This window comes from Streptomyces sp. NPDC002779, assembly GCF_042888685.1.
Lineage (GTDB): Bacteria > Actinomycetota > Actinomycetes > Streptomycetales > Streptomycetaceae > Streptomyces.
On sequence record NZ_JBIAQC010000004.1, the window covers coordinates 509190 to 591846 of the forward strand.

General features: G+C 69.2%; 75 protein-coding genes and 3 pseudogenes. 46 read left to right on the top strand and 32 right to left on the bottom strand.

Translation table 11 applies throughout. The features are described 5' to 3' along the window. Positions 1 to 154 precede the first annotated feature (154 nt). Positions 155 to 1417, top strand: a complete 1263-nt coding sequence (locus ACFYW5_RS15060; RefSeq protein WP_389417397.1) for a PucR family transcriptional regulator — start codon at positions 155 to 157, stop codon at positions 1415 to 1417. Positions 1418 to 1439: 22 nt separating this feature from the next. Here ACFYW5_RS15060 and ACFYW5_RS15065 read toward each other — a convergent pair whose 3' ends face one another. Together ACFYW5_RS15065 and ACFYW5_RS15070 are read right to left on the bottom strand one after the other, a co-directional pair. Beyond that, positions 1440 to 2117, bottom strand: a complete 678-nt coding sequence (locus ACFYW5_RS15065; protein WP_389417398.1) for a response regulator — start codon at positions 2115 to 2117, stop codon at positions 1440 to 1442. Next, positions 2114 to 3343 (bottom strand): sensor histidine kinase, encoded by a 1230-nt coding sequence (locus ACFYW5_RS15070; RefSeq protein ID WP_389417399.1) that lies wholly within the window; start codon positions 3341 to 3343, stop codon positions 2114 to 2116. The genes ACFYW5_RS15065 and ACFYW5_RS15070 overlap by 4 nt, the downstream gene beginning before the upstream one ends. A 291-nt stretch (positions 3344 to 3634) precedes the next feature. Here ACFYW5_RS15070 and ACFYW5_RS15075 point away from each other — a divergent pair, with 291 nt between their 5' ends. The 4 genes from ACFYW5_RS15075 (at position 3635) to ACFYW5_RS15090 (ending at position 8404) form a co-directional block, all read left to right on the top strand. Beyond that, a complete protein-coding gene (locus ACFYW5_RS15075) occupies positions 3635 to 5797 on the top strand; it encodes an MMPL family transporter (protein ID WP_389417400.1) in 2163 nt (720 codons plus the stop codon). Positions 5798 to 5946: 149 nt separating this feature from the next. Next, positions 5947 to 6231, top strand: a complete 285-nt coding sequence (locus ACFYW5_RS15080; protein ID WP_389417401.1) for a hypothetical protein — start codon at positions 5947 to 5949, stop codon at positions 6229 to 6231. Between the two features lie 29 nt (positions 6232 to 6260). Continuing rightward, the gene (locus tag ACFYW5_RS15085; protein WP_389417402.1) at positions 6261 to 6842 is read left to right on the top strand and encodes an RNA polymerase sigma factor; all 582 of its coding nucleotides are present in this window, start codon (positions 6261 to 6263) and stop codon (positions 6840 to 6842) included. A 5-nt stretch (positions 6843 to 6847) separates the two neighbouring features. Next, on the top strand, positions 6848 to 8404 hold the full coding sequence (locus tag ACFYW5_RS15090) for an IclR family transcriptional regulator C-terminal domain-containing protein (RefSeq protein WP_389417403.1): 1557 nt from the start codon (positions 6848 to 6850) through the stop codon (positions 8402 to 8404). Positions 8405 to 8429: 25 nt separating this feature from the next. Here ACFYW5_RS15090 and ACFYW5_RS15095 read toward each other — a convergent pair whose 3' ends face one another. The 5 genes from ACFYW5_RS15095 to ACFYW5_RS15115 form a co-directional block, all read right to left on the bottom strand. Continuing rightward, positions 8430 to 8837 carry a hypothetical protein gene (locus ACFYW5_RS15095; protein ID WP_389417404.1) on the bottom strand — a complete coding sequence of 136 codons (408 nt, stop codon included), beginning with the start codon at positions 8835 to 8837 and terminating at the stop codon, positions 8430 to 8432. Positions 8838 to 8853: 16 nt separating this feature from the next. Continuing rightward, positions 8854 to 9324: a DoxX family membrane protein gene (locus tag ACFYW5_RS15100; protein ID WP_389417405.1), complete on the bottom strand. Its 471-nt coding sequence runs from the start codon at positions 9322 to 9324 to the stop codon at positions 8854 to 8856. 132 nt (positions 9325 to 9456) lie between these two features. Beyond that, positions 9457 to 10113, bottom strand: coding sequence for a lytic polysaccharide monooxygenase (locus ACFYW5_RS15105; RefSeq protein ID WP_389417406.1), 657 nt, complete (start codon positions 10111 to 10113; stop codon positions 9457 to 9459). 80 nt (positions 10114 to 10193) lie between these two features. Next, complete coding sequence (locus tag ACFYW5_RS15110) at positions 10194 to 10643, bottom strand: DoxX family protein (protein WP_389417407.1); 450 nt, start codon at positions 10641 to 10643, stop codon at positions 10194 to 10196. 76 nt (positions 10644 to 10719) lie between these two features. Beyond that, positions 10720 to 13047, bottom strand: a complete 2328-nt coding sequence (locus tag ACFYW5_RS15115; protein WP_389417408.1) for a family 49 glycosyl hydrolase — start codon at positions 13045 to 13047, stop codon at positions 10720 to 10722. A gap of 575 nt (positions 13048 to 13622) precedes the next feature. Between ACFYW5_RS15115 and ACFYW5_RS15120 the strand changes: the two genes are divergently transcribed. The 6 genes from ACFYW5_RS15120 to ACFYW5_RS15145 all read left to right on the top strand — a co-directional run bounded on the left by ACFYW5_RS15120 (position 13623) and on the right by ACFYW5_RS15145 (position 20472). Beyond that, a complete protein-coding gene (locus ACFYW5_RS15120; RefSeq protein WP_389417409.1) occupies positions 13623 to 14804 on the top strand; it encodes an ROK family protein in 1182 nt (393 codons plus the stop codon). A gap of 53 nt (positions 14805 to 14857) precedes the next feature. Next, the gene (locus ACFYW5_RS15125) at positions 14858 to 16594 is read left to right on the top strand and encodes an alpha-glucosidase (protein WP_389417410.1); all 1737 of its coding nucleotides are present in this window, start codon (positions 14858 to 14860) and stop codon (positions 16592 to 16594) included. Between the two features lie 43 nt (positions 16595 to 16637). Next, positions 16638 to 17951 (top strand): extracellular solute-binding protein, encoded by a 1314-nt coding sequence (locus ACFYW5_RS15130; protein WP_389417411.1) that lies wholly within the window; start codon positions 16638 to 16640, stop codon positions 17949 to 17951. A gap of 77 nt (positions 17952 to 18028) precedes the next feature. Next, positions 18029 to 18922 (top strand): carbohydrate ABC transporter permease, encoded by an 894-nt coding sequence (locus tag ACFYW5_RS15135; RefSeq protein ID WP_389417412.1) that lies wholly within the window; start codon positions 18029 to 18031, stop codon positions 18920 to 18922. Between the two features lie 2 nt (positions 18923 to 18924). Continuing rightward, positions 18925 to 19848 (top strand): carbohydrate ABC transporter permease, encoded by a 924-nt coding sequence (locus ACFYW5_RS15140; protein WP_389417413.1) that lies wholly within the window; start codon positions 18925 to 18927, stop codon positions 19846 to 19848. 159 nt (positions 19849 to 20007) lie between these two features. Then, positions 20008 to 20472: an ATP-binding protein gene (locus tag ACFYW5_RS15145; RefSeq protein ID WP_389417414.1), complete on the top strand. Its 465-nt coding sequence runs from the start codon at positions 20008 to 20010 to the stop codon at positions 20470 to 20472. On the opposite strand, the gene ACFYW5_RS15150 is transcribed toward ACFYW5_RS15145, so the two are convergent. From ACFYW5_RS15150 to ACFYW5_RS15160, 3 genes are all read right to left on the bottom strand, one after another. Then, positions 20443 to 21264, bottom strand: a complete 822-nt coding sequence (locus tag ACFYW5_RS15150) for a sulfite exporter TauE/SafE family protein (RefSeq protein ID WP_389417415.1) — start codon at positions 21262 to 21264, stop codon at positions 20443 to 20445. The two genes, ACFYW5_RS15145 and ACFYW5_RS15150, sit on opposite strands and share 30 nt — an antisense overlap. Before the next feature lie 131 nt (positions 21265 to 21395). Beyond that, on the bottom strand, positions 21396 to 22385 hold the full coding sequence (gene trxB / locus ACFYW5_RS15155) for a thioredoxin-disulfide reductase (protein WP_389417482.1): 990 nt from the start codon (positions 22383 to 22385) through the stop codon (positions 21396 to 21398). Positions 22386 to 22444: 59 nt separating this feature from the next. Beyond that, positions 22445 to 22864, bottom strand: coding sequence for an arsenate reductase ArsC (locus tag ACFYW5_RS15160; protein WP_389417416.1), 420 nt, complete (start codon positions 22862 to 22864; stop codon positions 22445 to 22447). 131 nt (positions 22865 to 22995) lie between these two features. Between ACFYW5_RS15160 and ACFYW5_RS15165 the strand changes: the two genes are divergently transcribed. From ACFYW5_RS15165 to ACFYW5_RS15175, 3 genes are read left to right on the top strand one after another with little or no spacing between them, the layout of a single operon-like run. Beyond that, positions 22996 to 23310, top strand: a complete 315-nt coding sequence (locus tag ACFYW5_RS15165) for an ArsR/SmtB family transcription factor (protein WP_389417417.1) — start codon at positions 22996 to 22998, stop codon at positions 23308 to 23310. Positions 23311 to 23346: 36 nt separating this feature from the next. After that, on the top strand, positions 23347 to 24138 hold the full coding sequence (locus ACFYW5_RS15170; RefSeq protein WP_389417418.1) for an aquaporin: 792 nt from the start codon (positions 23347 to 23349) through the stop codon (positions 24136 to 24138). Beyond that, positions 24135 to 25196 carry an ArsO family NAD(P)H-dependent flavin-containing monooxygenase gene (locus ACFYW5_RS15175; RefSeq protein WP_389417419.1) on the top strand — a complete coding sequence of 354 codons (1062 nt, stop codon included), beginning with the start codon at positions 24135 to 24137 and terminating at the stop codon, positions 25194 to 25196. Before ACFYW5_RS15170 ends, ACFYW5_RS15175 begins: the two co-directional genes overlap by 4 nt. 36 nt (positions 25197 to 25232) lie before the next feature. Here ACFYW5_RS15175 and ACFYW5_RS15180 read toward each other — a convergent pair whose 3' ends face one another. Further along, the gene (locus ACFYW5_RS15180; RefSeq protein ID WP_389417420.1) at positions 25233 to 25598 is read right to left on the bottom strand and encodes an ArsR/SmtB family transcription factor; all 366 of its coding nucleotides are present in this window, start codon (positions 25596 to 25598) and stop codon (positions 25233 to 25235) included. A gap of 192 nt (positions 25599 to 25790) precedes the next feature. Here ACFYW5_RS15180 and ACFYW5_RS15185 point away from each other — a divergent pair, with 192 nt between their 5' ends. The 3 genes from ACFYW5_RS15185 to ACFYW5_RS15195 all read left to right on the top strand — a co-directional run bounded on the left by ACFYW5_RS15185 (position 25791) and on the right by ACFYW5_RS15195 (position 28946). Then, positions 25791 to 27173, top strand: coding sequence for an FAD-dependent oxidoreductase (locus ACFYW5_RS15185; RefSeq protein ID WP_389417421.1), 1383 nt, complete (start codon positions 25791 to 25793; stop codon positions 27171 to 27173). 68 nt (positions 27174 to 27241) lie between these two features. Beyond that, complete coding sequence (locus tag ACFYW5_RS15190) at positions 27242 to 27685, top strand: ArsI/CadI family heavy metal resistance metalloenzyme (protein ID WP_389417422.1); 444 nt, start codon at positions 27242 to 27244, stop codon at positions 27683 to 27685. Positions 27686 to 27692: 7 nt separating this feature from the next. Then, positions 27693 to 28946 carry an MFS transporter gene (locus ACFYW5_RS15195; protein ID WP_389417423.1) on the top strand — a complete coding sequence of 418 codons (1254 nt, stop codon included), beginning with the start codon at positions 27693 to 27695 and terminating at the stop codon, positions 28944 to 28946. Positions 28947 to 28998: 52 nt separating this feature from the next. Here the strand turns inward: ACFYW5_RS15195 and ACFYW5_RS15200 are convergent, their stop codons facing one another. From ACFYW5_RS15200 to ACFYW5_RS15210, 3 genes are all read right to left on the bottom strand, one after another. Continuing rightward, a complete protein-coding gene (locus ACFYW5_RS15200) occupies positions 28999 to 29793 on the bottom strand; it encodes an SDR family oxidoreductase (RefSeq protein ID WP_389417424.1) in 795 nt (264 codons plus the stop codon). Next, positions 29790 to 30797, bottom strand: a complete 1008-nt coding sequence (locus ACFYW5_RS15205; RefSeq protein ID WP_389417425.1) for an NADP-dependent oxidoreductase — start codon at positions 30795 to 30797, stop codon at positions 29790 to 29792. The genes ACFYW5_RS15200 and ACFYW5_RS15205 overlap by 4 nt, the downstream gene beginning before the upstream one ends. Before the next feature lie 435 nt (positions 30798 to 31232). Further along, on the bottom strand, positions 31233 to 31727 hold the full coding sequence (locus ACFYW5_RS15210) for a DUF6415 family natural product biosynthesis protein (protein WP_389417483.1): 495 nt from the start codon (positions 31725 to 31727) through the stop codon (positions 31233 to 31235). Positions 31728 to 32267: 540 nt separating this feature from the next. On the opposite strand from ACFYW5_RS15210, the gene ACFYW5_RS15215 reads away from it, so the two are divergent. Further along, positions 32268 to 32393, top strand: a complete 126-nt coding sequence (locus ACFYW5_RS15215; protein ID WP_389417490.1) for a hypothetical protein — start codon at positions 32268 to 32270, stop codon at positions 32391 to 32393. Here ACFYW5_RS15215 and ACFYW5_RS15220 read toward each other — a convergent pair. Further along, a pseudogene (locus ACFYW5_RS15220) lies at positions 32349 to 32498 on the bottom strand (helix-turn-helix domain-containing protein); the annotation flags it as partial. The gene ACFYW5_RS15215 and the pseudogene ACFYW5_RS15220 sit on opposite strands and share 45 nt — an antisense overlap. 107 nt (positions 32499 to 32605) lie before the next feature. Further along, a complete protein-coding gene (locus ACFYW5_RS15225; RefSeq protein WP_389417426.1) occupies positions 32606 to 33247 on the bottom strand; it encodes an HAD family hydrolase in 642 nt (213 codons plus the stop codon). A 331-nt stretch (positions 33248 to 33578) separates the two neighbouring features. On the opposite strand from ACFYW5_RS15225, the gene ACFYW5_RS15230 reads away from it, so the two are divergent. Then, positions 33579 to 35420, top strand: coding sequence for a TerD family protein (locus ACFYW5_RS15230; protein ID WP_389417427.1), 1842 nt, complete (start codon positions 33579 to 33581; stop codon positions 35418 to 35420). 60 nt (positions 35421 to 35480) lie between these two features. Here ACFYW5_RS15230 and ACFYW5_RS15235 read toward each other — a convergent pair whose 3' ends face one another. Beyond that, positions 35481 to 37370 carry an ATP-binding cassette domain-containing protein gene (locus tag ACFYW5_RS15235; RefSeq protein WP_389417428.1) on the bottom strand — a complete coding sequence of 630 codons (1890 nt, stop codon included), beginning with the start codon at positions 37368 to 37370 and terminating at the stop codon, positions 35481 to 35483. A 409-nt stretch (positions 37371 to 37779) separates the two neighbouring features. Here ACFYW5_RS15235 and ACFYW5_RS15240 point away from each other — a divergent pair, with 409 nt between their 5' ends. After that, the gene (locus tag ACFYW5_RS15240; protein WP_389417429.1) at positions 37780 to 39201 is read left to right on the top strand and encodes a non-reducing end alpha-L-arabinofuranosidase family hydrolase; all 1422 of its coding nucleotides are present in this window, start codon (positions 37780 to 37782) and stop codon (positions 39199 to 39201) included. Positions 39202 to 39271: 70 nt separating this feature from the next. Here the strand turns inward: ACFYW5_RS15240 and ACFYW5_RS15245 are convergent, their stop codons facing one another. Next, positions 39272 to 39904 (bottom strand): TetR/AcrR family transcriptional regulator, encoded by a 633-nt coding sequence (locus ACFYW5_RS15245; protein ID WP_389417430.1) that lies wholly within the window; start codon positions 39902 to 39904, stop codon positions 39272 to 39274. A 134-nt stretch (positions 39905 to 40038) separates the two neighbouring features. Here ACFYW5_RS15245 and ACFYW5_RS15250 point away from each other — a divergent pair, with 134 nt between their 5' ends. The 11 genes from ACFYW5_RS15250 (at position 40039) to ACFYW5_RS15300 (ending at position 52021) form a co-directional block, all read left to right on the top strand. Beyond that, positions 40039 to 41184, top strand: coding sequence for a VOC family protein (locus tag ACFYW5_RS15250; protein ID WP_389417431.1), 1146 nt, complete (start codon positions 40039 to 40041; stop codon positions 41182 to 41184). Positions 41185 to 41213: 29 nt separating this feature from the next. Next, positions 41214 to 42152, top strand: a complete 939-nt coding sequence (locus ACFYW5_RS15255; RefSeq protein WP_389417432.1) for a fumarylacetoacetate hydrolase family protein — start codon at positions 41214 to 41216, stop codon at positions 42150 to 42152. A 9-nt stretch (positions 42153 to 42161) separates the two neighbouring features. After that, positions 42162 to 43739 (top strand): bifunctional 3-(3-hydroxy-phenyl)propionate/3-hydroxycinnamic acid hydroxylase, encoded by a 1578-nt coding sequence (locus ACFYW5_RS15260; protein ID WP_389417433.1) that lies wholly within the window; start codon positions 42162 to 42164, stop codon positions 43737 to 43739. A gap of 353 nt (positions 43740 to 44092) precedes the next feature. Continuing rightward, positions 44093 to 44458, top strand: coding sequence for a DUF6415 family natural product biosynthesis protein (locus ACFYW5_RS15265; RefSeq protein ID WP_389417484.1), 366 nt, complete (start codon positions 44093 to 44095; stop codon positions 44456 to 44458). A 68-nt stretch (positions 44459 to 44526) separates the two neighbouring features. Then, positions 44527 to 45489, top strand: a complete 963-nt coding sequence (locus ACFYW5_RS15270; protein ID WP_389417434.1) for a PDR/VanB family oxidoreductase — start codon at positions 44527 to 44529, stop codon at positions 45487 to 45489. A gap of 138 nt (positions 45490 to 45627) precedes the next feature. Next, entirely contained in the window at positions 45628 to 46833 is a 1206-nt protein-coding gene (locus ACFYW5_RS15275) for a cytochrome P450 (RefSeq protein WP_389417435.1), read from the top strand. 55 nt (positions 46834 to 46888) lie between these two features. Next, positions 46889 to 47974, top strand: a complete 1086-nt coding sequence (locus ACFYW5_RS15280) for an S-(hydroxymethyl)mycothiol dehydrogenase (RefSeq protein ID WP_389417436.1) — start codon at positions 46889 to 46891, stop codon at positions 47972 to 47974. Then, positions 47974 to 48606 (top strand): MBL fold metallo-hydrolase, encoded by a 633-nt coding sequence (locus tag ACFYW5_RS15285; protein ID WP_389417437.1) that lies wholly within the window; start codon positions 47974 to 47976, stop codon positions 48604 to 48606. Before ACFYW5_RS15280 ends, ACFYW5_RS15285 begins: the two co-directional genes overlap by 1 nt. A 143-nt stretch (positions 48607 to 48749) precedes the next feature. Further along, positions 48750 to 49619 carry a GyrI-like domain-containing protein gene (locus ACFYW5_RS15290; RefSeq protein ID WP_389417438.1) on the top strand — a complete coding sequence of 290 codons (870 nt, stop codon included), beginning with the start codon at positions 48750 to 48752 and terminating at the stop codon, positions 49617 to 49619. 91 nt (positions 49620 to 49710) lie between these two features. Further along, on the top strand, positions 49711 to 50298 hold the full coding sequence (locus ACFYW5_RS15295; protein ID WP_389417439.1) for a hypothetical protein: 588 nt from the start codon (positions 49711 to 49713) through the stop codon (positions 50296 to 50298). Positions 50299 to 51037: 739 nt separating this feature from the next. Further along, the gene (locus tag ACFYW5_RS15300) at positions 51038 to 52021 is read left to right on the top strand and encodes an ArsR/SmtB family transcription factor (protein WP_389417440.1); all 984 of its coding nucleotides are present in this window, start codon (positions 51038 to 51040) and stop codon (positions 52019 to 52021) included. Positions 52022 to 52099: 78 nt separating this feature from the next. Here ACFYW5_RS15300 and ACFYW5_RS15305 read toward each other — a convergent pair whose 3' ends face one another. The 3 genes from ACFYW5_RS15305 to ACFYW5_RS15315 all read right to left on the bottom strand — a co-directional run bounded on the left by ACFYW5_RS15305 (position 52100) and on the right by ACFYW5_RS15315 (position 54698). After that, on the bottom strand, positions 52100 to 52513 hold the full coding sequence (locus ACFYW5_RS15305) for a VOC family protein (RefSeq protein ID WP_389417441.1): 414 nt from the start codon (positions 52511 to 52513) through the stop codon (positions 52100 to 52102). Between the two features lie 48 nt (positions 52514 to 52561). After that, complete coding sequence (locus tag ACFYW5_RS15310) at positions 52562 to 53125, bottom strand: GNAT family N-acetyltransferase (RefSeq protein ID WP_389417485.1); 564 nt, start codon at positions 53123 to 53125, stop codon at positions 52562 to 52564. A 352-nt stretch (positions 53126 to 53477) separates the two neighbouring features. Beyond that, positions 53478 to 54698, bottom strand: a complete 1221-nt coding sequence (locus ACFYW5_RS15315; RefSeq protein WP_389417442.1) for a metallophosphoesterase — start codon at positions 54696 to 54698, stop codon at positions 53478 to 53480. Positions 54699 to 55236: 538 nt separating this feature from the next. Here ACFYW5_RS15315 and ACFYW5_RS15320 point away from each other — a divergent pair. Then, complete coding sequence (locus ACFYW5_RS15320) at positions 55237 to 55590, top strand: STAS domain-containing protein (RefSeq protein ID WP_389417443.1); 354 nt, start codon at positions 55237 to 55239, stop codon at positions 55588 to 55590. 950 nt (positions 55591 to 56540) lie between these two features. Here ACFYW5_RS15320 and ACFYW5_RS15325 read toward each other — a convergent pair. Both ACFYW5_RS15325 and ACFYW5_RS15330 read right to left on the bottom strand, forming a co-directional pair. Continuing rightward, positions 56541 to 57059: a GNAT family N-acetyltransferase gene (locus tag ACFYW5_RS15325; RefSeq protein ID WP_389417444.1), complete on the bottom strand. Its 519-nt coding sequence runs from the start codon at positions 57057 to 57059 to the stop codon at positions 56541 to 56543. A gap of 263 nt (positions 57060 to 57322) precedes the next feature. Then, a complete protein-coding gene (locus ACFYW5_RS15330) occupies positions 57323 to 57493 on the bottom strand; it encodes a hydrophobic protein (protein ID WP_389417445.1) in 171 nt (56 codons plus the stop codon). Between the two features lie 304 nt (positions 57494 to 57797). Between ACFYW5_RS15330 and ACFYW5_RS15335 the strand changes: the two genes are divergently transcribed. Then, a complete protein-coding gene (locus ACFYW5_RS15335; protein ID WP_389417446.1) occupies positions 57798 to 58934 on the top strand; it encodes a phosphatidylserine/phosphatidylglycerophosphate/cardiolipin synthase family protein in 1137 nt (378 codons plus the stop codon). Between the two features lie 154 nt (positions 58935 to 59088). Then, a complete protein-coding gene (locus tag ACFYW5_RS15340) occupies positions 59089 to 59652 on the top strand; it encodes a dihydrofolate reductase family protein (protein WP_389417447.1) in 564 nt (187 codons plus the stop codon). Between the two features lie 7 nt (positions 59653 to 59659). On the opposite strand, the gene ACFYW5_RS15345 is transcribed toward ACFYW5_RS15340, so the two are convergent. Then, complete coding sequence (locus tag ACFYW5_RS15345; protein ID WP_389417448.1) at positions 59660 to 60286, bottom strand: LysE family translocator; 627 nt, start codon at positions 60284 to 60286, stop codon at positions 59660 to 59662. 93 nt (positions 60287 to 60379) lie between these two features. Here ACFYW5_RS15345 and ACFYW5_RS15350 point away from each other — a divergent pair. Continuing rightward, positions 60380 to 60847 (top strand): annotated as a pseudogene (locus ACFYW5_RS15350) (CGNR zinc finger domain-containing protein). Positions 60848 to 60858: 11 nt separating this feature from the next. Here ACFYW5_RS15350 and ACFYW5_RS15355 read toward each other — a convergent pair. Beyond that, positions 60859 to 61233, bottom strand: a complete 375-nt coding sequence (locus ACFYW5_RS15355; RefSeq protein ID WP_389417486.1) for an ATP-binding protein — start codon at positions 61231 to 61233, stop codon at positions 60859 to 60861. A 405-nt stretch (positions 61234 to 61638) separates the two neighbouring features. Here ACFYW5_RS15355 and ACFYW5_RS15360 point away from each other — a divergent pair, with 405 nt between their 5' ends. The 4 genes from ACFYW5_RS15360 (at position 61639) to ACFYW5_RS15375 (ending at position 70188) form a co-directional block, all read left to right on the top strand. Beyond that, positions 61639 to 61941 (top strand): STAS domain-containing protein, encoded by a 303-nt coding sequence (locus ACFYW5_RS15360; protein WP_389417449.1) that lies wholly within the window; start codon positions 61639 to 61641, stop codon positions 61939 to 61941. Then, positions 61938 to 62870: an anti-sigma factor RsbA family regulatory protein gene (locus tag ACFYW5_RS15365; protein WP_389417450.1), complete on the top strand. Its 933-nt coding sequence runs from the start codon at positions 61938 to 61940 to the stop codon at positions 62868 to 62870. Before ACFYW5_RS15360 ends, ACFYW5_RS15365 begins: the two co-directional genes overlap by 4 nt. A 483-nt stretch (positions 62871 to 63353) precedes the next feature. Beyond that, positions 63354 to 67625: a HAMP domain-containing protein gene (locus ACFYW5_RS15370; protein ID WP_389417451.1), complete on the top strand. Its 4272-nt coding sequence runs from the start codon at positions 63354 to 63356 to the stop codon at positions 67623 to 67625. Between the two features lie 181 nt (positions 67626 to 67806). After that, entirely contained in the window at positions 67807 to 70188 is a 2382-nt protein-coding gene (locus tag ACFYW5_RS15375) for a SpoIIE family protein phosphatase (RefSeq protein WP_389417487.1), read from the top strand. 7 nt (positions 70189 to 70195) lie between these two features. On the opposite strand, the gene ACFYW5_RS15380 is transcribed toward ACFYW5_RS15375, so the two are convergent. Continuing rightward, positions 70196 to 70675, bottom strand: coding sequence for an ATP-binding protein (locus ACFYW5_RS15380; RefSeq protein ID WP_389417452.1), 480 nt, complete (start codon positions 70673 to 70675; stop codon positions 70196 to 70198). Positions 70676 to 70966: 291 nt separating this feature from the next. Continuing rightward, on the bottom strand, positions 70967 to 72289 hold the full coding sequence (locus ACFYW5_RS15385; protein WP_389417453.1) for an ROK family protein: 1323 nt from the start codon (positions 72287 to 72289) through the stop codon (positions 70967 to 70969). A 195-nt stretch (positions 72290 to 72484) separates the two neighbouring features. On the opposite strand from ACFYW5_RS15385, the gene ACFYW5_RS15390 reads away from it, so the two are divergent. The 4 genes from ACFYW5_RS15390 to ACFYW5_RS15405 are packed head-to-tail and all read left to right on the top strand — an operon-like array spanning position 72485 to position 77092. Then, positions 72485 to 73801, top strand: a complete 1317-nt coding sequence (locus tag ACFYW5_RS15390) for an ABC transporter substrate-binding protein (RefSeq protein WP_389417454.1) — start codon at positions 72485 to 72487, stop codon at positions 73799 to 73801. Positions 73802 to 73815: 14 nt separating this feature from the next. Continuing rightward, entirely contained in the window at positions 73816 to 74808 is a 993-nt protein-coding gene (locus ACFYW5_RS15395; RefSeq protein ID WP_389417455.1) for a carbohydrate ABC transporter permease, read from the top strand. A 28-nt stretch (positions 74809 to 74836) separates the two neighbouring features. Continuing rightward, entirely contained in the window at positions 74837 to 75676 is an 840-nt protein-coding gene (locus ACFYW5_RS15400) for a carbohydrate ABC transporter permease (protein ID WP_389417488.1), read from the top strand. 60 nt (positions 75677 to 75736) lie between these two features. Beyond that, complete coding sequence (locus ACFYW5_RS15405) at positions 75737 to 77092, top strand: GH1 family beta-glucosidase (protein WP_389417456.1); 1356 nt, start codon at positions 75737 to 75739, stop codon at positions 77090 to 77092. 230 nt (positions 77093 to 77322) lie between these two features. Here ACFYW5_RS15405 and ACFYW5_RS15410 read toward each other — a convergent pair whose 3' ends face one another. The 4 genes from ACFYW5_RS15410 to ACFYW5_RS15425 all read right to left on the bottom strand — a co-directional run bounded on the left by ACFYW5_RS15410 (position 77323) and on the right by ACFYW5_RS15425 (position 80904). After that, complete coding sequence (locus ACFYW5_RS15410; protein WP_389417457.1) at positions 77323 to 77832, bottom strand: DinB family protein; 510 nt, start codon at positions 77830 to 77832, stop codon at positions 77323 to 77325. After that, positions 77829 to 78230, bottom strand: a complete 402-nt coding sequence (locus ACFYW5_RS15415) for a VOC family protein (protein ID WP_389417458.1) — start codon at positions 78228 to 78230, stop codon at positions 77829 to 77831. The genes ACFYW5_RS15410 and ACFYW5_RS15415 overlap by 4 nt, the downstream gene beginning before the upstream one ends. Positions 78231 to 78398: 168 nt before the next feature. Next, the gene (locus tag ACFYW5_RS15420) at positions 78399 to 79664 is read right to left on the bottom strand and encodes a CHAP domain-containing protein (RefSeq protein ID WP_389417459.1); all 1266 of its coding nucleotides are present in this window, start codon (positions 79662 to 79664) and stop codon (positions 78399 to 78401) included. A 244-nt stretch (positions 79665 to 79908) separates the two neighbouring features. Next, the gene (locus ACFYW5_RS15425; protein WP_389417460.1) at positions 79909 to 80904 is read right to left on the bottom strand and encodes a LuxR C-terminal-related transcriptional regulator; all 996 of its coding nucleotides are present in this window, start codon (positions 80902 to 80904) and stop codon (positions 79909 to 79911) included. A 157-nt stretch (positions 80905 to 81061) separates the two neighbouring features. Between ACFYW5_RS15425 and ACFYW5_RS15430 the strand changes: the two genes are divergently transcribed. Then, a complete protein-coding gene (locus ACFYW5_RS15430) occupies positions 81062 to 81370 on the top strand; it encodes a hypothetical protein (RefSeq protein WP_389417461.1) in 309 nt (102 codons plus the stop codon). A 216-nt stretch (positions 81371 to 81586) separates the two neighbouring features. After that, entirely contained in the window at positions 81587 to 81784 is a 198-nt protein-coding gene (locus tag ACFYW5_RS15435; RefSeq protein ID WP_389417462.1) for a hypothetical protein, read from the top strand. A gap of 40 nt (positions 81785 to 81824) precedes the next feature. Here the strand turns inward: ACFYW5_RS15435 and ACFYW5_RS15440 are convergent, their stop codons facing one another. Beyond that, positions 81825 to 82400, bottom strand: coding sequence for a TetR/AcrR family transcriptional regulator (locus ACFYW5_RS15440; protein ID WP_389417463.1), 576 nt, complete (start codon positions 82398 to 82400; stop codon positions 81825 to 81827). A 56-nt stretch (positions 82401 to 82456) separates the two neighbouring features. On the opposite strand from ACFYW5_RS15440, the pseudogene ACFYW5_RS15445 reads away from it, so the two are divergent. Then, positions 82457 to 82657 (top strand): annotated as a pseudogene (locus ACFYW5_RS15445) (hypothetical protein); the annotation flags it as partial.

Below are 82657 nucleotides of genomic sequence, written 5' to 3' on the forward strand. Positions count from 1 at the left end.
GGTGCGCGCGGACGCGCCGGGGTGCCAGGGGTCGAGGGCGGACGGCGGGCGCACAGCCCTGTTTACCGGCCGGTAGGTTTGTGGTGCGATACATCATGTCGGTTGCCGCTCCCCGTGCTTCCGGTCAGGAGAACAGCGTTCCGAGGGGTGGTTTGTGTCCGCGTACAACGTCGGCACGATTGGCGACAGCGGTGAGAGCGTGCAGCAGTACCTGCTCAGATCCGTGTACCGGCTGCAGGCAGCGGTCCTGGAGCGGCTGACCACGGAACTGCCCGTCTACCGGAAGCTGCCCGCCGAGCAGCTCAACGGTGATGTCGCGCGCATGATCCGTCGCGGCATCACCGACTTCGCGCGGATCCTGGAAAGCGGCTCGATGCCGGGCCCCGAGCAACTCGCGCTGCTGACCGGCTCGGCCACACGCCGGGCGGAGGAAGGGCTGCCGGCCGAGGCGATCGTCTCCGCCTACTTCCTCGGAGCCCGCCTCTGCTCGGACGACGTCACCGCGGCGGCCCGCCCCGAAGACCTTCCGGCCGTCACCGCCATGCACAGCCTGCTGCTGGAGTACCTCCAGCACGTCACCACCGCCGTCACGGCCGGCTACCTGCACCAGATGTCGACGACCGTCGGCGAACGGCACAGCGCCCGCCAACTGCTGCTGACCGCCCTGCGCGAAGGCCGCGTCGACGAGGGAGCGGCGAGAGAAGCGGGCCTCACCCTTCCCCCCGGCTACCTCGTCCTCGCCCTGGCCATCGGTCCGCATGCCGATGAGCACGCACCCGGCGTCGACACGAACGCCGCGGCGCAGCGCAAGCTCCGGCGCCTGCGCACGGAACTCGCCCTCCACAGCCGCGGCACCGCCCTCACCTCACTGACCACCGCCGGCGGCCTCGTACTCCTGCCCAGCGACACCGACCCCTCGCAACTCGGCCCGGCCCACTGGGACGACACCACGCAGCTCCTGACCCGCCTGCGGCGAGCCGCCGGTGCCACCGTGCTCGCCGCGGCTGTCCCGGCCCTGCCCGGCGATGTCGCCCGGGTGTGGCCCATCGCCACCGAACTGGCCCACATCGCCACCGCCTCGGCACGCCCACCGGGCCTGTACCGGCTGGAAGACCTCGCGCTGGAGTACCAGCTCTCCCGGCCCGGCCCCGCCCGTGCCCATGTCGCCCAACTGCTCGAGCCGCTGGAGGCTCACGCCGACCTCCTGGTCACGCTGACGGCCTTCCTGCGCCATGACCTGGACCGGCGCGCCACCGCCAGAGCCCTCAATGTCCACCCCAACACTGTGCTCTACCGGCTCCGCAAAATCGCCGGACTCACCGGCCTGGACGCCTCACGCCCCACAGACCTGCCCACCATCCACGCCGCCCTCACCTGCCGTACCGTGCAGGCCCCGCCGGTCCGGAGAAACGACTGAGGGCAACCCCGAGCAACCGTGGTCAGTGACCGACGTCGTGGTCACCGGCTTCGATCAGTCCGCTCTCGTAGGCGAAGATCACGATCTGGATGCGGTCCCGCAGACCGAGCTTGGCGAGGATGCTCGACACGTGGGACTTGACGGTCGCGGCACCGATGAAGAGCTGCTCGGCGATCTCCGAGTTGCTCGCGCCGCGGGCGACGGCGATGACGACCTCGCGCTCGCGGTCGGTGAGCCGCGCCACCCGGCCCGACACGGCGGAGCTGACGACCCGGCGCTCGGCGAACTGGTCGATGAGCCGCCGCGTGATGGAGGGCGCCAGGAGGGCCCCGCCCTCGGCCACGGTGCGTACGGCGACGGCGAGTTGCTCCGGGGGAATGTCCTTGAGGACGAAGGCGCTGGCTCCGACGCGCAGCGCCTCGTAGACGTACTCGTCCGGCTCGAACGTGGTCAGGATCAGCACGCGCACCGGCCAGTCGGCCTCTTGCAGGATCCGCGAGGTCGCTTCGAGACCGTCCATCTCGGGCATGCGGATGTCCATGAGGACCACGTCCGGGCGTTCCCGGCGTGCCGCCTCGATCGCCTCCAGCCCGGTCCCCGCCTCGGCCACGACCTCGATGTCGTCGTTGATCCGCAGGATCATGGCGAAGCCGCGGCGGACCAGCGCCTGGTCGTCGGCGACAACGACGCGGATGGTCACGCGGGCTCCCCGAGGACGGGCTGGACGGGCAGATGGGCGGTCAGGCGGAAACCGCCGCCGGGCCGTGGCCCCGCGTCGAGCGTGCCGCCGAGCAGCAGGGCCCGTTCCCGCATGCCGACGATGCCGTGGCCGCCCATGCCCGTGGTGCGGGCGGTGCCGGACACGGACTGCAGGGCGGCGCCCTGGCCGTCGTCGAGGACTTCGATACTGATGCCGGGGCCGCACTGGTCGTGTCCGAGGCGGACCTCGGTGCGGGTGTGCGGTCCGCTGTGCTTGAGCACGTTGGTCAGGGCCTCCTGGACGATGCGGTACACCGACAGCTCCACGCGGGCCGGGAGGGGAGCGCGGATGTCGTCGGTGAGGGAGACGTCGAGCCCGGCCTCACGAACCTGCGCGACGAGCCGGGGCAGATCGGTCAGTCCGGGCTGGGGGCCGAGTCCGTCGCGCTCGGCCTTGGGGCGCAGCACTCCCAGGAGATGCCGCAGCTCGTCCAGTGCCTGGCGTCCGGCTTCCTCGACCGCCGTCATCGCCTCCAGGGCGCCCTGCGGGTCTTCGGCGGCCACCATCCGGGCGGCGCCCGCCTGCACGGTCATCATGCTCACCCGGTGGGCGACCACGTCGTGCAGTTCCCGGGCGATGTGGGTGCGCTCCTCGGCGGCGATGCGCTGTGCCTCGGCGGCCTGCTCCTGACGGAGCTGGGCAGCCCGCTCGGAGCGCAGCCGCAGACGGCGGCCCATGTACCAGGCCCCGAGCATGACCAGGCAGCCGAAGCCGATCTCGCCCGCGGGCAGGGAGAGGAGCAGGCCGTCGAGGGTGACCGCGCCGACCGCAGCCACGACGCCGAGGGGCCCCCACCGCCGGTCCTGGGTGTGCCGTCCCGCGCTGTACAGGGCGACGATCACGATTCCGCCCACGTTGGCGTAACTGCTGCCCAGCATCGGGGCCCACGCCGCGAGCGCCACGCTCAGTACGGCGAGCGGCTTGTGCCGACGCCAGTAGAGCGCGGCACCGGCTGCCGCGAAGAGCAGGAGGACCGCTGGAGGAAGGTCAACGACCGGGCGGACGACGAGGGAGTCTCCCGGCCCCTCCTCCAGGGAGGTCACCGCCACGAACATGGCGAGGGCGAGGGTGGCGTCCGCGATCCGCGGCCACCGGACAAAGGGGCCACGGAACTTGGACGGCACGCTGCGCACCGGCGTCCCGGCAGGCTGTGCCGTGCGGTTCATCCTCGCTCCATCACCGGGCTGTCGTGCCGCGCCGACCTCGATGGTCACGGCGCCTGAAGCGCCATCGTATTTCCACGCCCACGACGTCGGCACCCGTCGGCAGGCGGATCCGGCTGTCCGCCTCCAGGGGGAGGCGCGCGCCGGACTTCCCCGTCCGGGGCCGGAGTGGCGAACCCCTCCGGCGGCCGGGGACAGCGACGGCTGCGGCGCCCACGATGGGAGCCCTCACGCCGTATGCCGTCGCTGTGCGAAGACGTCGGCGGCAGCCCTTTGACAGGAGTCCACGGAACCATGAACCGATTTACTCGACGCATCGGCAGGGCGAGCGCCCGCCGACCGTGGGCCACCATCGCGGCGTGGGGAGTCGCCCTTTTCCTCCTGCTGCCCTTGGCCGCTACGGCCGGCGGGTCCTTCGTCGATGACCTGGTCGCTCCTGGCAGCCAGAGCGAAGAGGCGATGGAACTGCTCGAAGAGCGCTTCCCGGAAGCGTCCAGAGGCAGCGCCTTGGCCGTGTTCGCCGTACCGGAGGGGCAACGGCTCGATCGTCACCGGTCTGCCGTCGACTCGGCGGTCGCGCGGATGGCCGAGGTGGCGCATGTCGCCGCGGTGACCAGTCCCTTCCCGGCGGGCACGATGTCGCCCGACGGGCGGATCGGTTTCGCGGAGATCACCTTCGACGTGCCCACCATGAAGGTCGCTCCCGCGCAGATCGAAGCGCTGAGCACTGCGATCGACCCCCTGGGCAAGGACGGTGTCGTGGCCGAACTGGGCGGCGACGCCGTCTTCATCAACGCCGAGACACCGACGTCGGGTGCGGAGGCGGCCGGCCTGCTGGCCGCACTGGTCATCCTGGTGGTGGCGTTCGGTACGCTCGTGGCCGCGCTGGTGCCCATAGCGCTGGCCCTGGTGGCCGTCGCCGCGGGGCTGGGCAGCATCACCCTGCTGGCCAACGCCATGGACGTCTCCACCGCCGCCCCGACCATCGGCGCCATGATCGGCCTGGGCGTCGGAATCGACTACGCCCTGTTCATCGTGGCCCGCTACCGCGAGAACCACGCAGCCGGCCAGGACAACTCCGCCGCCCTGTCCCACGCCATGGGCTCGGCGGGCGCGGCCGTGCTCTTCGCCGGTGGCACCGTCGTCGTGGCGATGGGTGCCCTCGCGCTGACCGGCCTGGGCTTCTTGACCTCGATCGGCCTGAGCGCCTCGCTGGTCGTCCTTTTCGCCGTCGCGACCGCGCTCACCCTGCTGCCCGCCCTGCTGACCTTGCTGGGCGACCGCATCCACAAACGGCGGCTCCTGGGCCGCAACCGCCCGGCGCGCAAGCCGGAGGACAGCGCATGGTGGCGTTTCGCCCACCGGGTGTCCGGCCGGCCATGGCCCTACCTGATCGTCGCCGCCACCGCGCTACTCGCGCTGGCGGCCCCCGCGCTGCGGATGGAGACGGGCTTCCCCGACGCGGGAAACGATGCGACCAGCACCACCCATCGCCGCGCCTACGACCTGCTCACCGAAGGCTTCGGCCCCGGCGTCAACGCCCCGCTCCTGGTCGTCGCCGACCTGCGCAACCCCGGCGCCGACGCCGAGGACATCCCCGCGCTGTCCGAGCGCATCGCCGCCGACCCGGGCATCGCCACCGTCGGTGAGCCCCGGACGTCCGCGGCCGGTGACACGGTGGTGCTGCCCCTGCAGCCCACCACCGCCCCAGCGGACGCCGAGACGTCGGCGACGCTCGACCGCATCCGCGACCTCGTCCCCGACAACGTCGCCGTGTCCGGCATGACCGCCATGACCGACGACCTCACCCGACAACTCGCCGACACCCTGCCGGTGTTCGTCGGCGCGATCCTGCTCAGTTCGTTCCTGCTGCTGATGCTGGTGTTCCGCTCCATCGCGATACCAGTGAAGGCCGCCGTGGTGAACCTGCTGTCCATCGGCGGCGCCTACGGCGTCGTGGTCGCCGTCTTCCAGTGGGGGTGGCTCGGAGGCCTGTTCAACCTGGAGGGAACCTTCCCGATCGTGTCACCCCTGCCGACGATCTTCTTCGCGGTGCTGTTCGGACTGTCCATGGACTACGAGGTGTTCCTGCTGTCCAGGGTCCGCGAGGAGTACGAGGTCACAGGGGACAACACCGAGTCGGTGGCGCGCGGCATCGCCGCCACGGGCCGTGTGATCACCTCCGCCGCGCTGATCATGACGGTGGTGTTCCTCAGCTTCGTCGCCAACCCCTCCCCGCTGGTCAAGATGATGGGTCTGGGCCTGGCGACGGCGATCGTGCTCGACGCGACGATCGTACGGATGGTGCTGGTTCCCGCTGTCATGGCGCTGATGGCCAACGCCACGTGGTGGCTGCCCCGCTGGCTGGACCGCATCCTGCCCCGCGTCAGCGTGGAGGAAGCCGACGTGCCGCGGAGCCCTGAGCCGGTCCTCGCCCCCACCCCCGGGCGGGTGTGACGATCCGCCCACGACACCTCGCTCCCATGTTCTAGCGATCCCCCTCACAGGTGAACTGGCGTTGCTGCGGGGGAGATTGAGGGGCCCGAGTACGTCTGGTGGGTGAGACGCGGACCGCGTTCCTGCCCGATGGATGGAGAGCCACCTATATGACGCCGTTCTTGGAGTGGACCGGGTACGTCCCGGCCGCCGTGAGCGCGGTGCACGCGCTGGGCGCACTGGTGCGCGTGTGGCGAAAGAAGTCTGCCGGCCGTGAGGCCGCACAGTCCGACGCCGGCTTAGCGGCGGGGGGCAGCCAGGAGGGCCGGGTGGAGAGTGTTCCGGTCGCGCCCGTGGCGGCTCCGTGCGGTGGGGTGGTCGTCGTGCGTGTCGAGCTCACCGTCCGTGTCGGCGGCGGGGACGCGGCCGCCGAGTCGGAGCGCGGAGCGTGGTAGGCGACCCGCTGTCGGGGAAGGCCGTCGCGGTGAGCGCGACGGTCGGCCAGCGCCTGGTGGAGGCGTACCCGGCGTTCGTGCAGACACAGCCTGCCGTGCTGCAACGCTCGTACCGGACACTGTCGTTGGCCACCTGCCAGGACATCGTGCAGGAAGCCGTCCTGGCCGTGGCACGCAAGGCCGCGGCGGGAGAGCTCGCGCCGGAGACGAACGTGACCGCATACCTGCGGACGACGGCCCGCAACCTCGCCGTCGACATGCTGCGCGAGCGACAGCGGACCAACGGAGGGACAGTGCTGCTCGGCAGCACGGAAGCCCTGGACACCGTGGTGCCGCGGCAGCGGGAGGTGGGCGACGAGGATCAGCGGGTGCTGCACGAGTTGGTCATCCCGGCGATCTCCACCATGCCTCCCGGCCTGCGCAAGCGGGTGGTCGATCTGCAGAGCCGCGGCATGAGCGACACGGAGATCGCGGCCGCGCTCGGGATACCGGCGGCCCGCCTGCACAACCTGCGCAACAAGGCAGTCACGCAGCTGAGGCATGCCCTGGCTGGGCACATTCGGGACGGGCAGCGGAAAAAGCGGCAGCACGGAAAGCAGGGGAACAGGTGACGGATGTGGGCAGGGACGACGACCGCGGCGGCGGGGCGGGGCACCCGGAGCAGATGGTCCCGGCCGGCCTCGCGCACATGCTGGCCCAGCTCGCCGGACCCCATGACTTCTGGGACAGGCCCGGCGGGGACTTCGGGCCGTTGACGGACGTCTACGCGCTCAGCGCCGACGCGGCGCAGCGGGTGAACTCCTTCTACCGGCTGGGTTCGAAAGCCCTGCGGCGAGGTGAGCTCGGCCCGGCCGCCGACTGCCTGGGCGCGGCTGCCGAGTGGGGGCACCCCGGGGCCCTGTTCAAGCTGGCGGCCCTGGCCTGCCGTAGCGGCGGTTCGCACGAGGACGTGCGGTTCCTGGTGGCGGAGGCGGCCCGGCACGGACACGGCGACGCCCGCCGCCTGCTGAGCCCAGCAGACCAGCCGTCACCCACCGCTGCCGAGGACATGGCCGTGGTGGAGGACCCGGAGTGCTGCGAGGAGGTCCGCTCGGCACTCGGGACGACCCCCACCGGCGGTGGCACCGGCCAAGAGGCGCAGCGGCTACGGCACGACGCCGTCGCCCCGGCGCGCCCGTATGTGAGCACGGGCCCTACGGGGCCGCCAGCATCCGACTCCACGCCAGGGCTGTGGGCGCCGCCCCGGACGTTATGGACCCCGCCTGTCGCACGCCCGGCCCCCGAACACCAGCCACGCGAATGGGAATCCGCGCTGCGCGTACTGGATGTGCTGCACCTCGTCCACGACTCGCAGGGCTCCGTCACGGTCGCCGAGGCCGCCCGCGCGGCGAGCGTGACCGCGGCGGCGGCCGAGGAGCTGATGGCCTGGCTCAGTGACAACAGCCTGACCGCCCTCCAGCCTGACGGCACCTACACGGCCGGCCCGCTGATGCAGGCGACCGCACGCGGCGAGGACGTGCTCCAGCAGGTCCTGGACCGGCTGCGGGAGGACACCGGAGCCGCGATCTACGTCAGCGCCTACACCGACGGCAACCTCACCGTCACCCATGCCTCCTACACCGCCGACGCCCCGAAGGTCGACGAGTACGTGCCCTTCAAGGAATGCGCCCACGCCAGCGCGGTCGGCAAGAGCATCCTGTCCCAACTGACACCCGAAGCCAGAGAGGACCACCTCTCACGCTGGCGACCGGTCTCGCTGACCGCCAGGACCATCACCGACCCTCAGGCCCTCTACCGCACACTCGACAAGCACGGTCCCGCGGGATCCCATTTCGACGTGATGGAGTACTGCGACACCGACGTATGCGCCGCCATCCCGCTGCCACTTCCCGGTCAGGCCCGCTGCGTGGCGCTGTCGCTTCCTCTTGCCGAGCGCCACCGCCTCACCACCGCCGCCCGCATCCTGAGCAACCGCTCCACCGGTCTTCTCCTCGCCGTCATCACGGCGGCCGTCCCCCTCGACCCGACCCCACCGACACACCGGCCGCCCCAGCCCGCCGCCCGGCCCGACGACCCGCCCCGCACCTCCGGCCTGGGCGCCGGCCTCTTCCTGCCACCCCGGCTCCATGACCGGCTCGTCACCCCGGCCCGGTTGTTCATCGGGCGCCCTTGAAGCCCGCCTTGCGCGTCGAAGAGCATCAGCGCCCGCAGGTCGACGAGGAGGGGGATGCGGTCCCCGGTCCGGCAGCCCGCTGCCTGGCGGGCGCGCAGGACGAGTTCGCCGACTCCGTAGTGGTCGGGCAGCGGGGGTGGCGGCGGGGTCGGTGGGGGAGGGCGCCGCGGAGCGTTTCCATGGCGCCGTCGATGGGCGCGTAGAGGGTGCCGTGCGCGAGGTTGATGCGCGGTGTGCCCACGAAGGAGGCGACGAAGGCGTTGGCGGGCAGGTCGTACAGCTCGTCCGGGGCGCCGATCTGCTGCAGGACGCCGTCGCGCAGGACGGCGACGCGGTCGCCCAGTGCCATGGCTTCGGCCTGGTCGTGGGTGACGTAGACGGTGGTCGCGCCGGTGTGACGCACCACGGAGAGGATCTCGGTGGGCAGCCGCACGCCCGCAGGCCGGGCTTCAGCGAGTGAGTTCGTCGGACGTGACAGCCAGACAGGCGGCCACCAGGACCAGGTTCTTGAGGACGTACTGGCCTTCGAGCGTGGGCACGCCGTGGTGCCACATCTGCCCGGACAGCAGTGCCAGGGAGCTGAAGGCACCGGCCATGTGCGCGAAGAACACGGCTAAGGCGACCCGCAGCAGCAGGCCGGTGACCAGGGCGAGTCCGATCAGCGTCTCCGCGGTTCCCAGCAGCGGCAGGGACACGTGGGAGGGCAGCAGTCCGCCGGTGAGCTCGCTCATGGCGGCGACCGCGATCTCCTCGGCGGGGCTCGCGGCGGGGAAGAACTTGAGCACCCCGAACCAGCAGTAGACGATGCCGACGCTGATGCGCAGCACGGTGATGCTGCGCGCCCGGTAGTACTCGGCCGCGCGCTGTGCGGTTGTCCGGCGGGCTGAGGAGGTGTGCTCAGGGGCGTGAGAGTCAAGCATGGGGCCTCCGGGAGGCGCCCGGCCCGGCGTCGGCGGCCGGCCGGTGACGGGGGAGTGGGGGAGGGCCCCGCGAGGTGCGCGCCTCGCGGGGCCGGCTTGCCGGGGTGCTGGTTCAACCGCGTCCGGCGGATGTCAGGTGAAGTTGACGTCGCTGCACAGGAAGTACTTCTGGTCCATGTGCGACGCCTTCCAGACGGTCACCACGACGTGCCGTCCGCTGTAGCCCGACGTCGAGACGTCGGTGACGTAGTGCGGCTGGTAGGAGTAGCGGCCGGTCCTCTTCACCAGTTCCAGGTCGTTCCACCCGATGAGCTGGTACTCGGGGTTGAAGCCCTGCTTGGTGACGTAGACCTCGAGCCAGTCGGCGCCGTGTCGTGCCTCGTCGTAGATGTCGACGGTGAAGTCGGAGCCGATGGTGGTCGTCTTCCAGGGGCCGGGGCGGTCGAGCGGCCGGTAGTTGGTCTCGCCCTGCCCGCCGGCGCTGCAGATCTGCCCGTCGGGGATGACCTGCTTGTAGTTGTCGCCGGTGTTGTTGGCGTAGACGGCCTTCCATGCGGCGATGGCGTTGGGGTTCTCGTGGTAGGTGCGGTAGCACATAGGGTCCTGTGCCTCGTTCGGCTCGGTGTATCCCCAGCGCTGCAGGCAGCCGTAGTTGCGGGTCTCAGGGGTGATCACCGTGCCGTGTGCGGCGGCCGACGGTGCGAGCGGAAGCAGGCACAGCAGGCTGGTGGTCACCACTGAGGCGCCGAGCGCGGTGCGGCGCGTGGGTGTTGCGGGTGTGCGGTTCATGGTGCTCTTCCTCCGGTTGTTCGGGGGTCGCGAGCGGAGGACTCCCACCCGCGAATTACGTGCACATGACAGCCAGGGGTTCAGGTTCCTTGCGTGTCCGCCACCTCCTTCCTGGGGGCGGGTCGCGTGCTCGCGCGCGGGGCGAGCAGCGCCGTCACCGGCCAGCGGCCGGGGCCGAGGGCGGCGATGAGGAGGAAGGCCCAGCAGAACAGAGCCGCCTGCTCGCCGCCGTTCTCCAGAGGGAACAGGCCGTCGGGCTGGTGGTGGACGAAATAGGCGTAGGCCATGGAGCCCGAGCACAGGGCCGCGGCGGTCCGGGTGAACAGTCCGGCGAGCACCAGGCCCCCGCCGACGAGCTGGATCACCGCCGCCCACCATCCCGGCCACTGGCCCGGCCCGGGCGTCGAGCCTGCGTGGGGTCCGCCCAGGACGTCGAACAGCGTCGCGGCCCCGTGGCAGGCGAACAGCAGCCCGGCGACCATGCGGAACAGGCCCAGGACGGTGGCTTCGTGGCGTGCGGGAAGTTCCACGATGGTGCTCCTTCCAGGGATACCGGTGTGAGGAGGGCCGTCGGCGGTGCGGGTGCGCCGACGGCCACCGGTCGTGTCAGCCGGCCGGAGTCCACTTCTGGCTGGCCCAGCCGCCGCAGTCCCACAGGTGCAGACGGGCGCCGTCGGCGGTGCTCTGGCCCTGTATGTCCAGGCAGCGTCCGGACTTGAGGTTCTTCAGGCTGCCGTCGGTCTGGAAGGCCCACTTCTGGCTGTCCCAGGTGCCGCAGTCCCACAGGTGCGCCTTGGTGCCGTTGGCGGTGGCTCCGCCCTCGACGTCCAGGCACTTGCCGCCGGACTTCAGTTGCTGACCGTCCAGGGCCCAGGTCATCGACGGCGTGCTGGCGCACGTCCATTGCTGTACGGCGGTGCCGTTGGCCGTGCCGCCGCCGGCCCGGTCGAGGCACTTGGAGGTCGCCCCGTTGACGATCTTGCCGCCGGTGACCGGGTCGGGATCGGGGTTGTTGCCGCCCGGTCCCCAGGCGTTCCAGTTGTCCCAGGTCTCGGCATCGAAGCCGATCCGGCCGAGCTTGTCGGCGGCCCAGTTGGTGCCGGACTTCTGGATGGCGGTGCCGCCGACGGTGTAGTTCTCCAGCTTCAGCCCGCGGCTGTCACGCGTCTCGTTGCCGAGGGTGACCTTCTGTCCGGCGGAGTTGGTGTACCGCTTGAGGAGGCTGACCTGGGAGGAGGCGTCGAGCTGGTTCCAGGCGTCGATCTTGAGGTTCTTGACGTGGATGTTCTCGGCGCTGGACAGGGCGAAGACGCGGATCGCGCAGTTGGTCATCCCTTCGACGGTGATGTTCTCGAAGGTCATGTTCTTCACCCATGAGCCCGGGTCGGCCTTGGTGGTCGAGCCCATGTCCTCCCAGTGGGAGGAGGAGTTGAGGATGCAGGTGTTGTACTTGACGTCCTTCCAGTACATGCGGTTGTGGATGACGTGGGTGTTGCTGACCCGGACGTTGTCGATGGTGCGCGGGGTCCAGCCCCACTGGATGACGGGTCCGTTCTCGTTCTTCCAGACGACGGTGTTATCGATGCTGACGTCGCTGTGGTACATCTTCAGCACGTCGTCGTTGGCGTTGAAGAACGTGTTCTTCATGGTGCTGCCGCGGTAGAGCTCGATGCCGTCGGTCTGCCAGTACCAGGAGCCGACCTGCTTGTAGTTGTCGACCCGCATGCTGAAGGTCTGCTCGTCGCCGTAGACCACGAACGAGTGGTACGGCGGCTCGTTGATGGTCACGCCTTGCAGGTCCAGGTGCTGCTGGCGGCCCTGCGCGGAGGCGAACTGCAGCATCTTCACGCAGCTGGAGTGGCAGTTGGAGGCGCCGGAGAGGTGGTCATAGTTGTTGTTGGTGTCCGCCTCGTAGACGTACTGCTCACCGGAGAGCACGCCCTGGCCGGTCACCCTGTACAGCCCCTGGCTGTCGTCGGGGAACCGGATGGCGCCCTTCACGTACGCGCCGGGGGCCAGGTAGACCCACTTGACCTGCTTGGGCAGCAGCGCGTGGTACTTGGAGGTCATGTAGTAGGTGCCGGGCCGGAAGTACACGATCTCCTCGCTGATCGTGTTCAGGTTGGTGACCTGGCCCTGCTGCGGGTAGTGGATGCTGCCGGAGGCCGACGTCGGCACCAGCCGGTCCTTCTCGGCCCCGGTCGGGGCCGGCTCGGCGAAGATCATCATGGAGTTGCGGGGCTCGGTGTGGATGGCCCGGTTGCCGCCGCCGCCCTGCGTGGTCAGCTTGCCGGCGTCGTTCGCGGGGCCGGACATGTCGTTGTACGCCGTGTACAGCTGCGGGTCGAACTCCACGGAGAACCGGTAACCGGCCGAGTTGTAGGGCACCTTGACGCGGACGGTGTCGGCGTCCACCAGTTCCTTGGCGAAGTTCAGGCTGCTGGGCTTGATCTTCACCTGGTCGGCGGAGGAGATTGTCTGGCCGGTGCGCAGGGAGACGTCGACCCACGCATCGGCCGTGTACTGGAAGGACGACCAGCTCATGGTGAGGTTCGCGGCCGAGGAGAACTCCGCCCCGTCCTCCTTCGTATAGCCGATCTTGCCCTTGCCGCTGCGCGGGATGCTCATGTAGGCGAAGGAGTCGTACTTCGTCGTCGGGGCCGCTGCGGTGGCGACCTGGACGTCGTAGAACTGCGACCGCCGTACCTTGTCGTTCGCCACCGGGCTGGTGGTGTTGTACTCGTGATTGTCGTGCCACCACGTCTTGAGCTGCGGGCTGTCGGCCGTGGTGACGGTCGCGGCCTCGGCGGCGGATGCCGCCTGCACCGGGAGCGGTCGCGCGCTCGCCGTGCCGACGGGCACGACGGCGCCGGCCAGGGCGAGAGCGAGGCCGGCGGCGAGCGCCGCCAGCCGGCTCAGTCTTGCTGCGGGCATGACGAGTCCTCATTCCGTTGCTGGGGAAAGCAGCGCCCGCGGGCGCTGGACCTGCCCCGCGCCTGCGCCCGTCCGACGGGCAGGGAGCAGGGCTGAAGACAGGTACAAGAAGGTCAGGAGCACCGGCGTCCGGCTGCTTGCGGTACTGCCGGCCGGTTCGGTCACGGGTGACCGGGCCACGCGTCGGCTGGAGCAGCTGCGCGGCTTGTCGCGAGGGGACCTCCCTTCGAGCCGGTGCGGGATGCGTGCGTGCAGCCGTCCATCGCCGTTCTGCGGTCGCGGCATAACGTCGCGTCATTTCTTCGCGGTGTCAATGAAATGAACAAGATCTCGTCCACGGTTCGGCCGAGTGGCACCCTAGGAATGGAGGCGAGCGGGACAAAAGCCCCGCTAATTCCCTCAAGAGGTCGGGGTCACGGTTACGTAACGCGAAGTTTTCTTCCTTGACGCACGAAATAGAGAGGGTCAGACTCCTGTCATCCGCAGTCGGCCGCAGTCATCGCAGTCCGACCAGCGGTTCGGCACCGGACCGACCGACTTCCTTCCAGCCGATCACTGCTTCGGAGGCATGTGTGATGACCCCGTCCAAGATCCGTTTCTCGGAGCTTGTCGGTGAGCAGACCCGCGCGGAGATCTTCGCGACCGTGCTCACCGCGGGGCCCATCTCCCGGACCCAGCTCGCCCAGCGGCTCGGGCTGGTGCCGTCCAGCGTGACGCGTATGCTTCCGCCGCTGCTGGAGCACGACTACCTCCGCGAGCTCGACACCGCCCCCCAGGGGCGGGGCCGACCGCAGAAGATGCTCCAGGTCAACCCGGACAAGCACATCGTGGTCGGCGTCAAGATAGGTCCGGCCCAGGTCTCCGGAGTGGTCACCGACATGGCCGCGGGCGTCCTGGCGCGCGCTGAGCAGCCGATCGCCGACTGCACCCCGGAAACCGCCCTGTCCGCCGTCGCCGACCTGACCCGGCGACTCCTGGCGGAGGCCCCCGAGGCCGCTGACAGGGTGCTGGGACTGGGGGTCGGGGTCAGTGGTCACGTCGACTCCAGTGCCGGAGTCTGCCGTTACTCCGCCCTGCTGGACTGGAACAAGGTCGATGTGGCCGGGCCGCTGCGTGCGGCCACAGGACTTCCCGTCGTGGTGAACAACGACGTCAACACCCTTGTGGTGGCCGAGCGTTGGTTCGGTCAGGGCCGGGACGTCGACTCCTTCGCCGTCGTCACCGTCGGTCCGGGCATCGGCTGCGGACTGCTCCTCGACGGCGCTCTGTTCTCCGGCGCCACCGGACTGGCCGGGGAGCTCGGCCACCTGCCTCTGGACCCGACGGGCCCCATGTGCAGCTGCGGCCGCCGCGGCTGCCTGGAAGCCCTCGCCGGCGACCGCGCCGTCCTGCGCCACCTCCAGGACGCCGGAGTCTCCTGTGCGGGGATCACCGAGGCGATGGAGCTGGCCCGCTCGGGCACCGGCTCGGCGCAGACCGTGGCCCGGTCCGCCTTCACCGAGGCCGGAACCGCCCTCGGCAGGGGACTGGCGGGCATGTGCAATCTGCTGAACCTCCAGAAAATCATCATCGCTGGTGAGGGCGCGGTGGCCCACGACCTCTTCGGAGCCGCCATGTCCCAGGCCCTGCAAGCCCACGCCTTCTCCACGGCCGCCCACGACTGCGACATCCACGTCGACCCCGTGCACCACGACCTCTGGGCCCGGGGCGCCGCCTGCCTCGTGATCCAGGACGCGGTCGGCGCGGCGCTGTCCTGACCCGATTCAGCTCCACGACAACCAGTACCCGAGACACATGACGAGGTTTTGACGTGCCCGAAAACGTGGCCGGTCCCGCCGACTCCTGGTGGAGCAACGCGGTGGTCTACCAGATCTATCCCCGCAGCTTCGCCGACTCCGACGCGGACGGCATCGGGGACCTCCAAGGCGTCATCGAGCGCCTGGACTACCTGTCGCAGCTCGGTGTCGACGTGCTGTGGCTCTCCCCGGTGTACCCCTCGCCGCATGACGACAACGGCTACGACATCAGCGACTACCAGGGCATCGACCCGCTGTTCGGCACGCTCGCCGACTTCGAGCGACTGCTGGCCGGCGTCCATGAGCGCGGCATGAAGCTGGTCATGGACCTGGTCGTCAACCACACCAGTGATGAGCACTCCTGGTTCACCGCCTCCCGTGACGGCGGCCCGGGCGGTGACAAGCGCGACTGGTACATCTGGCGCCCGGCACGCGAGGGCATGGAGCCCGGCACGCCCGGCGCGGAGCCCAACAACTGGGGCTCGTTCTTCTCCGGCCCGGCATGGACGTACGACAAGGCGAGCGGGGAGTACTACCTGCACCTGTTCTCCCGCAAGCAACCCGACCTCAACTGGGACAACCCCGAGGTCCGTCAGGCGGTGTACGCCATGATGCGCTGGTGGCTGGAGCGGGGCGTCGACGGCTTCCGCATGGACGTCATCAACCTCATCTCCAAGGCGGACGGCCTGCCCGACGGGCCGGTGCACGAGGGCAGCCGCCACGGAGACGGCAGCGCCCACTACATCTGCGGCCCCCGCGTCCACGAGTACATCGCCGAGATGCACCGTGAGGTCTTCGACGGCCATCCGCGTCCGCTGCTGACCGTCGGCGAGATGCCCGGCGTGACGGTCGAGGAAGCACGGCTGTTCACCGACCCCGCCCGCCGCGAACTCGACATGGTCTTCCAGTTCGAGCACGTCGGGCTCGATCAGGGTCCCGGCGGCAAGTTCGACGTCCGTGCGCTGAAGCTCACCGACCTCAAGGCCAGCCTGGGCCGCTGGCAGGCCGGGCTCGGGGAGACCGGCTGGAACAGCCTGTACTTCTGCAACCACGACCAGCCCCGGGTGGTCTCCCGGTTCGGTGACGACAGCCCGGCCTACCGCGACCGGTCGGCCAAGCTGCTGGCCACCGTGCTGCACCTGCACCGCGGCACCCCGTTCGTCTACCAGGGCGAAGAGCTCGCGATGGCCAACGCCCCGTTCGCCTCCATCGACGACTTCCGCGACATCGAATCGCTCAACCACCACCGCGACCAGCTCGCTCTCGGCGCCGACGAGACACACATCCTCGAAGGGCTGCGACACCGCAGCCGCGACAACGCCCGCACCCCGATGCAGTGGGACGCCACCGCACACGGCGGCTTCACCACCGGCACCCCGTGGATCGCCGTCAACCCCGACCACGTCGACATCAACGCCGAGGCACAACTCGCCGATCCCGACTCGGTCTTCCACTACTACCGGCGCCTGATCGCTCTGCGCCACACCGAACCCGCCATCACCCACGGCGACTTCCACCTGCTCCACCCCGAGCACGAGCAGCTCTACGCCTTCACCCGACACGACGCCGCCTCCGGCACCGAGCTGCTGGTGATCGCCAACTTCGGGGCCGGCGACCTCACCGTCGGCCTGCCCCACGGCTGGGAGGACAGCGACACGCTCATCGCCAACCTTCCGGCCGCCTCACCTCTCACGAGCACCTACACCCTGCGCCCGTGGGAAGCCCGCGTCCACCGCCGCCGCACCGCCTGACACGCCCGCCCTTGCCGCAACGACGCACACCAAGGAACCAGCCATGAACAACCCGCGCACCCGCACCGCCCGCGGAAGAACCCTTCTCCTGGCGGCCTCCACCCTCGCCCTGCTGGCCCCGCTGACCGCCTGCGGCGGCTCCGACACCGGCGCGGGCGACGGCAAGACGCTGCGGCTGTGGCACTACGAGCAGCAGGACGGCGCCCTGAGCAAGGCCTGGGACGCTGCCATCGCCGAGTTCAAGAGGACCCACCCGGACGTCAAGGTCGTCTTCGAGCGCAAGACGTTCGAGCAGATCCAGCAGAACGCCGGGATGATCCTCAACTCCGACAAGGCGCCCGACGTCATGGAGTACAACAAGGGCAACGCCACCACCGGCCTGCTCGCCAAGCAAGGCCTGCTCAGCGACCTCACCCCTCTCGTGAAGGAACACGGCTGGGACACGGCGATCAGCGAGCGGGCCTCCGTCACCGCCCGCTACGACGCCAAGGGCGAGATGGGCGGCGACAAGTGGTACGGCGTGCCGAACTACGGCGAGTTCGTCCTCACCTACTACAACGACGACCTGTTCAAGAAGCACGGCATAACCAAGCCCACCGACTTCAAGAGCTTCGAGGCCGCGCTGGCCAAGTTCAAGGCCGCCGGCGTCACACCGCTCGCGAACGCCGGCAACGACCACCCCGCCGGCCACTGGCTCTACCTGCTGGCCGTGTCCAAGGCCACGGACGCCTGGGTGGACGACTACCAGCTCTACAAGGGCAAGGTCGATTTCCACGGCCCCGAGATGACGTACGCGGTGAACAAGTACCAGGAGTGGCTGAAGAAGGGCTACTTCGAGAAGAAGGACGTCGGCCTCAAGGGCAGTGACATGACCGAGCAGTTCGTCTCCCAGAAGCGGCCCATCATGGTCGGCGGGAACTGGTGGTTCGGCGGACTCAGCACCGACATCAAGGACTTCTCCTGGTCCACCGCCCCCTACCCGGGCAGCGAGAAGACGCTCGGCTCCGGCGGCAACCACTGGGTCATCCCCACGAAGGCGAAGAACAAGCAGCTCGCCGAGGACTTCATCGCCATCACCATGTCCGACGAGGTCCAGAAGCTGATCGGTGAGGAAGGCAGCGTCCCCCTCACCGCCAAGGCCGACATCATCGGCAACGCCAAGGCGAAGGAGCTGATCACCGCCTTCGACACCTACGAGACGAACAACGGCCTGGCCTTCTACCCGGACTGGCCCGTGACCGGTTACTACGACACGTGGCTGGCAGCCACCCAGAACCTGATGAACGGCGGCAAGCCCGACACGGTCCTCGACGAGCTCGCGGCCCCCTACGACACGTACGTCGCCGGCCGGTCCTAGCACCCCCTGGTGCTGCGTCGTTCAGGGGACGGCGCCCCGGTAGTCCGGGACGCCGTCCCGCCCACCTAGGAGCAACCGTGAAAACCACACGTCACCCGCGGTCCACGGGCTACGCCGTCTTCCTCGCACCGGGCCTGCTGCTCAGTGTGCTCTTCCTCGTCGTCCCGCTGGTGATGACCTTCTACTACAGCTTCACCACCTGGCAGGGCATCGGCACCCCCGCCTTCACCGGCCTGGACAACTACACCCGCCTCTTCCAGGACGCCGACTTCTGGGCCTCGTTCCGCAACATCGCCTTCGTCATCGTCGGCATCGCGATCGTGCCCACCGTACTGGGCCTGTTCCTGGCCGCCCTGCTCTTCGACTACATCGGCAAGAAGCACGGCGACGGAATCGTCAGCGTCTTCCGCTCGGGCCTCTACCTGCCGCAGGTCATCCCCGTCGCCGTCACCGGCCTGATGTGGGGCTGGATCCTCGCCCCCGAAGGCGCCGTCAACAGCATCCTCGACACCATCGGGCTCTCCTCGCTCGCCCAGAACTGGCTCGGCGACCCCGACCTCGCCCTGTGGATCGTCCTCGGCGTCCTGGTCTGGATGCAGCTCGGCTACCCGCTCGTGCTGTTCATGTCCGGCCTGCAGCGCATCGACCCCGAACTCTACGAAGCCGCCGCACTCGACGGGGCGAGCTGGTGGCAGCGCTTCACCCGCATCACCGTCCCCATCCTGCGGCCCGAGGTCTACGTCGTCCTGGTCACCACCACCATCGCCGGCCTGAAGGTCTTCGCCCAGATCTTCGTCCTCACCGGCGGCGGTCCCGGCAACTCCACCCTCGTCCCCGCCTACTTCGCCTACCAGAACTTCTTCGAACGCGCCGACGTCGGCTACGGATCCGCGATCTCCAGCACCATCACCCTGCTCGTGCTGGTCATCGCCGGAACGATGCTCGCCCGCCAGGCCCGCGAGGACGGATGACCATGAAGACCGACACGATTCCTCCCACTGCGCCGGACGCCGGGCAGGCCGCTCTTCTGCGCCCCGCCCGCCGGACAGGACATCGCGGAAAGCCCACGGCCGCCGGACGGGGAGCGGGTTCCTACGCCGTCGTCGCCGCCGTCACCGTCTTCGTCCTCGCCTTCCTCGCCCCCTTCCTGATCATCCTGGTCAATTCCTTCAAGACCAGCGCCGACTACCGCGCCAACGGTTCTCTGTCCTGGCCCGAGCAGTGGAACTGGAGCATCATCGGCGACGTCTGGGAGCGCGTCGACTTCACCCAGAAACTCGTCAACAGCATCCAGATCAGCCTCGGCGTCGTCGTCATCGCCGTCGTCCTGGCCCTCCTCAACGCCTACGCCATCGGGATCGGCCGCATCCGGTGGCGCACCGCCTTCCTGGTGTTCTTCCTCGGCGTCAACGTCCTGCCGCAAGAGGGCCTGGTCTACCCGATCTACTACCTGTTCAAGGAACTGGGCCTCTACGACGGCAAGCTCGGCTACACCATCCTGGTCGGCATCACCTACAGCGCGTTCGGCACCTACCTGCTCTCCTCCGTCTTCAGCACCTTCCCCCGCGAGCTCATCGAGGCCGCCTCGCTCGACGGCGCGGGCCGCCTGACGATCCTGTGGCGCATCGTGCTGCCGATGAGCTGGCCCACCTTGTCGGTGATGTGTGTGTTCTTCTTCGTCTGGAGCTGGAACGAGTTCCTCTACCCACTCGTCCTGCTCATCTCCAACGACCAACAGACCGTTCCGCTCGGCCTGTCCGTCATGCAGGGCCAGTACACCAGTGACCCCACCGCCATGAGCGCCGCCGCCCTCCTCGGCGTCATCCCGATGATCGTCTTCTTCCTCATCTTCCAGCGCTCCCTCACCCGCGGCCTCACCGCAGGCGCCGTGAAGTAGCCCCGCGGGGACATCAGCCACCCCGGATCCGGAAACCCCAACCGCCCCGCACCGGATCCGGGGTACCACCACCCCCTCGAAGCCGTCCGCAGCAGCACAGGAAGGAGCCCAGCCCACCACCCGAAGAACCCGAAAAATGCCCACCTCGATGAGGCCCCCATGAAGACCACCACCAACCAGAGCATGCGCCGGCAGCACAGCTATGTCCCGCACGCGACCAGCCTCCCGCTGGACCACACCCCCCAAGCAGCACACCGGGCCCGCCGCCACACCTCCACGACCCTGCGCGGATGGGGGCTCTCCCTGGCATTGGTCGACGACGCGGTCCTGGTCGTCTCCGAACTCGTGACGAACGCCTACCTGCACTCCCGCCCCGGGACCGTCGGCCTGCAACTACTGCTTGAAGGACGGCAGTTGCGCATCTCCGTCCACGACGGATCCCCAGCACCCATCGACGTCACCGCCCCCTGTCACACCTCCGGATGCGACCATGGCCGTGGCCTGGGCATCATCCGCACACTGGCCCACACGGTTGGCTGCAGCACTACGCGCACCGGCAAGACGGTATGGGCTCTGATGGTGGTATCCGGCCGCTCAGGTGTGACGGGCGACTTTGACCGCTGAGACGAGCAGGATCACGGCCAGCGCAGGGATGAGCACCAGGTCCGGGAAGACGCCGAGCAGCAGTCCGCCCAGTACGGCTCCGGTGACCGAGCCCGCCGCCATGACCGCTGTGAAGCGGAGGTTGGCGCCGAGGACAGCGAAGCTGCCGTCCCGGCTGTAGCGAGCGAAGGCCACCAGCATGGTCGGCAGGGAGACCAGCAGGGAGAGACTTCCGGCGGTCTTGATGTCCTCGCCGAACAGCAGCACGATCGTCGGGATCAGCAGCTCGCCACCCGCCACTCCCATGATCGCGGCGACGGCGCCGATCCCGAACCCGGCCGCGACTCCGGCAGGGATCCGGGCCCCCAGCGGCAGTGCGAGGGCATCCACGGTGGTGATGTGAGTGACCACTAGCGCGACGGCCATGAGGACCATCAGGGCGGCCAGCACTCTGTAAAGGGTGGCGGAGCGCATCCGGACGGCCCAGGACGCGCCCGCCCAGGCACCGAGGAGGCTGCCGGCCAGCAGGTTGACCGCGACGGGCCAGCGAGTCGCGATCTCGGCGGCCGGGACCGCGGCCAGCCGCGCAGGCAGCGCGACCAGGACCACGACCAGGCTCATCGCCTTGTTCAGGATGACCGCCGAGAGCGCGGCGAACCCGAACAGACCGATCAGCAGAGGCAGGCGGAACTCCGCGCCGCCCAGCCCGATCATCCCGCCCAGGACCCCGATGGCAGCCCCCGCCCCGAACAGGACAGGTGCCGAGTGCGTCGGCCGAGGGAGGCAAAGGGACTGGGGCTGGTCGGTGGTCATGACCGGCATCCTGCCCAGAGGCCCCTCAGGTTGCCACGATCTGTCGCCACCTTTGGAACAAGGCACCGGGCGCCTGCCGAGGATTCGTCCGGTCCTCCTGAACGCGCTGTCTGCCGGGGCGGGGTCGGTGCTCAGGCGGCGACGTTCTCGAGGTCGCGTTCCCGCGCTGGCTCGGCTGTGGAGGCTTCCGTGTTGTCCGCACGGGCGGCGAGGAAGCGCTCGGCGTCCAGGGCGGCCTGGCAGCCGCCGGCGGCAGCGGTGATCGCCTGGCGGTAGGTGTGATCGACGACGTCGCCCGCGGCGAAGACGCCGGAGAGGTTCGTACGTGTCGACGGCGCGTGGACCTTCACGTACCCCTGCCCGTCCAGGTCCAGCTGCCCCTTGAACAGTTCGGTCCGCGGGTCGTGGCCGATCGCGATGAACAGGCCTGTCACGTCGAGGTCTCGAGTCGTGCCGCTGAAGACATCGCGCAGCACGACGCCGGCGAGCTTGCCGTCCTCCTCCTTGATCTCCGCGATCTCGCTGTCGAAGGTGAAGGAGATCTTGTCGTCGGAGAAGGCGCGATGCTGCATGACCTGTGAGGCCCGCAAGGTGGAGCGGCGGTGCACGACGGTCACGGAGCGGGCGAAGCGGGTGAGGAAGGTGGCCTCCTCCATGGCGGTGTCACCGCCGCCGACCACGACGATGTCGCGATCGCGGAAGAAGAAGCCGTCGCAGGTGGCGCACCAGGACACCCCCCGACCGGACAGCTCGTCCTCCCGGGGCAGGCCGAGCTTGCGGTACCCGGACCCGGTGGCGACGATGACGGCCTTCGCCCGGTGCACGGTGCCGGCGCTGTCGGTCACGGTCTTGATGTCGCCGCCGAGGTCGACCTCGATGATGTCGTCGTCGACCATCTCGGCGCCGAAGCGCACCGCCTGGGCCCGCATGTTCTCCATGAGGACCGGGCCGTCGATGCCGTCGGGGAAGCCGGGGAAGTTCTCCACCTCGGTGGTCGTCGTCAGCGCGCCGCCGACGAAGATGGCGCCCCCGAAGACGAGCGGCCTGAGTTCGGCACGGGCGGTGTAGAGGGCGGCGGTGTATCCGGCGGGGCCGGAGCCGATGACGATGACCTCGCGTATGCCGTCGCTGTCGGTGCTGTGGGTTCCGTCGGCTTTCTCGGCTGCCTCGGCCACTGGGGTCACGCCTCCTGCTTCGCGTCGATCTCGGCGATCAGGGCCTCGATGCGCGTCTTGATCTCGTCCCGGATGGGGCGGACGGCCTCCACACCCTTGCCCGCCGGGTCCTCCAGTGCCCAGTCGAGGTACGTCTTGCCGGGGAAGATCGGGCAGGCGTCCCCGCAGCCCATGGTGATGACGTAGTCGGACGCCTGGACGGCCTCGGTGGTCAGGATCTTCGGCTGGGCCGCGGAGATGTCGACGCCGACCTCCTTCATGGCCTCGACGGCGGCCGGGTTGACCTGGTCACCGGGGACGGAGCCGGCGGAGCGGACCTCGATCCGGTCGCCCGCGAGGTGGGTCAGGAATCCGGCGGCCATCTGGGAGCGCCCGGCATTGTGGACGCAGACGAACAACACGGAGGCGAGCGGGCTGGAGGACATGGGTTCTTCCTTCGTGAGCGGGTCGAGGGGGGATGTCGGCGGCCTGCACGACCTCGTCGGGTGTGGGGATGCGGGGCCCAGGATTCAGCTCGGGCTGGTATCAGCTCGGAGTGATGTGACAGTATCAGTCCATGATGACGTCAGTCGACACTGGTCTGATGCGGGTTCTCGCGGACCCGCTCCGCCTCCAGATCGTCACCCTGCTCGCCGAGGAGACACTCTGCAGCACCCACCTGATCGAGGAGACGGGAGCCAAGCAGACCAACCTCTCCAACCACCTCAAGGTGCTGCGCGAGGCCGGGGTCGTGGAGACCGAGCCCTGCGGCCGGTTCACCTACTACCGGCTCAAGCCCGACGTCATCGCCGCCCTCGCGGGTCAGTTCGCCGACCTGGCGGAGACCGCGCGCGCCACCGCCGAGAGCAACGTCAAGCGGTCCTGCCCCTGATCACCGTCCTTACGGCGACTGCATGAAGGAGTCCTGTTGACCGCCACCGAGGCCGCCGAGCACGACAGAGCCGGGGAGGCCCTCATACCCTCTCCCGCTTCCCGGCATGAGCCCCAGCCCGCGCCGGGTGCCACCCCACCCCGTACCCCACTGCCTTCCAGGGCCGCGGCCGAACTGCTCGGCATCGCTCTCCTGGTCGCCGTCGTGGTCGGCTCCGGCATTCAGGCGACCGAGCTGACGCAGGACGTCGGGCTGCAGTTGCTGGCCAACTCGATCGCCACCGTCTTCGGTCTCGGCATCCTGATCCTGCTGCTCGGCCCGGTGTCGGGCGCGCACTTCAACCCCGTCGTCACGCTGGCCGAGTGGTGGACGGCCCGACGGGGCGGCGACGGTGTCACGGCTCGCGAGGCCGCGGTGTACGTCCCCGCACAGGTCGTCGGCGCCATCGCGGGCGCGATCCTGGCGGACGCGATGTTCGGCAAGCCCTTGGTGGAGTGGTCGACGCACGACCGCTCGGCCGGCCATCTGCTGCTGGGTGAGGTGGTGGCCACCGCCGGTCTGATTCTGCTGATCTTCGGCCTGGCCCGCACGCACCAGCTGCGGTTCGCGCCGGTGGCCGTGGCCTCGTACATCGGCGCCGCGTACTGGTTCACGTCCTCGACCTCCTTCGCCAACCCGGCGGTGACGATCGGCCGTACCTTCAGCGACACCTTCGCGGGCATCGCACCGGGCTCGCTGCTGGGCTTCATCGGAGCTCAACTCGTGGGCGGGGCCGTCGGTCTGGCGCTGGTGGCGCTCATCTTCGTGCAGGGCCGGTCCGCTGAATGACCCTTGATGCGCAGGTGGTGGTGATCGGCGGCGGCCAGTCCGGCCTCGCCGCCGGATACCACCTGCGCCGCCTCGGCATCGACTTCGTCATCCTCGACGCCCAGGCGGCGTCGGGGGGTGCCTGGCAGCACACATGGGACTCGCTCCACCTCTTCTCGCCTGCCGCCTTCTCCTCTCTTCCGGGACGGCTCATGCCGCCGCAAGTCGGGGAGGAATACCCGCATGCCGAGCATGTGGTGACGTATCTGCGCGACTACGAGAAGCGTTACGAGCTCCCGATCGTGCGACCGGTGCGGGCGCTCGGTGTCCACCGGGACGGAGACCTTCTTCGCGTGGAGACCGACTCCGGCACCTGGCGCGCCCGCGCCGTGATCAGCGCGACCGGCACGTGGTGGCGCCCTTTCCTCCCCGCCGTACCAGGGCGTGGCGTGTTCGAGGGGCGCCAGGTGCACACGGTGGAGTACCGCGGTCCGCGTGACTTCGCCGGGCAGCGCGTCGTGGTGGTCGGCGGCGGCAACTCCGGCGCTCAGATCGCCGCCGACCTGGCCTCCGGCACCGAGCTGACCTGGGCCACCCAGCGACCGCCCCGCTATCTGGCCGACGACATCGACGGCCGTGCCCTGTTCGACGCGGCCACCGCCCGCCGCCGCGCCCTCGACGAGGGGCGCCCGGACACCGGCGGCGTGGCGTCGCTGGGCGACATCGTCGCCGTACCCCCTGTGCGCGAGGCGCGGGATCGAGGGCTGCTCAAGGCGAGCCCGATGTTCGCCAGACTGGTGGCCGGTGGCGTCGAGTGGGCCGACGGCACCCGAGCCGAGGCCGACGCGATCATCTGGTGCACGGGCTTCCGGCCCGCACTGTCCCACCTGGCCCCACTGCACCTTCGGGGCCGCCGCGGTCACATCGCCACGGAGGGCACCCGCGCGGTGGACGAGCCGCGCCTGCACCTGCTCGGCTACGGCGACTGGACCGGACCTGCCTCCGCGACCCTGATCGGCGTCGGCCGCACTGCCCGCGAGGCCGCGCGTCAGATCGCACACCGTCTTCGCCCTGCGTAGGCGGTCGAACCCGCAGGGCAGGGCGGCTCGGTGCGCTCAGGTGCGCAGGTCGAGCATGGCGGACATCGCGGCGACCACGGGCGGGGCGACCTGGTAGTAGACCCAGGTCCCGCGCCGCTCGCTCGTGAGGAGGCCGGCTTCGCGCAGCTTCTTCAGGTGGTGGGAGACGGTCGGCTGGGAGACGCCGACGTCCGAGATGTCGCAGACGCACGCCTCGCCGCCCGCGGACGAGGCGACCTTGGAGAACAGGCGCAGCCGCACCGGGTCGGACAGTGCCTTGAACATCGCGGCCATCTTCTCCGCGTCTGCCTGCGACAGTTCCCCGGCGGTGATCGGCGGACAGCACGGCACCGCCGTCCCGGTGTCCAGGACGGGAAGCTCGACAACCTCTGACTTCGACATGCGTCTATGTTGACACTCGTCGATGCGAGTGGCAAGCTCCAGGCAACGACAGACATCGACAGACATCGAAACAGGGAGTCGGCGTAGGTCCGCGACGCCTCCTGCCGGGCCATGACCCACCGCCGGCGCACGTAATCCCCTTACTCCTTCGCCCGCTGATCCCGCCCCACCCACTCAGGGAGATCGACCACCATGAGCGAGCAGCACCTCCCCGTCGTCGTCATCGGAGCCGGTCCCACCGGCCTGGCCGCGGCCGCCCACCTTGTCGAGCGCGGCATCGAGCCCCTGGTCCTGGAAGCCGGACCGGCCGCCGCGGCCGCGGTCCGCGAGTGGCGCCATGTGCGTCTGTTCTCCACCTGGGGCGAGCTCACCGACCCGGCCGCCGAGAAGCTGCTCGCCCCCACGGGCTGGAGCAAGCCGGATGTCACCGATTACCCGACCGGGGGCGACTGGGCCGAGCGCTACCTGCAGCCCCTGGCCGACGTCCTCGGCCGGCGCGTCCGCTACGGCACCCGCGTCACCGGCGTCTCCCGCACCGGACGCGACCGCATCGTCGACGCCGACCGCGAGAGCCAGCCCTTCGTCGTGCACGTCACCACCGCCGACGGCCGTGAGGAACGCCTCTTCGCGCGCGCCGTCATCGACGCCTCCGGCACCTGGAACACTCCCAGTCCGGCCGGGGCCAGCGGCCTGCCCGCCCTCGGCGAGAAGGGGGCCGCGGACCGCATCACCTACCGCGTGCCCGACCTCGAGGACCCTGCCGTACGCGCCCGTTACGCAGGCAAGCGCACCGCCGTCATCGGCTCCGGTGCCTCCGCCTTCACCGCGCTCGCCACCCTCGCCGATGTCGCTCAGGAGGAGCCCGGCACCCACGCGGTGTGGGTGCTGCGCCGAGGCATCGGCGGCGACACCTTCGGCGGTGGAGAGAGCGACCAGCTGCCCGCCCGCGGCGCCCTGGGCCTGGCCGCGAAGGCAGCCGTCGACAACGGCTACGCCGACGCCGTCACCGGTTTCCGCACCGAAGCCTTCGACCGCGCGGAGGACGGACGGCTCATCCTGGTCGGGGAGGACGGCCGACGCCTCGACCCCGTCGACGAAGTCATCGTGCTCACCGGCCTGCGCCCCGACCTGTCCTTCCTCTCGGAGATCCGCCTCGGCCTGGACGAACGCCTCCAGGCACCCGTCGAGCTGGCCCCGCTGATCGATCCCAACCAGCACTCCTGCGGCACCGTCTACCCGCACGGCCACGCGGAACTGTCCCACCCCGAGCCCGGCATCTACCTCGTCGGCATGAAGTCCTACGGCCGCGCTCCCACCTTTCTCGCCCTGACCGGCTACGAGCAGGTTCGCTCCGTCACCGCCGCCATCGCAGGCGACCTGGAGTCCGCCGACCGAGTCGAACTCACCCTTCCCGAAACGGGCGTGTGCGGCGGCGCGGGCATCTTCGACGACCCGGCCGCCGAACAGAGCGACGGCGGCGGCTGCTGCGCCCCGGCACCGCAACTCGTACCGCTCGGCATCGGCGCCCCGGTCACAGCCGCGGCCGGCGACACGCCCTCGGCCGGCGGCTGCTGAACCTGAACCCCGGGCGCCCCAGCCCGACTTGGCCGGGGCGCCTCCACTCCCACGGCAGGAGGACCGTCATGTCCCGAGTGCAGCTCGCCCTTCGCGTCCCCGATCTCGAGGCCGCGATCGCCTTCTACAGCAAGCTGTTCGGCACCGAACCCGCCAAAGTACGCGACGGCTACGCGAACTTCGCCATCGCCGAGCCCCCGCTGAAGCTCGTCCTGATCCAGGGCACGCCGGGGGAGGACACGCGCATGGATCACCTCGGCGTCGAAGTCGACTCCTCCGAAGCCGTCCACGCCGCGGCCACCCGCCTCGCGGAGCAGGGCCTGGCGACGGACGTGGAGAACGACACCGCCTGCTGCTACGCCCTGCAGGACAAGGTGTGGGTGCACGGGCCCGGCCAGGAACCGTGGGAGGTCTACGTCGTCAAGGCCGACGCCGACACCCTGGCCAAGCAGAAGGACAGCACCTGCTGCGCCACCGCGGCCCAGCCGGCCGCGGCCGGTAGCTGCTGCTGACCGCGCCATGGCCGACGTGCACCCCGGCAAGGCCGCGACCGGTACGGGGGACCGGTCGCGGCCTCGCGCCGCCCTGCCCGCCCTGTGCGCCACCCAGATCACCAGCTGGGGCATCGTCTACTACGCCTTCCCGGTGCTCAATCCGCAGATCAACGCGGCCACCGGCTGGCCGGTCGGGGCGACCACGGCAGCCTTCTCCACCGCCCTGCTCGTCTCCGCGTTCACCGGTATACGGGTCGGCCGGATCATCGACCGCAGCGGCCCACGCGCCGTGATGACCGCCGGTTCGGTCCTCGCCGTCCTCAGCATCCTCATCGTGGCGGCCGCGCCGAACCTGGCCGTCTTCACCGCGGGCTGGCTGCTCGCCGGGATGTCGATGGCAGCCACCTTCTACCAATCCGCCTTCGCCGCCCTGACCCGGTGGTGGGCCCCCGACCCCATCCGCGCACTCACCCTCGTCACACTGGCCGGCGGCCTTGCCTCCACCGTCTTCGCGCCCCTCACCGCGGCGCTCGCCGACCACATGTCCTGGCGGGCGACGTACGCCGTCCTGGCCGTCGTCCTCGCCGCTGTGACCATCCCGGCCCACCTGCTCGCACTGAACGCCCCCTGGCCCCCCGCGCCGCAAGCGTCCGCCCACATCACCGGCGGCGCGGACGCGGTGGCCCGCAGCAGGCCGTTCTGGCTGCTGGCGGCCGCACTGACCCTCTCCGCGTTCAGCATCTCCGCCGTTGTCGTCGCCCTGGTCCCGCTCCTGCTCGAACGCGGCTTCACCACCAGCGAGGCCGCCTGGGCCCTGGGCCTCGGAGGCGCCGGCCAGACCCTCGGCCGCACCCTGTACGGGGCCCTGGCGCGCCGTACCCGGCCCACCGCTCGCACGGTCACGCTCATCGGCCTGGGCGGTCTCACCACAGCTGCCCTGGCCCTCGTCCCCGGCCCCTACGCCCTGCTGGCCGCGTTGTCGGTCGCGGCCGGCATGGTCCGCGGCAACATCACCCTCCTCCAGGCCACCGCGATCACCGACCGCTGGGGAACCGCCCACTACGGCCGTCTGTCCGGGCTCCTCGCGGCACCCGCGACCGCGGCTTCCGCCCTCGCCCCGTTCGCCGGGGCCGCCCTGTCCGCACCGCTGGGGGGATATCCCCAACTCTTCGGACTGCTGGCCGGCCTTTCCCTGCTGGCCTCACTCATCGGTCTCGGCACGGCCGTGCGGCGTGAGCGCGACCCCAGCTTGCGCGGTGCGCCCACGCGGGCGCTGTAGGACGACGACCGGAACGCACCCTGGCCTGCGTTCCGTGACGGCGCCAACTCCCTCAGGCGGCAGCAGACTTCCCTGGACCGGGGACGCTGCGGAAGCGGAAGGGTTCCGGTTCGCGGTCCGGCTGGATGAACCAGCACTCGCCCGTTCCGTCGCCGGTGACGATCCGCAGCACCGTGTCGGCCACGACCTCCGCCGGAATGACGGGCAGGCCTTGCGCGCTCAACATGTCGCGCAGCCGGTCGATGATCCGCGACTCGGCGAACCCCGGGCAGACCGCGTTGAAGCGCACGTTGTCCGGTGCGAGAGCGGGCCCCAGCGAGCGGGCGAGTCCGACGACCGCGTGCTTGTTCGCCGCGTACAGCGGGTCCAGCGGTACGGCCGTCAGTCCCGCGAGGGAGGCGGTCGCCACGATCGCGCCTCCGCCGCGGGCCCGCAGCGCCGGGAGCACCGCATGAGTGCCGTAGACCACGCCGTCGAGGTTGGCGCCCATCGCCCGGCGGTAGCGCGCGGGGTCGAAGTCGTCGCCGACGCCGCATCCGGTCGCCACGCCCGCGTTGAGCAGCGCGATGTCGACACCGCCGTACCGCTCCTGGGCGAACTCCACGAGTGCACGGTTGGCGTCGAGGTCGGAGACGTCACAGGCGCGGAAGGCCCCGCCGACCAGGTCGGCCACCTCCTGCCCGGCCCCGGCGTCCAGGTCCGCGACGACCACCCGCGCCCCGGCCTTGCCCAGCGCGAGCGCCATGGCGCGGCCGAGGCCACTGGCACCGCCGGTGACGATCGCCACCTTGCCCGCGAGCGCGGCGCTGTCCGGCTGCCCCTCCCGGGGGCTGTGGGAGGCGGTCACGCCAGCTCCAGCACGAGCTTGCCGACGTTCTCGCCGCGGAAGAGCATCTGCAGTGTCTGAGGAAAGTCGTCGACGGTGCCCCGGACCACGTGTTCCTTGACCTTGACCTGGCCGTCCGCGATCCAGGCGGAGATGTCCTGCGCGGCCTTGGCGTACTGCTTGGCGTAGTCGAAGACGACGAAGCCCTCCATGCGGGCCCGACGCACCAGCAGCGTCAGGTAGTTGGAGGGGCCCTGGACGGGGGTGGCGTTGTTGTACTGGCTGATCGCGCCGCAGACCACGACACGCGCGTGCATCGCCAACCGGGTCAGGGCGGCATCCAGGATGTCCCCTCCGACGTTGTCGAAGTAGACGTCGATGCCGTCGGGGGCTTCCCGGCGCAGTGCCTTGCGCACATCCTCGGCGCGATAGTCGATCGCCGCGTCGAAGCCCAGTTCGCCGGTGAGCAGTCGGCACTTCTCCGGTCCTCCGGCGATGCCGACGACCCGACAGCCCTTGGCCTTCGCGATCTGTCCCACCATGGTGCCGACCGCGCCTGCCGCCCCGGAGACCACGACGGTCTCGCCGTCCTTGAGCGCTCCGACGTCGAGGAGCCCGAAGTAGGCGGTCATGCCGGGCATCCCGAGCGCACCGAGGTAGGTGGAGGGCGGCGCGAGGGACGTGTCGATCTTCAGGGCGCCCTTGCCGTCGGAGACCACGTACTCCTGGACGCCGAACGTGCCGACCACGTGATCACCCGGCTGGTAGTCCGGGTGGTTCGAGGCGGTGACCTCGACGACCGACCCGGCGCGCATCACTTCACCGATGCCGACCGGGGGGAGGTAAGAGGGACGGTCGTCCAGCCAGCCGCGCATGGCCGGGTCGAGGGATATGACGCGTGTCCGGCCCGCGAACTGGCCCGGACCGGGTTCCTGGACGGGCTCGGAACTGTGCTCCCAGTCCTCGGGTTTCACGTCACCGAGGGGACGGGCTGCCAGGCGGATCTGGCGGTTGGTCGCAGACATCACGGCTCCTGTCGTTCGCGGTCTAGGGTGAGGGTACCGACCGGTAGGTATGTGGAGGCTAGTGACATGCGTCACTCGGGGGTGTGGCGGCGTCGACCGTGACCGCGTTCAAGCGGGCCGTCCCCGCGGCCGATGCACCGAGGAGCCTGGCGCACAGTGCGGTCGGCGGGCCCGACTAGGTCGCCCAGAGCCGGTGAGGGTTGTGGGGTTCTGCCCCGTTGTCGTCAGGTACGGATCCACTGGTGCGGGCACACTCGTCCACGGTCAAGCCTGCTCCGAGGCTCGACCTGTCGAGGATTGAGGCTCGGAGCAGGCATTTTCGCACTCGTCCCGCTCTCGGCTTCCGGGCCTTGGACGGGACGGGCGTTCGTGGGGTGCGACCCTGTCCCGATTCGGTCGCCGTAGGCCCCGTTTACGCCGGGGAGGCGCCGTTGGTCAGCGGATGCGGACGGTGTTGGCGCAGCGTTCGTGGATTCGGCCGGAGACGGCCGCGCCTCCGGACTGGCTGCCGTGGTCGAACAGGCGGGTCGTCTCGCCCGGCTTGAGGGGTTGGTCGCAGGCCAGGCATACGCGGACGCCGGTGAGCGTCTCGTAGTGGTCGCACAGCGCCATGAGTGATCGGCCGAGTCTGCGTACGTGCGCTACGGCGTCGTAGGGCCTCAGTCCGGGGCGGGCGGCCAGTTTCCTACGGGCTTCGCCCACCGAGACGAGCGCGCAGTAGCGCGGGACGTCGTCGGCGGGCAACCCTGCGGCGGCCTGCTCGATCTCCGGGATGAGCAGCTGCATGTGGCCGCACAGCAGGCCAGTCAGCGTTTCCACTGTGGTGAGGTCGACGGGGGTCACGTCCGGCGGGAGCACTTGGGCGACAGTGGCGCGCATCGTTGCGACGTCCACCGGTAGGGTGCCCGTCGCGTCGCGAGTCTGCGTCACGACTCCACCTCGGCTACCCGGTCGGCGAGCGCACTCGCCTCGACGAGGTGCGTGACGGCCGCTGAAGCATGCTGTGCCCGGCCCGCGATGACGGCAGCGCGCATGTGGAGAGCACCTCTTGCTGCGATCTCCGGCGTAGCGACGGCAGCGGGGGCGGTGTCCAGTGCTTGTTCCAGGGCGCGCAGCCCGGCCGCATGGGCGCGGGCCGCGAAGAAGGTTTATGAGTTCGACGAGACGAGCGGAGAGGTCGTGCGCACGGAACTTGTAGGCAACAGCGTCAGCTGAGCGGTACGCCCCCACCAGGAGGCCGGCCAGTTCCGCCCGCTTGTCAGCGGGCGCAGCGTGATAGGCGCGAGCAAGGTCGCCGAGCAAGTCGGGCAACTTGCGAGCAATTCGCGTGTACTGAGCGGACAGTCGCCAGCGGGCGGCCTCCGCGACTGCCGTGCCCAGTTCGTCGGTGGGACGAACCGGCCCGTCGTCCGGGACGTCATACGTGGCGATCGCCGCGGAGAGCGCGGGCAGCGCCTCACGCACGCGCGTGTGAGCCGCTCCACGGTCGGCGCGCAGGCGCGCAGGATCGACGCCGAGGGCGTCCGCAACGGCGTCCAGGGTGGTGTCACTGACACCGCGCTCACCACGTTCGATCTTGCGGATGGTGCCGAGTGAGACGCAGGCCCTGTCGGCGAGATGTTTCTGCGTCATCTTGGGGCGCATGACGCTTCGGTAGTAGGCGATCCGGGCACCTACTCCGCCCTTGCTCGGCGCGGGCATGCTGACTCCAGTTCAATGCTTGCCACTCGAAACCGTATCTGTGTTTCGGCGGGGTTTGTACACGAACGGTCTCACCAGCACATGCCGATGGGGCCATGTCACTCCGGTCAGAGCTGCGCGATCTCAACGAGCTGGGTCAGATTGTGGATTCGCCAGTCCGCCGCCGCCTCAACCTCCGGATCGGACGCCCAGAGGTGCCCCCACGGGCCGCGGCGCAGGTGTGCCACGCGCAAGCCGGCTGCCTTCGCCGGGAAGACATCGTTCGTCGGGTGGTCGCCGACGTACAGGGTCTGCTCCGGCGCAGCTTGCGCCACATCCATCACACGCTGGAAGAACTCCGGCTGCGGTTTTGCCACTCCCCATTCCCCCGAGGTCGCGATGAGATCAGCCGGAAGCGCCAGGCTGCGCAGCAGCTCGGCCGCGCGACGCGTCTGATTTCCCGCGATGACGACGCGTACACCAGCCTGCTGGAGCGCGGACAGTGCCGGGCGGACGTCGTCGTACAGGTCGCTCTCCTCAAGCCGTTCACCACGGCCGGCAGCTTCGCGGGCGTGGTACTCGGCGGCGATGTCGATGCCCGGCCGCGCGAGCAGGAGCGCCTCGGCGTTGTCGTGGCCTTGGGCGACAACCGCCCCAACGAGGGCGGAGAGGGTGTGCCGGGGGACGCTCAGCCAGTCGGCCCACGCAGCCCAATAGCGGTCGTCACGGGTGATCGTCTCGCCGACATCCAACACGATGGTCTCAATCACCCTGGGAGCCTAGGGCTTTGCGGCCCTTGTTCAGCTTTGGCCTCAGGAACTGGATCGGAGGCGCAGGGGGCGATCGAGGATTTGTTGACGAAGGTCCGGTTCTGGAAGACCGCGACGAAGCGTCGGCCGGTCGGCACCGACTTGATGATCGCTGCTTCCGAAGCCACCTTGGTGCCGTTGTTCGCCGTCCCCAACGCCCCCTGAGAGCGTCGTGCCGAACGCTGTGAGCGTTCCATCCCAAACGGTGCCCGATGCGTGCGAAAATTCCGTCGGTCGATGATCACCGTGGAGAGGGCGTACCGCCCACCACGCCGGGGGAGGGGAACCTCGTATGGTCCTGCTGTCGTCGCATCCGCAGTGGCCCAGCCTTCCCGACTATTTCCACGAATGGGCGCTGGTGGACGTGGAGACTTCCGGGTTGAGACCCGGCAAGGACCGCGTGCTGTCCCTGGCGATCCTTACGCTGGACGCACATGGCAACCAGACAGGGGAGTTCGTCACCCTCCTCAACCCGGGCTGTGATCCAGGCCCGGTGCACATCCACGGTCTCACTCCCGCCCGTCTTGCCGGGGCCCCCACCTTCGAGGAGATCGCGCCGCAGGTGGGGGCCCTGCTCAGTGGCCGTGTGCTGGTGGCTCACAACGCGCAGTTCGACTACGACTTCCTGGCCCATGAGTTCGCCCACGTCCGTTCCTGGGTGCCGGTCAGCAGGCGGCTGTGCACGCTGACACTCAACCGTCTGGTCGGGCCTGCGACGCCTGATCTCAAGCTGGGCACGCTCGCCGCGCACTATGGGGTGCGTCAGGAGCGTGCCCACGACGCGCGGGACGACGTACAAGTGCTCTCCGGCATCCTGCGCTGTTCCCTGGGCGCTGCCGAGCGACTGGGGCTGTCCCTGCCGCTCCTGGAGTGTCCGCCCCGCCAGGACCACAAGCCGTACGTCCCCAAGACGCCGTGCCCATACCGCAATCCGGGGCGCCTCACACCGGGTGGGTCCCTGGTGCAGGGTATGAAGGTCGCCATCACTGGGGAAACCCAGTTCTCCCGCGAGGAGTTGGTCGCCCGCTCGGTGGCAGCCGGACTGAACATGATGACCTCGGTAAGCGGTCAGACGAGCGTCGTCGTCACCAACGACCCGAGCGCCGGGTCCGGGAAGCTGCGTCGCGCCGCGGACGAAGGCGTCCCGCTCGTCGATGAGCCGACCTTCGTGCGGCTTCTGGAGAGTGTGCTGCCCGGCCAGGCCAAGGGCATCGCCGGGCCGCGTCGGGCGGTGCAGTCGCCAGCAGGCGCGCCTCCTCTGCCTGCACCGGCGCCCCCTGTCCCGGCTCAGCGGACTGTTGCAACTACCCCATCCACTGTTACGGCGGGCCTGTCACTCACCGGGCGCAGAGTCCTGGTGGTGGGCGGCACCCACGACGAGGCTGCCGCGACACGGGCGCGTGCGGTCGCCCTAGGAGCCTCCGCGGCCGTCAACCTCTCGGCCAGCGTGTCCGACGTCGTCGTCCTGCCCGGTGGCGAAGCGGACCGGCGGATGGACCGCATCGCTGATCTCGGTCTGCGTGTCCACGACGCCAACTGGCTCCTCGCACCCACAGCTGCGCAGTCGTCCGCACCGGCGCAGGGCGCGGCCGAAGTGCAGCCGGACACGGCACGGGTCTTGGTCCGAGGGGGCGTCATCGGTCTGCCCGACACCGGTATGGCGTGGACAGTGGCCGCCACCTGGCGTCAGCGGACCACTTGTGAGGTGGACGTCGTGGCTTTCACGGTCGACGCTCACGAACAGGTGCCAGGGGACGAGGACTTCGTCTTCTACGGCGCACCCGAGCACCCCGACGGCACCGTACGGCTCGCCACGGACGGTCCGACGGAGCAGGCCGTCACCGTCGACCTGGAGCGCTTGCCCTTGGAAATCCGACGGGTCGTGATCGCCGCCGCGATCGACGGTGCCGCGACCTTCGCGGATGTCGGAGCCATCGAGATCACCGCCACCTGCGGTATCGGTGCGGCCCCGACCGTCCGAGCCACCCTCGATGCAGCCACCACCGAGCGCACCATGGTTCTCGCCGAGATCTACCGCCGAGGACAAGGCTGGCGACTGCGTGCCGTCGGGCAGGGCTACGACCATGGTTTGGCCGATCTTGCTCGCGGCTATGGCGTGGAGGTCGCTGAATAGCTGGTAGTTCCCCTCCGACGGCACGGATCGAGTGCGGATACTGACCGCTGCGCGGACAGGTCAGCGGTCCTTGGACAGTTCCAGCAGCTCGGCGAACGTTCCGCCGCCGTGGACGAGGTCGTCGTAGCTGCCCTGTTCCGTGATGCGGCCGTGTTCCATCACGATGATGTGGTCCGCGATCTTGGTGTTCTCCAGGCGGTGGGTGACCACGATGGTGATGCGGTCGGCGGCGATGGCCTTGATCTGTTCGAAGATGCCGTGTTCCCCGCGCGGGTCCATCTGTGAGGTGGGCTCGTCGAGGATCAGCAGCTCGGGCTTGCGGTACAGGGCCCGGGAACAGGCGACGCGCTGCCACAGGCCGCCGGAGAGTTCCGATCCGCCGAAGACATCGCGGGCCAGCAGCGTGTCCAGGCCCGCGGGCAGGTCGTCGATGGCCTCACGCAGGCCGACGGCGTCGACGGCCTCCCACACCGGTCCGTCGTCGTGGGTGCAGGGCTGGCCGAGGGTGATGTTCTCCCTGACGCGCAGGGGCCACTGCGCGAAGATCTGCGGCACCAGGCCTGTGTTCGCCCACACCGTGGCGGGGGCGACGGTGGCGAGGTCCGTGCCGTTCCACGTCACCCTGCCCTTGTCCGGGAGGTAGATCCCGGTGAGCAGCCGGGTGAGGGTCGACTTGCCGGAACCGTTCGCTCCGACGATCGCGAGGATCTCGCCGCGCCGCAGCGTCAGGGACACGCCGGCCACCGCGGGCTTGTCCTTGCCCGGGTACTGGTAGACGACTTCGTGGAGGGCGATTTCCTCGACCGGGGCGGCCACGGACTCGGGACCCCGCCTGGGTGCGCGCGCCGTGGCATCGTCGAGGAAGGACTGCATGTCACCGAGGTAGAGGCTGGTGTGGAAGACGGCGGCGCCGTTGATGACGACCTGGGACAGGGCGGCCAGCGTGGTCTGTACCGCCACGACAGCGGTGGCGGCGACCGCGAGGTCGATACGTCCGCTCACGGCGAGCCAGGCCAGCGCTCCCCAGACGGTGACGAGGAAGAAGCCGCCGGCCAGCGAGGACAGCAGAGAGATCCGCAAGGTGCGCGGCGCGGCGGCGAGGGTACGGCGGTCGCAGCGGTCGGACAGGGCGCGGTACCAGTAGATCAAGTAGTCCGTCATCGAGTTGGCGCGGACCTCGTCGCCGTACCTCGATGTGGTGGCCCACCAGCGCATCATGCCGCGGACGTTGCGGTCGGCCACATTGGCGTAGTGGGTCTCGTAGTCCACCCGGGCGGTGAGCACGGCACCGACGCCGGCCGGGAGCACGGCGAGCAACAGCAGCGGCAGCATCAGCACGTTCAGCACCGACAGAACGCTGCCGGCGGTGATCATGCGGATCAGTGCCGACATGAAGTACTGGGCATCGCTGACCATCACCAGCGTGCGGATCGTCCCCATTTCGGCGGCCTCCTGCCGATCCGAGAAGCCGTCCACGGCATACGCGGCGGCCTCGACCCGGCACACCGCCTCGACCAGGGCGCTGTCCGTCTCCGTGGCCAGCCGGGGAGTGATCCGCCGCTCGGCGTACATGGCCACCGAGCCGACGGCCCGGCCGAGCGCGGCCGCCAGGGCCACCACCAGGAGTGCGGGCAGGGCACTACGCAGCCGGTCGGCGACGGCGTCGTCGGAGAGGATCGGTTGCATGGCCTCGGCGGTCGCGGTCAGCAGGACGGCTGCCGAGACGCCGGTCAGCACCTGGCAGCCCAACAGCAGCTGCACTGCCCGCCGGTCGGTCCGCCATGACAGCCGGGCGATCCTGCGCAGCACCTTGGGGATCTGCGCGCACATCCGCCGGAACGACACCTCGGCCAGCGGGTTGACGGAGTACTGCCCGCTGTAGGTGATCTCCGTCGGCGGAGGAAACGGTGGTGCGGTGTCCTGCTGCTTGTGGGTCTCGGCCGAGCTCAACGTAGTTCCCCCTCAGTCGCAGCTGCTTTACGAGGCTCAACGACTCCGCCAGGTTTTCGAACACCTGTGTTTCGGACGGACCGTGAACCCTGCGGTGGAGCGGGCGGCGGAGCTTGCGCGATGCACCGGCCCTTGCCGCACATGGAGCAAGGCACTGCACCGCGGTGGCCAAAACGCCGAGGGTCGAGGTTCCATCGAACTTCCGAATATTTCGGCTGCTGCAGCGACTCTTGCGAGAGGTATTGACGCCGTTCACTCGCTCCCTAGTATTCAGTTGCTCGACCCCCCGACAGTCGTTCGATATTGCGAACATTCCCGGAGTCGTCGTGCCCGTATGTCATGCACAGGACATCGACCCTCCGACAGTCCGGACCGACCGGAACCGCCTACTCAAGATTGGGAAGTCCCTATGCGCAGAGGAAGTTTCAGCGCCAGGCACCCAGGTGGGGTGCTCGCTGCCGCGGTTGCGGTCCTCGCCGCGCTGGCGGCGATGCTCGTCGCCACCCCGGCGCAGGCGGCCAGCAGCGGCCCCCTACGCGGTGTCGGCTCGAACCGGTGCCTCGACGTGCAGGGCGCCGGCCAGGCCAACGGCACGTCCCTGCAGATCTACGACTGCTGGAACGGGTCCAACCAGCAGTGGACGTCGACGGACAGCAACCAGCTCACCGTGTACGGCACCATGTGCCTGGACGTTCCGGGGCATGCCACCACGCCCGGTACCCGGGTGCAGATCTGGACCTGTTCCGGCGGCGCGAACCAGCAGTGGCGGCTCAATGCCGACGGCACGGTCGTCGGAGTCCAGTCCGGGTTGTGCCTGGAAGCGGCGGGCGCCGGGACGGCCAACGGCACGGCGGTGCAGATCGGGACGTGCAACGGCGGCAGCAACCAGAAGTGGACCGGCCTGACCGGCACGCCGCCGGACGGCACCTGCGCTCTTCCGTCGACCTACCGGTGGACGTCGACGGGTGTGCTGGCGCAGCCCGCGCACGGGTGGGCCGCGGTCAAGGACTTCACCACCGTGACGCACAACGGCAAGCACCTGGTCTACGCGTCCAACTTCTCGGGATCGTCGTACGGCTCGATGATGTTCAGCCCCTTCACCAACTGGTCGGACATGGCATCAGCCGGTCAGACCGGGATGAGCCAGGCCGCGGTGGCGCCCACGCTGTTCTACTTCGCACCGAAGAACATCTGGGTGCTGGCCTACCAATGGGGTGCGTGGCCCTTCATCTACCGCACGTCGAGCGACCCCACCAACCCCAACGGCTGGTCCGCGCCGCAGCCGCTGTTCACCGGGAGCATCTCCGGCTCCGACACCGGCCCGATCGACCAGACCTTGATCGCCGACGGCCAGAACATGTACCTGTTCTTCGCCGGTGACAACGGCAAGATCTACCGCGCGAGCATGCCCATCGGGAACTTCCCGGGCAGCTTCGGCTCGTCGTACACGACGATCATGAGCGACACGAAGGCCAACCTGTTCGAGGGCGTCCAGGTCTACAAGGTGCAGGGCCAGAACCAGTACCTGATGATCGTCGAGGCGATGGGCGCGAACGGACGCTACTTCCGTTCCTTCACGGCCTCCAGCCTGAGCGGCACCTGGACCCCGCAGGCCGCGAGCGAGAGCAACCCCTTCGCGGGCAAGGCCAACAGCGGCGCCACCTGGACCAACGACATCAGCCACGGTGACCTGGTCCGCAACAACCCCGACCAGACCATGACCATCGACCCCTGCAATCTGCAGTTCCTCTACCAGGGCATGTCCCCGACGGCGGGCGGCGACTACAACCGGCTGCCGTGGCGGCCGGGTGTCCTCACCCTGCGGCGCTGACCTTCCCGCTGCTCCGAGGAACCCCGGCCGTGCGGCGGCCGGGGTTCCTTTCGTCTGCGGCGGCGGCCGGTCAGGCGGGCCCGGGAAGGGGGCGCCGGGCGACCTCGTAGGCGTCGTCCGGGGGGACGCCGAGCATGCGCAGGACCATCTCGGCCAGGTTCACCGCGGCCTCGTCGCCGTCCAGGTCGGGGCGGGTGAAGCGCAGTTCCACCAGGGACAGCAGGGTTCCGCCCAGTGCGGACAGGGCGACCGCCGGGTCGGCGATGGTGAAGCGGCCGGAAGCCGTGCCGACGTCGATGTCCCGCCGTGCGCGTCGGGCCAGGCCGTTGTCCGAGTGGATGTGACCGAGGCCGCGGCGGCGCAGGACCTGCATCAGTTCGGGGTGGGAGTCGGCCATGCGGGCGCTGAGCCGGAAGCCCGCCGCGACGAGTTCCGCCGGGTCGTCGATGCCCCTCAGGCGCTCGTCGAAGCTCTGGCCGAACTCCTCCAGGGCGTCCACCACGGCCGCCTCGAACAGCTCGGTCTTCGATGCGAAGTGGTTGTAGAAGGAGCCGAAGCCGACGTCGGCGCGCTCGGCGATGGCCTGGATGCTGGCGCCGGTGTCCCCGGTCTCGGCGAGGATCTGCCGGGCGGCCCGAAGGAGCGCGCCACGGGTCTCGGCGCGGCGCCGCTCGAACCGGTTGGGCGGGGCTGACGTAGACATGCGCACAGTCTAGCCGCGGCGGCGATGCGGACAGCAGTTCTGATGAATCCATCATTTCCTGTCGGTAACGCCTTGACGACGCAACTGTCAGAGTTGATGATTTCATCACTACGGCGATGTCGCTCGGAGGCACCATGTCTGAACCCCGCGTCCAGGGGGCCGATGTCAAAACGGCCCACCAGGACCTGCACAGCGAACAAGGAGCCCAGCGCGGCGAGCATCCCGGCCGCTCCCGGAACCCCGTGATCAAGGTGGCGGACCTGGCCTGGCTGGAGTTCGAGAAGCCGGACCTGGAGCGGGCCGAGGTGTTCGCCCGGGACTTCGGCTTCCAGGTCGCCGCCCGCACCGACAGCGACCTGTGGCTGCGCGGCACCTTCGCCGGCTCGCCGTGCATGGTGATCCGGCGCGGGCGCACGTCCCGTTTCATCGGCCCGGCGTTCCGCGCGGCGGAGCGTGCCGACCTGGAGCGGCTTGTGCGAGCCACCGGATCCGCTGTCCGGGAGGCGGACGTGCCCGGCGGCGGCAAGGCGGTCGACCTGCTCGATCCGTCCGGTTTCCCGGTGCGGGTGGTGCACTGCGGCGAGCCGCTTCCGGCGCTGCCCGAGCAGCGGCCGCTGCGGCTCAACTTCGGCACGGATCACCGCCGTACGAACGCCCCGCAGCGCCCGCCCCGTGAGCCGTCCTGGATCCAGCGGCTGGGCCATGTCGTCCTGGAGACCCGGGTGTTCGGCCGGGCCCTGAACTGGTATCTGGACACGCTGGGGATGATCGTGTCCGACTTCCTTTTCCTGGACGGGCAGCGCGACCGCGGCCCGACGATGGCGTTCATCCGCTGCGACCTCGGTGGCGTGCCGGCCGACCATCACACGCTGGCGATGCACCTGGGGCCGGGGACCGGCTACGTCCACTCCGCCTACCAGGTCACCGACCTGGACTCGATCGCCGCCGGTGGCGAATACCTCAAGGAGCGCGGCTACCGGCGCAGTTGGGGCATCGGCCGGCACATCCAGGGCAGCCAGCTCTTCGACTACTGGCGTGACCCCGACCGCTTCATGCTGGAGCACTTCGCCGACGGCGACCTGTTCTGCAGCGACGTCGAGCCCGGCTGGGCGCCCATGTCGACCAGCGGCCTGGCCCAGTGGGGTCCGCCGGCCACCCGGGACTTCCTCGGCGCGAGCCCTTCCCCGCGGCGGGTCCGCGACGTCGTCCAGGCCCTGCGCGGCGACAACGAAATGGACCCGGCGCGCCTGCTGGGCCTGCTCAAGGCCACCAAGTCCTGAACCCTCAACCCCCTCACGAAGGCACTGACATGAGCACCAACGTCCTGCGCACGACCGCCGGATGGTGGGTCGTCCGCGACGACCGGGCCCTCCGCGTCGCCACCGCGGCCGCCACCACCGCCGAGCTGATCGCCGGCCGTCAGGCCGTACGAGAGGCGGCACGCTCGGCCGACACGGGCACCCCCGTCGCCGGCCTCGTCGCCCTCTCGCCGGTCACCACCCCCTGCCGCGTGGTCGCTCAGATGGTCAACTACCGCAGTCACGCCCGCGATTCGGGCTTCACGGGCGGCATCCCGCCCACCTTCTTCCGTAAGGCGTCCGGCTCGGTCAGCGGCCCCGGCGACGCCGTCGTCCGGCCCTCCCACGTGCGGCTCCTCGACTACGAGATCGAACTCGGGCTCGTCATGGGCGCCACCCTGCCGATCGGTACCACGGTCGAGGAGCGGGACCTGCCCTCGTACGTCGCCGGACTCGTCGTCACCAACGACGTCAGCGCCCGCGACGTCCAGCTGACCAAGACGCAGTTCTACGAGAGCAAGTCCTACCCCACCTTCACACCGACCGGCCCCTACCTCGCCCTGCTGGAGCCGGAGGACTTCGCCCATCTGCTGGACCTGAGGCTGCGGTTGTCGGTCAACGGCGAGCTGCGCCAGGACCGCACCCTCGCCGACATGATCGTCCGCCCGGCCCAGGCCCTGACCCTGCTGGCCCGCTTCCAGACTCTGGACCCCGGCGACCTGCTGCTGACCGGCACCCCTGGCGGCACGGCTCTCAAGGCCCCGCCGAAGCCGGTCGAGAAGGTCGGCGCGCTGCTGCCGCCCGCCATGAAATGGAAGGCGTTCTTCAAATCCCAGGCGAAGAACCCGCATTACCTGCATACCGGTGACGTGATCACCGCGACCATCGCGACCCCGGACGGCCGCATCGACCTCGGCGAGCAGAACACCCCCGTCACGGACGCGAAGTAGGGACCCGAGGTGAGCCGCACCCCACCGCACGTGCCCGTGGTCATCGTCGGTGCCGGACCCGTGGGCGTGACCGCCGCCCTCCTCCTCGCCCGGCGCGGAATCCGCACCGTCCTCCTGGAACGCCACCGGGACGTCTACCCGCTCCCGCGCGCCGTCGCCGCCGACGACGAAGTCCGCAGGATCCTCCAAGCGGCGGGCGTGGGGGAGGAGTTCGCCGCGATCGCCCGCCCCGCGAACGGCCTGCGGCTGCTGGACGCCCGGCACCGGGTGATGGCCGAGTTCCGCCGCACCGGGCACGGCCGTCACGGCTACCCGCAGACGAGCATGTTCGACCAGCCCGAGCTGGAGCGACTGCTGCGCGAGGCCCTCGCCCGGAACCCGGAGTGCGAACTGCGCGGCGGCGCGGAGGTCACCTGCGTCACCCCGGACGCTGCCGGCCCCGTCCGCGTCACCTACCGCGACGCCGACGGAGAACACCAGTTGTGGGCCGAGGCGGTCCTGGGCTGTGACGGAGCGAACAGCCTCACCCGCGACGCCATCGGCGCCGTATGGGAGGACCTGCGTTTCGAGGAACGCTGGACAGTCGTCGACGTCCGCACGAACGCCGACGTCCGCTGCTGGGAGGGCGTCGACCAGGTCTGCGACCCGCACCGCCCGGCAACCTTCATGCGCGTCGGAGAGGACCGTTACCGCTGGGAATTCCGCCTGACGGACCGCGACGAGCCGGTCCGCGAGCTGGTCGCCCCCTGGCTGCCACCCTCCTACGACGGAGACTTCGAGATCGTCCGCGAGACCCAGTACACCTTCAAGGCACGCATAGCCGACCGCTGGTGCAGCGGACGCGTCTTCCTCCTCGGTGACGCCGCCCACCTCTCCCCGCCGTTCATCGGACAAGGTCTGTGCTCGGGCCTGCGCGACGCCTACAACCTCACCTGGAAGCTCGCCCACGTCCTGCGCCGGGGCGGCGAGGAGCAGCTGCTGGACACCTACGAGAGCGAACGCAAACCGCACGCCCGTCACGTGATACGCCTCGCGGTCGCCATGGGCTGGACCATGACCGGCGGCCAGGACGGCGCCGCCCCACTGCGCCGCAGACTCCTGGCCGCGGCCTGCCGCATACCCGGCTTGACGGAGCTGGCCGGCCCCGACCTCAGCCCGCCCCTGACCGCCGGACCCCTCGTCCGACGCGGTCTCCGCAGGGGCCTGGCGGGTACCCATTGCCCGCAACCGTGGATCACCGCCGCCGGACGGCGTACCCGCGTCGACGAGCTGCTCGGCGACTCCTTCACCATCCTGACCGCCACCCGACCCTGGCCCGCACTGAACGCCCTCGCCCATGCGCTCGGCATCCGGGCGATCCCCGTGCCCGACCTCGCCGACGACGGCACGCTCACAGCCTGGCTGCGCGGTGGCCGGGCGGAGGCCGTCCTGCTGCGCCCCGACCGCGTCGTCATGGACGTCGTCCCGGCCGGCGACCGCGACTTCACCGACACTGCCACCTGGGCGGCCCTGCTGCACACCACCCGCAGCCCTCTCCCACCCCGACACACCGTCGAGCAAAGCCTGCTGAGGAGCACCACACGATGACCAGGCCGGCCCCCTTCATGACCCCCGACCCGCAGGTCGTCGCGGCCAGCCGCATCATGGACTTCGCCCGCAGCACCGGACAAAACGGCACCGACTACGCCGCCCTGCACCGCTGGTCGGTCACCGACCTGGAAGGCTTCTGGGGCGCGGTATGGGAGTACTTCGACATGCCTGGGGGAGGGCACCTACCTCGGCGTCCCTCACCCCGCTCTCACGGAGTTGGACGAGGGCACGCTGGCGTCGTATTGGGCGGTGCCGATGAAGCGGCCCGGCCAGCTGTGCGCCGTGTCGGACGTGCTGGGGCTGGTGATGGTGGGTGTCTGCCTGGCCGACGAGGACGGCGAGGACGCGTCGTGAACGCCACCGGGAGTCGTGGAGCCCCGAGCCCGGCACCGGTGGATGCCCTCACGATGCGCGCGAGTGTCGCCGAGGTACTTTCACCCGATGTGACTCCTACCGATCGGTCCGCGCCGGAGATGCTGACCGGCATGCTGCGCGGCCACCTGCAGCTGATCATCCCCGACGTCGAACAGGCCGCCGAGCGGCTACCCGATGACGACATACCGCGCTACTGCGCGCTCGTATCCGTCCGCGAAGCCCGCACCAAACTGAACACCGGCCCCGGAGTGCTGCCGCATGACGCTGTGGCGTATGTGCGCAGACTCGGCCGATCGCTGCTGGCGCTGTGTGACCTCTACGATTCGTCTCTCACTCAATGAGAATGCCCTCGCTCCGCGACACCGGCCACGCGCATCCTTCCTGCATTCCACAGACGGGAGGCGACAACGTGGTCGTACACAACCTGCTGCCCACCCTGTCCTTGCGGGTCCGAGCCAAGGACGTCGTCGCGGACGGCGTGGTGTCCCTCACCCTGGACCACCCCGACGGTGTGCGGCTGCCGGACTGGACACCCGGATCCCACATCGATCTGGTGCTGCCGAACGGGACGACACGGCAGTACTCCCTGTGCGGCGACCGCTGGGACCCGTACACCTACCGCATCGCCGTCCTGCGCGAGGCGGCCGGACGCGGGGGATCGGTCTACGTGCACGACCGGCTGATGCCCGGTGACCGGGTGGGCGTCGGCGGGGCGCACAACCACTTCCCGCTCGTGCCGGCCGACCGCTACCTGTTCATCGCGGGCGGCATCGGCATCACGCCCCTGCTGCCGATGATCCAGCAAGCCGAACTGGTCCAAGCCGACTGGCAGTTGCTGTACGGCGGCCGCACCCGCGCCTCGATGGCGTTCCGCGCGGTCCTCACCCACACCCACGGCGAGCGCGTGCAGATCAGCCCCCAGGACGAGTACGGCTTGCTCGACCTGGCCGGGTGGCTGAGCGAACCCCTGCCCGGGACCAAGGTCTACTGCTGCGGACCGGCCCCTCTCCTGGCCGCCGTCCAGGAAGCGTGCGCCCACTGGCCCGAACACAGCCTGCGCACGGAACGGTTCACCGCCGCCGACCGGTCCGAGCCCGTACGCCGGACGCCCTTCGAGGTGGAGCTGCGGCGCACCGGCCGTACACTCACCGTCACCCCGGAGGTCTCCGTACTGCACGCCGTCCGCGGGGCCGGCGCCGAGGTGCTGTCCTCCTGCGGGCAGGGCACCTGCGGCACCTGTCTCGTCCCGGTACTGGACGGAATCCCCGACCACCGCGACGCGGTCCTGGCAGACCACGAACGCGCGGCAGGCGACTGCATGCTGCCCTGTGTGTCCCGCTCGCACTCTGACCGCCTCGTCCTGGACCTCTGAGCGTCCGGAACCGGCGGCCGACTGAACCGCTCCGGAACCGGCGGTCGACCTGAGCCGCGCGCTGCCGGATTCCCGAGCCCGTTTGGCACGAACATCCAAGCCCCGCACCGCTTTCCACGAAACGAACATGGAGCCGCCATGACCGTTCCCGCATCGCCCCCGGTCAGCGACGCCGACCCGTTCGCCCCCGAGCACCTGGCACACCCCGAACCGCTCCACCGGCACGTGCGCGAAGCCGGTCCCGTCGTCCGCCTGTCCCGCTACGACGTCCACGCCCTCGCCCGATACCAGGAAGTGCATGCCGCGCTCGTCGACTGGCAGACCTTCCAGTCCGGCGCCGGTGTCGGCCTGGCCAACTTCCGGCACGAGAAGCCGTGGCGCCCGCCGAGCCTGCTGCTGGAGGCCGACCCACCCCACCATGACGCGCCACGCCGCGTCCTGCGCGAGATCCTCGCCCCGCTCGCTTTGCGTCGGCTGCGTGAGTCGTGGCAGGCGTCCGCCGAGGAACTCGTCGACACGGTACTGGCCGACCAGGGACGGGAGTTCGACGCCTTCGAAGCCTTGGCGAAGGCGTTCCCCCTGCGGGTCTTCCCGGACGCCGTCGGTATCCGCCCCGACGGGCGGGAGAATCTCCTGCCCTACGGCAACATGGCCTTCAACGCCTTCGGACCGCGCAACGCCCTCGTGGAAGCCGACGCGCACCGGGTGGGCGAACTGTCGGCCTGGGTGAACGCCCAGTGCACCCGCGAGGCGCTGACCGACGATGGCTTCGGCGCCCGGATCTGGGCCGCCGCCGACCGCGGCGACCTCACCCACGCGCAGGCGCCACTGGTGGTGCGCTCCCTGCTCACCGCCGGCGTCGACACCACCGTGCACGGACTGGCGGCGGCGCTGTACGCCTTCGCCACGCATCCGGAGGAGTGGCAGCGGCTGCGCGCCCGTCCGGAGCTGGTGCGGGTGGCGTTCGACGAGGCGGTGCGCTGGCAGTCGCCGGTGCAGACGTTTTTCCGCACCGCCACCCGCCATGTCGACATCGCCGGTACCCGTATCCCCGAGGGCGGCAAGATCCTGATGTTCCTGGGCGCCGCGAACCGTGACCCGGAGCGCTGGAGTGACCCCGACCGCTTCGACCTCACCCGCGACCCCTCGGGTCACGTCGGCTTCGGCATGGGCATCCACCAGTGTGTCGGCCAGCACGTCGCACGTCTGGAGGCCGAGTCCCTGCTGACCGCCCTCGCCCACCGAGTCGAGCATCTCGAACTCGTCGGGCCACCACGCCGTCACCTCAACAACACCCTGCGCTCCTGGGCCTCACTTCCCGTGCGCATCCTTCCGGCGAACTGACCACCGGTCCAGACGCTCACCCCGGCAGCACCAAACGAAAGAAGGGACCTTCCCCATGCCCCAGCACGTACGCGGTGTCGTCGCCCGCGCCAAGGGCGAACCGGTACGCGTAGAGACGGTCGTCGTACCCGACCCCGGCCCGGGGGAGGCGGTGGTGAAGGTGCAGGCGTGCGGCGTCTGCCACACCGACCTGCACTACCGGGAAGGTGGCATCAACGACGACTTCCCCTTCCTCCTCGGCCACGAGGCGGCCGGTGTCGTCGAGCAGGTCGGACCCGACGTGACCGACGTGGCCCCGGGTGACTTCGTCATCCTCAACTGGCGTGCGGTGTGCGGACGTTGCCGGGCCTGTCGGCGCGGGCGGCCGCAGTATTGCTTCGACACCCACAACGCACGGCAGAAGATGACACTCACCGACGGCACGGAGCTCTCACCGGCCCTCGGTATCGGTGCCTTCGCCGAGAAGACACTCGTCGCCGCCGGGCAGTGCACCAAGGTCGACCCGGCAGCATCCCCGGCGGCCGCGGGGCTCCTCGGTTGCGGAGTCATGGCGGGCATCGGTGCCGCGATCAACACCGGGGGCGTGGGCAGAGGCGACACCGTGGCGGTCATCGGCTGCGGCGGTGTGGGCGACGCGGCCGTGGTCGGCGCACACCTGGCGGGAGCGGCGAAGATCATCGCGGTCGACATCGACGACCGTAAGCTGACCACTGCCAGCTCCCTGGGCGCCACCCACACGGTCAACTCCCGCACCACCGACCCCGTCCAGGCGATCCGCGACCTGACCGGCGGCTTCGGCGCCGACCTCGTGATCGAGGCCGTCGGCCGCCCGGAAACCTACCGGCAGGCGTTCTACGCCCGCGACTTGGCCGGCACCGTCGTCCTGGTCGGCGTGCCCACCCCGGAGATGCGACTCGAACTGCCCCTGCTGGACGTCTTCGGCCGCGGCGGGGCGCTGAAGTCCTCCTGGTACGGCGACTGCCTGCCGTCCCGCGACTTCCCCATGCTCATCGACCTCTACCTCCAAGGCCGCCTGGACCTGGACGCCTACGTCAGCGAGACCATCGCGCTGGACGAGGTGGAGGACGCCTTCGCCCGTATGCACAAGGGCGACGTCCTGCGCTCGGTGGTGATCCTCTGATGACCGGCGTACGCATCGAACGTGTCGTGACCTCGGGCGTCTTCACGCTGGACGGCGGCACCTGGAACGTGGACAACAACGTCTGGATCGTCGGCGACGACCGGCAAGCGGTGGTCATCGACGCCGCCCACGATGCCGACGCCGTCGCGGAGGCCGTGGGCGACCGGCAGCTGACCGCCATCGTGTGCACCCACGCCCACAACGACCACGTCAACGCGGCCCCGGCGCTGGCCGCGGCCACCGGCGCACCGATCCTGCTGCACCTGGACGACCGGCTGCTGTGGAAGCACACCCACCCGGACCGCGACCCCGACGGCTACCTCTCCGACAACCAGCGCCTTCAGGTGGCCGGCACGCGACTGCGTGTGCTGCACACCCCGGGACACACCCCGGGAGCCATCTGCCTCCATCTTCCGGAGCTCGCCACCGTCTTCACCGGCGACACCCTGTTCGCGGGCGGCCCGGGGGCGACGGGGCGGTCGTACTCGGACTTCCCCACCATCATCCGGTCGATACGCGACCGCCTGCTGGTGCTGCCCGCCACCACGACGGTCCGCACCGGGCACGGCGCGGACACCACGATCGGCGACGAGGCCCCGCACCTCGCGACCTGGATCGCACGAGGCCGGTGACTCCCCGCCCTCGGCTCGGACCATGACGGGTTGTGCCTGTGTCGGGGACTGCGCGCAGCGTCAGGCGCATGATCGGATCGGACCACAGCGATCGGGCAGCGGCGGGGCGTCTGCTGCCAGGGTTGGAGTCGAAAGGAGGCCTCATGATCTCGGCACTCAACCAGCTTGTGGACCTTGTCGAGGAGCATCTCGCCGAGGAGCTTGACGTCGACGGGCTGGCCGGGTCGCTCGGTACCACCGAGTACCACCTGCGTCGGATGTTCTCGTCACTGGCCGGCATGCCGCTGTCGGAGTACGTGCGGCGGCGCCGCATGACCGTTGCCGCCGCCGACGTCGTCCGGGGTGAGGGGGATCTGCTGGGCATCGCCGTCCGGTACGGATACGGATCGAGTGAGGCGTTCGGACGAGCGTTCCGCGCGGTCCACGGCGCCGGCCCCAGTGACGTACGCCGTGATGGAGGCCCCTTGCGCACACAACCGCTGCTCAGGTTCCGCCTGACCGTCGAAGGGAGCACCCCCATGGACACCCGTCTCGTAGACCGCCCCGCATTCCGGCTGGTCGGACACGCAACCCGCGTTCCGCTCATCCATGAGGGCATCAACCCGCACATCCAGGAGCACATCGCCGCGCTGCCGCAGGAGGAGCATCTGCGACTCAAGTCTCTCAGCGACACCGAACCCGCGGGATTGCTGCAGGTCAGCGACGACGTCGATCCCGACGGCAGGGAGGGCACCGAGCTGACCTACCTGCACGGAGTTGCCCTCAGCCGGGACACGCCGGTGCCGGACGGACTCGACGCCATCGAGGTAACAGCGGGCATGTGGGCGGTCTTCCGTATCAGCGGACCGCATCCGCAAGCCCTGCAGACGACGTGGGCCGCGACCGCGACGGAATGGTTCCCCTCCAACCCGTGGCGGCTGCGGCCGGGGCCCTCAATCGTCGCGATCCTCGACCGGGCGGACGATTTCAGCACGGCGACCTGCGAGCTGTGGCTTCCCGTCGAACCAGGGTGAGGCATGCCCACTCGCCCAGCGGGGTTGAGCGCCCTCAATGGGTCGGGTGCCCGGCATGTGAGCTGCCGGGCGAGGCCGATAACGTGCGGTCATGGCGATGACGGGGAAGCGGCGGGTCCTGTACCGGCAGGGCAGCGGATTCTGGCGGATGACGGCGAAGTGGGTCCTGGTCTTCGGCGTCGTGTACCTGCTGGACGGCGGGCTGGTTCGGTCGTGGGGCGACGCTTTGGTCTGGCCGCTGATCGGAATCCTGCTGTGGGTGCCGTTCGGGATCGGTGTCGTCTGGTACCCGCAGAAGGACCAGCGCGTCGAGCTGACGGCACGTGAACTGCGGGTATTGCGGAAGCGGTTGCCGATGGAGAAGGTGAACCTGCTGCACGTGGCGCGGCTGTGGTTGGAGGGCCGGTCAACGGCGGACGACCAACCGGTGGCGGAATGGACCCAATTCGACCGGGTGGTGTGGATACCGCTGCTGGACGGCCGAGCCTTCGGCGTGGAGTTCCGTGACCCGGCCGCCTTCGCCAAGGTGTTCGGCGCCTTCGCGGTCGCGGCGTGCGGCGGGCCCGACTTCGTACGCGCGAGGGCCGCAGCGGAGACCTACCCGGATCCGCTGCCGATGCGCCGCCGCCCCACCGACGACACAGGCTCCTGGGCGGACCTCCTGGACATCTTCAACTGATGCCCAGAGACGTCGGGATGAGGTTCAGGAGCGGGTGACCAAGCACGCGGCGCAGGACTCACGCCCCCGATGGGCTCCGGTTCAGACGTTCGGTGACTGGCCGAGGTAATTGTTGTTGAGCCATCCTGCCGAATTCACTTTCACCGAGCTAGGCTTGCTGAGGGTCTTCCCGAAGCATACCGACCACGAGTTCGCCCCAACCCCCGATGACGGGCACTCCCAATAGCCCCCGTAAGTCGCGGGGACGGCGGTCCACAGGTTCACCTCTGCCTTCGCACTGAAGAGGACGGATCGGTTGTTGCGCACGATCACTGCTGCCTGCACGGTGCCTCCGCCTGACGACCTGATCGCACAGACCTGCGCGAGTACAGAGGTGTCGACCGTCTTGCTGCCGGCGCACGCCCACGTGGCGGAGCTGGAGGTAATCGGATTCGTGTTGCCGTAAGCACGCCAGGTGCCGGCATCTGCAGCTGCGGCGGGGCTGGCGGTTGCCAGACTCTGGCCGAGAACGGCAGTGATGGCGACTAACGAACCTGCGCCCGTTCGCGTAACTCGCATGCCTCCCATGCTTTTGGGGTAACGGGTGCACAACCTCACGTCGTACGGAGACAACCGCCTCAGAACGGGCAGCGAGGTCGCTGCCGTTGTTCGGAGCCACGACGTAACCGCGCGTGGACTTCGCGCCGGAAAGCATTCGAGCCCGTTCAAATCCATCGCGACGACTGCTACCGTCGGCGCGGTGCTCACTCTGCGTGTAGACGCCGACACCATGGCCAGGACGCGGTTAGCCCCTTCCCCCGCGTCCGAGTCCATGGCGTGGTTAAAACTCACTGCCGCGTCGGGACGGCACCCGGTGTTCGGAGATCCCGGACCACGCGCCCGCGCGTCACTTGCCCATCCGGACGTTGCCCTGCTCGCAGACCTGCTGCCGCGAAACGGCGACACCTACATACCTGACCTGCTCACCCCTCAGCCAGGGACGGGCGCGCAGCGTCGTGACCTGCTCGACGAGCAGATCGCGCAGATCGAGGCCGCAGCGCAGGAAGACCTGGAAACCCAGGTCTTCACCTACACCCGTACCCACTGGAACAGGCCGCTGCTGGCCACGACCCGCCGGATCGCCGAGTCGGGTCGGATGCAGCGTCATCTCGCCAACGGTCTAGCCCGGTTCTGGCGTGATGCCCTCTCCGAGGGCTGGCCCGAACTACGCTCGATCCTCGATCAGGACATCGCCTACCGTGCGACGGCCATCGCCACCCATGGCGTCGGCCGGGCGCTCGGAACACTTCACCCCGACATGGATTGGGCAGGCGACGCGATCATCCTCGCCAAGTCGTGGGATGGCGACATAGATGTCACCGGCCGGGACCTGGTCCTCGCCCCCAGCGTGCTCAACCGGCCCGACGTCATCATCCAGGTCGACACCCCTGGACAGTTCGTCCTCTACTACCCCGCCCAGCGGATCGGAGCCAGCAGGGGGCGCAGGTCCGGAAGGATCGCGCAAGTGGTCGGCAACACCCGAGCGGCCTTGCTGGCGGACCTCGAGACCCCCCGCTCCACCAAGGAACTCGCCGCCCGGCTCGGATACACACCGGGCACCGTCTCCTACCACCTGAGCGCACTGCACCGCGCCCGCCTCGTCACCAAGGTCAGAGACGGGCGCTACGTGGTGTATCAGCGGACCGCACATGCGGCAGGTCTGCTGGAAGAAGCCCGCGGCTGACATGGTGGCCGTCTGTTACCTGGCCACCGTCCACATCACCGCCATCAGCGAATGACTCCGCCTACTTCGAAACACGGCCTACTGGTCGTGCCTGGGCCAGGTCGGGCCCTGATCGGTCCAGGTGACACCCTTGTTGCGGCAGAGGCAGAAAGGGTGGCCGATGGGATCGGTGTAGACGCGGAAGCCGTAGCCGTCGGGGCCGACGCAGTCCCGCTGAAGGGTCGCGCCGAGGGCGAGGATGCGGCGTTGTTCGGCCTCGATGTCGTCGACTTCGAAGTCGAGGTGGAACTGCTTGGGGTGCTCGCTGTCGGGCCACTGCGGGGCGCGGTAGTCCTCCACCTGGATGAAGGCCAGTTCGATCTCGCCGAACTGGATACCGGCCCAGTGCTCGTTACTGCTCTCCTTGACCGGGAGCCCCGTCACTTCGGAGTAGAAGGCTGCCAGCTTCATCGTGTCCGGGCAGTCGATGATGAAGTCGGTTAGTCGTAGCATTCCGCGATCTTGGCACAAGATCAAACGAGCCGGAAGGGCGAGCCCAGGTCAGTCTTGCTGGCGGAAGTCCAGCATGTAGAGGACCTTGTCGTAGCGGTGTTCGCCGACGGCGACGAAGCCGGGCAGACGGCCGTATTCGGTGAAGCCCGATGACCGGTAGAGGTGCAGGGCATTGGTGTTGTCGCCCCGGGCGTCCAGGGTGAGGACCTCGATACCCGCCTCCCGGGCGTCAGCGATCAAGGCAGCGGTCAGCGCCCGGCCGACACCATGACCATGGGCAGCAGCGGCCACCGCGATCTTCTCCAGATCGGCGTGTGGCCGATGGGTCGGCCGGGCGTAACGGAGCCAGTACCCCAACCCCACCAGCCGACGGTCGAGATAAGCGACCCGCAGGGCCGCATCCCCGGCTTGCACCGCAGAGACGACGTGGCCGAGAAGTTCCGCCACCTCATCCGGCGAGGGTGGTTCGACCCAGCCCAGCGCGGCACCTCCACTGACCAGGTCCGACAGGATCTGGTGTGCCGAGGGGGCAAAACGAGCCTCCAGATCCGGATCGGAAGTCAGCTCCATGGCGTCAAGGATTACGGGCTCATTGGTCACACCGCTGGTCATGGCCGAATTCATGTCCGAGAGCCTAGCCAGCCCAATGCCCAGCCGAGACCTCTCTCGCTCCAGCCACGTTACTGACCCGCGCTCCCATTCCAAGCCTCATTGGATCAGGTCGGTGCGCGGGTGCCCGGGGGAGGTCGGGCAGACGTAGAGCTGCATGTGGTCGGTGCTGCTGACTTCCACCTTGTCGACTGCGCGAGGTCCTGGCCGGCCTGATGACTGTCGGCGTAGGAGGCGGCTTGGTCTTCGTACCGTCCTATTCCAAGGAGGCGATGGTCAGCGCTGAACCGGCTGCAATGTCGTCGTGGGCCTCGGCTCAGCAACCTGAAGTTGGTCAACCTGTGCGATCACAGCGTCAGTTGGAGCTGGACCGGTGAGGGGAGCGGAGCACGAGGAGGGTGATCTCGCTGGGGGCGAAGACGCGGAAGGGCGGGCCCCAGAAGCCGGTGCCGCGGCTGGTGTAGAGCAAGGTGCGGGAGCCGTGGTGGCTGAGGCCGGCGAGGGCGGGCTGGTCGAGGCGGACGAGGTGGTGGAAGGGCCAGATCTGGCCGCCGTGGGTGTGGCCGGAGAGTTGGAGGTCGATACCGGCGGCTGCCGCTCGGTCGATGAACTTGGGCTGGTGTGCCAGAAGCAGGACGGGCAGGTCAGGGTCGGCGCCGTCCAGGGCTCCGGCGAGGTGGGCGCGATGGCCGGCCAGGCCGGAGGACTCGGCGGTGACGTCATCCACTCCGGCGACCACAAGGGTGTCGCCTCCGCGTTCCAGCAGCACGTGGCGGTTGCGCAGCGGCTCCCAGCCCAGCTCGTCCATCAGGTCGACCCAGCCCTGGGCCTCGCTGTAGTACTCGTGGTTGCCGGTGACGTAGACACGGGCACGCGTCGCCTGCACGGTGGCAAGCGGGGCGGCCTGGGCACGGCGGCGTTCGGCCGTGCCGTCCGCGATGTCGCCGGTGTGGCAGACCAGGTCGGCCTGCAGGGTGTTCACCTTTTCGCAGACCTGTGCCGACCAGCGGGCGCGGTCGAGGGGGCCGTAGTGGGTGTCGGTGATGAGGACGACGCGCAGGCCGTCCAACCCGGCACCCAGGCGGGGGAGTTGCACGTCGAGTCTGCGTACGCGCGGCACGCGGCGGGCTTCTGCGTAGCCCCAGGCGAGCAGGACGGCGCTGACGCCGAGGACGGCCCAGGTGACGATTCGGGCCCGGTCCTGGCCCTCGCCTACGCCGGCCAAGGTCAGGGCGAGCCGTAGCAGGACGCCGAGTACAACGGACCAGGTGAACAGGACCCAGCTGGTGCCCAACAGAGTGTCACCGACGATCGCAGCCCAGTCCTGCTGGCGCCGACCGTGACCGCGCGCCATCGCGAGCGGCATGGTGACGAGCCCGAGGACGAACAGGCCGGTGCCGGCGAGCGTGATGGGCAGCGGCCAGTGCTGGCCGGTGTGCAGGAGCACCCAACACGGCACAGCCCACAGCAGAACAGGGGCGATCAGCGGGAGGTAGCGCATCACGCGGTGCAGCCAGCTCTGCCGTGGCGCTCGCGCGTCACGGTCGGCGGGTCGGGTGTCGCTGGTGTCGGTCACGCTTCCCCTCACAAACCAGGCTGCCGTCCTGCGCACTGTATCCGCTCGCCTTTGGCCGGGCAGGAAGAGCAGTCACCGGCGCCCTCTTTCGGCTCGCGCGCGACGGCCAGTACGACGCATGCAGCCTCGGCCTAACCTTGGTCGTGATCGCCCTGCTCGGTGCCGCCCCGCACAGTGAGGTAGTACGAGCCCACGTCGGCAACACCAATCAGTTCACCGCGTAGGGGCCCGATGACCGCGGCACGGTGCTGGCCGTATGCGACAAGATCCATGGGCCTCTGGTGACTGAGCGGCCCCTGCGGCCGGGTGACGGCCTGCTGCCGCCCCTCAACGTGGTGGGCTTCCACCAGGGCACAGGCGGGCAGCGTGCCGGCGGCGGAGCGCCACCCGCACCCTCCCACCTTGCGCTCCGATCGATGACTTGAGCTTCCGCCGACAGTGCCTCCACAGCGGCAGTTGATACCTTGGTACGGCGTACTGTGCATGGGTACCGATATTGGCAACGGTGAGTGCCCCTTGAGGGCGGACAGGAGGCGGCATGAGCCAGGCACGCTTGACCGTTTCCGAGCACACCACCGCTGGAGTGCACGTCCTCGCGCTGGCCGGAGAGATCGATCACACTACGGCCGACGTTTTCCGCCAGGCGCTCACCGACGACGACAGATCCGTCCGGTACACGGTCATTGACTTCCGGGACGTCACCTTCATGGACTCGAGCGGTATCAATGTCCTCGTCGTCGCGAACAACGAGGCCCGGGCCTGCGGTGGCTGGCTCCGCTTGGCCCACACTCCCGCCCCCGTGCTCCAGCTGCTGCGCATCGTCGGCCTCGACGACGTCATCCCGCTGTACCCCACTCTCGATCAGGCCCTCGCGCCCGAAACCGCCGCCTGATCCCCGCCCGGTCGATCCCAGGACCGGTGGGCCTGCTGGCTGATCCGGGCGTGCGGGTGGCACTGGGCCCGGTCGCGGGCTTGTGGGAGCGGCTGTTGGGTTGGCGGCAGGACCAGGCCGAGGCGGCGGCGACCCGGTGAGCAATGCGACCCCACGGGTCTGTCTTCTCTCGGTGGTGCCCGGGAGGTCCGGGTATCGGCCTGACGGTCGGCGCACTGGCGGCCTCCGGCCCGCTAGGCATCGGTCTCGGCCTCGCTGCGGCCGATATGGACATCGCCGGTGCGGGCCGTCAGCGGGGCGTCCGGTTCCGAGATCGCCGGGGTAGCAGTAGTCAGCTCCTTCACCCTCGGTGTCGGAGGGGGCGCCAAGCCCGTGTCGAAGGGGAGCGCGGTCGCCGGCCGAGCCGCCACGGGCGTGGATGCCGGGTACGCGCTCCTCGGATACGGGACCAACGAACTGATCACGAGCTAAGGAGTCAGCACTATGACCTTCGCGGCGGGCGGGGCGAGCAGTGGCAGCGCGGTGCTCAGCGTCATCCTGGGCATCGTGTTCATCGCGGCGGTACTGCTGGTGGTGAGGGCGCAGAACCGCAAACGTTGACGCGACCGTTCTGAAGTGTGACCGGCGGTCCTCTCTCCGACACGCTCAAGTCGTGTGCTGTAGGAGGAGCAGCTCTTGTACTCCGGATCCTTCTGATCGTTGCCATCCTGGCGATCCAGCAACTGATGCAAGGCAGTCCGTCTCTTCTATCGAACTGGCCCACACTCATCGACGATCACGGTCGGCTCTGGTAGGAAGACATCCCGGTCGACGGGGCCATAAGCGATCAGGTCGTACAGCGATCGCCCCTCGCCGAAGTCGGCGTCCAGCGAGAGCGCAGCATCAACCGGTGGCATCGACACCGAGCCCACTCGCCGTCCAATACGAGTCGGCCGCCCTGGTCGCAGTGATCAGTGAGTGGCTGCCGCCCCTGACACGGCACGCTCCATGCACACCAGTTGCTCCCGTTCCTCCCAAGATTCGGCGACGGTGAAGCCGAGTCGCTCGTACAGGGCGATGGCAGCCGTCCGCCACTTCCACACCGACAGCCGTACCGTGCTGACGCCGCTCCCCGCGGCATGCGCGAGCGCCGCGCTGACCAGGCCGGCCGCGACGCCCCGACTACGGAAGGCCGGGTCCGTCCAGAGCCTCTTGATCTCCGAACGCCCGCTGTGGGGGGCGGTCACCACCACACAGCCAACGACTTCGTCGCCGCTCAGGGCCATCAGTACGACATCGTCGGCGAACGCGGCCCGCGGGTCCGAGATTTCTGACCGGTAGCGGTCCGGCAACCCGTGCGCATCAACAACGGCCTCGCCCTTCTCGGCCTCCGTTTGCAGATGGTAGGCCGCCAACAGCTTGGCCAACCGGTCCGCGGAGGGCCCCTGACCTGGCCAGCGGACGATGACAACCTCGCATTGATCAGTCACTTCGCCAGCATCACACGACCGTGCCTGTGATCGCTCAACTGCCCAGGCCAAACCGTCCAGTTCGAGGGCGCGATACGGGAGCTGGCTGATCGGTACTCGGGCAGCTCCAGGTATGCCCCTATAGGGAGCAGTATTTCATTTGCTGCATTTCCTAGCGACGCTGCTTAACGCGTCATGAGAGTAAGCAGTAATGCTAGTGCATACGCAGGAGGGCTGGGCCAAAGAGATTCTTTGGCCCAGCCCGCCTGCGTATTTCTTGCTGGCTACCAGCGGTACCAGCGACCCCGACGGCCGCTACTGGCATGGGGCCGCATAACAAACCCCAGCAACCACACCACGAGAACGACGACCGCTATCAGCCACAGGGCCTTGAGAGCGAAGCCGGCGCCGAAAAGAACGAGTGCGAGAAGTAGAACAAGAAGCAGGGGAACCATGATTATCGACCTCCGCAGAAGCATGTGCCCTGCCTTCGAGAAGGCATACCTGCGAGTTTTTGGGTTTGATCCTTCTGCGGTGCGGTATAAGGTGCGCCGCTGCAGTTCTCGAGTACGGCCGACCCCGGGCACTGTCCCGAGTTCACCCTCCCTGTGTACAGTCGGCTCGCCTCGGCGGTGCCGGACGCGCGGGGCGGCCTTTCTCGACCGGCCAGGAGGAGCCGTGACCAGCACACCCACCGAGTCAGAAGGGTCCCGAGTGACAGCCGCGTCGTCCTCGTCCCCGGCGGAACACATACAACGGATGAGGCGCCGTCTGGAGCGACTGATCGGCATCGCCGCCACGGAAGGCAACGCCCTCCTGCCGCTGCGTAACGGAGACGAGATCTTCGCGGCGATGCTCAAGAGCATCCGCAGCGCCCAACACACCGTGGACATGATGACGTTCGTGTACTGGCGTGGCGAGATAGCCCGCCAGTTCGCCGAGGCGCTGGCTGACCGGGCTCGCAACGGGGTGCGTGTGCGGCTACTGCTGGACGGCTTCGGCAGTCGGCTTATTGAGCGGAATTTGCTGGATATGATGGGCCGGGCCGGGGTCGAAGTGGCGTGGTTCCGTAAGCCCTTGTACCTCACTCCGCTCAAGCAGAATCACCGCTGCCATCGCAAGGTGGTGGTCGTGGACGAGGAGACGGCGTTCACCGGCGGAGTGGGTATCGCCGAGGAATGGTGCGGAGACGCTCGCAACGAGCATGAATGGCGTGACACTCACGTTCAGGTTCGCGGACCCGCGGTGGACGGTATCGCCGCCGCCTTCGCGCAGAACTGGGCCGAATGCCATGACACCCTCTTCGATGAACGCGACCGCTTCAGCGACCACACGCCGGAAGGCGATGCCGTGGTCCAGGTCGTCCGCGGCTCGGCGAGCCTCGGCTGGCAGGACATGCAGACCCTGCTACGGGTCATGATCGAATGCGCGCAGCACCAATTCCGGTTGGCCACCGCCTACTTCGCCCCTGACGCCTACTTCATCGAATTGCTGTGCGCGGCCGCCCGGCGCGGCGTCGAGGTGGAGATCCTGCTGCCCGGCCCCCACACCGACAAGCGCGTCTGTCAGCTGGCCGGCCAGCACTTCTACGAAGACCTGCTCGACTGCGGGGTGCGCATCTTCGAGTACCAGCCGACGATGATGCACGCCAAGGTCATCACCGTCGACCAGGTAGCCGCCTTGATCGGCTCCACCAATTTCAACCGCCGGTCTCTCGATCACGACGAAGAAGTCATGCTCGCCGTCCTCGACGAAGACTTCGCCGCCACCCTCAACCGGCACTTCGACGAAGACTTGCAGGTCAGTGAACGGATCGAGAAGGGTCGCTGGAAACGCCGCTCCGTCACCCGGCGACTGGGGGAGGCGGCCGTCTTTCCCATCCGCCGCTTTCTGTAATCCACGGGCCAATCCACAAGCCAATCCACGGGTCGAAGCCTGCGGGACAGCAAGGGCACACAAACTACGCTCACACCATCCGCATAACCCGTATCCAGGATTCGGGCCAAAGCCCGTCTAAACTTCCGAGACCGACTGACGGAAGGCCGGCGTTATGCGGAGACTGCTCTACGGCATGAACCTGTCCCTGGACGGCTATGTCGCCGCGCCCGGCGACGACCTCAGCTGGAGCGAGCCGAGCGACGAACTGTTCCATTGGTGGCTCGACGAGGAGCGGGCGATCAGCCTGTTGCTGTACGGGCGCAAGCTGTGGGAGACCATGAGCTCCTACTGGCCGACCGGCGACCAGCAGCCGGGCGCTACGCCAGCGCAGATCGACTTCGCGCGGAACTGGCGGGAGACGCCGAAGGTGGTGTTCTCCTCGACGGTCGACAAGGTCGACTGGAACGCTCGCCTGGTCACCGGTGACGCGGTCGCGGAGATCACTCGGCTCAAGGCCGGGGACGGTGGCCCGATGAGGGTCGGTGGCGCAGCGCTCGCCGGGGCGGCGATGCGGGCCGGGCTGATCGACGAGTACACGATCGTGACCCATCCCGTCCTGGTGGGTAGCGGCAAACCGTTCTTCACCGCGCTGGACGGCCGGACGAACCTGAACCTGGTGGAGACCCGGACGTTTCCCGGCGGTGTGGTCCTGAACAGGTACGAGACGAAACGCTGAACGCGGATCAATATGCCAGGAGAATCTCGACAGTGATCGCCGCTGCCAGCACCACATAAACGGCGCACGCAGCATAATTCAGCACGGCCGTCGCCCTTGTGGAGCCGGTGAGTCGTCCATGAAACGATCCCGACAAAACTCCGATGCCCCCGTAAAGAATTATCTCCATCAGGACATTGATCGCACCGAGCATGGCCATCTGTAGTTCAGGATTCTCTGCACTCCCTATGAACTGCGGGAGGACCGCGAGGTAAAAAAGAATTATTTTCGGATTCGTCAGGCTGACCAACACGCCTCGCAGATACCACCTGCCTGTCGCGATATCACCGTGTCCGTTGATCGCCCGCCGCGCATTTCGCATGGTCACGTACGCCAGCCACAGCAAATACGCGGCACCCAATATTCTCACCGCATCAAGCACCGATGGGTGAGATCGGGCGACTTCGCCCATCCCGGCAACGACGGCGGCGGCATAGACGCTCATACCTGTACCTATGCCGAGGATGGCTTTCAGTGCGGACAGGCGACCCCCCTCAAGGCCCACTGCGAGCATGTAAGCCATATCGGGCCCGGGCGGAGCGAGAAAGAGCAGGATCACCGCAATGTAGCCTGGCAGCACCGCTAAATCCAGCATTGTCAACTACCTCCGGCTTGGCGAGTCACCCCAGTTGGTGGCCGGAAACCTGCTGCTGACCTTGGAGGATTCACGAGAGTCCCGGTGGCTCCTGTGTGTGGCCCTGAGTTTCGCCTCGGTAAAGTGCTGACGGCCAACTTCACGGGGACCCTGTCAGAGCGTCGCGGTGAAACAGTGGAACGCATCCCTGTGCCCACTCGGCTCACGGACTAGTTGGCAGTCAATGGACTCGCGGCCGACTCCTGCACCAAGCTCCAGCTCGACCGGGCCCGAGAGCTAAGGGAATCAATTCACGCGGCTGCCACGATCCTGACCCCCGAGGGTGACCGAAAAAGGCGGCTGGGATCCTCTTCCGTGGAAGATGCGCTCAGCGTGATCGCCGCCGACGCGATCAGTCTTCTCGCGGGAGAGCGCGAGGGAGAGATCTCCCTGTGCGCCTCGCTCACGTGCCGAGCCGCTTTCCTGGGCACGAGCCGAGGCGGCACACGGAAGTGGTGCGACATGAAAACGTGCGGAAATCGCGAGAAGAAGACACGCTTCCTCGTCGAACAAGCTCAATAGCTCACGCCAGGTCAGCGGGCGTCCTCGGTCGGGCGCGGAGGGTGAAAGCAGGCCGTGACGGACTTGCCGTCGGGGCAGGGGCGGGCTTCCCAGTCGTCGGCCAAGGCGTCGACCAGGAACATGCCCCGCCCGCCGAGGCGGTCACCGCTGGGGGCGCGTGGGGTGGGCAGGGCGGCGTTGTCGTCGTGCACGGTGACGTGCAGGCACTGGCCGTCCCAGGTCAGGACGAGCCGAGCGGAGGAGCGTGCGTGGATGTGTGCGTTGGTGACCAGTTCCGACACGGTCAGCAGCACATCGTCCACGGTCTGGGGAGCGCTGTGCGCCCAGTCGAGCGTCTCCAGATGCTTGCGGGCCCAGTCGCGCGCCGCCTTCGGGCCGGTGTGCATGGGCAGCGAGCGTGCCCAGCCCACCGCTCGCAACGACGATTCATCCACTGTGACCCCTCCTTGCAACGAACCCGGCTTTGCCCTGACGCGGGTACCCGCTGTATGCGTGCTGACGCGAGGAGCCACACTTTGGCTGGGCGTTTCGGGTCAGTGGCCGCACGATGAGGGTGGGGAAGTCGTCGACAAGATCGAGAGGGATGTCCTCGGCCCCGGCCGCCGGTGCGTAGGCGCGGGCACCGGGCACGCACCCGCCGGAGCAACTGGGATGCCGCTATAGGCTAAGGGTCCGGAAGAAGCTTTTTGCTGCCCGTACTGTTGGGAGAGGCAGTCGGCAGGTGGCTGCTGGATGGGTGGAGGAGACCGAGCGGGGATGCCCCACACGGTCCGGCAATGCCAGGGAGGATCATGTTGGAGGTGAGCCCGTTGCCCGGTCGTACCGGGATACGTGCCCGTGGTGAGATCAGCGCGCTCACCCGCCCGGCCTGGGAGCGGGCCCTGTCCGACCTGGCCCGGCAGCATGCGGGTGTCTCCTACGTGGAGCTGTCCGACGTGGCCTTCGTCGACGTGGCCGGCGTGACGGCGCTGGCGGTCACCGCCATGAACCTGCCCGACGGACGGGTGGTCGTCGAACATCCCCCGCCCCAGCTGCCCGCGGTGCTGGCCATGTTCTGGCCGGGCTTGAACCGGATCGAGGTGGCGCCGCGATGAGCGCCGTACATGCCGACGACCTGTTCGTGCACCCTGCCCTGTTCTACCGCAGCGAGCAGGAGTACACGCAGCAGACGCTGTCGTTCCTGAGGGAAGGGCTGGCCAACGGCGAGCCGATGGCCGTCGCGGTGCCCGGCCCCAACCTGGAGCTGATCAAGAACGGGCTGGGCGCGGACGCCCAGGACATCCTGTTCCTGGACATGACCGAGGCCGGCCGCAACCCCGGGCGGATCATCCCCAAGGTGCTGCGCGGATTCGCTGACGCGCACCCCAAGGGGCGGGTGCGGATCATCGGGGAACCGATCTGGGCCGGGCGCAGCGCGGTGGAGTACCCGGCGTGCGCGCAGCATGAGGCGCTGATCAACGCCGCGTTCGAGGGCCGCGCGGTGACGATCCTGTGCCCCTACGACGAGACACGGCTGGACCCGGAGGTGATCGCCGATGCGCGGATCACCCACCCCACCCTCATCAGCGGCGACGGCCGTGAGGAGATCAGCGACGTCTACGACTGGAAAGCGGTCGTCTCCCACTACAACCAGGAGCTGACGCCCGCGCCGGACGCCGCCGTCTTCTCCTACGGGGCTGAGGAGCTCCCAGCGGTCCGCAAGTTCGGCGTCGCTAAGGTGGCCCGGCTGGGTCTGGCCGGCGAGCGGCTGATGGATGCGGAGCTGGTGATCGCGGAGCTGACGACCAACAGCGTGGTGCACGGCGGCGGCCGGGGAACCCTCGCGGTCTGGGCCGAGCAGGGGCAGGTCGTGATGGAGGTCCGCGACGCGGGACGGCTGACCGACCCCTTGGCCGGGCGCCGCCCGGCGCAGCACGGCAAGCCCGGTGGGCGAGGACTGCTCCTGGTGCACTACGTCGCCGACCTGGTGCGCCTGCACACCACCAGTGAGGGCACGACCGTCCGCGTCTACGTCAGCGCGTGACCACGGTGTGGGCGCCCACCTGCCCGGGTGGCCGCCCACCCCTCCATGTTTCCGGTCGGCGTGGCGCCAGGGAGCGATGTTGCAAGCTCATGCTGGCGGCGCGCAGCAGCCCCCCAGGCGTAGTTGCAGGACGGCCGAAGAAGGGACCGCCGCCCACCGCGCGCCAAGTGGCTTTCGTCACCGTTTGCGACCATGCGCCGCCGTCACCGCGGCGGCGGGCGCACACCTGCGACTGCGAATCGAGCTGAGTACCCCTTCCGGGCCCGGGTATGCACACTCCCACCTGTCCGTATCCCTGATTTCCTTGGTTGCTCCGACGCTTTGTTCCGCGCCGGTAATCTGGGTTAGCCTGCGGCGTGTTTTTCTCGTTGCGTACTTCCGTGAGCTGCGGAACTGCACGCACGACGGCCGGGCCGCCGATCGGTTCGGGGGGTTCCGAGTTCTCGGTGTCGAGGGCTCCTGGGGAGCGGAACGAGGGTACGCATGACCAGCAACAGCGCCGGGGTCGTAGAGGTCTCCAAGGGTGATCAGGAGCTCCGGCGGCTCCTGGCGGGCCTGACGGCCGTGCGGGACGGGGACTTCGGCACCCGTCTGCCGGTCGACGCCGACGGCCTCATGGGCGACATCGCCCAGGTCTTCAACGGCATGGTGGACCAGCTGTCCGTGTTCACGTCCGAGGTCACCCGGGTGGCCCGCGAGGTGGGTACCGAGGGGACGCTGGGCGGCCAGGCGGAGGTGCCCGGCGTCTCGGGGACCTGGGCCGACCTGACGGACTCGGTCAACGCCATGGCGGGCAATCTGACCACCCAGGTCCGCGACATCGCGCAGGTGGCCACGGCCGTGGCCAAAGGCGACCTCTCCCAGAAGATCGACGTGCCCGCCCGCGGCGAGATCCTGCAGCTGAAGGAGACCGTCAACACGATGGTCGACCAGCTGTCCGCGTTCGCCGACGAGGTCACCCGCGTCGCGCGCGAGGTCGGCAGCGAGGGGCGCCTGGGCGGCCAGGCCCAGGTGCCGGGTGTGGCCGGTGTCTGGCGCGACCTCACCGACTCCGTCAACCACATGGCGGGCAATCTCACGAGCCAGGTCCGCTCCATCGCCCAGGTCACCACGGCGGTGGCCCAGGGCGACCTCTCCCAGAAGATCACCGTCGATGCGCGCGGTGAGATTCTTGAATTGAAGAGCACCATCAACACGATGGTCGATCAGCTGTCCGCGTTCGCGGATGAGGTCACGCGGGTGGCCCGCGAGGTCGGCACCGAGGGACGCCTGGGCGGCCAGGCGGATGTCAAGGGCGTCAAGGGCACTTGGCGCGACCTCACCGACTCCGTGAACTTCATGGCGGGCAACCTCACCGGCCAGGTCCGCAACATCGCGCTGGTGGCGACCGCGGTGGCCAAGGGAGACCTCTCCCAGAAGATCACCGTGGACGCGCGCGGTGAGATTCTTGAACTGAAGAGCACCATCAACACGATGGTCGATCAGCTGTCCGCGTTCGCGGATGAGGTCACGCGGGTGGCCCGTGAGGTCGGCACCGAGGGGCGCCTGGGCGGCCAGGCACAGGTGCGCGGCGTGTCGGGCACCTGGAAGGACCTCACCGACAACGTCAACGTCATGGCCTCCAACCTGACCGGCCAGGTGCGCTCCATCGCCCAGGTCGCCACCGCCGTGGCGCGCGGTGACCTGTCGCAGCGCATCACGGTCGAGGCCAAGGGCGAGGTCGCGGCTCTGGCGGACGTCATCAACACCATGGTCGACACCCTGTCGGCCTTCGCCGATGAGGTCACCCGGGTGGCCCGTGAGGTCGGCACCGAGGGACGCCTCGGCGGCCAGGCGCATGTGCCGAACGTCGCGGGCACCTGGAAGGACCTCACCGACAACGTCAACTCGATGGCCAACAACCTCACCGGCCAGGTGCGCAACATCGCGCTCGTGACGACCGCGGTGGCCAAGGGTGACCTGTCGAAGAAGATCGACGTCGATGCACGCGGCGAGATCCTCGAACTCAAGACGACCATCAACACGATGGTCGACCAGCTGTCGGCCTTCGCCGACGAGGTCACCCGGGTGGCCCGCGAGGTCGGCACCGAGGGACGCCTCGGCGGACAGGCCGAGGTGGAGGGTGTCTCGGGCACCTGGAAGCGCCTGACGGAGAACGTCAACGAGCTGGCCGGGAACCTGACCCGGCAGGTGCGCGCGATCGCCGAGGTCACCAGCGCCGTGGCGGAGGGCGACCTGACGCGCTCGATCAACGTCGAGGCCTCCGGCGAGGTCGCCGAGCTCAAGGACAACATCAACTCGATGGTGGAGTCCCTGCGCGAGACGACCCGCGCCAACCAGGAGCAGGACTGGCTCAAGACGAACCTCGCCCGGATCTCGGGCCTGATGCAGGGCCACCGCGACCTGCCCGTGGTCGCCGAACTGATCATGGACGAGCTGGTCCCCCTGGTGGCGGCCCAGTACGGGGCCTTCTACCTGGCCGAGGAAGGCGACGGCGGCCCTCGGCTGCGGCTCGTCGGCTCCTACGGGTACCCGGAGGACGACGCCCGGCCCACGCGCATCGCCTTCGGCCGTACCCTGGTCGGCCAGGCCGCCCGCAGCCGGCGCACCATCACGGTGGAAGATCTGCCGGCGGACTACGTGACCATCTCCTCGGGGCTCGGCGGGGTGGTGCCCACCGCGCTGGTGCTGCTGCCCATTGTGGTCGAGGACCAGGTCCTCGGCGTCATCGAGCTGGCATCGGTCACCTCCTTCACACAGATCCAGCACGACTTCCTCGCACAGCTGATGGAGACCATCGGCGTCAACGTCAACACCATCGTGGCCAACGCCCGTACCGACGAGCTGCTGGCCGAGTCGCAGCGCCTGACGGCCGAACTCCAGGACCGGTCGGCGGAGCTGCAGGTGCAGCAGGAGGAACTGCAGCGCTCCAATGCCGACCTGGAGGAGAAGGCCTCGCTGCTGGCGGCGCAGAACCGGGACATCGAGGCGAAGAACCTGCAGATCGAGCAGGCGCGGCAGGAGCTGGAGACCCGTGCCCAGCAGCTGTCGCTGGCCTCGAAGTACAAGTCGGAGTTCCTGGCGAACATGAGCCACGAGCTGCGCACCCCGCTCAACAGCCTGCTCATCCTCGCCCAGTTGCTGGCCCAGAACCCGGCCCGCAACCTCACCCCGAAGCAGGTCGAGTACGCGCAGATCATCCACTCCGCCGGCTCGGACCTGCTCCAGCTGATCAGCGACATCCTCGACCTGTCGAAGGTCGAGGCCGGCAAGATGGACGTCACGCCCGAGCGCGTGGCGCTGCCGCAGCTCATCGAGTACGTCGAGGCCACGTTCCGGCCCATGACGACGCAGAAGAGCCTGGACTTCACGGTGACGACCGCGCCCGGCGCGCCCGCGGACCTGTTCACGGACGACTCGAGGCTGCGCCAGGTGCTGCGCAACCTGCTGTCGAACGCAGTGAAGTTCACCGAGCGGGGCGGTGTGCAGTTGAGCATCGAACCGGCGGCGGACGACGAGGTGCCCCACGGAGTGGTCCGGGGCGGCGCTGTGGTGGCCTTCCGTGTCACGGACACCGGCATCGGCATCCCGGAGCAGCACCTGGAGACGATCTTCGGCGCCTTCCAGCAAGCGGACGGCACGACGAGCCGCAAGTACGGCGGCACCGGTCTGGGCCTGTCCATCACCCGGGAGATCGCCCATCTGCTCGGCGGCGCCGTCACGGTGCACAGCACGCCCGGCCAGGGCAGCACCTTCACGCTGTTCCTGCCGGTGGCCCGTCCCGACTTCCAGGAACTGGTCGACCACGGCGGCACCCCGGAGCGGGTCCCGGACGAGTCCCTCCCCGAGGGCTTGTCACGCCCGGTACAGGTGCCCCGGCTCGGGCCCGGACCGCGGCCCCGGCGCCTGCTCGTCGTGGAGGACAGACCGCGCGGCCTGCTGACCCTCGTCGCGGAGAGCGTGGTCGCGGACCTCGCGCACGGCCGTGAGGACGGCGGGCAGCGGCCCGCGGTCGAGATCATCACCGCTGTCGGGGCGCAGGAGGCGGCGGGCGCCCTGGCGGCTGACCCGTGCCACTGCGTCGTCCTGGAACTGGGCACGCCGGACGGTGAGGCCGCCCGGTTCCTCGAGGCCCTGGAGGGTGACCCGGCGCTGGCGAGTGTTCCTGTGCTGGTGCACAGCGGTCATCGCACCGACCCGGTCCGGGAAGAGACGCTGCGGTCCTACTCGGCGGGCAGGGCGCTGGAGTTCCTGTCCAGTCTCGACGAACTGCGTGAGCGGATCGTCCTGCACCTGTCCGCCGAGGAGCCCGGGGACGTACTGACCCTGGTCCGGTCCGAGGACGCGCGGCCGGTGACACCGCATCCCGTCGACGACGAGCCGGCGGACCGTACCGTCCTGGTCGTCGACGACGACGCGCGCAACCTCTTCGCGCTCAGCGGGATCCTGGAGTTGCACGGCTTCCGGGTGCTGCATGCCGAGAACGGCCGCCAGTGCATCGAGACGCTGGTGAACAACCCGGACGTCGCGCTCGTGCTCATGGACGTGATGATGCCGGAGATGGACGGTTACACCGCCACGGCAGAGATCCGCAAAATGCCGCAGTACGCGGAGCTGCCGATCATCGCCGTCACGGCCAAGGCGATGCCCGGCGACCGGGAGAAGAGCATCGCCTCGGGCGCCAGCGACTACGTCACCAAGCCCGTCGACACAGGCGACCTCATCGCCTGTGTCCGGCGCTGGCTGCCCGCATGAGCACGTCGGCGGTCCTCCCGCACTCCGGCGGGTCGGACGCCCCGCAGCGCCTGCCGTTCCGCGCCCCAGGGCGCTTCAGCCGAGGAGCCTTCACACCGTGAGCAAGTCCGAGCATCCGGTCGAACCGGATCAGGGCGGTGCGCCGGAGCTCGAATCCGGAACTCCCGGCGCGTCCTCCTCGCTGTCGGTGCCTGTCGCCGGCGCGGCGCCCGCTGATGTCGCGAGCGGTCCGCCCGCCACACCGGTGGGCAGGCTGGCGGCCACCGTGGAACGGCTCAGCCGGGAGGTGCGGGCCGCCCAGGCGGAAGCCGAGGGACGCGCCCTGATCGAACTGGCCAAGGGCATCCTGGTCGAACGGCTGACGTGCGGGCCCGCCCAGGCCGCCCGGCAGCTCGCCGAGCTCGCCGAGCAGGCTCAGGTCACCCCTCTCGAACTCGCCGTCGACATCATCAACCAGGCGGCCCGGGACCGGATGTCCGAGGTGACGGACGCGTTCCTCGCCGCCACCAGGGCCGCGGAGGAGGCCAAGGCCGAGTCCGCCGCCGTACGCCTGCGCGCGGCGGAGAGCGGTGCACTGGCCGCGGACGACACCCAGGCAGTCGCGGAAGCCCTGCTGGAGCAGGCGCTGCGCCCGCTCGGTGCGGTGGCCGTGGCCGTGTGGTCCGCGGGGTCCGACGGTTCGCTCACGCTGGCGGGCAGCGCCGGGTTCTCCCCGGCCGAGGCCGCTCGCTGGCGGTACGTCCCGCCGGACGTGGCGACGGTGGCGCGGCGCGGGCTCACCGAGCGCTCGGGGCAGTGGTTCACGTCCCTCTCGGAGACCGGACTTCCCAGCATCGGCCTGCACCACCATCCGCACGGGGGCCGGGCCGCCCTGCCCGCCGGTACCGGGGGCCGTATCCACGGCGTGCTGGAGATCGCCTGGCCCTCACCCCTGGGGCCGCAGCCGCCGCAGATCGTCCGCCAGGTGGAGGCCCTGGCGGAGCTGTGCGGTCACACCCTGGAGACCTACACGCTGCTGCACGGTCCCGCCCAGGAACCGCGCGTCATGCCGGACGCCGCGGAGCTGATGGACCTGGCCGACGGACTGCACGATCCCGCGCTGGTCCTGGTGCCTCACCTGGACGACGCCGGGAACCTGGTGGACTTCCGTATCCAGCACGTCAACAACCGCTTCCTGGACCCGGCAGGCCGGGCTCGTGCGGTGGTGAGCGGCGCGCTGCTGCTGGAGGCGTACCCGATGGCCGCGGGGGACAGCGAGCTGTTCCACCGCATCGAGCACGTGTACGCCACCGGTGAGCCCTTCCGGGCCCGCCGGATGAACCTCACCGCCTTGGTCGACCAGGTCCCCCTCTCGGCGGTCGCGGACATCAGCATCAGTCGGCACGGCACCACCGTCCTGCTCATCTGGCGCATCGAGGACGAGACGGCGCGCCTGGCGAGCCTGCTCCAGCACGCCCAGCGCCTCGGCCGCATCGGCGGCTTCGAGGAGAACGTGCTGACCGGTGAGATCACCTGGAACGGACAGCTGTTCGATCTCTATGGGCGCCCGCAGTCGAGCACCCCGGTGCCCCTGGAGCATCTGCCGGCCCACGCGCATCCGGACGACGGCATCGCCATCCGCCAATTCCTGCGCACGCTGCTGCACCACCGGCGGCCGGCCGCCGCGGCCTTCCGGCTCCAGCGACCGGACGGGGTGACCCGCCACATCCGCATCGTCGCCGAGCCGGTGCTCGACACCGACGACCGGCTGCTCCTCGTACGCGGCGCCTGCCAGGACATCTCCGCCCAGCACTGGACCGAGGTGGCGCTCGCCGCCACTCGCGACCAGCTGGCGCACACCGAGCAGCAGGCCACCGAGCGCAACCGGCTCACCCTGCAGCTGCAGCACGCCATCATGCCGCCCGAGCAGACACCGCTGGAGGTCCCCGGCCTCCAGGTGGCCGTCCGCTACCGGCCCGCGGAAACCGAGCAGCTGGTGGGTGGCGACTGGTACGACACCGTCGAGCTGCCCTCCGGGCAGGTGCTGCTGTGCGTGGGCGACGTGGCGGGGCACGGCATAGAGGCCGCGACCAGCATGGTCGTCCTGCGCAACGCCCTGCGTGGCCTTGCGGTGACCGGTGCCGGGCCGGGCCAGCTGCTGTCGTGGCTCAACATCGTGGCGCACCACCTGACGGGCGCCGTCACCGCGACGGCGGTGTGCGGGCTGTACGACCCGGCCCTGCGGACGCTCCGCTGGGCGAGGGCGGGCCACCTGCCGCCCGTGCTCGTCCAGGGCAGTGACGCGGCCGCTCTACCCCTGGTCAAGGGGATGCTGCTCGGCGCGCTGCCCGAGGTCGGGTACGAGGAGAGCGAGATCCAACTGGCCGAGGGGGACACCCTGCTGATGTACACGGACGGTCTGATCGAACGCCGCGACCGGTCCGTGGAGGAGTCCCTGGTCCACCTGCTGACCACCGCCCGCACGGCGCCCAGCTCACTCGACCAGCAGCTGGACCGCCTGCTGACCTACAGCAACTCGGACACCGACGACGACACGTGCATCGTGGGCATCCGGCTCGGGTGAAGGAACGTCACGGATTCGTGCTCCCGGCGATGTGCCCGCCGGGGTCGTCGGCCAGCGCGATCAGCGCCGTGACGCGCTTGCCGACGGGTTCACGATGGACCTCGTAACCCTGGCTGACCGCGAGGGTGATCTCCAGGCCGTGCCGGCCGACTCGCCGCGGGTCGGTGGCGGCGACGTCCGGCAGGACCGGGTCGCTGTCCCACACCGAAATCCGTACCGCGCCGCCGACGATCCGCAGATCGAGCATGACCGGTCCTGGCGCGTACTTCACCGCGTTGGTGACCAGTTCGCTGACCACCAGCTGCGTCATGCCCAGTGCCCGCTCGGACACCGGCACCCCGTGCACGGCCTCCACGTCGCTGAGAAAGCTCGTGGCCAGGTGCCGCGCGGCGCCGATACAGGAGGAATCGCCGTCATAGGCGGCCGACGCCCACAGCGGATCCCGGTCCCCCGTCTTCTGTCCCTCGTCCCCCACGGTCTGTCCCATGAGCCCCGTCCCCGTCTCACATGATCGTCACGCAAACTTCACGCTGCACTCAGGCAGCATCGCACGGCCACCTGTCGGCTGCCCCGGCACAGGGGTCTTCAGCCTTCAGGTAGCACCCGTAATTCAGGGTCCTCGAAATCAGGCTGGTGAGCCAAATCCGGAGGGGCGGCTGGCGAGAGCGCAGCTGATGCATCGCATCAGGGCTGACGAAGGGGTACGGGGGTACAAAGGTGAAGTGGTCGGGCGGGCTCTTTCAACTTCGCGCAGTCCAAGACCACTTGCGTTGCTCGTTCACTGAGCCGCCCGTTCCCGCAGGCTGTTCTGCCACATGGGGCTCTGCTCCTCCGGGGCCGCCTCGGGGCGGCGGCCGCCGCGGGCGAAGAAGTCCGCGAGGGGCAGGATCGCGGCTCCTACGGTGACGGCGTCCGGTCCGAGGGTGCCCAGATCGATCTCGACGCGCCCGGCCGGGTACTTCAGCGAGTACGACGCGGCGTACGTCCGCACCGTGTCGAGGAAGCGCCGGCCGAGCTGGAGGCCGGCCCAGCCGCCGACGAGGACACGTTCGGGCTGGAACAGGTTGATCAGGTCGGAGAAGCCGGCGCCGAGGTACTCCGCCGTCTCCTCCAGGACGGCCAGCGCGGTCGCGTCGGTCGGCGCGGTCGTCCCGTCGGCGTCGGGGGTGGGGTACGCGGCGGCGAGCATGGCGGTCAGCGCGGTCTCTTCGTCGACGCCGGCCAGGGGCCGCCCGCCTGCCTCGGCCCACCGTTCCAGGAGCGCTTCGGAGCCGGCGTACGCCTCCAGACAGCCCTTGGCGCCGCAGCGGCACTGCCGCCCCCGTACCCGTACGGTCAGATGCCCCCACTCCACGGCCCGGCCGGACCGCATGTCGTCGGTGACGACGCAGGCGCCGACACCGGAACCGAAGAGCACCACCACGGCGTTCTGCGCGCCCCGTCCGGCACCGAACCACATCTCCGCCTGGCCGAGCGTCTTGGCACCGTTGTCGATGTAGTACGGCACGTTCTCCGGCAGCAGCCGGGACTCGCGCAGCAACCGCTCCAGCGGGACGGCGTCCCAGCCGATGGTCTGGCCGTGCACCACGGCGCCATCGTGTGCGCTCCTGGCGACGATGCCGGGGACGCCGATGCCGACGCCCAGCAACCGCTCCGCGGGGATACCGGCCTGGCTCAGCACTTCGGTGATGCCGTCGCGGAGGTGACCGACCACGACACCGACGTCGTAGCGGTCGACGCGCCGCGGCCCCTCGGTCGCGAGCGGCTTCTCCACCCGGGCCAGTTCGGTCAGTGCCAGGTCGAAGAGCTCGATCCGCACCCGCGTCTCGCCGACGTCCACGCCGATCATGTAGCCGCTGTGCGCGCTGATGCGCAGGAGTGTGCGGGGGCGGCCGCCGGCCGAGTCGACGCTGCCGGCCTCCTCGACCAGGCCCTCGGCGACCAGCTCGGACACCACGTTGCTCACCGACCCCGAACTCAGCCCGGTGACCGGGCCGAGCGAGAAGCGGCTCAAGGGCCCGTCGAAATACAACCGTTGCAACACCGCGGTGCGGTTCGCCCGCCGCAGGTCACGCACCGTACGGCCGCTGCGCATTGTCACCCTGCCCCCTCGTCTTGGATGTCCTGCACGCAACTTACATGGGGCGGAGCCCTTGACGCGACCTTCACTTGAGGTTTAACTCACACCGTGAATTAAGCGGTGGGGTGCTTCAGGCCTCGAACGCGGGACGCCAGTCGTGTCGCACCCTCCCCGCAGGCGAAGTCCATCCACCTCCCCGGAAGGGCCCTTGGAGTCATGCGCAGAATCAGAGCCGCAGCCGTCGGCGTCGTCACCCTCTCCCTCGTTCTCACCGCGGCTGCCTGCGGCGGGGGCTCGTCCGGCTCGGAGGGGTCCAACGACAAGCCCAAGACCCTCACGTACTGGGCCTCCAACCAGGGCGCCAACCTGGAGGTGGACAAGAAGGTCCTCCAGCCCGAACTCGACAAGTTCGAGAAGGAGACCGGCATCAAGGTGAAGCTGGAGGTGGTGCCCTGGTCGGACCTGCTCAACCGCATCCTCACCGCCACCACCTCCGGCCAGGGACCCGACGTCCTGAACATAGGCAACACCTGGAGCGCCTCCCTCCAGGCCACCGGCGCCCTGCTGCCCTGGGACGCGAAGAACTTCGAGGCGATCGGCGGCAAGGACCGCTTCGTCGACTCCGCGCTCGGTTCCACCGGCGTCCAGGGCCAGGACCCCGCCGCCGTACCGCTGTACTCCATGGCCTACGCGCTCTACTACAACAAGAAGCTCTTCGCCGAGGCCGGCATCGAGAAGCCCCCGGCCACGTGGGACGAGCTGGTCGAGGCCGGCAAGAAGCTCACCGCCAAGGGCAGTAACGGCCTCGGCGCCGAGGGCTCCAACCTCTCCAACAACATCCACCAGGTGTTCGTCCTCGGCAAGCAGCACGGCGCGGACTTCTTCACCCCTGACGGCAAGCCGGACTTCACCTCCGACGGCGCCGTCGCGGCGGTCAAGCAGTACGTCGACCTGATGGCCAAGGACAAGATCATCGCGCCCGGCAACGCCGAGTACGCGCAGAACCAGTCCCTCAGCGACTTCGCCAAGGACAAGACCGGCATGGTGCTGTGGCAGACCGCCTCGGCCACCTTCAAGACCCAGGGCATGAAGGACGACGAGTGGGGCGTGGCGCCCGCTCCCGTCCAGTCCGGCACCCCCGGTGAGGGCGCCAACACCAACTCCATGGTCGCCGGCATCAACCTCGCCGTCTTCAAGAACACCAAGAACATCGACGGCGCCAAGAAGTTCGTCAACTTCATGACCAGCGAGGAGGAGCAGGTCATCCTCAACAAGGCGTACGGCTCCATCCCGCCGGTCAAGGCCGCCCAGGAGGACCCGGCCTTCAACACCCCCTCGCTCGCCGTCCTGCGCGAGACCCTGGCCACCAGCGCCACCGCGCTGCCGCAGGTGCCGGAGGAGTCGCAGTTCGAGACCGTCGTGGGCACCGCCGTCAAGGAGCTGTTCGCCGACGCCGCCGCGGGCCGGGCCATCACCACCGAATCGGTACGGGCCAAGCTTGAGAAGGCCCAGCAGCAGATGCCCAAGAACTGAGTACGGACACCCAGATGACTCTCACCGCTGCCCCTGGCACAGGCGAGCGGAAGGCACGCAAGAGCCCCCCCGAAGCGGCGCGCACGCGCCGCTTCGGGCGGCTGCGCCGCATCGGCCTGCCGTACCTCCTGCTGCTCCCCGCCCTCCTGCTCGAACTCCTGGTTCATCTGGTGCCGATGGTCATCGGCATCGCCGTCAGTTTCAGGGAGCTCACCCAGTTCTACATCCGTGACTGGACCACAGCTCCCTGGACCGGATTCGACAACTACTCCCTCGCGGTCGACTTCAACGCCCCCATCGGCGAGGCACTGCTGAAGTCCTTCGTCACGACCTGTCTGTTCACCGTGCTCTCGGTCGGCCTGTGCTGGCTCCTCGGGGTGGCCGCCGCCATCTTCATGCAGGAGAGCTTCCGCGGCCGTGGCTTCCTGCGCACGCTCTTCCTCGTGCCGTACGCGCTGCCGGTCTACGCGGCCGTCATCACCTGGGCGTTCATGTTCCAGCGGGACAACGGCCTGGTGAACCACGTGATCCACGACCAGCTCGGGCTCACCGACAGCGCGCCGTTCTGGCTCATCGGCGACAACAGCTTCATCGCCCTGCTCGTCGTCTCGGTCTGGAAGGGCTGGCCGTTCGCCTTCCTCATCGTCATGGCCGGGCTGCAGAACATCCCCCGCGAGATGTACGAGGCCGCCGCGCTCGACGGCGCCGGCATCTGGCAGCAGATCCGCCGCATCACCCTGCCGTCCCTGCGCCCGGTCAACCAGGTGCTCGTGCTGGTGCTGTTCCTGTGGACGTTCAACGACTTCAACACCCCCTTCGTCCTCTTCGGCGAGGCGGCACCGGAGGCCGCGGACCTCATCTCGCTGCACATCTACCAGTCCTCGTTCCAGACCTGGAACTTCGGCACCGGCTCCGCCATGTCGGTCCTGCTGCTGCTGTTCCTGCTCCTGGTGACGGGCGCCTACCTCGCGCTCACCTCCCGCGGAAGGAAGGCCACCGATGCCTAGCCGGTCCGGGCTTCAGGCCCGCTCTCCGATGGCCGCGCCGCAGTCCTTCCTGTGGAGCCGGCGGATCTTCCTGACGCTCCTCGCGGGCTTCGTGCTGCTGCCCGTCTACGTGATGATCTCCAGCTCGCTGAAGCCGCTGGAGGACGTGTCGGGGAAGTTCCAGTGGATGCCCTCGAGTCTCACCGTCCGCCCGTACTTCGACATCTGGGAGACGGTGCCGCTGGCCGACTACTTCATGAACTCGCTGATCGTGGCCGGGGCGGCGACCGTCTGCTCCGTCACCATCGCGGTGTTCGCGGCCTACGCGGTCAGCCGCTACACCTTCCGCGGCAAGCGCGTCTTCACGGTCACGGTGCTGTCCACCCAGATGTTCCCCGGCATCCTCTTCCTGCTGCCGCTGTTCCTCATCTACGTCAACATCGGCAACGCCACCGGCATCGCCCTGTTCGGCTCCCGCGGCGGCCTGATCCTCACCTATCTGACCTTCTCGCTGCCGTTCTCGATCTGGATGCTGATCGGGTACTTCGACTCGGTCCCCAAGGACCTCGACGAGGCGGCCAAGGTCGACGGCTGCGGGCCGCTCGGCGCCCTGTTCCGGGTCGTGGTGCCGGCCGCGATCCCCGGCATCGTCGCCGTCGCCGTCTACGCGTTCATGACCGCCTGGGGCGAGGTCCTCTTCGCCTCCGTCATGACCAACGACACCACCCGCACCCTCGCGGTCGGGCTCCAGGGCTACTCCACCCAGAACGACGTGTACTGGAACCAGATCATGGCCGCGTCGCTCGTCGTCAGCCTGCCCGTCGTCGCCGGGTTCCTGCTCCTGCAGCGCTACCTCGTCACCGGCCTGACCGCCGGCGCCGTCAAGTAGCAGCGCGCGGCGCTTCTTTCTGATCTCGCTTCCTCCGACCACCCCAGAGAGGCACCCTCTGTGTCCGATTCGATAGACCTCGCCGCCTTCCCCGACGACTTCACGTGGGGTACGGCCACATCCGCCTACCAGATCGAGGGCGCCGTCGCCGAGGACGGCCGGGCACCGTCGATCTGGGACACCTTCTCCCACACCCCGGGAAAGATCGACAACGACGACCACGGCGACGAGGCCTGCGACCACTACCACCGGTGGCCCGAGGACATCGCCCTCATGAAGGAGCTGGGCACCGACACCTACCGGATGTCCATCGCCTGGCCACGCGTGGTCCCCGGCGGCGACGGCCCGGTCAACGCGGCCGGCCTCGACTTCTACGACCGTCTCGTCGACGCCCTCCTCGCGGCGGGCATCACCCCCAGCATCACCCTCTACCACTGGGACCTGCCCCAGGTCCTCCAGGACCGCGGCGGCTGGACCGTCCGCGACACCGCCGAACACCTCGCCGCCTACACCTCCGCCGTCGCCGGGCGCCTCGGCGACCGCGTCACCCAGTGGGCAACCCTCAACGAGCCGCTCTGCTCGGCCTGGATCGGCCACCTGGAAGGCCGGATGGCACCCGGCCTCACCGACCTCACCGCCGCAGTACAGGCCTCGTACCACCTGCTGCTCGGCCACGGCATCGCCACCCAGGCCATCCGCGCGGCGGCCCCCGGCGCTCAGGTCGGACTCGTGACCAACCACTCCACCGTCGAGGCCGCCTCCAGCCGCCCGGAGGACATCGCCGCCGCCGCCCGCATGGACGGCCACACCAACCGCTGGTGGCTCGACCCGGTCTACGGCCGCGGCTTCCCCGCCGACATGCGCGAGCTCTATGGCGTCGAACTCCCCGAGCGCCCAGGCGACTTGGAGGCGATGGCCGTCCCGCTCGACTGGCACGGCCTGAACTACTACTTCCCCGTCACGGTCGCCGACGACCCGGCCGGCCCCGTCCCGTACGCCCGTGAGGTGCGCCTGCCCGACGTGCCGCGCACCGGGATGGACTGGCAGATCGACGCGGGCGGTCTGGAGGCGTTCCTGATGAGGCTGACCGATGACTACGGCGTCGGGCGGCTGTACGTCACCGAGAACGGCTCCGCCTTCCCCGACACCGTCGGCCCCGACGGCAGCGTCGACGACCCCGACCGCGCTCGCTACCTGGAGCAGCATGTCGCCGCCTGCGCCCGCGCCGTGCGCAAGGGAGCCCCGCTGGCCGGCTACTACGCATGGTCCCTGCTCGACAACTTCGAGTGGGCCTACGGCTACGACAAGCGGTTCGGGCTCGTCCACGTCGACTACACGACCCAGGCACGCACCATCAAGTCGAGCGGTCGCCGGTACGCGGACATCATCGGCGCCCACCGGCAGAGCCAAGGCTGACCGTCGGCCCGGAGCAGGAGCTTCGCGGAAGGTGCGGGTGGCGGTGACCCGTGGCCTGCCGCCGCCCGCCGCGGGCGAACCAGCGTGGCATATCGTGAAGTGTGATGATCCGGCCGCCGCGCCCGCTGCTCGCGGGCGCGGCGGTGTGGTGTACGGGATGCGGGCTTCTCCAGCCATCGCGGCGGACGTGATGAGCGAGCGCGGGAGATTGCGAAGCCGGAGCGCGGCTTTCAGGTCAGGACCAGCCAGCGGCGGCCGTCGATCAGCTCTCGGGCTGCGTCGAGGTGGCCCGCGTGGCACGCGGTCTCGGTGATGACATGGAGCATGACGTCACGCAAGTTGTGCAGATGCGGTTCCCCGAAGAGGTGGTGGGGCCACCAGGCCAGCGTGGTATCTGCTGAGCAAGCGGCGATAGAAGCGTTTGCGAGGTCCATCTCCCGGCAGTACCGCTCGATGACCCCGGTGGCCGGCACATCGGGTGCCACCTGCCAAGCGTCGTCGGTCTCGTCCAGAGCGCGAATGACGTCCTTGTCCCCGAGGACGACCGCGCGGAACCAGAACCGCTCAACATCCAGCGCGAGGTGCTGGACGAGCCCCAGACAGCTCCAACCCGACGGCAGTATCGGCCGCCGCAGCGCCTGGTCGTCGAGACCGTCCACGATGCCGACGACATGGCGCCGTTGTCCGTCCAGGGAGCTGAGAAGTGCGTTGATCTCCGGGTCGGTTGACGTCGTACTCATTGCGCGATCTCCCAGATGTGGCCGCCCGGGTCCTGGAAGCTGGCGGTCCGTATTCCCCAGGGCCGGTCCATCGGACCGTTCAGCAGCGTCACGCCGAGTGCCACCAGTTCCTTGCACTTCGCATCCACATCGTCCACCGGGAGGGTGAGCTGGGCGCGGGATCCCTTCTCCGGGGCCGCCACGCTCGCGGGAGCGATGAGATCGTGTGCCGCGGCCGACTTCAGCAGGTTGATGATGGTGTTGCCGAAGCCGAACACGGCCGAGTTGTCGTCCTCGTAGTGCACCGGCAGGCCGAAGACCTCTCGGTAGAACTGCTTCGTGGCCTGCAAGTCCTCAACGAACAGGGTGATCGCGCTGATGCGGGAGGGCCACGAGGGATCGCTTGCCTTTTCGGTCATGGCTCAAAGGATCTACGAGCGACCCCACCGTGCATAGAGGGCGACCGTGGGCGTGCAGTGAACAACATGGCCTGCTGGAAACGCGGTTGACTGCAAGCCCGTTACCCCACCCCGGCTCGCGCAAGGCCCGCACGGCAGCTGACCCCCACCTTGCCGGTCCCTGCGTGCTCAGCCGACGGGAGAGACGAAGCCCGCGATGTCGCCCGCGTTCAGGGGGTTGTTGTTCGTCTTCCAGTTGTACGTGGCCTTCTTCACCATGTCGCTCTCGTTGCCACCGACGGTGGTGACGAGGTCGCCGTCGACCGCCACGACCAGGTTGACGTGATCGGCGTCACCGCCACCGTGGTAGCCGTAGACCACGGCGTCACCGACCCTCGGGGTGCTGTGCAGGGTGCCGTTGTTCAGGCCGTAGGTGTAGAGACTGCCCGACTCCGGAGTGACACCGCTGGTCTTGACCCCCACGTTGGCCCACACGTAACGGACGAACTCGGCGCACCAGGCGTTGTTGTGCTGGAAGTTGAAGTCGTAGAAGTTCTTGCCCACTTGGGCGTTGGCGACCTTGGCGATCTTCTCGCCGGTGGTGGCGGAGGGCGCCGGCGGCACATAGGCGCAGTTGTTCGCGTAGGCCGACAGGAGGCTCTGAGTCCAACCGGAGGCGTCCACCGGGTCGTTGGGGTGGTACGCGATGTCGGAGCCGTCTCCGTCGGTCGGGTCGGCGTCCTGGTACCAGTACATGCCACCGCTGGTGCGGCCGTAGTACAGGCCCCCGCCGGGGGAGGTGAGCGAGTCGACCCCGGTCCAGCCGGCGCTCTTGAGGGTGGCGCGGGTCCAGTCGTTCACACCGTCGATCTTGTAGCTGTAGAGCTGGCCGCCGGATGTCGAGGCGATGATGCGGTCGTCGCCGGCCGCCGCGAGCGTCTTGAGGACGAACCCGGTGTCGATCACCACGTGCTGGCCTATGTGTGCCGTTCCCGAAGGCTTGGCCTGGGACACGACGTACTGGTGGAGTTGACCGTCGACCGTGCCGTAGAGGTGGCCGGCGCCGTCGTAGACCATCTTGTCGAAGGTCCAGCCACCGTCCCAGATCTTCACGACGCCTGCCAGGGTCAGTGAGGTGTTGTTCGTCTGGACGTCGACGCGGTAGAGGTCGCCGGTGGTCGAAGTGACCAGGATGGTGTTGAAGTTGAGGGTCGCCATGGCCTTGGGGGTGAAGCCGAGGTCCGGGCCGATGAGCGTCTTGAGGCGGTCGCCGGTGTTCGGTGCGATCTGGGTGTACGTCAGCCGGCCGTCCGACAGGGTGCCGTAGATCGACACGTCGCCGGTACACGAGGCGGCGGCCTGCGCGGTCTCGCCGGTGACCGTGACCAGTGCGAGGGACATGGCACCGACGGCGAGGGCGGCGGAGGCACGACGGACGGTGTTGCTCAGCTTCATGTTCTCTCCTGCGGCATGGAAGACGAGCGGGCGCGCGGCACATCCCTGGCTCGGACAGCTGCCCTGCAGGTGCAGCTGTGAGAGCTGGAACGGGGTGTGGCGCCCGGTGGCAGAAGCCACTTTCGCCGCAGGTCACGGCCGGGGGAAGAGGGTTCTGGTGGACGCAAGAGTCCCTGGCCGGTTGCGTCCTGAGGGGTATGGGTATGGGGGCCGGGGCGAATCCGAGGCCCGGGACCGGGATGGGTCAGAGGCGGGCCGGGAGCCAGCCTTGCTGAACGGCGCGTACGCCGGCCTCGAACCGGCTGCGTGCGCCGAGGCGCTCCATCAGTTCGGAGGCGATCCGCCGGGCCGTACGAGGCGAGACCCCGAGCCGCTTGGCGATCGTCTCGTCGGTGTGGCCCTCGGCCAGCAGGCGAAGGGCGGTCGCCTGCTGGCCGGTGAGCCCGTCCCGATCGACGGGAACGACCTCGCCGAGCGGCCGGGCGGTCTCCCAGGTCGTCTCGAAGAGTGCGCACAGCGCGGTGAGCATGCCCTGTCCGGTCAGCAGGACCGCACCCGTGCCGGTGTCGTCGCTGTTGACCGACATCATGGCGATCCGCCGGTCCATGAGGATCATCCGCGTGGGCAGGGACGGCACCGTGCGGACCTGGCCGCCCAGACCCGCCAGCCAGTCGGCGTGCTCGACGGTGGGCCGGTTGGTGCGGACGCTGTCGAGGTACACCGTGCGCATCCGCACTCCACGACCGAGCAGATCCTGATTGAGCGGCCGTGACGCGGCCATGTTCTCCGAGGTCTGCGGCCCGCCGGGGGCGAAGGTCAGGAACTCCTCGGCCACCTCGCGGGTGAGGACGGCCAGCCGGTCACGGATCTGGTCGAGGCCGACCAGCTGTTCTACTTCGGGATGGCTGGTGGCCGGGCGAAGCTCGGCGTACTCGGAGATGAGCTGGGCGGCAGCCGCCCGTGACGTTTCGAGGCGCTCCTGGTGGGCCGCCAGCAGCGCCTGCTGCCGGGCCATCAGGATCTCCATCCCGATGTCGGGCGAAACAGCGCGGAGTCGGCCCGCGTCCCCGGCGGCCGGACGCACCAGGGCCAGCTCGCTCAGCGTGTCCAGGGCGTCCCGCACGCTCTCCTCGGACAGCTCCACGCTTTCGGCGAGGACGGCGACACCGGCTGCCGGGTGTCTGAGCATCGCGCGATACACCGTCTCGGCGACGGCATCGAGTCCAAGTGCGGTCATCATGTGGCCCCCAGGTCCCTGCATAGAACATCCCATACCCGTCGGGAATCCTCGCAGAGGGCGGTTGATCGTCACAGCCGAAGGACGGAATGGGCCACGACCGCAACCGTCCAGGCCGATATCCGCCCCGAAAGCGTCTTGCGTTGAGACTCTGGAGCGCATGTACCTGGTCCACGCACATCTGGATCTACCCGACGGTGTGGAACTCCCGCAGAACGTCAGGGAATTGGTGCGACGCGCGATCGTCCCCGGCGATCGCGTCGAGCACATCGCCGTGCACGCGTGCCCCCCGCGCGGACTCACACTCGGCGTCTATCTGCTGGCAGGCGTCCTGGAGGAGGCAGAGGCGCGGGCCGTACAGGTCTGCGACCGGCTGCTGCGCGAGATGCCGGAGCTGGCCGGGGCGCGGTTGACCGGCGCGGGAGTGCCGGTGCAGCCGCTCGCCTTCCTGCCGGGGCCGGCGGACTGAGAGGAGGCTGCGGACTGAGACGGGGCCGGCGGACCGAGACGGGGATGGACGCGGCCTGCGTGGACGCATCAGTCCAATGCCTCTTCCGTCCATTCGCGGAGTCTTTCCGAGGGGCTGAGCTGCGGCAATTCTGAGGTGACCGGCCAGGCCGAGCGTCACCGCGGGACGCGAAGGCTGCCGACACCGCACCTCACCTCCGGATGAACGGACACCCTCATGCTTCGTACTCGCCTCGCCAGGACTGCCGCGGTCACCTCTCTGGCTGCTGCGGCGTTTCTCGCCGCCCCGGCTGTCGCGTTCCAGTCCGAGGCGGAGACGGTTCCGGCCTCCTCCGTGCTCGCCGACGCCGGCTGGCAGAGCGCCCCCGCGGACGCCGGCTGGCAGGCCACCCCTGCGGACGCCGGCTGGCAGTAGGCGGCTCAGCCGCATCTCGTGCGCCACAGCCACGGGCGTCTCAGCGAGGTTCGAGGTCGCTGTGGTGCCGGGCGGCCAAGGCGGTGATTCCCGCGGCGGCGGCAGCGGCGAGGTCGGTGACCAACGCGTCGTCGACGGGCAGATTGAGGATGTACAGGGCGGACGCCAAGGAGCCCAGAAGCAGCAGGTGTGCCATCGCGGGGTCGACCGGCCCGACCAATTCACCGCGATTCACGGCCCGTTCGATGATGTCGGCGAAGACGGCCTGCTCGGCAACCAGGAAGGTTTCCTGGAACCGCCTGTCCAGTTCGGGGTTGGCGGCGATCTCGCTGATCAGCGCCGGTGCCAGATGCCGGGCGGCCGGGGTGGCCACGCGCCGGTGAAATGCGCGGACCAACGCGAGCAGATCCCCGTACAAGGAGCCGGTCCCGGTCAACGCGGGCAGCTCCCGCTCGTCCGTGGTCGCGACGAACGCCATCTCGGCCTTGGAGGCGTAGCGGCGGTGGATCGCGGCCTTGCCCACCCCGGCGCGCGCCGCGACCTGGTCGACGGTCAGGGCCGGGTAGCCGATGTCGTCGATCAGCTCGCGCGTCGCCTGCAGGATCCTGTGATCCACGCGACTGTCTCGGGGGCGTCCGCCCCGTTGCCCTCTCACTGTCATGCCTGGTTCAGATGATCAAGTGGGCCGGCTGGATCATCACCTTGTGCGGCGCCGCGCACACGCTCGGCGCGCTGACCGTGGAGAAGGCCGCACAGCACGCCGGGACATGGTTCAGCGGGGGGGTGCCCCTATGTCTTTGGTCAAGGTGGATGGGTGCTGATTCGGGCGTCTGGAACGATGTGCCTGTGCATGCTGATGATCAGGTTGGCGAG

Excerpts from the sequence above, each read along its gene's own strand:
- ACFYW5_RS15160 (WP_389417416.1), bottom strand. The coding sequence starts at position 22,864 with ATGTCCTCCAGCCCGCTCGCCTCCGTGTTGTTCGTCTGCGTCCACAAT.
- ACFYW5_RS15100 (WP_389417405.1), bottom strand. The coding sequence starts at position 9,324 with ATGCTTGACTCTCACGCCCCTGAGCACACCTCCTCAGCCCGCCGGACA.
- ACFYW5_RS15255 (WP_389417432.1), top strand. The coding sequence starts at position 41,214 with ATGAGCACCAACGTCCTGCGCACGACCGCCGGATGGTGGGTCGTCCGC.
- ACFYW5_RS15420 (WP_389417459.1), bottom strand. The coding sequence starts at position 79,664 with ATGAAGCTGAGCAACACCGTCCGTCGTGCCTCCGCCGCCCTCGCCGTC.
- ACFYW5_RS15425 (WP_389417460.1), bottom strand. The coding sequence starts at position 80,904 with ATGATGACCGCACTTGGACTCGATGCCGTCGCCGAGACGGTGTATCGC.
- ACFYW5_RS15330 (WP_389417445.1), bottom strand. The coding sequence starts at position 57,493 with ATGGTTCCCCTGCTTCTTGTTCTACTTCTCGCACTCGTTCTTTTCGGC.
- ACFYW5_RS15370 (WP_389417451.1), top strand. The coding sequence starts at position 63,354 with ATGACCAGCAACAGCGCCGGGGTCGTAGAGGTCTCCAAGGGTGATCAG.
- ACFYW5_RS15105 (WP_389417406.1), bottom strand. The coding sequence starts at position 10,113 with ATGAACCGCACACCCGCAACACCCACGCGCCGCACCGCGCTCGGCGCC.
- ACFYW5_RS15290 (WP_389417438.1), top strand. The coding sequence starts at position 48,750 with ATGATCTCGGCACTCAACCAGCTTGTGGACCTTGTCGAGGAGCATCTC.
- ACFYW5_RS15360 (WP_389417449.1), top strand. The coding sequence starts at position 61,639 with ATGTTGGAGGTGAGCCCGTTGCCCGGTCGTACCGGGATACGTGCCCGT.
- ACFYW5_RS15165 (WP_389417417.1), top strand. The coding sequence starts at position 22,996 with ATGATGACGTCAGTCGACACTGGTCTGATGCGGGTTCTCGCGGACCCG.
- ACFYW5_RS15400 (WP_389417488.1), top strand. The coding sequence starts at position 74,837 with ATGGCCGCGCCGCAGTCCTTCCTGTGGAGCCGGCGGATCTTCCTGACG.
- ACFYW5_RS15415 (WP_389417458.1), bottom strand. The coding sequence starts at position 78,230 with ATGACCGAAAAGGCAAGCGATCCCTCGTGGCCCTCCCGCATCAGCGCG.
- ACFYW5_RS15115 (WP_389417408.1), bottom strand. The coding sequence starts at position 13,047 with ATGCCCGCAGCAAGACTGAGCCGGCTGGCGGCGCTCGCCGCCGGCCTC.
- ACFYW5_RS15320 (WP_389417443.1), top strand. The coding sequence starts at position 55,237 with ATGAGCCAGGCACGCTTGACCGTTTCCGAGCACACCACCGCTGGAGTG.
- ACFYW5_RS15355 (WP_389417486.1), bottom strand. The coding sequence starts at position 61,233 with ATGCACACCGGCCCGAAGGCGGCGCGCGACTGGGCCCGCAAGCATCTG.
- ACFYW5_RS15245 (WP_389417430.1), bottom strand. The coding sequence starts at position 39,904 with ATGTCTACGTCAGCCCCGCCCAACCGGTTCGAGCGGCGCCGCGCCGAG.
- ACFYW5_RS15275 (WP_389417435.1), top strand. The coding sequence starts at position 45,628 with ATGACCGTTCCCGCATCGCCCCCGGTCAGCGACGCCGACCCGTTCGCC.
- ACFYW5_RS15195 (WP_389417423.1), top strand. The coding sequence starts at position 27,693 with ATGGCCGACGTGCACCCCGGCAAGGCCGCGACCGGTACGGGGGACCGG.
- ACFYW5_RS15340 (WP_389417447.1), top strand. The coding sequence starts at position 59,089 with ATGCGGAGACTGCTCTACGGCATGAACCTGTCCCTGGACGGCTATGTC.
- ACFYW5_RS15435 (WP_389417462.1), top strand. The coding sequence starts at position 81,587 with ATGCTTCGTACTCGCCTCGCCAGGACTGCCGCGGTCACCTCTCTGGCT.
- ACFYW5_RS15365 (WP_389417450.1), top strand. The coding sequence starts at position 61,938 with ATGAGCGCCGTACATGCCGACGACCTGTTCGTGCACCCTGCCCTGTTC.
- ACFYW5_RS15080 (WP_389417401.1), top strand. The coding sequence starts at position 5,947 with ATGACGCCGTTCTTGGAGTGGACCGGGTACGTCCCGGCCGCCGTGAGC.
- ACFYW5_RS15380 (WP_389417452.1), bottom strand. The coding sequence starts at position 70,675 with ATGGGACAGACCGTGGGGGACGAGGGACAGAAGACGGGGGACCGGGAT.
- ACFYW5_RS15430 (WP_389417461.1), top strand. The coding sequence starts at position 81,062 with ATGTACCTGGTCCACGCACATCTGGATCTACCCGACGGTGTGGAACTC.
- ACFYW5_RS15390 (WP_389417454.1), top strand. The coding sequence starts at position 72,485 with ATGCGCAGAATCAGAGCCGCAGCCGTCGGCGTCGTCACCCTCTCCCTC.
- ACFYW5_RS15335 (WP_389417446.1), top strand. The coding sequence starts at position 57,798 with ATGAGGCGCCGTCTGGAGCGACTGATCGGCATCGCCGCCACGGAAGGC.
- ACFYW5_RS15145 (WP_389417414.1), top strand. The coding sequence starts at position 20,008 with ATGAAGACCACCACCAACCAGAGCATGCGCCGGCAGCACAGCTATGTC.
- ACFYW5_RS15395 (WP_389417455.1), top strand. The coding sequence starts at position 73,816 with ATGACTCTCACCGCTGCCCCTGGCACAGGCGAGCGGAAGGCACGCAAG.
- ACFYW5_RS15310 (WP_389417485.1), bottom strand. The coding sequence starts at position 53,125 with ATGACCAGCGGTGTGACCAATGAGCCCGTAATCCTTGACGCCATGGAG.
- ACFYW5_RS15190 (WP_389417422.1), top strand. The coding sequence starts at position 27,242 with ATGTCCCGAGTGCAGCTCGCCCTTCGCGTCCCCGATCTCGAGGCCGCG.
- ACFYW5_RS15185 (WP_389417421.1), top strand. The coding sequence starts at position 25,791 with ATGAGCGAGCAGCACCTCCCCGTCGTCGTCATCGGAGCCGGTCCCACC.
- ACFYW5_RS15070 (WP_389417399.1), bottom strand. The coding sequence starts at position 3,343 with ATGAACCGCACGGCACAGCCTGCCGGGACGCCGGTGCGCAGCGTGCCG.
- ACFYW5_RS15345 (WP_389417448.1), bottom strand. The coding sequence starts at position 60,286 with ATGCTGGATTTAGCGGTGCTGCCAGGCTACATTGCGGTGATCCTGCTC.
- ACFYW5_RS15410 (WP_389417457.1), bottom strand. The coding sequence starts at position 77,832 with ATGAGTACGACGTCAACCGACCCGGAGATCAACGCACTTCTCAGCTCC.
- ACFYW5_RS15140 (WP_389417413.1), top strand. The coding sequence starts at position 18,925 with ATGAAGACCGACACGATTCCTCCCACTGCGCCGGACGCCGGGCAGGCC.
- ACFYW5_RS15280 (WP_389417436.1), top strand. The coding sequence starts at position 46,889 with ATGCCCCAGCACGTACGCGGTGTCGTCGCCCGCGCCAAGGGCGAACCG.
- ACFYW5_RS15250 (WP_389417431.1), top strand. The coding sequence starts at position 40,039 with ATGTCTGAACCCCGCGTCCAGGGGGCCGATGTCAAAACGGCCCACCAG.
- ACFYW5_RS15295 (WP_389417439.1), top strand. The coding sequence starts at position 49,711 with ATGGCGATGACGGGGAAGCGGCGGGTCCTGTACCGGCAGGGCAGCGGA.
- ACFYW5_RS15230 (WP_389417427.1), top strand. The coding sequence starts at position 33,579 with ATGGTCCTGCTGTCGTCGCATCCGCAGTGGCCCAGCCTTCCCGACTAT.
- ACFYW5_RS15075 (WP_389417400.1), top strand. The coding sequence starts at position 3,635 with ATGAACCGATTTACTCGACGCATCGGCAGGGCGAGCGCCCGCCGACCG.
- ACFYW5_RS15285 (WP_389417437.1), top strand. The coding sequence starts at position 47,974 with ATGACCGGCGTACGCATCGAACGTGTCGTGACCTCGGGCGTCTTCACG.
- ACFYW5_RS15150 (WP_389417415.1), bottom strand. The coding sequence starts at position 21,264 with ATGACCACCGACCAGCCCCAGTCCCTTTGCCTCCCTCGGCCGACGCAC.
- ACFYW5_RS15240 (WP_389417429.1), top strand. The coding sequence starts at position 37,780 with ATGCGCAGAGGAAGTTTCAGCGCCAGGCACCCAGGTGGGGTGCTCGCT.
- ACFYW5_RS15175 (WP_389417419.1), top strand. The coding sequence starts at position 24,135 with ATGACCCTTGATGCGCAGGTGGTGGTGATCGGCGGCGGCCAGTCCGGC.
- ACFYW5_RS15205 (WP_389417425.1), bottom strand. The coding sequence starts at position 30,797 with ATGTCTGCGACCAACCGCCAGATCCGCCTGGCAGCCCGTCCCCTCGGT.
- ACFYW5_RS15180 (WP_389417420.1), bottom strand. The coding sequence starts at position 25,598 with ATGTCGAAGTCAGAGGTTGTCGAGCTTCCCGTCCTGGACACCGGGACG.
- ACFYW5_RS15120 (WP_389417409.1), top strand. The coding sequence starts at position 13,623 with ATGACCCCGTCCAAGATCCGTTTCTCGGAGCTTGTCGGTGAGCAGACC.
- ACFYW5_RS15305 (WP_389417441.1), bottom strand. The coding sequence starts at position 52,513 with ATGCTACGACTAACCGACTTCATCATCGACTGCCCGGACACGATGAAG.
- ACFYW5_RS15130 (WP_389417411.1), top strand. The coding sequence starts at position 16,638 with ATGAACAACCCGCGCACCCGCACCGCCCGCGGAAGAACCCTTCTCCTG.